Genomic DNA, 114795 nt, shown 5'->3' with positions numbered 1-114795 from the left:
GGCCCGCCGGTACCCGGCTCAGGCGCGGAGAGGACTTGGCTCAGGGAAGCTTTGCCAGAGCGGTGGCAGAGGAGGATTCAATGGCGGCCAGTAGGAGACGTGTTCGATCCCACGTGCGCCTGATCACGCTCATAGTCGATGAGTGTCTGGTTGGCCAGCATATAGTCCTTCTTGGCCAGGGCGGCCTGGAGCATGGTCGCGACTTCCTGGCTGCTCTTGCCGTGCAAGGAATCGTGATGGACGTTCTGCGCAAGGCTCGGTTGGTAGGCGCTCGCCACTGCCTGGGCGGCCTGTGGCGACATGCCAAGGCGTTGCCAGGCTTCGGCGAGTTTGCTGCGAAGCTTGGTCAGGTTGGCTAGCGAGTTGACATAGGTCTGCCGATCGCCTTGCCTGAAACTGTTGTCCACACCCTGCTGGTTGCGCATGTCGTTCTGCTGGAGGTTATACGCTGACTGGGATTGCGCCAGAGCGTTCTGCTCACAGAATGCAGTTCCTGCCAGCACGACAAGCACGCCGATAGTGGTTGGTCCCTTCATATTGGTACCTCTTCGGTTGGAGCTGTTGCTCAAGTATCGAAGGCGCAGAGCCGTCTCTCGCGGGTCGTCGTGCTCGCCGTCTCGTTCAGCCATTGCCCGCAGTCAAGCAGGTCTCGATCGGGAACCTTGCGCCAGGAAGCTGCAGCTGCAAGTGAGTTCGGTCGCGTGGGCGGGAGGTCCGGCACCGGGAAGCGGTCCTTTACACCCTGCCTGAGGGTCGCGAAGAAAGTCTCAGTGGCGGCTACCCGGTGACCTGTGCGTTCCTATGCGCACCTGATTCTGTTCGTAGTCAATGAGCGTCTGGTTGGCCATCATGTAGTCCCCCTTGGTCAGGGCAGATTGGAGCATGGTTGCGATTTCCTGGCTGCTCTTGCCGCTAAGGGAGTCGTGATGAATCCCCCTCGCAAGATTCGGTTTATAAGCGTTAGCCACCGCTTGCGCCGCTTGGGCTGACAAGCCGAGGCTTTGCCAGGCCTGCGCCAGATTGTCGCGAAGCTTGGTCAGATCGACCAGGGAATTGACGTAGTTATGACTATAACGTTGCTGAAAATCGCTGTTCACGTTCTGATCGATGCGCATCGTGCTTTGTTGAAGGTCGTAATTGGATTCGGTGTTCTGCGCATGGAGTGAGGTGCATGCCAGTACAGCAAACGCGCAGATCAAAATCAGTTTCATCATTTCGTCTTTCCTCCGTGATTGATGGGCATCGTGTAGCGAAAGTCCACACAGCCGGGGGTCTGCCGTGCCCGTCCCGGCTGATCCGGCTCCTGGCTGGCCAAGACGCTGCGGCCAAGCCGTGAAGACTGCGAAAACACTTTCCGCCGTCATCTGCGTCAGGTGGTTGTGGAAATGACATCAGTCACGGTTGGCTGGAGAATTTCCGACGTCGTGCGCAACTGCTGACGCTGATAGGCGACGTACATCTGATTGGCGAGCATAAAGTCCTTCTTGGCAGGCGCCGCCTGGAGCGGGGTGGCGACCTCCTGGCTGTTTTTGCCCCCTAGCGAGAGAGGTGCGGCGTTGTGCGCCGACTCCAGCCGATAGGCGTCGGCCACCGCATGGGCTGTCTGCGGCGACGGCCCAGAGGTTTGCCAGGCCCACGCGAACCTTGCCCGGTGCTCCCTCAGTTCCATCAGAGCGTTGCCGTCATTAAGCCGGTTGCCTGCCTGCGCGTCCCACGAACCTTTCGGGCACCAGCAGATCAGTGCTGGCCATCCGGCGACGGGTCTGTGCCGAGCCTTGATCGCTTTGTCTGGAAGTCGATCAGCGTCTGGTTCGCCAGCAGATAGTCCTTTTTTGCCAGCGACGAACGGATCAGTGCTGCGATCTGGTCATCGGACATGCCTTGCAGCGAGGCGCGTCGGGAGTTCAACGAAAAATTCGGGTTATAGGCAGCCGCGACCATCTTGGCCGCCGGGGACGACAGTCCAAGCGCTTGCCAGGCTTCTGCGAGCTTGACGCGCAGCTTGTTGAGATTGGCCAGGGAATTGATCGAGGTCTGGCGGTCGTTGTGCTGCAAATCGTTGTACCAGTTCGCCCGCATGCGAGACTCGCTCTGCTGAATGTCGTATGCCGAATGCGAGAGCCGGCTCAAGTCACTGGGGTCCTGTGCATGCGACTCTTGTGCGTGCAGCGCAGGCGCTGCGAGCGCGACCAAGGCAAAGGTGATCGTCAACCTCTTCATGGGGTGCTCCCTCCATAGAAAAATGAAGCGTGCCATCGAACCGGCATGGGCTGACTGCCCTGCTGGCAGCGGGTCTCGGCGTCCGGTCTGCGGGCTCCACCCGAAAACTAAACCCGGGAGTACCCGGATGCAAGCGGTTTGATCGGGCTGCCAGCAGCCGCCATCGCGGGAGGGCCATGCGACTTGGCTTCTGGCGATTCTCAATCGCTGCTCCCGTGTCATTCGGGAGCAGGAGCGCCAGGGCAAGAGGGGCGCGTCGCGAGCCGGCGGCCGGCAACAGCCGTGAGGCGGGTTTCCCTGGCGATACCGCGATGACTGTTGCGCTGCGACAGGTGATCAACCTCACGCAGGTTCGAAAGCGCGTCGATAGCGGCGCTTGCCATCAAGTGCCAACGACATCTTTTGAATATATGGGCGGCCAGGCGTCCATACGCCTCTGCGCCTGGCGTGGACGCCAGCCGATCATCGCTGCCGATGCGGGCGCACTGGCCAAGATCGCCTTCCAGGCACTTGCGGCAAGGGCGCGGGCAATGGCGCCAGCACCACCGCCCAAAAGAATGGGGGTTGTGGCTCGAAGCTCCAGCGATACGATCGATCATCACAGCTTTGGCCCTCGACTCCGGGTCAGCCTCGTGCCCTTTTGGCCGCGACCGGAATTGGGCTGTTCGGTCCGGCCTGGCGAATTTCGTCTCCATGGCAAGCCCATGAAGGCTGCTGGAAACCAGCAGAGTGAGCGGCCGCGAAGCTGATGGACGCAACATCGATTCTCGTCGTCAATCAGGCTTCGGCCCGATCGCGCAACAGTGCCGTCCGCAATGCTTCTTTATCTGCTGCGAGGGGCTGGGCTTCGGCATGGCGTTCCAGCATGGCGGCAAGGGCAGCAGGGATGGCAACCGGATGACCGATCAATGGCTCGACCACACTCTCGAATTTTGCGGCGTGTGCGGTGGACACGACCACCCATGCAGACGTATCCCCCGCCTCCCGCAAGCGATCGAGTTCATGCATGGCCGTGGCGGTGTGCGGGCAGAAAATTTCGTCGTGATCGCGAGCATGGGTGGTGATGGTTTGACGGATGGTGTCGTCGTCGACGCTGCGGGCCTGAAGCAGATGACGCAGTTCGGTCTCGTCGGGGAAGGTCCAGCGCAGACGCTCGAAATTGCTGGGCGCGCCGACGTCCATCGCGTTGGCGATGGTGGCGATGGCTTCGCGTGGCTGGTAATCGTGGCCGGAAAAGTAGTCGGGCAGGGTGGCGTTGGCGTTGCAGGCTAGGCGCACTTCGCCGATCGGCAAGCCCATTTCACGTGCCCACAAGCAGGCCATGGCGTTGCCGAGGTTGCCGGTGGGGACGATGAAATTCAGCGCTGTCCCGTGCTCGCGCCACCAGCCCAGCGTGGCGTGCGCGTAGTAGCTCATCTGCGGCAGCAATCGCCCGAGGCTGATGCTGTTGGCCGAGGACATGGGCACGGCAGCCTGCAATTCGACATCGTTGAGCGCGGCCTTGACCATGCGCTGGCAGTCATCGAAGCGACCGTCCACACGCAACGCGGTGACGTTGTCGCCGAAGCAGCCGAGTTGGTGGGCCTGGCGTGGCGATACCCGTCCGTCGGGGTAGAGGATCACCACTTTCAGGCCGGGTCGACCATGAAACGCGGCCGCCACGGCTGCGCCGGTATCACCGGAGGTCGCCACCAGAACGGTCAGCGGCTTCGTGCTGATGCGGGTCAGGCAGGCGGCGAGGAAGCGTGCGCCGAAATCCTTGAAGGCCGAGGTGGGCCCGTGGAACAGCTCCAGCATCAGCGCGTCTGGATGCGCTGGCAGCGCGCGCAGTGGCGCATCGAAGGTGAAAGCTTCGGCGCAGATCGCCGGCAGTTGGTCGGCCAATGCATCGCCGGCGAAGAACGGCGCCAGCAGGGTCGCGGCGGTAGCGGCCAGCGAGCCGCGTGGGTCGAAGGTGGCTGGATCGAGCGTGGGCAGCTTCCCGGGCACGTACAGGCCGCCGTCCGGGGCCAGCCCGGCGGCAATCGCCTGGCTGATCGGCACCGTGGTGCTGGCGCTGCGGGTGCTGTGGTAGCGGATCGGCGCGCTCATCGCTGGGTCTCGTCGAGGGAAGCGATCAAGGCGGCAGCCGGGCCGTTGATCGGTGAGACCCACGCCTCGCTGTCCAGCCCGACCTCGGCGAATGCGGCCTGCATCGCCACGCTGGCTGCTTCGGCTTCGGCGCGGTTGTCGTACCAGCCGAACACGCTGGGACCGGCGCCGGAGATGCTGGCGCCCATGGCGTGATGATCCAGCGCCGCCTGCTTCACCCGGGCAAAGTTCGGGATCAGTGGCGCGCGGCGCGGCTCCACCAGCACGTCCTGCAGTCCTTCGCGCACCAGCGAGGCGTCGCTGCGGTAGCAACCAGCGAGCACCAGCGCCAGGTTGCTGCTCTGCGCCACGAACTCGCCGAGTGCGTAGTGGCCGGCCAGTGCGGCGCGTGCCGTGCGTGTTTCCAGCACCACGTGCGGATGCACCAGCGCGCAATGCCACGCCGCCGGTACCTCGATGCGCAACAGGCGGTCGTGGGTGGCCAGCACCAGTCCGCCGAGCAGCATCGAACCGAGATTGTCGCCATGCCGGCTGCCGCTGGCCACCGCCTCGCCGTCCAGCGCGAATGCGTACAGCGCATCGCGCGACAGCGGGTGTTCCAGCAACGCGTTGGCGGCGACCAGCGCGGCCACGCAGGAAGCGGCCGAGCCGCCCATGCCCGAGCCCAGCGCAATGCCCTTGTGCAGCACCAGCTCGAAGCCGTATTCCAGGCCCAGCGCCTGGTGCAGCGAGAGCAGCGCGGTGCCGGCGGTGTTGGCGCGCGGGTCGGTCGGCAAGCCGGTGACGCAGCCGCGGATCGCCGCGATGCGCACCACCGGTTCGTTGATGCGGCGCACCTCGGCGCGGTCGCCGGCGCCGGCCACGCTGTGGCCGAGCAGGTCGAAGCCGACGCCGACGTTGCCCACGCTGGCGGGGGCGAAGGCGCAGGCGACCTGGGGGCGTTCGGGGTGGCGCGGTGCGGCCATGACGGGTTCCAGTAGTGGCGTGTTCATGCGCGCGCCTCCAGCGACTCGGCGATGCGCAGCAGATCGGTGAACACGCCGGCGGCGGTCACCTCGGGACCGGCGCCGGGACCTTGCACCGACAGCGGATTATCGCAGTAGCGACGGGTGGTGAACTGCACGATGTTGTCGGTCAGCCGGGTGTGGGCGAAGGCGTGGCTGGACGGCAGCACCTGCAAGCGCACGCTGGCGCGACCGTGCCGGTCCAGCTGGGCCACATGGCGCAGCACGCCGCCAGCGGCGTGGGCTTCGGCCAGCCTGGCCGCCATCGGCGCGTCCAGTTCGTCCAGCCGCTGCATGAATGCGTCGCGTGACAGCGCGGCGAGTGCAGGCGGCACCAGGCCTTCCAGATCGACCTCTTCCAGCGACAACGGCCAGCCCGCCTCGCGCGCCAGGATCACCAGCTTGCGCGCCACGTCGAGGCCGGACAGATCATCGCGCGGGTCCGGTTCGGTATAGCCCAGTGCGTGCGCCTCGCGCACCAGCGCGGAGAACGGCTGCCGGCCATCGTGACGGTTGCACAGCCAGGCCAGGGTGCCGGAGAACATGCCGTCGACGGCGAGCAACTCGTCGCCGGTGTCGAGCAGGTCACGCAAGGTCTGCACCACCGGCAGGCCGGCGCAGACGGTGGCCTCGTAGCGGAAGCGCGCGCCGCCGGCGCAGGCCGCGCGAATCGCCTGCCAGCGCGGCAGCGGTCCGCTGCCGGCCAGCTTGTTCGGGGTGACCACGTGCAGGCCGGCGGCCAGCCAGCGCGGATAATGCGCGGCCACCTCGTCGTTGGCGCTGCAGTCGATCAGCAGGGCGTGCCGGCCATCGTTGCCGCGCACGTGATCGGCGAACGCATCGAGATCATTCGGTCGCCAGATCTGCGCGCCGTCGTGGCGACCGTTGAGTTCGGCATCGTCGCAGTCCAGCCACATCCGCTTGCTGGCCACCACGCCGCAGAGTTTCAGTTCCAGTCCGCTGTCGCGGAGCAGTCGCGGTTGCGCGGCGCGCAGTTGTTCGAGCAGGGCACTGCCGACGCGGCCGGGGCCGATCACGCCGAGCGCCAGCACGCGCCTACGCGTGCCGCCGCTGCGCTGCATCGATAGCGGCGGCAACCTGAAATGCTGGACTTGCTCGGGTGCACAGGTGATCACGACAGCCTCTCCGTGGGAGGCCCGATCTCGCTGGCGTGTCGGCATCGGCCGGCCCGCCTCGTCGAGGGCGGGCCGTTGCGTGTGGAAAACTAACTACGCACGACACCCCGCCCGGAACCCGTCGTACCGGTACCGGTGGTAATCGTCGTGGTAATCGTGGCGATGACGCCCACGCGCAAGCGCATGCAGCCGGTGCGGACCGGTGCGAAAAGCATGCGTGCTGGCGTGGAAAGCGGCGACATGAAACCGACCTTACGGGGATTGCTGCGCTGCGGTCAACAGATTCATTTGCAACTTCTTCGCGTCGCCAACGCCGGCGTGGCGACCTGCGGCAGGTTGTCGCGAGCCCGAAGCGGCGCACTGCGCAGGCCTACAATCGGCGGATGAACCTGCTTCCTCCCCTGCGCACGATGTTCCGCGCAGCCGTCGTGCTGTTTGCGTTCGGCGTCTGCGCGGCGGCCTCTGCCGCATCGCCCGAAAACGGCGCGCCCGCGGTGCCCGACAGCATGGAACAGCGCGTCGCCGCCTGTACCAGTTGTCACGGCGCCCAGGGTGCCGGGGCGTCGGACGACGTGTTGATCCCGCGCCTGGCCGGCAAGCCGGCGGGATATCTGCTGCAGCAACTGGAGTATTTCCAGACCGGCCAGCGCCAGCACGCGCCGATGGAATACGTGGTGCGCCAGCTCAGCCCGGCCTACCTGCGCCAGATCGCGGAGTACTTCGCGCAGCAGGACGCGCCGTATCGCAAGCTGCCGGTGCCGACGGTTTCAGCGCAGACCATGCGTCGTGGCGAACAGCTGGTTCTGCGTGGCGACGCCACCCGCGGCGTGCCGTCATGCGTCAGTTGCCACGGCGCCAAACTCACCGGCGTGCGGCCGATGATGCCCGGGCTGATGGGTTTGTCGTATGGCTACCTCAGCGCCCAACTGGTGTCGTGGCGCACCCGCACCCGCGCCGCCGAGGGTCCGTATTGCATGGGCGTGGTGGCCAATCGCATGCGCGAATCGGATATCACCGCGGTGTCCGCATGGCTGGCCAGCCATGACTTGCCGGCCGACCTGCATCCGGTGCCCGCCAGCGCGCAAACCGAGCCGTTGCCCGGCTGGTGCGTGATGGGCCATAGCGGAGCGACGCCATGAGTTGGCTGCGTCGCGGATGGTGGCTGTGGCTCATCCTGCTGCTCGGGGCGGCGACCTGGTGGTGGTTGGCGCGTGATCACCTGGCGCCGTCGTCGCCCGCGCAACGTGCAACGGACGCGACGGCACTGCAGGCTCCCGGTCTGGTGGCGCGCGGTGAATACCTGGCCACGATCGGCGACTGTGCCGCCTGCCACACGGCGCGCGACGGCCAGCGTTACGCCGGCGGCCGCGCGCTGGCCACGCCGTTCGGCGACGTGCCGGCGCCGAACATCACCCCCGATCCGGAAACCGGCATCGGCGCGTGGAGCTTCGACGACTTCTGGCGCGCGCTGCATGACGGCAAGGAGCGCCACGGTGAGCTGTTGTACCCGGTGTTCTCGTACACCTCGTTCACCAAGGTCACCCGCGACGACGCGCTGGCGATCTTCGCCTACCTGAAGTCGTTGCCACCGGTGCATCGCCCTGACAGCGAACTCGGCCTCGACTTCCCGTACAACATGCGCAGCAGCCTGCTGGCGTGGCGCGCGCTGTACTTCAAGCCGGGTGTGTTCCAGCCCGACCCGGCGAAGTCGCCCGAATGGAATCGCGGCGCCTACCTGGTGCAGGGCCTGGGCCATTGCAACGAATGCCACACCACGCGTGATTCGCTGGGCGGCATCGAGCAGGGCCGCCACCTCACCGGCGGCCGGATTCCGGCGATGAACTGGTACGCCCCTGACCTCAGCACCCAGGCCGGTGGCGGCCTGGCCGGCTGGAGTGCGCAGGACATCGTCGACCTGCTGAAGACCGGCCAGTCGGCGAAGGGCGCGGCGTTCGGCCCGATGGCCGACGTGGTGCGCCTGAGCACCCAGCACATGACCGATGCCGACCTGCAGTCGATGGCGATCTATCTGCAATCGCTGCCGCCACGTGCACAAGCCGCGCCCGTGCCGTTCAAGCGGGCGGCCAGCCATGAGCAGGGCGGCAAGCTCTACGCCCAACGCTGCGCCGATTGCCATGGCGGTAACGGCCAGGGTGTGGCCGGCATCTATCCACCGCTGGACGGCAATACCTCGGTCACCGAACCGACCGGCATCAACGCGACGCGCAGCGTGCTGCTCGGTGGCTTCGCCCCGGCCACGGCCGGCAACCCGCAACCGTATTCGATGCCGCCGTTCGCCCAGCAACTGAGCGATGACGATGTCGCCGCGGTGGTCAGCTACATCCGCCAGTCATGGTCGAACCAGGCGGGGCCGGTGAAGCCCGCGGATGTGAGCACCTATCGGCACACGCCGATCGATTGAGTGGTTGGCGGCGCCAGGCTTTTCTCCCTCCCCTGCAAGCAGGGGAGGGTCGGGGTGGGGTTCGCTCCTGATCTTTTGTTTCTTCGATTCCTATCGCTGAAATCAGGAGCAAGAGCTTTCGTCTGCCTGCGGCAGCCGAGCCACCTTTCTCTGTTTGGCCAGAGAAACGTGGCCCAAAGAGAGGCCACCCCGCTTCCGCGCCTTGCGGACATCCTGTCCGCAAGGTTCGCGAGTCGGGGCCGGGCTTTTCGACAGCACATCCCTGTGCTGGCGAAAAGGCATCGGCATCCATGCCGATGCCCGCTGCGCGGCCTGTCGACCCCGCCTCGCCGCTGCAGAGGGGCCCCGGGCAAAGCAGCGGGCCATCCTGGCCCGCACTCGGTGCGCCACCGCGTTGCGGCGGCGAAAACCACGAGCCAATCCCATAATTCGACGTGCTGCCAAACTTTGCCAAGGGACAACGACCGGTAAAAAAAGGGCGCCTGAGAAGTCAATCTGGCCCGGTGCTAGTTCCCTCACCGAACGACTGCTTCGCCGAAAACGGACCTCACCTCTTAGATGACTTGGGATATTCGACAGGATTGGCATGACCTCGAGCGTAGGGAGTCACTCCGGCTTGCTGCTCTGCACCCCATGCCTTGCCAGAAATCGTCCCGGCGACGCTGGTAGCGCCGAAGACAGCCGCCGCTATAGAGAGAACGAAGCACCAAGCTTCTATCTGCGCTAAGCGCATCGGCATGCGGAATCGATGAAGGATAGGGTTCTTGCTCTCCCTTGCGCGGATAAGAGCCCTCTCGGCGACCAGCCGAACAATCGGCCCAAGTTGGGACTGAAATTTTTTCATGAGGGCCGCCAAGTCGAAATCGGCGTTGAGGTCTATGTTCCGCTGATTGGCGATATCTCGAATCTTCGTAGCGTCGGCATCGAATGCCTGCAGAGTGGCCTGAATTTCGCGATTCAGTTCCTCCTGCATTGCGATGAGGGCAGCGACATATATGGCGAGCAATTTGGTTAGTGCCCCCAGACCTACAGCTACGGCAAACGCAGTAATCGCCCGAGCATACGCAACCTCAACAGCAGTACGACCACAGCACCTACACCTGCCGTGAACCATGAAGCATAGTTACCTAGCTCTGCTGGAAACCGGGTAAGCAGCGCAACGAAAATCTTCGCGGCACCAGTGTTTTCGTGGTTCTCCTTGTTGAGCCTATTCCATTCGACGAGTGGGTCATTGGTTGAATCCCCTTCAGTCATTTCGCCCCCTGTGCTCTTACCGCGATTGCGCTGCTAACCATCAGCCCTTACGCAGCATATACGGACTGTCCGTGTCGGGTCGAAAGCAGCCCCCGGACCGGTCAAGTGCACACTGTTGTGGTTCTCCTGCAAGCTGATCCTGAGGCTGACTCAACGAGCGCAGCGTGAGACGTTTTTCGCGCGCGTGACTTGAGGGACGACAGCTGCCAATTGCGTCGGAGGCGCAAGCGGCGTGGCTTTGGCTTTTCTGAAAAGTGCGGGCCAGGATGGCCCGCTGCTCTACCCGGGGCCCCTCTGCAGCGGCGGGCGGGTGGAGGATCAGCCCGAAGGGTGCCTGACATGGATGTCAGGCAGTTTGGCGTCAGGGCAGGATGCCCTGTCGACAAACCCCGCAACCCGCGCGCGAACCTCGCAGGCAGGATGCCTGCGAGGCGCGGAAGCGGGGTGTCGTTTTCTCTTGGGTACTTCTCTTTTGGACAAGCCAGTACTGTCCGGTTAATCGGGGAATAGAATCAACTGGTTAGCGGCGTCGCTTCCGGAACTCGGTAGTTCTTGCTGCCGCAGGGTGCGTTCCAGTGAGGTTTGCTCGAATAGCGTCACGCTCAGGATCTGTAAAATTTCGTAGAGCGAAGCCTTCAAGTGAAGGCGCTTGCGCACGATGGCGATGAGCACATAGACGGCAACGGCGATCCAGACCTGGGTCTTCACGGCATTGAGTGAGGTGCCGAAAAATGCCTTGATATGTAGGTGCTGCTTGATCCATTTGAAGAAGATTTCGATCTGCCAGCGATGGCGATACAAGGCGCTGATCGTCGTTGCTGGTAGTGAGAAGTGATTGGTCAACAGGACGATGGATTGACCGCTGTCGGGATCACGTACACGTACGCGACGCAGGACACAGGGATACCTCGCACGGACCACATCGCGCACCAGCACCACGGTCTGATCGCAACCGATCAGACGTCGATCTGCCACCGGTTGAGAATAGCGTCGACGCACGCGCAGGTTCTTCTTCGTGCGCATGAGGAAGAACGCACCCTCGCAGTGGAAGCGGTACAAGCGCTCGAAGTCGAGGTAGGCACGATCCATCACATAGATCGCGCCTGGCTCGGGCATCAGCTCGTCGAGCATGTGCACATCGTGCTGGCGTGACTCGGAAAAGCTGATCACGGTGGGGATGGCACCGCGGATGTCGAGCAGCGTATGCAGCTTGAGACCGCCGCGACCAAGGTGCATGGCACGCGCCCACGGGAACACCGACAGGCAGAGTTCAATCGTGGTCGAGTCGAGTGCATAGGCAGTGTGGGCCAACTCGATATCGAGCGGATCGTTGACATAGAGTCGTCGGGCCGTCGTGATCAGGCCCTGTGCAAACTCGGCATAGATACGCCAGTCACGCTGTTCGTTGGCATCGGCCAAGGTGCTGCGCGCCACATGTCCGCGGATGCCAAGGTGATAAAGCTTGGCCTGGTGCGCGCGCAGACAGATCTCGATATCGCGCAGGCTCTCGCGTCCGCTGAGCTGAGCGAAAGCCATGCACAGAAACTGATCGAGGCAGGTAAAGCGTTTCACGTAGCGATCGCCGTCGTACTTCGCGACGAGGCGTCGGAACGTATGCATTGGCAGATGCCGCATGAGCTGTGTGAATACAAATTGGCCTTCGTGCATGGCGACGCCCTCCCGGTGAGGTCGTCCAGCTTGAGGCCAGCACGGTTGAAATCGCTAACACCCGAACAATGCCATTTTTGTCGCACGATCAAACGTTTACTGAGATCGCCGAGCACTTTCCCCGGACAGTACTGGGACAAGCAAAAGAGAAGTACCTCGCCCTCCGAAGGAGGACGAAAGCTCTTGCTCTTGATGCGTTCCAGAACTCAGCAGAAAGTCAGGGCGACAGGTAGTGCCCGCCCCACGAAACCGCGGCGCTCAATGCGCCAGATCAAGCGCGTAAATCGCGGTGCCATCCCCGTTGTCCTTCAGCTGCCGGATGTTGTCCAGCCCGGCCGCCTTCGCCACGTCGAGCTTGTTCGCCGCACCGGTGAACACGATGGGCCCGCGCACCTTCAGTGGCGCGAAGTTCCATGAGGTGGGTTCAAGGTCGGCGGCGCCGATCTGCTTCCTGTGTTCGATCCACTTCGCCAGGATCTCGCGGGTGCCGTCGGGTGCGGCGAGCACGATGTTGCTGCCGTCCAGGCCGGGGAAATGGCCGCCGCCGCTGGCGCGATAGTTGTTGGTGACGATGATGAACGGATCCGTCGGCGCAACCGGCTTGCCCTTGAAGGTCAGCGTGGTGATGCGCTGGCCGGCCGGTCTGGAGACGTCGATGACGTAGTGCACGCCGCCCTGGATCTGGTCGAAGTTGTAGCCGACATAGCGGCTGTTGATCAGCTGCTGTTCGCCGGCCTTGGCCGGGTCGATGCGGTTGAAGCGCTCGGCGGATTGCTCCAGCCAGGCCTTCAGGCCGGCGCCGTCGGTCTTCACCGCGGCCAGGGTGTTCGGATAGAAGTACAGGTCGGCGGCGCTGCGCAGGGTGAGCGGGCCGGCGGCGACGTCGGTGTAGTCGTCGGGACCGCCGAAACCGGTGCGGAAGGCGGCGGCGGCAGACAGCACCGGCACGTCGGCCAGCTCGGGATGCGAGCGCGGCAGTTCGCTGCGCACGTAGTCGGCCTGCGCGGCGTTGACCGGCGCCAGCGCGGTCATGTTGCCTTCGTCGGCGAAGTAGCTGCTCATGCGCAGCGTGCTGTTGCCGATCGGCGTGTTGACGTAGGCAATCGCCGCTTCATGGGCCTGCTGCACCAGTGGCGCGATTTCGGGGTCGGCCGGCACGCAGTCGTTCTTGTGTGCGCAGATCGGGCGTACTTCGCTGTGGCTTTCCTCGCGTGCGACCACCCAGCGGCCACCCTGGCGATCCAGCACCAGCCGGATCACACCCAGGTCCTTGCCGAAGAAGCCCCCCATCACCGCCGGCACGCCGCGGACCAGGCCGCGCTTCGCATCGACGTCCTTCATGCCGGCGTAGTGCGGGCCGGGGAATTCGGTGTGCGAGTGGCCGAGCAGCAAGGCATCGATGCCGGGCACGCCGGCCAGGTACCAGCCTGCGTTTTCCATCTGCGGGGTGTACGGCGCGGTGTTGAGGCCGCCGTGCAGGATCGCCACGATCAGGTCCGGATGCTGCGCCTGCAACGCCGGCAGGTATTTGCGCGCCGCCTCGACCACACCGCTGACGGTCACCTTGCCGGCAAGGTTCTGCTTGTCCCAGTCCATGATCGGCGGCGGCGTGAAGCCGATGATGCCGACCTTCAGCGGCACCTCGATCTTGCTGCCGTCGGGACTGTAGGCGGTGATGGTCTTCGTCACTACCGTCCACGGCTTGAAGACCGGCTTGCCGTCGCGGGCGCTGTCGACATTGGCCAATACCAGCGGAAAGTGCGGCCCGGCACAGTGGTTGCTGCGGCCACCGTCCACGTTCATCGGCGTGCCGGTGACCTGCGACAGGAAGCCCAGCCCGTAGTTGAATTCGTGGTTGCCGGCGGTGCCGCCGTCGTAGCCCATCGCGTCCATCGCCTTGTAGACGGCCAGCTCCTGGCCGCAACCGACAGGCTTCACCAGCGCCTGGTAGTCGGCCAGCACGCTGCCCTGGATGGTGTCGCCGCTGTCGAACAAAAAGGTGTTGGGGAACTCGGCGCGGGCGCGGCGGATCAGCGTGGCGGTGCGTTCGTAACCCAGCGACTGGTCCGGCTTCAGCTTGTAGTAGTCATAGCTGAGCACGTTCGAATGGATGTCGGTGGTTTCCAGGATCGCCACGTTGGCGCGCGAGCCGTCCGGGAGCTTGCCGGCATGCCCGGGGAGCCCGGCACAGCCGGCGAGCAGGGTGGCGGCGAGTGCGAGAAGGGGGACGGAGGTGGATGACAACAGGCGAGACGGCATGGTCGTTCCGGGGCAGCAGTGTGGGTCAGGCCGGAGAAGCTAGCAGATCGGCATGACCGGGTGCGTGCGCGGAGCATGAATGGCTTCCGTCTGCCGCGGGTCCGTCGGGCAAGCGGCAGGGCGCACAAGACCGTAAGATGACACTCCGGTGACACGGGTACTTACAGGGGGCTGGCCAGGCCATGCGTCGAATATCGTTGCGCCCATCGCGAGTCGGTGTGGTGGTGTTGTGCGCGCTGGCATTTTTCGCCGGCTGCGTCGCGTTGACGGCCTGGCAGGAGCCGATGCCGCTGCAGCGGGTTTTCATCATGGTGTTGATGCTGTGCACCTGCGGCGTGCTGGTGCTTGCGTTCGGACGACTGGCCAGCGGCGTGCTGGTGGGCGCTGGCCTGTTCCTGCTGCTGAAGGCCGTGGCGGTGCTGAAGGTTCGCTACCTCGATTCGCAGCTGATGCCGTCGGACTTCGTCTACTACGTGCGCAGCAGCCTGCTCGACACCTTGAGCCACTACCCGCACCTGTACGCCGTGGGCATCGCTCTGTTGCTGCTGTTGCCGCCGGTGCTGTACCTGGTATGGCGATGGGACTGGCACCTGCTGGCCGCGTTGCGTGCAACGCGGGCGATGTGGGTGCGCGCGGGCGGAATCGCCCTGTGCGGGCTCGGCTTCTGGCTGTGCATGCTGCCCACCGGTCCTTTCGCGCGGGCGCACTCGCGCAACGCGTGGGAGAAGATGTCCGACGACGCGCAGCTGACCAATTTCTTCGTGAACCTGCGCGACGCGGACGTGCAGCTGCCGGCGATGGCCAGCGACGAAGTCGCCGAGCGCGACTGGGGCGCCACCGCCGCGGGCACGCCGGGCAGCCGGCTGCCGCCGTATCCGGACATCGTGCAGGTGCTGGAGGAAAGCACCTTCGACCCGTCCAACTACACCCGCTGCAACGTGCCGCAGTGCCGGGTGGCGATGTTCCAGCCGGACGCGCGCACGCGCGGGCATGGCGTGTTGCGTGTGCATACCTTCGGTGGCGGCACCTGGGTCAGCGAGTTCGCTGCACTGACCGGCATGCCGCAGGACATCTTCGGTGCCGGCGGCATGTATGCGCCCTACGTGCTGGCGCCGAACGTGCGCGACGCGCTGGCGCTGCAGCTGCGGCGGCTGGGCTACCTCACCATCGGCGTCTATCCCACCGGCGCCAGCTTCATCAACGGAAGCAACGCCTACCGCGCCTATGGCTTCGATCATCTGTACGGCGCCGACGAACTGGGCCTGGACGAATGGGAGGAGAGTGACGCGCAGATGTTCGCCGCGGCCAAGCGCATCTACGACCAGATCAGGAAGCCCGGCCAACCGGTGTTCATCATGATCCTGACCTTGAACCAGCACGGTCCGCACGATCACCAGCCGATGGACAAGTTGGCTCCGCCCTACCGCAACCTGCTGCGCGGACTGGTGCCGGGCATGGCGTTGAACTTCGATACCTATCTGTCGCGGCTGCATGACTCGGACGTCGCCATGCGCGGCCTGGAGCACGCCTTTCTCGATCGCCCGCAGCCGACCGTGCTGGTGCATTTCGGCGATCACCAGCCGTCCTTCAACGGCGGGATCCGCAATTTCGATCGCCGCACGCCGGCGGCGATGAAGCCGTACCGCGACTACCTCACCTATTACATGGTGAAAAGCAATTTCGCCGGGCCGCCGTTGCCGGCGTACCCGGTGCTTGACATCGCCTTCCTGCCCAGCATGGTGCTGCAGGCGGCCGGCGTGCCCAGGGACGCTTATTTCACGGCGGCCACCGCATTGCGCACGCGGTGCAATGGCTTGTACGACGATTGTGCGATCCCGGGCTTGTTGCCTTCGTATCACGCCTGGACGATCAAGCGCCTGCACGTATACCAGTGACTCTGAGCGACAGTTTGCGTCGCGCGCTGGTCGCCTGGCCGTGACGGCAGGCCGCGCATGACGCAGCCGCGCCGCCTCGCGGCGGAAAGATGAATGGCAGGCCTCTTGCTTCATGTTGAGCATGACTGAGCGTCTGCCCGTAACCCCGCTTCGCAAGAACACCCCGGTTGATCCGGTGCTGGAACAGCAAATGGCCGAGTGCGGCTTGTCCGGCGAGGAACGTCATTTCCTGCGGCATCTGCATGTCGCCGAGAAGCAGTTGAACGATGCCTTCAGCCAGGCGCGACAGGGCGGCACGCTGGAGGCGCGGGTGAGCGAGGTGTATCGCGAGATGTTCGGCACGCCCGGCAAGCGCGCACGCGGGTCACGCTGAGCTTCGTCGCCGGATCGGTGCTGGCAGGCAGGTGCGGGCGTCAGGCTATGATCGGCGACAGTCGTCATCGGGAATCCGCATGTCCGTCCTCGCCCTCCATGCCACAGCGGAACCGTATCGGCGCGCGCTGGCCCTGGCCACGCTGGCGGCGGCGGGCGCCGCCATTGCCGGGGCGCTGCTGGCGGCGAGTCAGCCGGGCCTGGGCTGGCAGTGGCTGCACTGGCTCGGCAAGCCGCTGGCGACCGCGCTGATCTTCGTGCTGGCCTGGCGCGGATGGCCGGCGCAGTCGCCGCGCTATCGACGGTGGATTCTTGCCGGCATCGCCTGCTCGCTGGTCGGCGACGTGTTGCTGATGTTGCCGGGCGACTTGTTCGTGCCCGGGCTGCTGGCCTTCTTGTGCGGTCACCTGTGTTTCATCGCCGCATTGATCGACGACTGCCGCTTCGCCGCGCGTCCCTGGCTGCTGCTGGCCACGTTGGCCTTCGGCGTGGTGAATCTGCATTTGCTGTGGGGCTGGATCGCTGCACCTCTGCGCGTCCCGGTCATCGTCTACGTGGTGGTACTGACCAGCATGGGTGGCCAGGCGCTGGTGCGCGCCCGGGCATTGGCGCAACGCGGCGATGCGCAGGCGCCGGCCGCTCGTCTGGCGGCGCTCGGCGCGCTGATGTTCATGCTGAGCGACTGCCTGCTGGCGTGGAACCGGTTCCACGGGCCGATTCCGCTGGCCAGCCTGTGGGTGCTGTCGGCGTATTATCTGGCCTTGTGGTGGATCGCGCGCTCGGTGCGGCGCGTCGGCACGATGATCGGGGCGGATACGGCGACGTGAATACACAGGAACTCATCATCACCTGGGCCACGCCGGTGTTCTTCCTGTTGATCGGGATCGAGCTGCTGGTGGCAAGGTTGCGCGGGCGTACCGCCTACGCCAGCAACGATGCGGTCAGCAGCATCGGCCTGGGCGTGATTTCGCAAGTCGTCGGCGTGTTCAGCAAGCTGCTGACGATCGGCATCTATGCCTGGTGCGTGCAGCACCTGGCGCTGTTTGCGTTGCCCGAGACCAGCTTGTGGGTGTGGGCCGGAGCGCTGCTTTTCTACGACTTCTGCTACTACTGGCTGCACCGGATGGGCCACGAGGTGAACATCCTGTGGGCCGCCCACGTGGTGCATCACCAGAGCGAGCATTACAACCTGTCCACCGCGCTGCGCCAGACCGGCAGCGGCGCCCTGCTGGGCTGGCTGTTCTATCTGCCGATGGCGATCGTCGGCGTGCCGCTGAAGGTATTCGTGGTGGTGGCGCTGATCGACCTGCTGTATCAGTTCTGGGTGCACACCGAACAGATCGGCCGGCTCGGCTGGTTCGACCGGGTGTTCTGCTCGCCGTCCAACCATCGCGCCCATCACGCGGTCAACGATCGCTACCTCGACCGCAACTATGGCGGCGTGCTGATCGTGTGGGATCGTCTGTTCGGTACCTTCGTCGAGGAAGACGACAAGGACCCGCCCGTGTACGGCACCCGCTCGCCGCTGCGCAGCTGGAACCCGCTGTGGGCGAACGTCGAGGTGTACTGGAAGACCGCGCAGGACGCCTGGCACGCGAAGCGCTGGCGCGACAAGCTGCTGGTGTGGATCAAGCCGCCGGGCTGGCGTCCGGCCGACGTGGCGGCGCGTTTTCCGAAGCCGGATTTCGTGATGCCCACCGAGCGTTTCGACCCGCCACTGTCGCGGCCGTTGAAGTTCTACGTGCTGGCGCAGTTCGCGCTGCTGCTGGGCATGGCCACGCAGTTCCTCGGCATGGCCGGCGCCGCCGGTTTTTCCGCCCTGCTGCTGTACGCGCTGTACCTGGTGGCCAGCCTGTGCGTGGTCGGTGCGCTGATGGAAGGGCGTCGCTGGGCGTTCTGGGCGGAGGCCGCCCGCGTACTGGCGACCGCCGTTGCGCCACTGCTCAGCGGGCGCTGGTTCGGCATTGGCCATCTGGATGGCCATATCGCACTGGCCATCGCGGTGGTGTTCGGGCTCAGTGCGCTGGCGCTACCCTGGCTGGGCGGCCTGCGCCCGTCGTCTTCGCTGCATCACGACGTTGCGACGGGGTGACGTCTCTCAAGAGCACCCCTCGGCCCTCCGGGCAGCTCCCCTGCGGGCAGGGGAGCGACGGCGGGTCGGTCAGAACTTCACCCGCGCCTCCACGCCCCACATCCGCGGCGGCGTGACGTAGGCGTACGGCGTGCCCAGCACCGACTGCGAGATGGTGCCCAGTCCACTGACGTAGCGTTTGTCGAACAGGTTCTGCACGTACGCGCCGAGGCCCCAGCGGCCGTTCGCCGCGTTCCAGTCGAGGCGCAGGTCGGTGCGCTGCTGCGATTCGCCCAGGTCGAAGTTGGTCGGCAGCGCGCACTTGCCCTGGTAGACCGAGGCGTCGTTGCAGCGCATGCGGCCACGGTAGCCGTAGTTGGCGTGGAAGCTCAGGTCGCCGCGGGCGACGCCATGCCAGGTGTAGTCGCCGCTGAGGCTGTAGGAGAACTTCGGTTCGTCCACCGGCTGGCCGGAGACGTCGAGGTAGAGCGCGTTGCCCTGGCCATCGAGTCCGGCCGGCACGCGCGCGGTGGAGTATTTGGAATCGATGTAGCTGCCGTTGAAGCCCAGCTGCAGGTCGTCCAGCGGGACCCATTGCAGTTGCAGGTCGACGCCGGTGGCGTCCTGGCTGGTATTGCTGACCTGGTAGGTCGGCACGCCGAGGCCGTCGGTGGACGGCACCACCACCAGGGTCTGCTTGTCGGTGTAGCGGTAGTGGTAGACCGAGGCATTCAGCAGCAGGTGTTGCTCGGGGAAGGTGCTCTTGATGCCGATCTCGGCATTCCACACTTTCTCCGGCTGGAACTGCGAGCCGGGTTCGGTGCCGTTGTAGCCGCCGGCCTTGTAGCCGCGGGCGAGTGACGCATAGCCCATGGTGTTCGGCGTGAACTTGTAGTCGGCGACCAGGCGCGGGCTCAGGTCGTTCCAGCTGTTGTCCTTGCTGACCAGCTGGCCGACCGCGTTGGGGAAGATCTGGTTCTGGGTGAGGATGGCGCGCAGCGCATCGGCACTGAGCGCGCCGCCGGTGAGCAGCGGCGCCAGATCGAGGATGCCGGCGGCATCGAGCTGATTGACCGTCGCATCGAGCTGCGGCGCGTAACGCACCGGCGTGTACCAGTCGAAATACTTGCGATCATGGGTATAGCGCAGGCCGGTGGTGATGTTGAGCCGGTCGGTGACATGCCAGATCGCGTCGCCGTAGGCGGCATACGAATTGAAGCGGCCGTTGTTGCTGACCGTCTCGGTCCACGGATCGCCGAGCAGCCGGTAGGGCAGGTTGAAGGCCTGCAGCAGCGAGTCGAAGTAGTGGAACAGCGTGCCGTCCGGGGTGAAATTGGCGCCGAGGCCGCTGTTGATCGCCAGCGTGTCGTAGGTGTCGGTGTTCACCGTGGCCAGGCTGGTCTGCCTGGCATGCTCCATGTAGTAGCTGGCGCCGGCGACCCAGTCGACCCGCTCGTTGCTGCCGCTGAACTTGAACTCCTGGTACAGCGTGCGGCCCTCGCTGATCACGCCGGTGTCGAGGTGGGTGGTGATGTGGTTGGTGCCGTCGCCGTCCTCGACGTGCGAAATGTTGTAGGCGGCGTAGTTGGTGGTCGAGCTGAAGCTGCCCCAGTCGAAGCCGTGGTCGAAAGCCAGCGTCCAGCCGTTGTACTGGCGGCGTTCGCGGCCGCCGGCGCTGTCGTTGAAGAACGGCGCATGGCGCGGGTCGTACCAGGTCGACGGATCGGCCGGGAACGGCGCGCGCTGATACAGGTCGGTGGACGACAGCGGGATCAGGCCCACGTCCATGCGCGAGGGCTGCTGCAGGCGATCGTGGTCCCACGACAGGTGCACGGTGCTGTCGGGCGTGACCTGCCAGCGCGCCACCATGCGTGCGCCCCATTCGTCGTCCTTGCCGTAATGCCGGCCGGTCACGGCATCCTTCAGGTAGCCGTTGCTCTGGTTGTCGAGGAAGCTCATGCGCACGGCCAGGTCCTGGCTCACCGGCAGGTTGAGCAGGGCGTCGCCGTAGCGCCTGCCGTATTCGCCGTAGCGGATGCGCGCGTTGCCCTCGAGCTTGTCGGTGGGTTCGTGGGTGACGATCGAGATCGCGCCGGCGGCGGTATTGCGGCCGAACAGGGTGCCCTGCGGGCCCTTCAGCACCTCGACCCGGGCCACGTCGTTGAGCGCCATCAGCGCGCCGCCGGAACGGGTCTGGTAGACGCCGTTGACGTAGACGCCGACAGCGGAGTCGGTGCCGATGCCGAAGTCGTTGGTCTCGATGCCGCGCAGCCGGTAGGTCGGCTGGGTCGGGTCGCTGCCGTCGACCACCAGGCCGGGCACGAACAGGTTGGTCTGGCTCAGGTCGGTGGCGGCGATGATGTCGAGCTGCTTCGCGGTGACGATGTTCATCGCGATCGGCACGTCCTGCACTTCCTGCGTGCGGCTTTGCGCGGTCACCGTGATCTTGCCCAGTTCGGTGGCGGGCGGGGCGGCGTTCGCACCGTCGGCCTGCTGGGCCAGCGCGGTGCCCGCGGTCAGCAGGCTGCCGCTGATCAGCGCCCGCGCGATACCGAGGGCAAGTGGATGCCGGCGACGGAACATGGAGGACTCCCCTGGTGGCCCGCGGATGGCGGGTCTGCGCCGGCATGTTCCACTGCCTTGTCCGCTGCTGTACAGGTGCATTGCAACATGCACGGCGCCCGGGCCATCCGATGGCCCGACCGTACATTCGTTATGATCGGTCGATTCGTTTCGAGGGGGTGAGTCGATGGGTTTCTTCAGCAAGCTGGTGCGCCACAAGACGATCGAGCAGTTGCAGTCGGAGGCCGGCACGCGTGGCGACTTCCGCCGCGTGCTCGGTTTGTGGCAGCTCACCGCGATCGGCATCGGCGGCATCATCGGGGTCGGCATCTTCGTGCTGGCCGGGCAGCAGGCGGCCATGAACGCCGGCCCCGCGGTGGCGATCAGTTTCCTGATCGCCGGTGTCGGCAGCGCCTGCGCGGCGCTGTGTTACGCCGAATTCGCCGGACTGATCCCGGTCACCGGCAGCGCCTATACCTACGGCTACGCGGTGCTGGGCGAGTTCGCCGCCTGGATCATCGGCTGGGACCTGCTGCTGGAATACGCGCTGGTGGTCGCCGTGGTGGCGATCGGCTGGTCCGGCTACGTGCAGGTGTTGCTGACTTCCGCCGGCGTGCATCTGCCGGAGTGGGCGCAGAAGAGCATGAGCGCGCAGACCATGCACTACTACCTGCAGCAGGTCTTCGGCGTGCATGGCTCGACCGCGATCGCCGGGCCCAGTGACGGCCATCGCTTCAACGTGATCGCGGCGGCGGTATCGATCGGCGTGGCGATCCTGCTGACCGTGCGCACCGAATGGGGCGCGCGCTTCAATACCTTCGTGGTGGCGATCAAGGTGATCGGCGTGTTGCTGGTGGTCGGCGTGGGCGTGTTCTACATCAATACCGCGAACTGGCATCCCTTCGTGCCTGCACCAGTGGTCGATGCCGCGACGGGATTGAGCCACTTCGGCTGGTCGGGCGTGCTGACCGGCGCCAGCGTGGTGTTCTTCGCGGTGTTCGGCTACGACACGCTGACCACCGCGGCGGAGGAGTCGAAGCATCCGCAGCGCGACCTGCCGCGTGCGGTGCTGCTGTCGCTGGCGATCGCGATGGTGCTGTACATCGCCGTGTCGCTGGTACTGACCGGCATCGTGCCGTACAGCACCTTGAGTGGCGAAGCTTCGGTGTCCGATGCATTCGAGTCGATCGGCCTGCACTGGCTCAGCATCGTCATCGCGGTGGCCGCGGTGGTCGGTGTCACCAGCGTGCTGTTCGCCTTCATGCTGGGCGCGGCGCGGATCTGGTTTGCGCTGGCCCGCGATGGCCTGCTGCCGGCCTGGTTCGCCAAGGTCAGCCCGCGCTTCGGCACGCCGGCGCGGCCGACCCTGATCATCGGCGTGTTCACCGCACTGGTGGCCGGGCTGCTGCCGATCGGCGAGGTGGCCGAGCTGGTCAACATCGGCACGCTCAGCGCCTTCATCATCATCTGCGCCTCGATCATGCTGCTGCGCGTGCGGCGGCCGGAGTTGCCGCGCAACTTCCGCACGCCGGCGGTGTGGTTCACCGCGCCGCTGGGCATCGCGTTTTCGGCCGCGCTGATCTATGGCCTGCCGTGGATCACCTACGAGCGCTTCGTGTACTGGATGCTGGCCGGTTGCCTGATCTATTTCGGCTACGGCATTCGCCGCAGCAAGATGGCGTTGCAGGGTTGACCAGCGCTGCCTGATCGGGGCGAGCGGCAGAAACGCGTTCAGTCGACCGCGCTGGCCACGCGGTCGCGGCCGGCGCGCTTGGCCTGGCGCATCGCCCGGTCGGCGCGCACCAGCAGGGTTTCGATCGCCTCGTCATGGGGTCGGCATTCGACCACGCCGATGCTGACGCTCATGCGGCCGTCCGGACGCTGGATCGCGTGGATCGCCAGGCGCAATTGTTCGGCCCGCTGCGTCGCCTGCGCCAGGTCGAGGCCGGGCAGCAGCATCGCGAACTCCTCGCCGCCGATCCGGCCGATCAGGTCGCCCGGGCGCATTTGCCGGCGCATGGTGCCGGCCAGGGCGACCAGCGCGGCGTCGCCGGCGGCATGGCCGAAGTCGTCGTTCAGCGGCTTGAAGTGATCGGCGTCCAGGTACAGCACGGCCGCCGGAATCTGGCGATGCTGGATGTCGGCCAGCGCCAGCCGCGACAGTTGCAGGAAACGGTTGCGCAGCAGCAGGCCGGTCAGGCCATCGGTATTGGCCTGCTCGCGCAGACGGCGCTCCAGCCGGAATTGCTCGAACAGCGTGCGTGCCATGAAGGCACGCAACACCGCGGCCAGCACGATCGCCACCGCCATGTAGACCAGGTACTGCACCATCTGCACGCTGTCGCTGTTGCCGATCAACAGCATCGGCAACGGGCCGAGCGCGCACACGATCATGCCGGCCAGGAAATCCCAGCGGCCCAGCCAGATCACCGACGAGACCACCGGCAGCAGCAGGCCGGGCAGCACCATCGTCTGCCGATGCGGATTGCCGGCGCTGTTGAGGTTGATGCCGATCTCCAGCAGCACCACGAACAGCAGGGTCAGCACACTGAGCAGGCGTGGCTCGCGCACGCAGCGAGTCGACAGCGCCACCAGCGCAAGTGGCAGCAGCGGCGTCGCGCGCAGCCAACCCGGCAGCTGCGGTTCCTGCAGCAAGCTGGCGGCCACCACGGCGACCAGGTAGACCAGGGTCGCGACCAGCATCAGCGCGTGGATCATCGGCCCCATCCGCAGTGCCAGGTACTTTCGATAGTCGTGCTGCTGGACGGTGTCGTCGCTGTGCCGGGGCGGGTTGAACAGGGGTTGCATGTCGGTCCTGACCGGTGAAGCTGGGGATGTCAGTGCAGTCGTGAGCAAGATGGGTGCCAGAAACGGTTCGCCGCGCAAGGCGGGCTTGTTCTCTCCTGCCGCTCGTGACCTTCGGCAGGGGTGCAGCCGGGCGCGCCGGTCTAGCATCGGCCCACTGGAACTCCTGCCATGACAACTTCCCGTCGCAAGGATTCCCGGGCCCCGTCTGGCCTGATGCACGTCTTGGCCGGATTTCCCGGCCGCTGCGGCAGCGTTCGCCAGGCTCCCATTTCCCCACCCGGAGAACGCATTGAAAGTCACCCGTCTCGCTTCCGCCCTTGCCGCCGCTGCCTTCGGGCTGGCCAGTTTCGCCGCACTCGCTGATGTCCCGGCGCCGCAGGATGTGCCGTATCAGGGCACATTGAAGATCAGCGTGGACGCCACCGATGTGGCGCACCGCATCTTCCGGGTTCACGAAACCGTGCCGGTGGCGGCCGGTCCGCTCACCCTGCTGTATCCGCAGTGGCTGCCGGGCAATCACTCGCCGACCGGTCCGATCGACAAGATGGCCGGCCTGGTGGTGAAGGCGAACGGCCAGGTGCTGCCGTGGACGCGCGATCCGCTCAATGTCTACGCCTTCCACCTCGACGTGCCGCAGGGCGCGACCAGCGTGGAGGTGGCGTTCCAGTTCCTGTCGCCGCAGAACCCGCGCCAGGGTCGCGTGGTGATGACGCCGGAAATGCTCAACCTGCAGTGGAACGCGGTCACCATGTATCCGGCCGGCCACTACGCGCGCCAGATCCATACCGAGGCCAGCGTGAAACTGCCCGCCGGCTGGCAGGCCGGCACCGCGCTGGAAGTGGCCTCGAAAGACGGCGACACGCTCAATTTCAAGCCGATCAACTACAACGACCTGGTCGACTCGCCGATCTACGCCGGCAAGTATTTCAAGCGCGTGGACCTGGACCCGGGCGCCAAGGCCCCGGTGCACATGGACATCGTGGCCGATGATGCGAAGTACCTGGAGATCAAGCCCGAGCAGATCAAGCTGTTCCGGAACCTGGTGCAGCAGATGTACAAGATGTACGGCGCGCACCACTACGACCACTACGACTTCCTGGTCTCGCTCAGCGACAAGATGAGCGGCAACGGGCTGGAGCATCACCGCTCCAGCGAAGACGGCACCTCGGCCGACTTCTTCACCGAGTGGAAGAAGAATGCGCTGGCGCGCGACCTGTTCTCGCACGAGTTCAATCATTCGTGGGACGGCAAATACCGCCGTGGCGCCGATCTGACCACGCCCAACTTCAACGTGCCGATGAGCGACACGCTGTTGTGGGTGTACGAAGGCCAGACCCAGTTCTGGGGCCAGGTGATGGCCGCGCGCTCGGGCCTGTGGGACACCGAGCAGGCGCACGACATGTGGGCCTTCACCGCCGCCACCTACGACCGGGGCCGTCCCGGCCTGGCCAGCTTCCGCAACGTGCAGGACACCACCAACGATCCGGTGATCGCGCAGCGCGCACCGCTGCCGTATCGCAACTACCAGGCCAGCGAGGATTACTACTCGGCCGGCCAGATGATCTGGCTGGACGTCGACGGCAAGCTGCGCGAGCTGAGTGGCGGCAAGAAGAGCATCGACGATTTCGGCAAGGCGTTCTTCGGCATGGAGAACGGCAAGTGGGACGTCAACACCTACGTCTTCGAAGACGTGGTCAAGACGCTCAACGAGATCGCGCCGTACGACTGGGCAAAATATCTGCGCACGCGTCTGGACGGCCATGGCCCGCTGACCGGCGGCATTGCGTCACACGGCTGGAAGCTGGTCTACACCGACAAGCCGTCCGACGCGGTGAAGGCGATCGAGGCACGCCGGCATTCCGCCGACCTCACCTATTCGCTTGGCCTGTCGATCGGCAAGGATGGCGGCATCGGCGACGTGCTGTGGGATGGCCCCGCCTTCAAGGCCGGCATCTCGCCGGGCATGAGCGTGATCGCGGTGAACAGCCACGACTACTCTGCCGATGCACTGAAGGAAGCCGTCACCGCCTCGGCCAAGGACAAGAGCGTGCCGGTCGAACTGCTGGTGAAGAACTTCGACCAGTACCAGACCATCCGCATCGACTACCACGACGGCCTGAAGTACCCGCACCTGGTGCGCGACAGCAGCAAGCCGGACACCCTGAGCACTCTGCTCAAGGCGCGTTGACCCGGACGCTCCCTGCCGCCGGAAGCGGCGGCAGGGAGCGTTCCGCTGCGGAAGCGCGGGAGGGCTTTCCCGTGACGCATGTCCGCCCGCGGCAACTCGGCTATACTGCGCTCCCCGCGGTGCCGGCCCCCGGCCACAGCCCCGCGCGGCCACACATGCGCCCGTAGCTCAGCTGGATAGAGTACTGCCCTCCGAAGGCAGGGGTCACAGGTTCGAATCCTGTCGGGCGCACCATTTCTTCGTCACCTTTTCACTCCGCTGCCGTTCGTGGCGATAGCGTCATGGGCGCATTTTGACCGGCGTCTCCGTTGGCGATGACGCCGCTGCCTCCGATCATTGCAATCCGCGCTGGCGCTGGTGAAGATCAGGCGGATGGATCGCGGCCGATCCGATGAACTCCAGGAGGTCGAGGCAGTGACGGCAGGCAACGCAGGCGGCGACATTCGCGAGGTGGAAGGTGCGCAGCAAACCACCGGCCTGCTGATCTATCGCGCGAGCCGGCTGGAGAAGCTGCTCGATCCGCTGGTGCAGTTGCTGGCGGTCACCCAGCCGGACCACGTGCTGGCGCCGCAGACCATCATCGCCGCGCATCCGGGCATGAAGCAGTGGCTGAACGGGGCGCTGGCGCGCGAGTACGGCGCCGGCGGCATTGCCGCGAATCTCGACATCCTGCTGCCTAGTGCGTGGATCGACCGACTGGCGCAGGAGCAGCTGCAGCAGCGCGCGGTGTCGTTGCCCCGCTATCAGCGTCAGCATCTGCGCTGGAGCATTCATGAGGTGCTGGGCGGCGACGTCGCCGCGCTGGGCATCAGCGATGCGCGCATCGCCAGTTACCTGCGGCCCGAGGGCGCGCAGGCCGGCGGTGGCGCGGAGCAGGCGCGTCGCCGCTTCCAGCTGGCTGACCGGCTGGCCCGCATCTATTCGCAATACCTGGTGTATCGCCCGGACTGGCTGCGCGGCTGGGAGCAGGGCCGCTTCAGCCTGGTCACCGGACACGCGGCGGAGCCGCTGCTCGCGTCCACCGAACAGCGCCTGCTGGCACCGTTGTGGCGGCATCTGCATGAGCAGCTGGGGCCGCATCGTGGCGATGTGGTGGGCGATCTGATCGACCATCTCGAACAGGGCGGGCACGGCGGCGAAGCGCTGCACGTGTTCGGCGTCAGCCATCTGGCGCCGTCCGAGCTGGCGGTGTTGCGCGCGGCGGCGCGGCAGCGCCTGGTCGCCCTGTATGTGCCCGACCCGTGTCGCGAATACTGGGGTGGCCTGGGGCGCACGCTGCCGGCGTTGCGCCTGCAGACGGTGCAAGAGCAGGCGCGACTGGATGCGGCCCAGGGCAATGATTACTGGGCGGACCAGGCGCATCCGCTGCTGGCCAGTTGGGGGCGCATGGGTCAGCACTTCATCATGGAGCTGGCCGCCGGCGAAGGCGATGTGCTGTCCGACGTGCGGCATCGCGAGGACGAGCAGGTCGTCCACGGCATGGATCGCCTGCAACGCGTGCAGCAGAGCATTCGCGCGCTCGATCCTGCGCTGATGGACGTCGCGCTGGCCACGCCAGTCGATACGCACGCACGCGCCGATGCCTCGCTGCGCGTGCACAGCTGCCACACCCGCCTGCGCGAGCTGGAGGTGTTGCGTGACCAGCTGCTGGACGCACTGGCGACCGCCGATGCGGATGGCCAGCCGCTGCGGCCCGCCGACATCGTGGTGATGGCGCCGGACATCCAGAGCTACGTGCCGCTGATCTCCGCGGTATTCGGCGTGGCCGGTCAGGCCGGCGGCCTGCTGCCGTACCAGCTGGCCGATGTGGCCGTGTCGCGCAGTCACTCGTTGTTCGGCGCCTTCCGGCAACTGCTCGACGTGCCCGGCACGCGGGTCACCGCGCCGGAGGTGGTCGACCTGCTGGCGGTGCCGGAGATCGCGCGCCGCCTGGGACTGGATGCCGGCGGCGTGAGCGAACTGGGCGAATGGCTGAAATCCAGCCGGGTGGCGTGGGCGCTCGATCCGGCGTTCCGTACGCGCTTCGGCGTGCCGCCGATCGCCGAACACACCTTCGGCTGGGCGATGGACCGGATGCTGGCCGGCTACCTGATGGCCGACGCCGCGGACGCCGGGCGGCAGCCGTCGGTGCAGCTTGCCGATGGCACCGAGCTGGCCCCGCTCACCGGCATCCACGGACCGGCCGCCGGCCATCTGGGTGCGCTCGATCATCTGCTGCAGGAAATCCAGACGCTGTGCGACCTGGCCGGCGAGTCGCGGCTGGCCAGCGACTGGGCGGTGGAACTGGAACGGCGCTTCGAGGCGCTGTTCCGCGTCGATCCGCTGGATCGCGCGGCGCGCGATGCGAAGGCGCTGGTGCTCGGTTTCATCCGCAGCCTGGCCAGCGAGCCGGCGGGCGCCGGCGCCGATCCGCTGCTGCACTTCAGCGTGGTGCGTGACCTGCTGGTCGATCGCCTGGCCGCCGTGCCCGAGCAGCAGCGCTTCCTGATGGGTGGCGTGACCTTCTGCGGCATGGTTCCGCAGCGCGCGATTCCGTTCCAGGTGGTGGCCGTGCTGGGACTCAACGATGGCGACTTCCCGCGCTCGGCCAGCGACGCCGGGCTGGACCTGATGGCGCGCTATCGGCGCATGGGCGATCGCGACGTGCGCAGCGACGACCGCTACCTGTTCCTGGAAACCCTGATGTCGGCGCGCCGGCGGCTGCACCTGAGCTACATCGGCGAAGGAGTGCAGGACGGCAAGCCGCGCAATCCGGCGCCACCGCTGGCCGAACTGCTCGCGGTGCTGGATGCCGCGGCGGGATTGCGGCCCGATGACGAGCAGCGCGAACGACCGTGGCTGCTGCGTCATCCGCTGCAGCCCTTCGACGCCCGCTATTTCGATGCCGCCGACGCGCGGCTGTTCTCCTACAACGCGCTGTTTGCCGGCATGCACGGGCGTGGTGAACAGGCCGATGTCGCGCCGTTCCTCGATCACGGCAACGCGCCTGCGCCCGAGCTCGGCCCGACGATTGCCTTGCGCGAACTGCACGCCTATTACCGCGATCCGGCGAAGCAATTGCTCGCCCATCGCATGCAGGTCAGCCTGGATGCACTGGAGGATGATCGGTTGCCGCAGGACGAGCCGATCGAAGCAAGCTTCGCCGCGCTCGACACGGTGGCGAAAACACTGTTCTTCAACGACGCGCTGCCGGGCTGGCCGCATGTCGCATGGCCACCGGCGCAGGCACCGGACTGGCTGCGCCTCGGTGGTGCGATGCCGCCGGGCCGTGCCGGTACGCAGGCGTGGCAGCAGGAAAGTTCGCTGATCGGTCTGCTGCTGCAGGAGGCTGGCCGGTTGCCCGGATTCGCGCACGGGGCGCCGGCGGCCGGCAGTCGCGAACTGGATCTTCCACTGGGCAGGCATCGGGTGATCGGGCAGGTCGCGCAGGTTTATGCCGCCGCCGTCGACGATGGCGAGCAGTGGCACTTGCTGCGGGTGTTTTCCGGCAGCGGCGGCAAGCTCCCGAAGGAAGCGGAACTGAGCTTCAAGGAACGCGTGCCGATGTTTCTCGACTGGGCGCTGCTGCGCCTGCACAGCGCACGCGCGGGCGGCAGCCTGCCGGCGGTGCGGTTGCGCGCCCTGGTGGGCGGCGACGCGCGCCCCTGGCAGGACGGCATCAATCGCCGCGACGAAGACTTCATGCGCGCCGATCCGGCGCAACGCGCGGGGCTGCTCGCCGAACTCGAACAGCGCCTGCAGCAGCTGCTCGACTGGTGGGTCGAGGCGCAAGCGGCACCGCGCTGGTATTTCCCGAAATCGGCCTGGGCCGCGATCAGCGCGCGCAGGCCGAACGCCGGCGCCGGCCATGCCGCCGATGCGGACGAGCGGCCTGCGCCGCCCAGCGTCGGCTCCAGCTGGATCGCCACTCATGGCGGCGTCGGCGAACGCGACTACGCGCCCGGCTACAGTCATCTGCTGGCCGGCGAGGTGGACTTCGCCCCCGGCAGCGCGGAGCTGGCATCGATGACGCAGTTTGCGCTGGCGCTGCATCGCTGCATCAGCTTCGACGACGCGATGGAGCTGCCGGCATGAGCGCCGCCCAGACCCCGCCGATCGACTGGCGCGCGCTCGACCTCGACGACGGCGGCCGCAGCCTGATCGAGGCCAGCGCCGGCACCGGCAAGACCTGGACCATCGCGGCGCTGTACCTGCGCCTGCTGCTGGAGCGGGCGTTGTCGCCGCGCCAGATCGTGGTCACCACGTTCACCGATGCCGCCGCGCAGGAACTGCGCGAGCGTCTGCGCGGCAAGTTGCAATGGGCGGTATTGCGCGCCAGCGATGACCACGCCGCGGTCACCGGCGGCAGCGACGAAGAATGGTTGCTCGCGCGCTGGCAGGCGGAGCCGGCGGCGCGCAGCCACGACTTGCAGCAACTGCGGCTGGCGCTGGCCGAGATGGACGTGGCACCGATCAGCACCCTGCACGGCCTGTGCCGGCGCATCCTCGCCGATCATCCGTTTGCCTGCGGCGTGGCCTTCGTGATGGGCGACATGGTGGCCAGCGATGCCGTGCTGGAGGAAGTGGCCGGCGATTTGTGGCGGCGCCTGCAGCAGGGCGATGCCGACGATGCGCTGGTGGTGCTGGCCGGGCAGGCCGGCGACGAGCTGACGCTGTCAAAGCTGAAGTCGCGCCTGAAGATCGTGCTGGCGCCCGGAGTGGCGGTGCCGGTGCGGCCCGCGGCCGAGATCGACGCCGTGCTGGATGCGGCATGGGCGCCGCGCCTGCGCGAGATCGTCGCCAGCGACACCCATTTCCGGAAGGGCTCGTTGCTGCCGACGTATTGGAGCGAACTGGCAGACTTCATTGATGATCGTTCGCGGGTGCCGAGCCCGAAGGCCTGCGCTGGCCTGAAGGGGGCTTCGGCACTGACCGGTGTATTGAAAGGCAGCAAGGACCACAAGGACCTGATCGCCGCCGCGGCTTTCGCGGAGCGTTGCGCAGAGGTCATCGGGAACTTCCGCTTGCAGTTCTGGCACGACATGGCCGAACTGGCCCGGGCCGAAATGCACGCGCGTCTCGCCGCGCGCCATCAGGTGACATTCGACAGCCTGATCCAGTCGGTCAGCGGCGCACTCGTCCGCGAATCAGCCGCGGGGCACGACCGGCCGCTGGCCGATGCCCTGTTCAAGGCGTGGCCGGTGGCGCTGGTCGACGAGTTCCAGGATACCGATGGCCAGCAGTACGGCATCCTCGATGCGATCTATCGCCAGCGCGATGGCGCTCAGCGGGGTCGGCTGGTGATGATTGGCGATCCCAAGCAGGCGATCTACCGCTTCCGCGGGGGCGATATCCACGCTTACCAGCGCGCGGCCAGAGGCGTGCCGGCGAGCGGCCGTCTGACGCTCGGCACCAATCATCGCTCCAGTGCCGCACTGGTGGCCGCATTCAACCAATTTTACGCGGCGGGGGGGCGAGGGCTGGATGCCGCTGGTGACGGCGGCATCGTCTACGAGGACGTGCTTGCCACCGACCGCCGCGCGGGCAAACCGTATACCGTCGATGGCGAGATCTGCAGCGCGCCGCTGACCATCCACTACCGGCGGGAGCCGCCGCTGGAGCAGCCGCAGCGCCGCGCGGACGCCTTGCAGGTTTGCGCCAACCAGATCGCCGAACTGCTGCAGTCGCGCGCGCATCGTCTTGGCGCCGAACTTGTGCAGCCCTCGGACCTGGCGGTGCTGCTGCCGACCGGCAACGACATCATCACCCTGCGCGATGCGCTGCGCGAACGCGGCGTGCCTTGCGTCACCTCCACGCGCAGCAGCGTGTTCGACACCACGACCGCCCGCGAGCTGCAGGTCGTGCTGTATGCGATCGCCCATCACACCGACCTCGGCGCGTTGCGTGCGGCCGCCGCCACCCGCCTGTGGGGCGCGACCTTCAGCGATCTGCAGCGCTGGGGCGACGATGTGGCGCAGTGGCAGCCGGTGGCAGACAGCTTCCGCGGCTGGAGCCAGCAATGGGCCGAGCGCGGCATCCTGCATGTGGTCGGCCAGCTGATCGAGCATCTGGCCGCGCGCTACCTGCAGACCATGGCGGGTGAGCGCGTGCTTGCCGATCTGCGCCACCTGGGCGAATTGCTGCAGGCGCAGAGCGAGGTGCTGACTGGCCGCGAAGAGCTGCTGGCCTGGTTCCAGCAGTGCCGCGAGGATGGCGCAGCCAGTGGCGACGATGCCGCCGATGCGGCACAACTGCGCATCGAGTCGGACAGCGCCCGCGTGCGGCTGATGACCCTGCACGCCAGCAAGGGGCTGGAGTTCCCGATCGTGTTCCTGCCGCTGATGTGGAATCACGGCGAGCGCGCCGGCGAAAGCATCTACGTAGTCGATGATCCGGCCAGCGGCTTGCGCCGCGCCGAGTTCTCCGCCGAGGCGAAGGCGCGCGAAGCGCAGGATCTGCAGGACGAGCGCTTTCGCGTGCTGTACGTGGCGCTGACCCGCGCCATCCATGCCTGCCACCTGTTCGCCTTGCCGCCGGAGCGGCCGGCCAGCGCCAGCGCGAAGGGTTCCGCCAGCGGAACCCGGCGCAGTGCGCTGGACGTGATGCTCGAACGCATCGAGCCGCCACTGGACTCGCCCGAGCTTGTGCAGCGGACGCCGAACATCCGCTGGCTCGATGGCTGGCATCCGACCGCGCGGCAAAATTTCAGCGCCGATCCGATAGGTGACACGGCACGACGAGCACGTGAGTTGCCACCGCCGCGATTCGGGCCGCTGGAAGCCAAGCACAGCTTCACCACGCTGACCCACGGCGATCATCGCGAGGCGATCAATCCCGGCGCCTCCGCGGGCGATGAGGACGAGGTAGCCGGCGCCGAGCTTGCCGTCACGGCCGGGTTCGCTGCGGCCGACGCGGTGCCACCGGTGAGCGCGCCTTTGCCCGAGCCCGAAGCGCCGCAGCCGCATGCCGCGCTGACGGCGCTGGCCCGCGTGCGCGGCACCGATTTCGGCAACGCGGTGCATGCGGTGTTCGAGCATCGCGCCATCGGTGTGCCGATGGCCGAGCAGCGCGACCTGATCGAAGACTGCCTGCGCGACGCCGGCGTGCGCCGCCAGGACATCAAGCAATCCGACCTGATCGACCTGCTGGTGACGCGGATCCAGGGCGCGCTGGATGCGCCGCTGGGTATCGCAGCCGGCCCCTCATTGTGCCTGGCCGATCTGGCCGCGGCGGACCTGCGCGCGGAAATGGGTTTCTTCTTCTCGCTGGAACGCGTCTCGATGGCGCGCCTGCGCGCGGTCTGCGCCGCGCACGGCGAGCCCGACCTGGTACCGCCAAGCCAGCGTCTGCTGAGTGGCCTGATGAACGGCAAGATCGACCTGATCTTCCACCACGACGGCCGCTATCACGTGCTCGATTACAAGGGCAATTACCTCGGCGATACGCTGGCGGACTACCGGGGCGCGGCCCTGCTGGCGCAGATGGATGGCAACCATTACCGCTTTCAGGCCTTGCTCTACACGGTGGCGGTGGACCGGTACCTGCGCCAGCGCCTGGGCGCGAACTATCGGCGGCAGCGGCAACTGGGCGAGTGTGTCTACCTGTTCATCCGCGCGGCCGGTCTGGCCGATGACGCCGGTATCTGGCGCCACCGCTTCGCCGACGATCTGCTGGATGCCGTCGACGAGGTGTTCGCCGACGACCTGAACACAGCGGAGGTCGCGTGAGCACACCGGTCCGCAGTTACCATTTCCGCCGCCTTGCCGGCGAAACCACGCCGCCGGAAGCCTGGCGCATGCTCGACGCCACGGTGGCGCGCTGGGTGCTCGCGCATGGCGGCTCGCCGCTGCTGGCGCGGCTGGCCGGCTGGGCCAGTCACGCGGAGGGACGCGGTGACAGCGCACTGCTGCTGACCGACGATGCGGCCGCCCGGCTTGGCATGCCGGCCTGCACGGCGACCGAGCTGGCAGCGTTGCCGGCCGAGTCGATGGTCGCGCTGGCCGGTGCCGGCGACCCCGGCGGCACGCCGTTCGTGCTGGATCCGCCGCACTTCTACCTGCGCCGCAACTACCTGCACGAGACCGCCGTCGCGCGGCAGGTGCGCGTGCGCCGCGCGATGGCCTCGCCGGCAACGGTTGCCGCGGCGGATCTCGATGCGCTGTTTCAGGGCGACGTGGGTGCCACCGTGACGCCGCAGCGCCAGGCGGTGACCCAGGCACTCGGCAAGCGCCTGTTCGTGCTTACCGGCGGCCCCGGCACCGGCAAGACCACCACCGTATTGCGCATGCTGATGCTGCTGATCAGGGGGCGCGCCGCCCAGGGTCGGGTCGCACCGACGATTCGCATCAGCGCACCCACTGGCAAGGCGGCGCAGCGCCTGTCCGAGTCGTTGCGCGATGGCGCGCAGCGCATGCGCGGCGGGCAACCGCCGCTCGATCCGGCATGGCAGCCACCGCTGGAGTGCGCACTGGCGGCCGAGGCCAGCACCCTGCATCGGCTGCTCGGCAGTCGGGGTCGGCACGGCGGTTTCGCGTATCACGCGGATAACCCGATTCCGGCCGACATCGTGATCGTCGACGAAGCCTCGATGGTCGACCTGGCGATGCTGCGCAATCTGCTCGATGCGCTGCACGAGGACACCGTGCTGATCCTCGTCGGCGACGCCGATCAGCTCACTTCGGTGGGTACCGGCTCGGTGCTGCTCGACCTGGTCGGCGCGATGGAGGCCGAAGGCGCGTCCGATCTGGTGCGCCTGCGCCACAGCTTCCGTGCCGATCAATCGCTGGTGCCGATCAACGACGCGATCCGCCGCGGCGATGCGCTGGCGTTCGACGCCGCGTGGCGCGCCGCTGGCGCCAGGGCGATTCACCGTCAGGTGGCCACGGCGCAGGAACTGCGCGATGCCTTGTACAAGTGGAGCGCTGCGCTCGATGCCAGCTTGCGCGAAGCGGGGGCGCTCGACGTGGTGTCGAACGTCGATCAGTCGCAGGTGCTCAAGGCACTCGACGCACTGCATCGCCGCCAATTGCTGTGTGCCTTGCGCGAAGGGGAATTCGGCGCGGAAGTGGCCAATGCGACCATCGAGCGACGGCTCAAGTCAGGCCTGGACGTGGCCACCGATGTGGAGTGGTACCCCGGTCGCGCGGTGATGATCAGCCGTAACGACTACACCGTGGGCCTGTTCAATGGCGACGTGGGTCTGTGCCTGCGCGATGAAAGCGGCAACCTTGCGGTCTGGTTCGAGGTGACCGTGCAGGGAACGGCAGCGACCAGCGGCGAATCGCTGAGCGCGGAGGCGACGCCGCATGCCGGTCGTCGCGCCATCGGCTTTGCGCCCGGTGCGCTGCCTGACCATCAGGGTGCCTTCGCGGTGACGATCCACAAGAGCCAGGGCTCGGAGTACGACCACGTCGCGGTGCTGCTGCCGCCGGATCTGCAGAACCAGATTCTCTCCCGTCAGCTGCTGTATACCGGGCTGTCGCGGGCGAAAAAGATGGTCGAGTGGTGGGGCACCGAGGCGGCATTTGAAATCGCCCTGGCAACGCCGGTGCGCCGGGCCAGCGGGTTGGCCGCGCGCATCGCCTGATGCGTCGGGCCAACGCCGACCGGTTCGGCGTCAGAACACGCCGAGCAACCACAGCACCAGCACGATGACCACGATCAGGCCCAGCCCGCCCACCGGGCGGTAGCCCCACGAACGGCTGTAGCCCCAGGTCGGCAGCGCGCCGATCAGCAACAGCACGAGAACGATGACAACCAGCAGTGAAAGCGACATGAGAGATCCTTGGGTACGCGCGACCCGGGTGGTGGCGACGGCTGCCGCGATGAGGCGGCGCAGGGTCACGATCTCAGCAAGCCGGTGGATGAACCGTCAAGCGGCAGGCCCGTCTTGCTCACGAAGCGGTCACGCAGCGCTGACGCCGGCTGCATCGTGCACGGTCCATGCTCGGCTTCTTTGCCGCGGAGCCTCAGCCCATGTCTTCCTCCAAACTCAACGGACGGCTTGTCGCCATCCTCGCCACCAACGGCTTCGAGCAGTCCGAATTGACCGAGCCGAGACGGCTGCTGGAAGAGGCCGGGGCACGCACGGAAGTGATCGCGCCCGGTGGTGTCAAGGCGATCACCGGCTGGCACAGGCAGAACTGGGGTCAGCCGGTGGCGGTGGATCGCGATCTGCAGTCCGCGCGTGCCGAGGATTACGATGCCCTGCTGCTGCCCGGCGGGGTGATGAACCCGGACCAGCTGCGCATCGACGCGGCCGCGGTGGCACTGGTCAAGGCCTTCGATGAAGCCGGCAAGCCGGTGGCGGCGATCTGCCATGGACCGTGGACCTTGATCAACGCGGAGCTCGTGCGTGATCGCGACGTCACCTCGTGGCCGTCCCTGCGCAGGGACCTGGAAAATGCCGGCGCGCGCTGGCACGACCGCGAGGTGGTGCGCGACGGCCAGTTGATCACCAGCCGCAAACCGGACGACATCCCCGCCTTCACCGCCGCGCTGATCGACGCGCTGGGCGCCACGATCTAGGCGGATTGGCACTGCCGCAACGCAGCAAGCCAGTTGCGGCCCCGCCGTAGTAGCTTGCTGCGCAAGGAGGCAGACGGGGGCGCCTCCGGGGCGGACGCGGTGGCAGCTGGGGCTGGGCCCGGAGAGATCAGCGGGACATGTGCCTGTCATGCGCGGACGACACTATTGAACCGCTGCCTTCGCCGGTGGCTCGTGCCTTGTCCAGGGGAAATCATGTCGAATCCGAACCCGCGTGCGGACACGCTGGCGCCACGTCGCAACTGGCTGTCCTGGTCGATCCAGTGCCTGTTGCTGGGGCTGGTCCCGCTGAGCTTGCAGGCGCAGCAGACGTCCGCTGCCCCGGCGGCAGCGGGCAGCGCGCCCTCGGTGGCCAACGCGATCAACCTCAACCGGATCACCGTCACCGCGCAGAAGCGCGAACAGCAGGTGGTGGACGTGCCGATCTCGATCTCGGCCTACTCGAACGATTTCATGCAGCGCTTCGGCATCAGTGACGTGGAGACGCTCAGCCGCTACGTGCCGGGTGTGCAGGTGCAGGTGCAAAGCCCGAACAACCCCGGCATCGCGGTGCGCGGCATCACCACCGATGATGGCGCGGCGACGGCGGCGACACGGGTGTCGATCTTCCAGGATGGCGTGGACATCAGTCGGTCGCGCGGCTCGATGGTGGCGCTGTACGACATGGACCGGGTCGAGGTGCTGCGTGGCCCGCAGGGCACGCTGTTCGGCCGCGGCGCGGAGAGCGGGGCGATTTCGCTGATCCAGAACAAGGCGCAGGCCGGCACCGCCGGCGGTTTCCAGAGCGAATTCGGCAACTTCTCCAGCCGCAAGCTCACCGGCTATTTCAATGCGCCGATTGCCGACGACGTCTATGCCCGCGTGGCGGTCCACAACGCCTACCACGATGGCTACATCGAGAATCTCAGCGGCGGCCGGCTCAACGGCGAAGACACCAAGGCGATCCGTGCCAGCCTGCATGTCAACCTGGGCAGCGGCAGCGGCATCGACCTGATCGCCAACTACCAGCGCGACTCCCCGCCGGGCACCGATTTCCGCAGCGCCACCGTGCCGAATCGCTATGGCTCGACCGACGTCTACGGTGCGGCCGATCTCGACCATGGCGACGCGCTGGGCCTGCGGCGCAAGGTCTACGGGTTGACCGCCATCGGCGATTTCGCGCTGAGCGACAGCTGGCGCCTGTCCAGCACCACCGGCCTGCGCAAGTTCAATTCGCTGGAGAAGTTCGACGCCGACGGTTCGCAGGTCAACATGCTGAACTTCGCCGAGCATTCGAAAAGCCACCAGCTGAGCCAGGAACTGCGCCTGAACTACGACGCCGGCGGCAGCTTCACCGGCTTCCTTGGCGCCAACTACTTCTACGAGAACGGCAGCGAGGCGGTGCCCTTCAGCACCGACGAGCGCAGCCTGTTCTCGCAGTTGCTGGCGCTGGCGCCGACCCTGGACGGCCTGTCCGCTTCGACCCGGCAACTGATCGCGCTGCTCGGCCCGCCGCCGCCGCTGCTGGACGCCAACTACCGGCCCAACCAGCCGTACAGCGCGATTCCGCTGCTCGGCGTGCCGCTGAACACGAACGAGCAGGAAGGCTATGCGAATTACGGCCGCACCCGTTCGTACGAGGCGTTCGCCGACGGCACCTGGCGGCTGAACGAGCGCTTCGACCTCACCGGCGGCTTGCGCGTCACGCGCGAGCAACAGGCCGGTGGCTACCAGGTCACCAATGCGTCGCCGGCGTCGGGCATCGGCAGCACGCTGGCATTGTTCGGCGCCGGCTTCAACGGCATCACCGGACCGAACAACCTGTTCGTGCCGACCCATGGCCGGCTGCACAACGAGCACGACAGCACCTCGGTGGTCGGCCGGATGGTCGGCAGCTTCCACATCAACGAGGACACCAACAGCTACCTCAGCGTGTCGCGCGGGCGGCGGCCGAACGTGCTGGCCTTCAACGTCAACCAGGCAGGCACCGGCTACGACAAGGTGGTGCTGCCGGCCGAGACGATCCTCAGCTATGAGCTCGGGCTGAAGGGCGAGGCCAATGGCGGCCGCTTTGCCTACGATCTGTCCGCGTTCTACTACGACTACAACAACTTCCAGAGCCAGGCATTCCAGGGCGGACGGCTGTTGCAGCTGAATGCCGGGCGCGCCAGCGTGCCCGGTTTCGAGGCGTCGCTGCAGCAGGCCTTCGGCGAGCACTTCAGCGGCTTCCTCAACTACAGCTATCTGCACGCGCGCTTCGCCAACAAGGACAACCAGGGTCGCCAGCAAGGCTATGCCGGCAATCACCTGCGGCTGGCGCCGGACCACACGCTGGCGATCGGCCTGCAGTGGAACCAGCCGCTGGCGGAAGGGCGCGAGCTGTACGTGCGGCCGAGTTACACCTGGCGCTCGAAGATCTATTTCGAGGACAACAACAATCCCGCCTACGTGCAGCCGGCCTATGGCCTGCTGAACCTGCGCGCCGGCGTCACCTTCGACAAGGGCCGCTGGGATCTCTCCGTGTGGGGCGCCAACCTGCTCGGCAAGAAGTACCTGATCGATGCCGGCAACGTGGGCGAGAATTTCAACCTGGCCACGTACATTCCCGGCGCGCCGCGCACGTTCGGCATCGGCATCAGCGGCAAGTTCTGAGCCGATGCGCAGACGACACATCGTGCTGACGGTGGTGCTTGCGCCGGGCGCCGCGGCGAAGCATCGGCGCACGCCTGACTTCCTGCGCGATGTGGCGGGATTGCCCTGTGTGCCTTGACCATCCCCGGCGCCGACCGGGTCTGCTGCTTGTCCTGATCCTCGGAATCGCCATGTCCCTCAGCGCCACCGCCGTCGAGAAGCCGATCGCCGCCAGGGTGCTGGTGATCGGGCACCGTGGCGCCAGCGCGCTGCGCCCCGAGCATGCGTTGGCCGCCTATGCGAAGGCGATTGCCGACGGCGCCGATTTCATCGAGCCGGATCTGGTGATGAGCAGCGACGGCGTGCTGCTGTCGCGGCACGAGAACGAGATCAGCAGCACCACCGACGTGGCCGACCACGCCGAATTCGCTGCGCGGCGCACCAGCAAGGTGATCGACGGGAAGCCGGAGACCGGCTGGTTCACCGAGGACTTCACGCTTGCCGAACTGACCACGCTGCGCGCGCGCGAACGCCTGCCGAAGCTGCGCGGCACGCAGTACGACGGCCAGTTTCCACTGGCCACGCTGGAGCAGATCATTGAGTTGGTCGCTGCCGAGTCGAAGGCGCGCGGGCGCCCGATCGGGATCATTCCCGAGATCAAGCACGGTACCTACTTCCGCCGCATCGGCCTGCCGATGGAAGACGCGCTGCTGGCTACGCTGGCCGCGCACGAATACACGCGCACCGCGCCTATCGAGATCCAGTCGTTCGAGATCGGCAACCTGAAATACCTGCGTGGCCGGCTTGCCGATGGCGCACATCGCAACATCCGCCTGCTGCAACTGCTGGGTGAGCCGGATGAACAGCCGTACGACGTGGCTGCCGCGGGCGGCACGACGACCTATGCAACGATGATGACGCCGGCGGGCCTGCACGAGATTGCCAGCTATGCCGATGCGATCGGGCCGAGCATCCGCTCGATCATTCCGCTGAAGTTCGACCACCTGCTCGGCACGCCGACCCCGCTGGTGCATGACGCCCACCAGGCAGGCCTGGAAGTGCATCCGTACACGTTCCGTCCGGAAAACTATTTTCTGCCGCTGAACCACTGGCACGGCATCGACCCGCGCGCGGTCAACGAAGCCGGCTCGATCGCCGAGATCCGCACCTACCTGGCTACCGGCATCGATGCGTTCTTCACCGATGATCCGGCGGTTGGGCGCAGGGCGCTGGATGAGAGGAGTGAGTGAAGAGGAGTGAGGAGTGAGAAAAAGAGCCATGAGCACCGGCTTTTCCTTTCTACTCCTCTCCACCTCGTTCCCGCTTTCAGCTCTTGGTGATCTGGAAGGCCTGCCTGGCCACCGGCTTGCCGTCCAGCGAGATCTCTACCTGATACTTGCCGGCGGGCCACAGGTCGGGGTTCTGCACCTTGAAGGTGGTGATCGCCGGTCCATCGGTGGCAATCGACTGGCTGATGCTGCTGACCAGCTGGCCGGCGCCTTCCAGATAGCTCCACTTCGCGTTGAGCGTGGCGCCGCCGGTGCTGCCTTCGGTGGCGACGCTGGCGTAGATGGCCTTGTCGTTGCTGGCAAAGCTGTCGCTGACGCGGGTGACCTGATGCTCGGCATTCACTGCACTGCCCAGGCTGACCTTCGCCACCGTGAACGGTACCGCTGGTGGCTGCGCGGAGGCGGCACTGGCCACACTGGTGCTGCCGGCATTCGCCGGGGCCGGCACCGTGGTGCTGGAAGCGGGGACGGGCGTTTGTGCGATGGGTGCAGTGGACGCCGGCGCGGGGGCCGGCGGCGGCGCGGGTTCGTGCTTGCCGCAGGCGCTCAGCAGCAAGGCGGCAGTGAAGGCGGCGACGCAAAGCGCGCTGGAACGCATGGGCAAGGTCAGGCAGGTTTTCATGGTCACTCCGGTATCGATCACGCCTTGGTCGCCCATTGGCGGGGCGGCCAGTGCATCGAGGCTAGCGCTGTTGGTCTGAAGCGCCGGTTACCGAAGCCATCGCCTGTTGCTGAACTTTCACGCAGTGCAGACGTGGCGCGCGTGCGCGGCTACTGCCGCACCGTGCGCGGATTGCCGGGTGTGCCCGGCGTGCTGCTGCGGAACGGGTTGATGTCGAGCCCGCCGCGACGGGTGTAGCGCGCATACACGCTGAGCTGCTGCGGCGCGCAGCGCTGCATCAGGTCGACGAAGATCCGTTCCACGCATTGTTCGTGGAATTCGTTGTGGGTACGGAACGAAACCAGGTAGCGCAGCAGGCCGGCGTGGTCGATCGGCGCGCCGTGGTAGGCGATCTGCACGCTGCCCCAGTCGGGTTGTCCGGTAACCGGGCAGTTCGAACGCAGCAGGTGCGAGACCACCGTTTCCGCCACCGGGGTGGCGGCGCGGTCGGCCTGCAGGAAATCCGCGTCGGGCGGTCCGTAGTGATTGATCTCGATGTCCTGCTGGTCGAGCAGAACGCCGTCCAGATCAGTGACTGGAAGACTCGCGCCATGGGCTGGATGAAGCTGCACGTTGACCACCGCGCCGGCGGCGGCGGACAGATCGTGCAGCAAGGTATCGGTCAGGCTGGCGGCGTCGGCGATGCGTTCCTGCGCGAAACCATTCAGGTATAGCTTGAACGATTTGGATTCGATGATGTGCGGCGAGGCGGCCGGCACGTGGAACTCGGCCAGCGCCACCTGCGGCTTGCCGCGCCGGTCGAGCCATGACAGTTCATACGCGTTCCAGATGTCCACGCCATGGAACGGCAATACCTCACCGACGCCGATCTCGGCGCGCTTGTCGGCGCGCGGGATCGGGAACAGCAGGCGCGGATCGTAGCGGTCGGCGTAGGCGGTGTCCTTGCCGAGGGGAGAGTGTTCGGGGGTGCTCATGCCGTGCAGTTTAGCCGCCTTGCTTCCCGCCCTGCGAGGCACGGGCGGGAAGGATCGAGAGCGGACCCCGCCCCAGCCCTCCCCCGCAGCGCAGGGGAGGGAGCACGGCGTTACACGTTGACCATCTGCATGCCCGAGCTGACGTAGCGGTCGCCGGCGGCGGCGTCCGGCGGGAACGCCGCGTCGATGGCCTTCAGCTCGGCCGCGCTGAACTGCACGTCGAGCGCGCCGAGGTTTTCGTCCAGCCGCGAGCGTTTGCGGGTGCCGGGGATCGCCAGCACGTCGTCGCCCTGCGCCAGCACCCAGGCCAGCGCCAGCTGCGCGGGCGAGCAGCCCTTGTCGGCGGCCAGCGCTTTCACCTGTTCGACCAGCTGCAGGTTGCGGGCGAAGTTGTCGCCGATGAAACGCGGGTTGGTGCGGCGGTAATCGTCGGCGTCGAAGTCATCCGGCGAGCGGATCGCGCCGGTGAGGAAGCCGCGGCCCAGCGGCGAATAGGCGACCAGGCTGACGCCGAGCTTGCGGCAGGCGGCGAGCATGCCGTTCGTCTGCGGGTCGCGCGTCCACAGCGAGAACTCGCTTTGCAACGCGGCGATCGGGTGCACCTTGCACGCGCGTTCCAGCGTGGCGCCGGAGGCCTCGCTCAGGCCGAGATAGCGCACCTTGCCGGCGGCCACCAGTTCGGCCATCGCACCGACGGTCTCCTCGATCGGCACGGCCGGGTCGACGCGATGCTGGTAGTACAGGTCGATCGTGTCGATGCCGAGCCGCTGCAGGCTGGCGTCGCAGGCCGCGTGCACGTATTCGGGGCGGCCGTTGACGCCGCGCGCCTGCGGGTCGTCCGGGTCGCGCACGATGCCGAACTTGGTGGCGATGAAGGCCTCCTTGCGGCGGCCTTTGATCGCCTTGCCCACCAGCACCTCGTTGGTATGCGGGCCGTACATGTCGGCGGTGTCGAGCAGGTTGAGTCCGCGGTCCAGCGCGTGATGGATGGTGGCGAGCGATTCGGCGTCGTCGTGCTGGCCGTAGAACGCGCTCATGCCCATGCAGCCGAGGCCGAGGGCGGAGACGGCCGGACCGTTGTTGCCGAGAGTGCGGGTCTGCATGGTTGTCGCTCCGGTGGGTGAAGGTGAGTGCATGGTGCGCCGAGACGTTGATCGGATAAATGCTCAATAATGATCATCACCATTTCATGAACGACAACAGTGCCATGGACCGTCTCGAAGCCATGCGGCTGTACACGCGGATCGTCGAACTTGGCAGCTTCACCGCCGCGGCCGATGACCTGAACCTGCCGCGCGCCACCGTCACCCACGCGATCAAGCGGCTGGAAGCCCGACTCGGCGCGCAGCTGTTGCAGCGGACCACCCGCCGTGTGCGCAGCACCCGCGATGGCGAAACCTATTACGGGCATTGCGTGCGATTGCTGGCCGACATGGACGAGGTCGAGACCGATTTCCGCGAGGCGCTGGTGCAACCGAAGGGCCGCCTGCGCGTCGACCTGCCGGCGACGCTGGCGCGGCTGCTGGTGATTCCCGCGTTGCGGGATTTCTTCGCGCGCTATCCGCAGATCCAGCTGGACATCGGCACCGGCGACCGTTTCGTCGACCTGGTGCGCGAAGGCGTGGATTGCGTGCTGCGCATCGGCGAACTGGGCGATTCGACCATGGTCGGTCGCCGCGTGGGCGTGCTGGAGCAAGTCACCGTGGCCAGCGCCGCCTACGTGCGCCGGCATGGCCTGCCCGATTCGCTGGCCGCGCTGCAGGACGGCCATCTGGCGGTGAACTGGGTGTCGCCCACCACCCACCGGGCCGAGCCGCTGGAGTTCATGGTCGGCCGCAAGCGGCGCGAAGTCGTGCTGCCGGGCTGCGTCAGCGTCAGCGGCGTGGATGCCTACCTCGGCTGCTGCGAAGCCGGCCTGGGCATTGCGCAGATGCCGCGTTACCGCATCGTCGATGCGCTGAAGAGCGGCGGGCTGCGCGAGCTGCTGCCGGCACACCCGCCGCCGTCGTTGCCGATGACCATCCTGTATCCGCAGCAGCGGCAGATGCCGGCCCGGTTACGCGTGTTCGTCGACTGGCTGGTGGAGCTGACGACGGCGTAGGAGCGCACAGGTGGTGTGGCCTCACGACGCGCGTGGCGGGCCGGGGCGTGGTGCGCTGGTGCCCAGCGTGTCGCTGGTCAGTGGGGCGCCGGCGGTGAGCAGCGCCCCGCGTTGCTCGGCCAGAGGCAGGCGCAGCATGCAGTCCTCGAACCTGGCCAGCTTCTGCAATGCCGGCAGTTCCTGCACCTGGGCCACCAGGGCGGCCGTCAACGGCCAGCGTGCGGCGTCGATGGCGTAGCGCACGAACGAGGCGGTGCGGAAATAGCTGGCAATGCTGATGTCGGCAATCGACAGCGCGCCGAACACGAAACCATCCTCCGGCAGCTGCTGCTCCAGGTAATCGAGCGCGGCGGGGATCGCCTCGTCACGCGCGTGCTGCACCACGGTCTCGTTGGGCGCCTCGCCGAAAATATGGCGCTTGATCGCCAGCTGATGGAACAACCGCCAGATCAGGCCGTCGGCCAGTCGCGTATCGGCGTACTCCTCCAGCCAGCGGGCCCGGGCGCGGTCGGCGATGTCGCGTGGGTAGAGCGAGGGTGTGGGGTGCTGATCTTCCAGGTACTGGCAGATCACGCTGGAATCGTTGAGCACCAGGTCGCCGTCGACCAGCACCGGTATCCGCCGCAGCGGGCTGAGCCGGCTGAATTCGTCGTTGCCGACGAACGGCGCGATCGGATCGATCTCGTATTCCAGCCCCTTCAGTTCAAGGCAGACCAGCACCTTGCGCACGTAGGGCGAAATGTAATTGCCGATGACCCTGAGGCGCTGCGACACGAGGCGTCCCCTCCGAATACGGATACAGCAGCGTGCGACCGTCGGGTCGCTGCCGTCAAGCCGCGCCGTCGGCGGCTTTGCGCTCCACGGCTTCCGGCAGCGCCGCCACCGCGGTGGGCGAGCCATTGGAATCCAGTGCGATCATCACGAAGCGGCCGGTGGTGCAAACCCGGCGATCGCCGCTGAGCAGGTCCTCGGCGGTCATCTCCACCTCCACCTGCATCGAGCTGTGGCCGACCCGGACCACGCTGGCGACCAGCTCCACCAGTTGCCCGGTGCGCACCGGCACGCGAAAGTTGACCTCCTCCGAGCGCGCGGTGACTACCGTGCGCCGCGCGTAACGCGAGGCGACGATGAAGGCGGCCTTGTCCATCCATGCCAGCGCCTGGCCGCCGAACAGGGTGCCGAGGTGGTTGGTGTGATCCGGGAAGACCATCTCCAGCAGGCGTGCTTCGATCGGGGCAGCAGTCATCAGGGTCATTTCCGGGAACAGGGGCTTGCCGCAGCGGGTCCGCGCGGCGGCACATTCTGCGGCATGGACAGCCGAAGCGGGACCAATGGCAGGGGTGCCATAGGTCATGCGCGCGTTAGCATCGGACATTCGGGTACATCTGGGCCAGGGTTGGCAATCGCAGTAGTCCGCTTTCGCAAGGGGAACGCAACATGAGTTTGATGATCGGCAGTTCGCGCGTGCTGGGCGCGCTGGTATTGGGTACGTTGTCCGCCGGTGTCGCAGCGCAGGGGCGAACTCTCAGCACGAACGACTATGCGCAGGCAGAGCGCTTCATGAGCTACAACACGGTACCGCTGGTCGACCACGCGGTACAGAAGGTCGACTGGCTGGACGCCGGCCATTTCTGGTACGTCGACCACGACGCCAGTGGCGATCATTTCGTCGCGATGGACGTGGCCAGCGGCAAGACCTCCCCATTGTTCGACCAGGCCAAGCTTGCGGCCGCGCTGGGCAAGGCAGGCGGCAAGCCGGTCGATGCGAATAAATTGCCGGTCACCGGTTACGCCACGAGGGCGGATGGCCGCATCGACATCGCCCTGCGCGGCAAGCGCTATGCATGCGATCTGGCCGCCGCCGAGGCCAGTTGCGTGGATCGCAGCACGCTGGTGAAAACCGGCAAGGAGCCCGGCGCGTTGTCGCCGGACAAGAAGAGCGAGGCCTTTATCCGCGACTGGAACCTGTGGGTGCGCGATGTAGCCACCGGCAAGGAAACCCGGCTCACCACCGACGGCGTGGAGAACTTCGGCTACGCCACCGACAACGCCGGCTGGAAGCACACCGACAGCGCCATCGTGGAGTGGTCGCCCGATTCGAAGCAGATCGCCACGTTCCAGCAGGACCAGCGCAAGACCGGCGACATGTACATGATCAGCACCAACGTCGGCCATCCGAAGCTGGAGGCGTGGAAATATCCGCTGGTCGGCGACAAGGACGTGACCATGATCGAGCGAGTCATCATCGACGTGCCCACGCACGAGGTGGTGCGGCTGAAGATGCCGGCGGACCAGCATCGCTCCAGCCTGTGCGACGACGTCAGCTGCGGCCCCGATGGCGGCTGGGACGACGTGAAGTGGGCATCGGACGGCAAGACGCTGGCCTTCGTCTCCACCTCGCGCGACCACAAGCACGAATGGTTCCGCATCGCCGACACGAAGACCGGCAAGGTGCGCACGGTGTTCGAGGAAGTGGTGCCGACCTATTACGAGAGCGGCAACGACGCGGTGAACTGGCGCTACCTGCCGGAAACCAACGAGGCGATCTGGTTCAGCGAGCGCAACAACTGGGGCAACCTGTACCTGTACGACCTGGGCAGCGGCAAGCTCAAGCATGCGATCACCAAGGGCGACGGCAACGTCACCCAGGTGCTCAAGGTGGACCCGAAGACGCGCACCGTGTGGTTCCGCGGGGTCGGCCGTACGAAGGGCGTGAACCCGTACTACCAGCAGTTCTTCAAGGTCAGCCTGGATGGCGGCAAGCCGGTGCTGCTGACCCCGGAAGCGGCCGATCACACCGTCACGCTGGCGCCGGACGGCAAGTCCTTCGTCGATGCGTATTCCACCCCGACCACGCCGCCGGTGACCGTGCTGCGCAGTTCGGATGACGGCCGCAAGCTGGCTGACGTGGCCATTGCCGACGTCACGCGCCTGAAAGCTTCCGGCTGGGTGCCGCCGATCCCGTTCACGGTGAAGGCACGCGACGGCAAGACCGACTTGTACGGCATGATGTTCAAGCCGTCCAACTTCGATGCGGCGAAGAAGTACCCGATCATCGACTACATCTATCCGGGTCCGCAGACCGGCTCCGTCGGCAGCCGCAGCTTCATGTCGTCGCGTGTCGACCACCAGTCGCTGGCCGAGTTGGGCTTCATCGTGGTGGCGATCGACGGCATGGGCACGCCGTGGCGTTCCAAGGCGTTCCACGACGCCTACTTCGAGCACGTCGAGGACAACACCCTGCCTGACCAGGTGCTTGGCCTGAAGGAACTCGGCAAGAAGTACCCGTGGATCGACCTCGACCGCGTCGGCATCTGGGGCCATTCCGGCGGCGGCAACGCCACCGCCGGCGCGATGTTCCACTATCCCGACTTCTTCAAGGTCGGCTGGGCCGAGAGCGGCAATCACGACAACCGCAACTACGAGGACGACTGGGCCGAGAAGTGGCAGGGCCTGCTGGTCACCGACAAGGACGGCAAGACCAACTACGACGCCCAGGCCAACCAGAGTTTCGCGAAGAACCTCAAGGGTCACCTGATGCTGGTGCACGGCACCATGGACGACAACGTGCCGACGTCCAATACCTTGCTGGTGGTCGACGCGCTGATCAAGGCGAACCGCAACTTCGATTTGCTGATGATCCCCAATGCCCACCACGGCTATGCGGCGGCCACGCCGTATGCCACCCGCCGCCGCTGGGATTATTTCGTGCAGTACCTGGCCGGCAACACGCCGCCGGTGGAGTACCAGCTGAAGGCCTGGCCCTGGCGCTGAACCGAGGCCCGGCGCCGTGAACGCACGGCGTCGGGCAGGTGAGACGGATTCGTCGCGTCAGCGCAGGCTGGTTTTCTGCGCCAGGCCCTTGGCCAGCGCTTCGTCCAGCAACTGGCTCATCGACTGTTCGGCGGCTTGCTGAGCCTGTTGTTGCTGGCGGTCGATGACCTGCTGTTGTTTTTCGAAGCCGGCCTGTTGCGCGTCCAGCGCCTGCTGCTGGCCGGCCAGGCGTGCTTCGAGTTCCGCGTGGCGCTGGTCGAGCCGCGCCTGGGCGGCATCCATCTCGGCTTGCCGTGCATCGAGTTCGCGCTGCCGCGCCTGTGGATCCGATCCGTTCGCTGCACCCGAGGCGATGCGTGCCGCCATCTTCGCCTGCTGCTGCGCCAGCCTGGCCTGTTCTCGCGCAAAGGCGGCATCCTGCGCCGCAAGGCCGGCCTGCCGGCCGGCGATCGCACCCTGCTGGCCGGCAAGCTCACCTTGTTGCCGTGCCAGCGCGGTTACCGGTGCGTAGATGCGGCTGGCGCGTTCGAGCAGGGCCTTGTCGCGGATCAGATAGGCATCGTTGCCGCGGCGAAACCACAGCATCGACTTGTTCGCCGCGTGCAGTTTCTTCACCGTATCGAGATCCGCGTTCGAGCCGTTGATGGTGATCATCGAGTCGCCATCGAACAGGGCGAAACCATTTTCCGCGTGATTGGTGGTGTCGATGTTTACGTGTCGTGCGGAGAAGCCGTTGTCGCGGGGCGGCGGTGGCGGTAGTGGCGGCGGCGGTGGGACCATCGCCGGCGGTACGGGCGGGGTCGGTGGCGGCGGTGGGGCCATCACCGGGGGTGCGGGCGGGACCGGTGCAGTCATCGGTGCGAGCGGTGCCAACGGTGCCATCGCCGACGTGCTGGCCACTGGCGCCTTGGCGCTGTCGTGCCGGTTGCTGGCAGCGGTGACGCGGTAGGGCAGCACGCCGATCAAGGCGATCGCGGCGACGAGCAGCCAGCCGCGCGTGCGCGAAGGTGGCTGGTTAACGGTTTGCTGCAGCATGGTCAGTCGCCTCTTCAGGTTGAGGAAGGATGGGGATGCGCCGGCGAGACCGGCATGGACGGGTGGCGCCACGCCGAGGCGCAGCAGCAAGCGGCCGTAGTCCTGGGGGGTGGCCTGGTCCTGCTGCACGACCTCTGCGTCGCAGGCCGACTCGCGGTTCAGCGCGTACTCGCGCATCGCCCAGCGCACCAGCGGGTGGAAGCAGAACAGCCACTGTGCCAGCGCCGGAATCCAGCCCAGCCAGAGGTCGCCGCGGCGCAGGTGGACGAGTTCGTGGACCAGCGCCATTGACGACTCGTCGGCATTCAGTGCGTTGCGTGCCGGCAGCAGCACGGTGGGTTGCCACAGGCCGATGACCTGAGGCGAGAGGATGGCGTCGGACACGCGTAGCTGCGGGCAGCGGCGCAGGCCGAGTTGACGCGCCTTGCGCAGGCACAGCGCCTGCATCGTCTGGTCGCCGACCGGTCGGGATGCGCGCAGGACCTGGCGTGCGCCACGCCATTCGCGCCAGGTCCGCGCTGCCAGCCACAGCAGTGCGGCCAGCCACAGCAGGACCACGGCGGCGCGCCAGGAAAGCGTGGGCATCGCGGCAACGGCAACCGGCGATGCGTGCAACACGGCATCACGGCCGGTCACGGCCGTGGCCGTGTAGGAGACTGGCTGGGCAAGCTGCATCGAGGCTTCCAGCGCCGGCGCCGGCAACCACGGCAGTTCCAGCGGTGCATGCCACAGCAGGCCCAGCAGCAGCTGGGCACCGACCAGCCACCACAAGGTGCAGCGCATGGCGGGCGACAACTGCGGCAGCAGACGGCCAAGCAGATGGATCAGGCCGATCAGGCCGATGGCCTGGATGGACGTCCACAGCATGCGGGTAAGCAGGGTATCGGCCAGAGCGTTCAGCGCCTCCATCTCACGACTCCTTGCGGCGTGACTGCAACCGGGAAACGAGCGCTTCCAGCTCGGTCAGTTCGTCGTCACTGACTTCGGCACGCTCGGACATCCACGCCACGAACGGCGACACCGAGCCGCTAAGCGTCTTCTCGACGAAGCTGCCGACTGCACTGCGCATTGCCTCAGCCGGGCCGGTGGCGGTGCTGTAGCGATAGACGCCGCTGGCCTGCCGGCGCTTGAGGTAGCCCTTGCCGCGCAGGCGCTCCATCATTGTCAGCACGGTCGAGCGGGCCAGACCGCGCGCTTCGCCGAAGCTGGCGGCCACCTCGCCGACCGAAACGGGCTCGTGCTCCGCAAGGTAGTGCAGCAAGGCGAGTTCCTGGTCGCCGATGGTGGGCTTGCTCATGACGCGGCCTTGGGTGACTACATATGTAGTCAGGCTACGTCGTGACTACATGTGTAGTCAATAGGTCGTCGGTCATGCCGGTTTCCCGCCCCGATGCCACGCAGAAAAACGGGCGCCACCAGGGCGCCCGTTCGCTTGTTGCGGTGAAACGGTGGATCAGAACGTGTAACGCAGCGTCAGCATGGCCGACCAGCGCGAAACCACGCGGCTGGGGTCATAGAAGCCGCCGTCGTACACCTGCAGCTGCTGCGGCTGGTAGTTGCCGCTCTTGTCGGTGGGCAGCGAGTAGACGTACTGGCCCTGCGCGTTCACTCCACCGTAGTTGACGAGAGTGCGGGTCGGGTAGAGACCGGTGTTGCGCTGCTGGCCCCAGTTCTTGTTCATCAGGTTGAGGAAGTTGTAGACGTCCAGCCGGATCTCGCCCTTGTTGTCCTTGAACAGGCCCGGGATCTCCTGCGAGAAGCTCATGTCCAGCGTGGTCACCCACGATGTGCGCGCACCGTTGCGGGAGGCGATCTGGCCGCGGTGGTCCTTGAGGTACTTGTCGCTGGCAAGGAAATCCTGGAACTGCTGGATCTGCTGCGCGGTGGCGTTGCCGTAGCTGACCTTCGGATCGTTCGCGGTCGGAATGTACGCCGGATCCCAGCCGCCGATGCTGTCGCCGTTGGCGTCGTTGCCGAACACCCAGGTGTACGGGTTGCCGGTGCGGCCGTTGTAGAACATCGACACCTGGGACAGGTAGTCACCGAAGAACTTGTGCTGCCAGTTCAGCGCCAGCTTGATGCTCCTGGCGGTGTTGTAGTTCGAGGTGGCCGAGACATCGCTGTTCGGGTTCAGCCGGGCGACGCGCGAGTAGCCGTTGTAGGCGATGGTGTCGGTGCCCGGATCGACGTCGGTGGCATGGTTCAGTGTGATGCTCGCGGTGCCGGAGAAGCCGTCGGTGAACGGTTTGGTGACCGCCAGCGTGAAGCTGTCGGACTTGCCCTTGTGGGTGTTGGTCAGCAACGTGGAGGCGGAACTGAAGGCCTTGTTGCGGTTGGCCTGGGCGTCCTTCGAATTGGGCGCTTCGCCCGGGGTTTTCCAGAACTGATCGCGGCCGTCCGGCAGCACGCCGGTCGGTGCGCCGAAGTTCACCGCCTGATACAGGATGCCGTCGCGCACCTGGATGTGCTGGTACTCGGCCGACGCCACCAGGCCCCACCACGGCAGCTCGCGGTCGAGCGCCAGGCTCATCTTCCACACTGTCGGCAGCTTGAAGTTCTTGTCGATGGTGTCGATCGAGCCGGCACCACCGCCGGCCGGGATCGGCTGGTTCATCGGATCCGGGCTGAACGGCGCGGTGGCCGGGTCGAACGAGGTGTACGAGAGCAGGGTGACGCCGTTGTTCTGGAACGGGTTGGTCATCCACACCGTCGGCGGGGAGGTCTGGAACAGGCCGACGCCGCCATGCAACTGGGTCTTGTAGTCGGAATCGAACGAGTAGTTGAAGCTCACGCGCGGCTCCACCACGCGGTTGCTCGAACCGACGGTGTAGTCGTTGCGGTAGCCGAACGCCTGCGCGAAGCCGGCGTTGTAGGCCGGCTTGCCGCTGGAGTGCGGAATGTCCACGCGCACGCCGTACTGCAGCGAGAGCTGGTTGTTGACCTGCCAGGTGTCCTCGAGGAACGGGCTGTACTGGCTGTAGGTCCACTTGCCGGCGATGTCGTTGAGCTGGTAGCCCGGCGCCGGGTGGTACAGCTCGTACTTGTTGTAGTTGCCGGCGGCGAAGTTGGTCAGGCCCCAGAACGTGTACACGCCGAACTCGGCCTGTCCGAACAGGTTGTTGATCTTGTTGCGCTGGTAGTCGATACCGCCCTTGATGGTGTGGTCACCCAGATAGTAGGTGCCGGCCAGGAAGACGCTGAGCTTCTTGGTATCAATGTGGTTGTAGTGGCGATAGCGCTCCTCGCCCAGGTTCACCGACGGACCCTTGCCGTCCGGCGACAGGTTCACGTTGACGGCCGGCTGCTGGAACGGCGCGGTGGTGTCCTGTATGTATTCCTGGTAACCCACCTTGGCTTCGGTGGAGAAGTTCTCGGTCCAGTCGTCGAACAGGTGGCCGACGTAGTTCTTGGTGGAGATCGCCTTGGTGTAGGTGTAGCTCGACAGTCCCACGCTGCTCGCCCCGTTGCCGCCCACCGCCGGCAGCAGCTCCTTGGTGTTCTGGTAGGTGAAGCTGGCGCGGTGGTTGTCGGTGATGTTCCAGTCGATCTTGCCGAGGTAGCGCTTGTCGTCGTAGGTGAGGCCGGTGGCGCCGCCGAAGTTGCCGGGCATCAGGCCCAGCGCGGTGGCGGTGTCGATCACCTTCTGCAGGTCGCCCGGCGACACCTTGCCGCTGGTCGAGGCGCCGTTGCCCAGCGACTGGTCCAGCCCGTTGGCGGAGTCGGCGCCGATGCCGGTGGTCTTCTCATGCTCGGCGGCGACGAAGAAGAACAGCTTGTCCTTGATGATCGGGCCGCCCACGGTCACGCCGTAGGTGGAGTCCTTGTCGTAGCCGTTGTACTTGTAGCCCTTGTTGTCCGACGGCAGCCAGCCGGCGTCGCCGACCAGGTGGTTGGCATTGCGGTACGAGTAGTACGCCGAGCCGTGGAACTGGTTGGTGCCGGACTTGGTCACCGCGTTGACGTCGGCGCCGACGGTGTCGGAGGTGACGTCATAGGTGGCGGTGGAGATGTTGTACTCGGCGATGGTCTCCGGCGAGATCGCCGCCTTCTGGTACGGCAGGCCGTTGGCGTTGAGGCCGAACGGGTCGCCCTGGGTCACGCCGTCCACGGCGATGTTGTTGTAGCGGTTGTTCATGCCGTTGGCGGAGATCGAACCCACGCCCTGGTCGAGCACGGTGATGCGCGGGTCGAGGCGGGCGACGTCGTCCACCGAGCGGTTGCCCTGCGGCGTGGCCTTGAGCTGCTCCTGCGAGATGTTGGTCGACAGGCCCTTGTTCTCCGAGGAGAAGGTCTGCGCCAGGGTCGAGGCGCTCACCGTCACCGCCGAGAGGTTGCTCGCCCGCGCGGCGCTGGCACCCATGCTCAGGTTGATCGAGGAGGGCTGGCCCAACTGCAGGAACACGTTGTCCTGCTCGGCGGCGGCCGCGCCGTCCTTGCTCGCGGTGATCTCGAACGGGCCGCCCACGCGCAGGCCCTGTGCAGCGTAGCGGCCGTCGGCATCGGTGGTCACCGTCTTGGTGGTGCCCGACGGCTGGTGGACGATGGTGACCGTGGCATTGGCGACCGGCTGGCCGGCGGCGTCCAGTACCCGGCCGGCGACGCCGGAGGTGGTGACGTTCTGCGCCGACACGGTGCCGGCGGCGAGCAGGGCAGCGATGGCGACGGGGAGCAGCCGCGTGCGAAGGGTGGATTTCATCAACGGACCTCGGTTAGTGGGGAAGATCACCTGGGACGCACCGGCCACCCGTCCGTGGGCTGATCCGGAACGCATAAACGCCGAGTCCCGGTGGAACTCGGCGTTTGCCTTGCACATCATTTTAACGGTCTTTGATGACAGCCGGACACCACTTTTCGCGACGCAAGAACCTGCGGCTCATTCAGAACGCCATGTCGAACGCCACCTCACCCTGCACGCCGACCTGGTAGGCCGACACGCGCCGCTCGAAAAAGTTGGCGACTTCCTGCACGTCCTGCAGGTCCATGAAGTCGAACGGGTTCTTCGCGCCGTACTTCTTCGGCAGGTCGAGCTGGGCGAGACGCTGGTCGGCACAGTATTCGAGGTACTGGCGCATGTCCTTCACCGACATGCCGGCGACGCCACCGGACAGCACGTCTTCGGCGAACTGGGTCTCGCAGGCGATCGCCTCTTCCATCATCTCCTCGACCTGGGCGCGCATGGCGTCGTCGAACAGTTCCGGTTCCTGTTCGCGCACGGTACGCACCACCTCGAACGCGAACGCCATGTGCCCGCTCTCGTCGCGAAATACCCAGTTGGTGCCCGCGGCGAGGCCGTGCAGCAAGCCGCGCGAACGCAGGTAGTAGACGTAGGCGAACGCGGCGTAGAAGAACAGCCCCTCGATGCAGGCGGCAAAGCAGATCAGGTTGAGCAGGAACTGGCGGCGATGCTCGCGCGTTTCCAGCCGGCGAAGATCCTGGATCGAGTCGATCCACTTGAAGCAGAACGCACCTTTCTGGCGGATCGACGGGATCGTCTCGATGGCGGCGAACGCACCGTTGCGCTCGGCCGGATCAGGGATGTAGGTGTCCAGCAACGTGAGGTAGAACTGCACGTGCAGCGCCTCCTCGTACAGCTGGCGCGACAGGTACATGCGCGCTTCGGGGGCGTTGATATGCTGGTAAAGATTCAACACCAGGTTGTTCGACACGATGGTGTCGCCGGTGGCGAAGAACGCCACCAGCCGCTGGATCAGGTGGCGGTCGGCGGCGGACATCTTGCTGTCGAGGTCGCGCGTGTCCATCGAGAAATCCACTTCCTCGACGGTCCAGGTGTTCTTGATCGCGTTGCGATACATCTCGTAGAAGCCGGGGTAGCGCATCGGACGCAGGGTGAGTTCGAAACCGGGATCCAAGAGGCGAGGAGTGAGGGAAGAGGAGTGAGAAGTGAGAGATGATGTTTCGGACATGGAGGTGTTCCTATGCATTACCGAGAGACAGTGGTCTGGAAGAGAGCCATGCAAGCCGCGCGGGATGACTATCGGCTTGTGCAGTTCCTTCCGCGCGAGGAGATGTATGGCATGCGGGCGCAGATGACTCGGGCGGTGGTATCGGTACCCAGCAACATTGCTGAAGGTTGGACTCGGGAGTCGAAGGCGGAGAAACGCCAGTTCCTCGCTATTGCGCAGGGCTCGCTTGCGGAATTGGAAACTCAGCTGACGCTGTGCGAAGAGATTGGCTGGCTATCGATCGGGCAAACAAAAGTCTTGCGGGAATGCATCGATGAAACCAGCCGCATGCTCACGACCTTCCGCCAACGACTGCGCTCGCAAATCCGGCCCTGAGCGAGGAGCGCGAAACAGGTGTCTGCCTTTTTCTCGCTCCTCACTCCTCTTCCCTCACTCCTCGCTCGTTACTGGCAGGCCTCGCAATACTCCGGGTTCTCCAGCGAACAAAACACGGCGGCCGTGGCCTGGACCTGGTCGGGCGCCGCCGTTACCGTGGTCTTGGCGATCTTCGTGGCCGGCCGCGAGCGCAGGTAATACGTGGTCTTGATGCCGGCCTTCCATGCGTACATGTACATCGAGCTGAGCTGGCCGATGTTCGGATTTTCCATGAACAGGTTCAGCGACTGGCTCTGGTCGATCCAGGCGCCGCGGGCGGCGGCCAGTTCGATCAGCGATTTCTGCGGCAGTTCCCACACGGTGCGATAGATGGCACGCAGGCGTTCGGGAATCGCGGTGATTGCCTGGATCGAACCGTCGGCCAGCTTGATCGCGTCGCGCACTTCGGATGTCCATAACCCAAGCGCCTTCAGCTCGTCAGCCAGATAGCGGTTCACCTGCAGGAAATCGCCGGACAGCGTCTCGCGTTTGAACAGGTTGCTGACCTGCGGCTCGATGCATTCGTAGCAGCCGGCGATCGAGGCGATGGTGGCGGTGGGCGCGATCGCAATGAGCAGCGAGTTGCGCAAGCCATGCAGCTTGATCTTTTCGCGCAGCGCGTCCCAGCGCGCATGGTCATGCGGCGTGGCCTTCGGCCAATGGTCGAACTGCAGATCGCCCTGCGCCGCGCGGCTTTCGGGAAAGCCGGGATGCGCGCCTTCGCCCTCGGCCAGTTCGCACGATTGCGTAAGCGCGTTGAAGTAGATTTCCTCGGCGATGCGGGTGGACAGCGCCAGCGCCTCGGCCGAATCGAACGGCAGGCGCAGCTTGAAGAACACGTCCTGCAGGCCCATCACGCCCAGGCCTACCGGGCGCCACTTCATGTTGGCCGTGCGCGCGCTGTCGATCGGATAGAAGTTGAGATCGATCACGCGGTTGAGCTGGCGCACCGCGGTGCGCACGGTTGCGGCGAGCTGGTCGAAGTCGAAGGCGTGGCTTCCATCGGCGTTGCCGACAACGTGGCGAGCCAAATTCACCGAACCGAGATTGCATACGGCCGTTTCATCGGCCGAGCTCACCTCGAGAATTTCGGTGCACAGGTTGGACAGGTGGATCACGTTGTCATGTTTGGACGTCTGATTGCTGGTGGCGTTGCAGCGGTCCTTGAACGTCATCCAGCCGTTGCCGGTCTGCGCGAGCGTGCGCATCATGCGTGCGTACAGTTCGCGTGCCTTGATGGTTTTCACGGCGAGGCCGTCGACCTCGGCCTTGCGATAGGCAGCGTCGAATACTTCCCCCCAGCTGTCCACGAAGTGCGGCACCACCTTCGGATCGAACAGCGACCACTCACCGTCGCTTTCGACCCGGCGCATGAATTCGTCGGGAATCCAGTTGGCGATGTTGAGGTTGTGCGCACGACGCGCATCGTCGCCGGTGTTGTCGCGCAGTTCGAGGAAGTCCTCGATGTCGGCGTGCCACGATTCCAGGTACACGCAGGCCGCGCCCTTGCGCTTGCCGCCCTGGTTCACCGCGGCGACCGAGGCGTCCAGCGTCTTAAGCCATGGCAGCAGGCCGTTGGAGTGGCCGTTGGTGCCGCGGATCAGCGAGCCCCGCGAACGCACCCGCGAATACGCCAGGCCGATGCCGCCTGCGAACTTGCTGAGCTTGGCCACGTCGGCGTACTTGTCGTAGATCGACTCCAGCGAATCCACCGGCGAGTCGAGCAGATAGCACGAGCTCAATTGCTCGTGCGCGGTGCCGGCGTTGAACAGGGTGGGCGAGCTGGCGATGTATTCCAGCGACGACAGCAGGCGGTAAAGCTCCAGCGTCTCGCCGATCTCGTTGCCGCCCAGCGCGCAGGCGATGCGCATGAAGAAGTGTTGCGGCGTCTCGATCACCAGCCGCTGCTGCGGATGGCGCAGCAGGTAGCGGTCGTACACGGTGCGCAGGCCGAAGTATTCGAAGCGGCGGGTAGCCAGCGGATCGATCGCGTCGTTGAGTTTGCGCGCGTTGGCGGCCACGAAATCGCGCAGGCGGTTGTTGAGGATGCCCAGTTCGGCGCCACGCACGATCGACTGCGAGAAACTCTGGATTTCCTGGCCGCTGACTTCCTTGTCGATGTAGGCACCGAGCAGGCGCGCGGCGAGCTGGCCGTATTCGGGCTCCTCCGCGGTCAACGCCGCGGCGGTGCGGATCGACAACTGGTCCAGTTCCTGGGTGGTGGCGCCGTCGTACAGGCCGCCGATGGTCTTCAGCGCCACCCGCAGCGGATCGACGCCGTGCAGGCCGGCGCTGCTGCGGGTCACCGCACGCACGATCTTGTTGACGTCGACGGCCTCCCGGCCGCCGTTGCGCTTGGTCACGTGCATCTGCGCCGGGTTGTGCGGCGCGGTGAGGGTGAAGGCGGGATCGGCCGAGGGCATCTCGCCGGTGGCTGGCGATTCGACGCGCGCGGCAATGCGCTCGCGCTCAACGGTATCGAGGGGTTGCATGGCAGGTGGCTCCGGAACAGGAACATCAAACGCCTGCTTCCCACGAGCAGGGCCTGATAGCGCGGATTCCGGGAGCGACGCGCAAGCCGGACACCATGCGGCGACCTGCTTCACGACGCACTTCCCCGCGGAAGCCGTCACTACGCACCGGGACACGTTCGTCCCGATGTGTCGGCAGGTCTTCGGACTTGCGGACATGGATCTTGCGATCCGCCTACTTGCCCTCGCTTCCCGGCTGCTGTGAACCAGTGCGTGTGAGGACGTTCGTTTCCGCTCTACCGCTGCGGGGCAGTTCCGGAGTCACACCGGATTCCCTTTTAAGTCCGACCGATGTCGCATCTGGTCGGGCACCGACGCACACAACATATCGGGTGAGTCGAGCAGGGTCAACCCAACAACTTGTGCATAAGTCGGGATTTTCTCTCACGCTCGCCAAGCCGGGCCAGGCTTGCGACGGAATTACAACGCGTCGTGATCCAGCTCGCCGGTGCGGATGCGGATGACCTGTTCCAGCGTGCTGACGAATATCTTGCCGTCACCAATCTTGCCGGTGCGGGCGGAGTTCTGGATCGCTTCCAGTACACGGTCGAGCTGTTCGTCGGCCACGGCCACCTCAAGCTTGATCTTGGGCAGGAAGTCCACCACGTATTCGGCACCCCGATACAGTTCGGTGTGGCCCTTCTGGCGGCCGAAGCCCTTCACCTCGGTCACCGTGATGCCCTGCAAACCCACTTCCGCCAGTGCCTCGCGGACGTCGTCCAGCTTGAACGGCTTGATGATCGCCACGACCAGCTTCATGGGTTGGTTCCTGTGCCAGGGGCGTTGCATACGCCGGGAGACCATTTTGCCTGCCCACCGGGCCGTTGTCGCGTGGCGGTGAGGGGTGTAGGACAATCCTTACAACTATTGATGGAGCGTACCGATGGCGACGCCGATTTGCATTCACCTAATATTCAATCCGACGAGTTCGAGGCGCTATCCATGATGGATAGGCAGGATATCGACCAGATTGCCCTGCGACTTGTGTCGTTGGTACCGCCAGGGTTGGCACAGGCGCATCAGGATTTGCGAACCAACTTCCAGGATGTTCTGGCGCAAGGATTGCGCCGCCTCGACCTGGTCACTCGCGAAGAATTCGAAGTCCAGTCCCAGGTGCTGGCGCGTACCCGCGCCAAGGTCGACGAATTGGAGCGACGCGTGGCCGAAATGGAGGCCACCGTAGCTGCCCGCGCGGGTTCGTAATACCGCCTCCCGGGAGCCGCCTCCGATCCGTCACCCTCACCCCGAGAACGATCGGAGGCGGTTATTTATTCAGCGCTGCTGCTGGAGCCGTTCCATGCCCATGCCTGTCAGCGCCACATCCGACCTGTTCCGCCGACCCACGGTCGCATGAGTCTTGCCGTTACCCTGAGCCGTGCGCAGGAAGGGATTGCCGCACCGCAAGTCATGGTTGAGGTGCACCTCTCCGGTGGCCTGCCCAGCACCAACATCGTGGGTCTGCCCGAGGCCGCCGTGCGCGAGGCGCGTGATCGCGTTCGCGTGGCAATCCAGAATACCGCCTTCGAGTATCCCGGTCGCCGCGTCACGGTAAACCTGGCCCCGGCCGAGTTGCCGAAGGACGGTGGCCGTTTCGACCTGCCGATCGCGTTGGGCATTCTTGCCGCCAGCGGGCAGGTGCCGCGCGACAAGCTGGATGACTGCGAATTCCTCGGCGAACTGGCCCTGAGCGGAGATCTGCGTGGCGTTTCCGGCGTGTTGCCGGCGCTTTTGCGCGCGCGCGCGCGCGGGCGGCGGGTGGTGGTTCCACGCGAGAACGCCGCAGAGGCGGCGTTGGTGGCTGACGTCGATGTGCGCGTGGCCGATACGCTGGCCGAGGTCTGTGGCTGGTTGCGCGGCGCGCATGACCTGTCGATGCCGGTGGGCATCCCCAGCGATGGGGGTGCCGAAGATGGTCCCGACCTTGCCGACGTACGCGGACAGCTGCAGGCGCGCCGCGCGCTGGAGATCACGGCGGTGGGTGGTCACCACCTGTTGTTGATCGGGCCGCCTGGCACCGGCAAGACCATGCTGGCCGAACGCCTGCCCGGCATCCTGCCGCCGCTGACCGAATCCGAAGCGCTGGAAACCTGTGCGGTGTTGTCGGTGGCCGGACAAGCCACGGATTTCGCGCGCTGGCGCCGCCGACCGTTTCGCGCGCCCCATCACACGGCTTCGGCGGTTGCGCTGGTCGGCGGCGGCTCGTATCCGCGACCGGGCGAAGTTTCGCTGGCGCACAACGGCGTGCTCTTCCTCGACGAGTTTCCCGAATTCAGTCGCCACGTGCTGGAAGTGCTGCGCGAACCGATGGAATCGGGTCACATCATGATTTCGCGCGCGGCGCGGCAATCGACGTTTCCGGCGCAGTTCCAGTTGGTGGCGGCGATGAATCCGTGCCCCTGCGGCTATGCCGGCAGTCCGCGCTGCCAGTGCACGCCGGATCAGATCCAGCGCTACCGCGCGCGCATTTCCGGCCCGTTGCTGGATCGCATCGACCTGTGCGTCGAAGTGCCGCCGGTGCCGTTGGCCGATCTGGGTGCGCCGCGCGGCGACCGCGACGAGGACTCCGCCACCGTGCGTGCGCGGGTACTCAATGCGCGGCGGCAGTCGCTGATGCGCGCCGGTCGGCCGAACGCGGAAATCAGCACGCGCGAGCTGGAGCGTGACTGTGCGCTGGGCGCGCCCGAGCGGCGCTGGTTCGAAGCAGCGCTGGAGCGGCTGGGTCTGTCCGCGCGCGCCTATCACCGGGTGCTGCGGGTGGCCCGCACGATTGCCGACCTCGATGGCGGCGCGGCCCTGCTGGAACGTGAGCACCTGGCCGAAGCACTGCAATACCGCCGCTTCTGAGCCATCCGCTGATCCACGCTGCTGGACGGGCCAAGCCGCGCATGCTTCGATAGCGCGCGGATATTCCCGAGGATTGCGATGACTATCGAGCTCAGCCTGATGCTCGCCAGCATGCTGGTGATCGGCTTTCTGGCACAGTGGCTGGCGTGGCGGGTGAAACTGCCGGCGATCGTGTTCCTGTTGCTGGCCGGCATTGTTCTGGGGCCGGTGAGTGGCGTGCTTGATCCGGACAAGCTGCTGGGCGACCTGCTGTTTCCCGCAGTGTCGCTGGCGGTGGCGCTGATCCTGTTCGAAGGCAGCCTGACCCTGCGCTTCCACGAGCTGCCGGGCATCGGCAAGGCGGTGCGCGGCCTGATCAGCTATGGCGCGGTGGCCACGGTCTTGCTGCTGGCCGGGGCGGCGCATCTGGTGGCCGGCCTGGCCTGGCCCATTGCGCTGCTGTTCGGTGCGCTGGCCTGCGTCACCGGACCGACGGTGATAGCGCCGATGCTGCGCACGCTGCGTCCGAACGCGCGCATTGCCAATACGCTGCGCTGGGAAGGCATCGTGATCGATCCGCTGGGTGCACTGTTCGCCGTGCTGATCTATGAGGCCATCGTGTCGCGTCAGGAGGGCCACACGATCGGGATCTTCATTGCCACGATTGGCTGTGGCGTGGGCATCGGCGCGTTGTCGGCCTGGATGATGGCGTACTTCCTGCGCCGCCAGATGATTCCCGAGTACCTGCAGAATTACGCGGTGCTGGCGTCGGTGCTGCTGGCCTTCAGTGTTTCCAACACGCTGACCCACGAATCCGGTTTGCTGGCGGTGACCATCATGGGCATCGCGCTGGGCAACATCCGTGGCGTGCACATCGACGACATTCTCGATTTCAAGGAAAGCCTGACCACGCTGCTGGTGTCGATGCTGTTCATCCTGCTGGCCGCGCGCCTGCGCTGGCCCCTGCCGGACGGCATGCTGGGCGCGGGCATTGCATTGTTTCTGATCGCCCAATTGCTGGTGCGGCCGGTAACCGTGGCGTTCGCCACGTTCGGCAGCGGATTGAACTGGCGCGAGCGCGCGCTGATCGGCTGGGTGGCGCCGCGCGGCATCGTGGCGGCCTCGGTTTCGGCGCTGTTCGCGTTGCGTCTGAGTGCGCTGGGGGTGCCCGGAGCCGATGCGCTGGTGCCGCTGGTATTCACGCTGATCATTGGCACCGTGGTTTTTCAGAGCGCCACCGCGCGGCCGTTGGCGCTATGGCTGAAGGTGGCCGAGCCGGAACCGCGTGGCGTGTTGATCTTCGGCTCCGATGCCGTGGCGCGGGCGATCGGCAAGGCGCTGGATGAAGCGGACTTCCACGTGGTGCTTGCCGACGATGACTGGGACGGCATCCGGTTGGCGCGGATGGAAGGGCGGAAGACCTTCTTCGGCAACCCGTCTTCGCCGCATGCCGAGCGGCACCTGGACCTCACCGGCATCGGCCGTCTGCTGGCGGTGTCGACCCATCGTGAGCGCAACTCGCTTGCCTGCGTGCACTACCGGCAGGAATTCGGGCGCGAGAAGGTGTATCGCCTGCGCAACCTCACGCCGCAGGAAAATACCGATCGCGCGGCGCTCGCCGGCAACCTGCTGGCGCCCCCGCTGTTCGACGAGACCATGACCCACGGACGCTTCGCCGAGATGCTGGAACACGGCTGGCGCATCAAGCAGACCAAGCTCAGCGCGACCTTTGATTGGCCGCACTTCATCGAGCAGTACGGCTCGAATACGGTGCTGATGTTCGGCGTCGAGGAGAAGGGGACGCTGCGGGTGGCTTCGGCCAAGCGCGAACTGGAGCCCAAGGCAGGCTGGACGGTGATTGCGCTGGTGCCGCCGGCGAGCAGCACGCCCGAGTGAGACGGCCCGCTTGATTGCCGCTGGTCCTGTCTGCTCTTCCGGTTATATTTCGGGTATCAGTCCGGACATCTTGCCGAGTACCGGCGGAAGGCGGCGGTAGCCGATCATCCATCCAACTCCTGCGTCGAATAGCGGATATCTTCTCCATGAGCGGTACGACCCTGTCCCCCGTCGCTACTTCCGAAGCCGGCGGCAGCATCGTCTGCGTGGGCCTGGGCATGACGTTGGGATCGCATCTCTCACCGTTGGCGCGCAGTCACATCGAGCAGTCCGAGGTTGTCTTCGCGGCGCTTTCCGATGCGATCGTGGAACTGTGGCTGGAGCAGATGCATCCAGACGTGCGCAGCCTGCAACCCTATTACGGGAAAGGCGACAAATCGCGGGCCGTCACGTATCGCGAATGGGTCGAGGTGATGATGATCGAGGTGCGCGCGGGCAAGAAGGTCTGTGCGGTGTTCTACGGCCACCCCGGCATCTTCGCCTGGTCGCCGCACGAAGTGATCAAGCTGGCCCGAGAGGAAGGTTTCCGGGCACACATGGAGCCGGGAATTTCCGCCGAGGACTGCCTGTATGCCGATCTGGGCATCGATCCGGGTCGCCGCGGCTGCCAGCACTATGAGGCCAGCCAGTTGCTGTTCTGTCAGACGCGCATCAACCCCTGTGCCTACCTGGTGCTCTGGCAAGTCGGCCTGGTCGGCGACCGCTCCATGAAGCGTTTTTCCACCGGTCCGGAATATCGCCAGGTGCTGGTGGACGTACTGACCGGTGACTACCCGCCGGACCACGAGTTGATCATTTATCGCGCGGCGACCTTGCCGATCGAGCAGCCACGCATTCGCCATGTGCTTTTGCGTGACCTTCCGGCGATCGACGTGAGCGCCGAGGAAACCGTGGTGTTGCCGCCAGCCTCGCCCTTGCGCCCCAACCGTGAGATCCGCGAGCGATTGGCGCTGCTGGATCAAGCCGTGGAGTCGCCATCGTGACGGATGGCAGGCCAGCTGGGCCTTGGCAATCGGTGCTAGGCTGCGCGATGACGCGGGGGCGTCGTGTCCGCGTGGGATTGTTGGTTGGGTGCCTGCCGTCATCGACATGATTTGCCAGAAGGCATTGACCTTCACCGGCGCAGCGCTTTTCATCCACGCGGAACAAACAGGAGGCATCATGTCCAATACGATCGAACTACTGGAAGCCATCGGGCGGGATGCATCCTTGCGTCATGCGCCCCGGGAAAGCCTTGCGAAGGCATTGGGCAGCATGGATGCCAGCAGCAGTCTCACGATGGCCGCTGCATCCGGCGACAGGAGCCATCTTGCCGGAGAGCTTGGCGACAAGATCAATCTGGCCGTGCAGGTCAATCACAACCCGGGCCAGGGCGGTTGTGATCCGTGTGAGGACGACAGGGAAGATGCGCCGCGTCGAGAAGATGACGGGGCGGATGATCATGATGGTTTGGAGCGTCAACTTTAGTCGGGAGCCACTCGATGGCATGCGGCAGGCTGGTTTGCATCACGGCGGTCGCCCTCATGGTGGCGGCGTTGTCCTGCGTGGGCTCGAGGGCAGCCGGTGCGGTGGCTGGCGAGCCTTCCGCTGGCGTGTTGTTGAGCCAGGCGGAAAGGGCATGGCCGAACGATGCGATCCGGTTTCATGCTCTCGTGGCGGAATTGCATGGGCAGGAGAAGCAGCTGACGGCCTTGCAACGATGGCACCTTCGATTTCTGGATACGCGGCAGCTCACGTTTGACGGCGACTTCCGCAAAGCCGACCCGATCCTTCTCGACATCCTCGAACACTCCGGCGATCAGGCCCTTTCGGTGCGCGCAAAGGCGGCACTGATTCGGGCGAAATTCCTCAGTCGTGATTATGTGGAGGCCTATGCGCTGGCCAATGCCCTGATGGTCGAACTGCCCCAAGTCACCGATCCAACAGCGCGCATGGAGGGCATGAACCAGATCATCATGATGTTGAATCGGACGGCCGTGGGGCAATACGACCTTGCGCTGCAGTACGCCCGGCAGATGAAATCGTCGCTGCCATCGGACAAGGCGCAGTGCTATGCCGGTGCCCTGGAGACGCAGTCCTTGCTGTATGCCGGCAAGCTCACCTCGGAAGATCCCCGGTTTCAACGTGCCATCGACGCCTGCCTCGCTGCGGGGGTGCCCGAGGAAGCCACACCGCTGCGTCTGGACCTGGCCAGCAGCCTGATTGCCGAAGGTCACGCCCATCGCGCGATCGCCTTGCTGCGTCGCTTGGCGCCCGATGTTCGCAATAGCGGCTATACGCCGTATCTGGCCTCATTGCCGGTTACCCTGGCCCAGGCATACCTTGGCCTCGGTGACGCCGCCAGGGCACGCAAGTTCGCACTCGACAGTGTTGCCATCACCGGTCCGGAAAGCGCGCTGTGGACACTCGGGGCGGCCTATGACGTCTTGTACCAGGCGGAAAAGTTGGACGGTGACACCGCCGCTGCATTGACTTACTACGAGAAGTACGTGGCGCAGGACAAGGCCGCGATGGACGACGCCAAGGCCAGCGCGCTGGCCTACCAGATAGTCAGGCAGCAGGTGCAGGCGAAGAAGTTGAAGCTGGATGCATTGAGCAAACGGAACAGCATCCTGCAGTTGCGCCAGGCCTTGGCGAGCCAGGCTCAAAGGACCAGTCGGCTTTACATCGCGCTGTTGCTGGTCGTGCTTGCTTTCATCGTCCTCGGCATGTTCTGGCTCCGGCGCTCCCAGTTGCGCTTCCGCCGCATGGCACGTCATGACGGCTTGACCGGGACATTCAATCGGGAACATTTCTTCGAGGAAGCAGCCGGCATGCTGCGACGACTGCAGCGGACGAAAGCCGGTGTCTGTCTTGTATTGATGGATCTGGATCACTTCAAGCAGGTCAACGACACCCATGGACATGCGGCCGGTGACGAGGTCTTGCAGCATGCCGTGGCTGCCTGCCAGCGGGAGTTGCGTGCCTCGGACGTATTCGGCCGTCTGGGTGGCGAGGAGTTCGGCATCCTGATGCCGGCCTGTTCACGCGAGCAGGGAATCGAAATTGCCACGCGCATCCGCCGCACGCTGGCGGCGACACCGATGGTGCTGGATTCGCAAACCACCATCCATGTATCGGCCAGCTTCGGCCTTGCCTGCAGCCCATGTTCCGAACGTACCCTGCATCAATTGCTGCGGGAAGCGGATCTGGCGCTCTATCGCGCGAAGGATTCCGGCCGAAATCGGCTGGATGCCGGTGCCGATGCGCAGGTCGTCAGTCCGGCGGACACACAGGTTGCCGTCAACGCCTGACGCCACGGATCGGACGTGCACGCAGACCGGGTTCTCGGGTGTCGCCTGCACCGGGCGTACGTGCTGATCCTCGTTCTGAAGTGCAGCACGCACGCCTTACGTGAGCGGCCAGTGGCGGTGGTGCCGGCTTACGCGGCTGACGCCTGCTTGAACTGCGATTCCTCGGTCGAGCCGGTCAATGCCGTGGTGGACGACTGGCCCTGCTGGATCGCCTGGGTCACCGCATCGAAGTAACCGGTACCCACTTCGCGCTGGTGCTTCACCGCGGTGAAGCCACGGTCGGCGGCGGCGAATTCCTTTTCCTGCAGTTCGACAAAGGCCGTCATCTGGCGGCGGGCGTAGCCATGCGCCAGATCGAACATGCCGTAGTTGAGGCTGTGGAAGCCGGCCAGGGTGATGAACTGGAACTTGTAGCCCATCGCGCCCAGTTCCTTCTGGAAATTGGCGATGGTGGCGTCGTCGAGGTTCTTCTTCCAGTTGAAGCTGGGCGAGCAGTTGTAGGCCAGCATCTTGCCGGGGAACTTCGCGTGGATCGCCGCGGCGAAGCGGCGTGCGTCATCGAGGTTGGGCTTGCTGGTCTCGCACCAGATCAGGTCGGCGTACGGTGCATAGGCGAGGCCGCGGCTGATCGCCTGGTCCAGGCCGGGCTTGACCCGATAGAAGCCTTCGACGGTGCGCTCGCCGGTGATGAAGGCCTTGTCGTTGTCGTCGATGTCCGAGGTCAGCAGGTCGGCGGCATCGGCGTCGGTGCGGGCCACCAGCAGGGTCGGCACGCCGGCGACGTCGGCGGCCAGGCGCGCGGCGTTCAACTTGTCGACCGCCTCGCGCGTCGGCACCAGCACCTTGCCGCCCATGTGGCCGCACTTCTTCACCGAAGCCAGCTGGTCTTCGAAGTGCACGCCGGCGGCACCGGCCTCGATCATCGCCTTCATCAGCTCGAAGGCATTCAGCACGCCGCCGAAGCCGGCTTCGGCATCGGCCACGATCGGCACCAGCCAGTCGCAGTCATCCTTGCCTTCGGCGTGATGCAGCTGGTCGGCACGCAGCAGGGTGTTGTTGATCCGCTTGACCACCAGCGGCACCGAATTGGCCGGGTACAGCGACTGGTCCGGATACATCTCGCCGGCCACGTTGGCGTCGGCGGCGACCTGCCAGCCGCTCAGGTAGATCGCCTGCAGGCCTGCCTTGACCTGCTGCATCGCCTGGTTGCCGGTGAGTGCGCCCAGCGCGTTGACGAAGTCTTCCTTGTGCAGCGATTTCCACAAGCGCTCGGCGCCGCGACGGGCCAGCGAATGCTCCACATGCACGGTGCCGCGCAGACGCACCACGTCCTCGGCGGAATAGTTGCGCTGCACCCCGGTCCAGCGCGGGTTGTTGTTCCAGTCCAGGGTGATCTGTTCGGCGGTAGGCAGGGCGGTGGTCTTCATGGCATGGCTCCGTGGGACATTCGTGGCGGGCGGATCAGGAGTGATCAGGCGAGCTGGTCGTAGGCGGGCAGGGTGAGGAAATCGCCGAGTACCGCGGCGTGGGTCATCGTCGAAAGCAGGGCGGCGGCCGCGTCGGCGCGGGCAGCGCCGGGATGCTGGCTGTCACGCAGGCGATGGGTGTGGCTGGCCAGGGCCTGGTCGAACAGTGCGAAGTCGATCGGCGCATGGTCGGAAAATTCCAGGGCACCCCCGGCTGGCGCCCCGCCGGCCGGAACATCGGCGTGATGCAGCCACTGCCACAACTGGGCGCGGGCGATCTCGGCGGTGGCGGCGTCTTCCATCAGGTGATGGATCGGCACGCAGCCCAGGCCATCGAGCCAGGCGGCGGTGTAGCGCAGGCAGACCTCGACGTTGTTGTCGAAACCGGCGCGGGTGATGGTTCCGTTCGGTGCGGCGAGCAACTGCTCGCGGCTGACCTGCACGTCTTTGCGCAGCACGCCAAGCTGGTTTGCCGCCGGCATGTGTTCGTCGAAGATCTGCTGCGCCACCGGCACCAGCGCCGGGTGCGCGACCCAGGTGCCGTCGTGGCCGGCCTGCACTTCGCGCAGCTTGTCGGCGCGCACCTTGGCCAGTGCTGCTTCGTTGGCCGCCTCGTCGCCCTTGATCGGGATCTGCGCGGCCATGCCGCCCATCGCGAACGCGCCGCGGCGGTGGCAGGTCTGGATCAGCAGCTCGGAATAGGCCTTCAGGAACGGCGCGGTCATCTGCACCTGGCCGCGTTCGGGCAGCAGGCGATCGCGATGGCCGCGCAGGGTTTTCAGATAGGAAAAGATGTAGTCCCAGCGACCGCAATTGAGGCCGACCGCCCGGCGGCGCAGCGCATGCAGGATCTCGTGCATCTGGAATGCCGCCGGCAGCGTCTCGATCAGCACGGTGGCCTTCATCGTGCCGACCGGCAGTTGCAACTCGTCCTCTGCCGCGGCCATCACCGCGTCCCACAGCGCGGCTTCCTCCATCGCTTCGAGCTTGGGCAGGTAGAAGTACGGGCCGCGGTCGCGGCTGTGCAGGGTGCGGGCGTTGTGCAGCACGAACAGGCCGAAGTCGACCAGCGCGCCGGCCATCGGCTCGCCGTCCACGCTGAAGAACTTGTCGTGCAGGTGCCAGCCACGCGGGCGCACCACCAGCACGGCCGGGTTGTCGTTGACGCGATAGCTTTTGCCCTCGGGCGAGCGGAACTCGATGCTGCCGTTCACCGCGTCGCGCAGGTTGACCTGGCCGTCGAGCTGGTTGGCGAAGGTCGGCGCCGACGAATCCTCGAAGTCGGCCATGAACACCCTGGCGCCGGAATTCAGCGCGTTGATGATCATCTTGCGTTCGACCGGGCCGGTGATCTCGACCCGGCGATCCCGCAACGCGGCCGGAATCGCGGCCACGCTCCAGTCCGATTCGCGGATCGCCAGCGTGTCGGCGCGGAAGTCCGGCAGGCCGCCGGCGTCGTAACCCGCCTGGCGCTCGCGCCGGGCCTGCAGCAGGCGCTGCCGGGTGGCGTCGAACCGACGATGCAGCCGGGCCAGGAAGCCCCGTGCCGCGGGGGTCAGGATGCCTTCGTAACCGGCGTGGTCGGCGTGGATCTCGACGGTGCCGATATCGAGTTGTTCCTGCGGTACTGCCATGGGCTCGCTCCGTGTCGTGGATGACTCGAAGCTAGGGCAGAGATCATGTATTTGACAAAGTGAATGTTTCAATCATTACTATGAGCAATGGCAATATGTGCTTCAACTAATTGAAAACAATCCATGAAAAAGCCCGCCGATACGCTGAACAAGGCAAAAAAAACACGCCGCGGCGCAGCAAAAAAGCGCGGCGACGGTGATCCATCCGCTGAAAGTGGCGGTCGTTTCTACTACAAGGGCAACCGTCACAAGCAACTGCGTGCCTTCGTCAGCGTGGTGAAGCTGGGCACGCTGACCCGCGCCGCCGAGGCGCTGTACGTATCGCAGCCCACGATCAGCCTGCAATTGCAGGCACTGGAACGGGAGCTCGGGGTAAGCCTGGTCGAGCGCCGCCGTCGGCGCATCAATCTCACCGATGCGGGCGAGGCGCTGTACGAGCTGGCGCGGCCGCTGGTCGAGGGCTGGGACACGCTGGATCGCGACTTCCAGGCCAAGGTGAAGGGCTTGCAGGCCGGGAGGCTGACCATCGCCGCGGGTACCTCGACCATTCAATACCTGCTGCCCGAACTGGTACGGCGCTATCGCGAGCGCTTTCCGGCGGTGCAACTGCAACTGGCCAACGTCACCGGCAAGGACGGCATGGCAATGCTGCGCGCCGACGATGCCGACTTCGCGGTCGGCTCGATGCTCGACGTGCCCAACGACATCGCCTGGGCGCCGGTGCACCACTACGACCCGATGCTGATCATGCCGCCGAATCATCCGCTGGCCGCGAAGGACAAGATCACGCTGGAGGATATTTCGCCGTACGGCCTGATTCTTCCGCCGCAACGCCTGTCCACCTACCGCCTGGTCGACCTGGTATTCCAACAGCGTCAGGTGCCATATCACGTGGCCATCGAGGTGGGCGGCTGGGACGTGATCAAGGAATATGTCGCGATGGGCATGGGCATCTCGATCGTCACCGGCATCTGCATCACCGAAGCCGATCACGGTCGTCTGGCCGTGCGCAACATGAAGCAGTACTTCCCCCAACGCAGCTATGGCGTGGTGATGCGCAAGGGCAAGTTCCTCAGCGCCGAGGCACGTGCGTTCATCGACCTGATTCGACCGGGTCTGCTGACCCATCGCGAACACGACGATCCCGGGCACTCGCAGCGCTGAGGCCACCCCGACTGCCTGGATGACCTGCGGCTTCGGCGTCGGGTTTTTCCTCTCTTCGGAATCGCGTCACACGTCGCGGTGCTTGCCCCGGAACGGCGCGTAGAACGCGCGCAGGCGCAGCAGGTCCGCTTCCATGTCGTCGCTGGTATGGAACAGCGGACCCACGCCGATGGTCTTGTCCGGATAGTTGAACCAGGCGGTGACGATCGGCACGCCGGCGTCATGGGCGATGCGCCAGAAACCGCTCTTCCAGCGAGTCACCGGTTTGCGCGTGCCTTCCGGCGCAATACCAAGCCACAGTGCATCGTGTTGCTGCAGCTGCTCGATCATCTGCTCGACCACGCCCTTGGCGGCACCGCGGTCGATCGGCATGCCGCCGAGTCGATGCAGCACCTTGCCAAGCGGGCCGCGGAACAGTTCCTGCTTGCCCATGAAGTGGATGTCGGCGCCGATGCCGACCTTCAGCAGCAAGCCCCATACGCCGTCCCACCACGATGAGTGCGGCGCGGCGATCAGCACCGCCCGGCGCACGTCGGGAAACTCGCCGACCAGGCTCCAGCCGCACAGCCTCAGCACGCCGCGACACAGTCGGCGGCGCCAGTTGTCGGCCAGATGCGGCATGTTCAGCGGCAACTGCTCGGGGCGGGGAAGTTGTCCCTTCATTCGAGATCCGGCTTGCGCGAACGATTCTGCTTGGTCTGGCCGCGTTGCTGCTTGCCGACCAGTCGGCGTTCCTTCGAGGCGCGAGTGGGTTTGGTGGCGACGCGCTTCTTCGGTGGCACCAGCACGCTGCAGATGATCTCGACGAGCCGCTCGCGCACGTCCTCGCAATTGCGCACCTGGTCGCGAAAGCGGCGCCCCTGGATCACCAGCACGCCTTCGGCGGTGAGCCGCCGGTCGCGGCGTGACAGCAGGCGCTCGCGGATTTCCTCCGGTAGCGACGGCGAGTTGACCACGTCGAAGCGCAGCTCCACTGCGCTTTCGGTGCGGTTCACGTGCTGTCCGCCCGGGCCGTCCGCGCGCAGGAAGCGCTCGACCAGTTCGGATTCGGGCAGGGATATGGCTCGGCTGACGATCAACATGCGGGGAGTGTAGTGGAGCGGGAAGTGAGTGATGGAGCGAGGAGTGAGAAACGAGAGAAAGTCAAAAGCGGGCGCGGGGTTCTTGCACTCACTCCTCAGTCGGCAGGCTCCAGCCGAAACGATCAAGCAACGCGACGTACGCCTGATCCAGTGGCGCCTCGATCCGCATCGGTGTGCCACTCAGCGGGTGGGCGAGATCGATCCGCCAGGCATGAAGCAGCATCCGGTGGCAGCCGAAGTGCTGCTTGTACAGCCGGTTGTGGTCGCCGCGACCGTGCTGGCAGTCGCCGATCACCGGGTGGTGGATATGCGCCAGATGCTTGCGGATCTGGCGAAAGCGGCCGCTTTCCGGCTCGGTCAGAAGCAGCGCATAGCGTTGCTGCGGATAGCGGCCGAGCTCGATCGGCACCTCGATCGTGGCCAGCCGTCGGTAGTGCGTGCGCGCCTCGCGACGCGGGCCGCTTTCACGCGAGCCGGGCAGCGGGTAATCGACCACGCCCTCCGTCGGGTCAGGCCAGCCGCGCACCACGACGAGGTACTGCTTGTGCACCGTGCGGCCCATGAACTGCTCGCCCAGCGCAGCGGCGACTTCCTTGCTGCGCGCGACCAGCAGCACGCCGCTGGTGGCACGATCGAGCCGGTGCGCCAGATACACGTTGTCGCCGATCTGCTCGCGCAGCAGGTCGATCAGGAATTCCTCGGCGTTGCCGACCATCTTCGAACGATGCACGGCGAGGTTCGCGGGCTTGTTCACCGCAATCAGTGCGTCGTCCTGGTAGAGAATCTCGATCATGGTCCGGTTCCGTGTAGGAGCGCACCGAAGTGCGCCATGCTTCTCGGTGAACGTGACGAAAGAGCTCGCGCACAGGGTGCGCTCCTACGATCAGCGGGAGCGAGGCCAGCCGATGGTGAATGCGAGCAACCCGACCATGCCGGCGCACAGTGGTGGCCAGACGCCGTGTTGCGGTGCCAACGTCCACAGCAGCGCAGCACCGATCAACAGCGAAGCGCCGAGCAGGCAGCAGGCGAGCAGCTTGTGCTGGCGTTGCGCGTTGTCGTGCATCAGCTTGAGCGCCGCCGGATCGCTCAGCGCGCGTCGTTCGCCGCGACCGACCTGGCGCAACGCGTCGCGCACCAGTCCGGGAAATTCCGGTGCCTCATGCAGCCATTCCGGCAGCCGCTTGCGCACCTCGCGCAGCGTGCGCAGCGGACTGTAGCGCTCGCGCAGGATGCGTTTGAGCACCGGATGCGCCACCGCCCAGATGTCGATCTGCGGATCGAGCATGCGGCCGACTCCCTCGATGTTGAGCAGGGTCTTCTGCAGCAGGATCAGTTGCGGCTGCAGGGTCAGCTCGAAGCGACGCGCGGTCTGGAACAGCTTGACCACCAGCTCGGCCAGCGAGATCTGCGCCAGCGGCCTGGTGAAGTACGGCTCGCACACCGTGCGCACCGCCGCTTCCAGTTCATCCAGCCGCACGTCGGCCGGCATCCAGCCGGCGTCTACGTGCAGCTTGGCGATGCGCGCGTAGTCACGTTCGAACAGGGCGATGAAGTTCTGCGCCAGCCAGTACTGGTCGGCTTCGGGCAGCGAACCCATGATGCCGAAATCCAGCGCGATGAAGCGCGGCTCGGCGGTGCGCGCGGGGTCGACCCAGATGTTGCCGGGGTGCGCGTCGGCGTGGAAGAAGTTGTCGCGGAATACCTGCTCGTAGAACACCCGCACGCCCTTGACCGCGAGTGCCTTGCGGTCCAGCCCGGCGGCGTCGATCGCGGCGATGTCGTCGCTGCTGATGCCGTGCACGCGCTCCAGCGTCAGCACGCGGGTGGCGGTGAGGTCCCAGTGCACGGTCGGGACATACAAATCCATGCCGCTGGCGAAGTTGCGCTTGAGCAGGCTGGCGCTGGCGCCCTCGCGCTGCAGGTCCAGTTCGTTCTCCAGCATCTTCTCGACTTCGGCGACCACGTCGAGCGGGCGAATCTTGTCCGCGTTAGGGTGCCAGCGCTGGGCCAGTTCGCCCAGCGAGCGCAGCAGCTTCACGTCACGGACGATCCGTGCGTCGATGCCGGGGCGCAGCACCTTGACCACCACCTCGCGGCCGTCATGCAGGGTGGCCGCATGCACCTGGGCGATCGAGGCGGAAGCCAGCGGGCTTTCGTCGAATTGGGCGTATAGAAGGCCAATCGGAAGCTTCAGCTCCTGCTCGACGATCACCCGCGCTTCCGCGCCGGGGAACGGCGCGACCTGGTCCTGCAACAGCGCCAGCTCGTCGGCGATGTCGGCCGGCACCAGGTCGCGCCGGGTCGACAGCACCTGGCCAGCCTTGACGAAGATCGGCCCCAGCTCGGTCAATGCATGACGCAGGCGTGCGCCCCGCGGCAATCCGCCGATATCGACGCGCGGCTTCGCCACCAGCGGCCGCAGCCACTTCAGCGGGCGGTACAGATGCGCCGCGTCGACCAGCTCGTCGAGCCGGTATGCCAGCAAGACCGAGGCGACCCGCAGCAGGCGGGGGACCACCTTCAACGGCGTCACGCGGGGTTGCCTTGCAGGCGCTGCAACAGTCGTTGCACGCGCGACTCCAGTCGGTCGCTGCGCTCGCGCAGCTCGTCGACGCCGTCGAGGAAGCCTTCGACCTCGCCCGGCGCCATCGCCACGCGCACTTCATCGCGCAACCAGTCCGCGCTGTCCTCGGTGAGATGGCTGGTCGTCTCGCGGGCGTGGGCCAGGCCGGTGCGCACGGCCTTCGCCAGCGGCACGCCGAGCACATCGCCGAACGTGCGTGCGAACGCTTCCTCGAAATCGGGGGCGAATTTGCCGGCCAGCTTCTCCAGCCGGCGGGCCAGTTCGGCGTCACCGGCAATGTCCACCTTGCCCGGTGCGATGCCGTCATCGTCGCGGCGGAACATCATTGCCAGCAGGCTGCCCGGCGTGGCGGCGACCTTGAGCTGACTGTCGTCGTGAGGGGGGCCCACTTTCAGGCGGGTGCCCTCGACCGTGACGGCGAGGGCGATCTCCGGACCGCGGAGGTGCAATTGCACGCTGCGCCCGTTCAACGCGGCCAGCTTCTGCTGCGTATCGGGGTCCAGCGACAAGGTGTGGTTCAGCGCGGTTTCCAGCGCACGGCCGGCAAGCTTGCGCAGCGGCTGCGGCAACCAGGAGTTGGGGGAGGCGGCGTTCATCCGCCGATTGTAGCCCGCCGGCCAGGCTCAGACGTCCGCGGCACCGGGAAAGCCGAGCTGCCGCCATGCCTCGTAAACCGCCACGGCGACGGTGTTCGACAGGTTCAGGCTGCGACTGTCCGGGCACATCGGCAGGCGCAGGCGTTGCAGCGGCGGAATCGTCTCCAGCAGGTCCGCCGGCAGGCCGGCGGTTTCACAGCCGAACAGCAAGGCGTCACCATCGGCGAAGCGGGCGTCGACATGGGCCACGCGGCCGCGCGTGGTGAAGGCGAGCACGCGCGGCGTGCCGATGGCATCCAGACAGCTGGCCAGGTTGTCGTGCACCGCGACCCTGGCGTACTCGTGGTAGTCCAGGCCAGCCCGGCGCAAGCGCGCATCGTCGAGCTCGAAGCCCAGCGGACGAATCAGATGCAGCGCGGCGCCGGTGTTCGCGCACAGGCGAATCACGTTGCCGGTGTTCGGCGGTATCTCGGGATTGAACAGGATGACATGGAGCATCGGCCCATTATCACCCGCCAGCGCAGCGGTCAGTGCGTCGCAGGCTCAACCATTCAGCGCCGACACCTTGCCGAGCTGCGGGCACATCACGCCATCCGGTGGCAGTGCGCAGCTGGTCGGCGCCGCCAGCAGGATCGCGCCGATATGGTTGCCGCTCGCCAGTTGCACGGAAGCCGGGGTGGTCGTCAGCATCGCCCCGAAGATCAGTCCGCATACCGCCAGGCAGGCGATGAACAGGCCGCGCAACATCAAGGTTTCGAATTTCATGAGCTTGTCTCCGACGTGGGGGGAAGAGTCCTGCACTGAGCCAAGAGCAATCCGCGTGCCAACGGTTGCATGCGCTCCAAGCCATTGATTTCACGGTGGCGTCACGCGGAGAGGGAAGAGGGAGTCTTGTCCGCGGACACCGCCGTCGACCGCGACCGGACAGTCGGACACGCCAGCGGACGCCTGGTGCCGACCGTGCCGCAAGTCATTTGCTAGGCCTGTCCCGCGCCGCTAGCCTGTGGCGACTTATCCGTGAAACAGGAGGTTCACCGTGACAAAGAAACCACTCGCCTTGCTGATTGCCGGCGCGCTCACCCTGGCTGGCGGCGTGCCGCTGGCATGGGCGGCTCCGGACTCTGCCCCGGCGGCCATTTCCGCCGCTTCTGCTTCCCGGCAGATTCCCGAGCTTGCGTACAGCCGCTTCACGCTGCCGAACGGCCTGACCGTGGTGGTGCATGAAGACCACAAGGCGCCCGTGGTGGCCGTCAGCGTGTGGTATCACGTCGGCTCGTCCTACGAGCCCAAGGGCAAGACGGGTTTCGCGCATCTGTTCGAGCACCTGATGTTCCAGGGTTCGGAGAACCACAAGGACGAATTCTTCAAGCCGTTCGAGCTGGCCGGCGCCACCGACCAGAACGGCACCACCTGGCTCGACCGCACCAACTACTTCGAGACTGTACCGACCAGCGCGCTGGACATGGCGTTGTGGATGGAATCGGACCGCATGGGCCACCTGCTCGGCGCGATCGGCAAGCCGCAGCTGGACGAGCAGCGCGGCGTGGTGCAGAACGAAAAGCGCCAGGGCGAGAATCAGCCCTACGGCCGTGCCGGCGAACTGATCCAGGCCGAGGCGTTTCCGGCCAATCATCCCTATCACCACGACACCATCGGCTCGATGGATGATCTGAACGCGGCCTCGCTCGGCGACGTCAAGCAGTGGTTCCGCGACTACTACGGCGCGGCGAACACGGTGGTGGTGTTGTCCGGCGACATCACGCCGGCAGTAGCCCGGGAAAAGATGCAGAAGTACTTCGGCGACATCGCCGCCGGCCCGCAGGTGCCGCGTCCGCAGCCGTGGATCGCCGCGCGCGACAGCTCCACCCGCGGCACGATGACCGACAACGTGGCGCAAACGCGCATCTACCGCGAGTGGAACGTGCCGGGCCGGGGCAGCAACGATGAAACCCTGCTGGAACTGGCTGCCGCCGTGCTCGGTGGCAGCAAGACCTCGCGGCTGTACCAGCGGCTGGTCTATCAGGACAAGCTGGCCGACGACGTTTCGGTCGATGTCGACCAGCACGTGCTGGCCAGCATGTTCGAAATGCAGGTCGACGTGAAGAAGGGCGTCGATCCGAACAAGGTCGAGGCCGCCATCGCCGACGAATGGCAGAAATTCCTCAAGCAAGGCCCCACCGCCGACGAGTTGGCGCGGGTGAAGACCGAGGCGCGGGCCTCCTTCGTGCGCGGCCTGGAAAAGGTCAACACGCAGGCCTCGATTCTGGCCCAGGGCCAGCTGTATCACGGCGATCCGGGGCAGTACCTGAAGGACTTCAACGCGTTCATGGCGGCGACCCCGGCCAGCGTCACCACGGTGGCCGAGAAGTGGATCAGCAAGGGCGATTACACCTTGACCGTCGTACCGGGCAAGGTCGATGCCACCGACATGGCCAAGATGGCCGGTCGTGCCGCGGCCACGGGCGTGCCGGCGCCGGTGCTTTCGGCCACGGGTGACTACAAGACGGTGGCCAGCGACGTCGATCGCAGCAAGGGCGTGCCCGCGGTCAGCAGCTTCCCCGATCTCAGCTTCCCGAAGCTGCAGCGCGGCAAGCTCGACAACGGCATCGAGGTGGTTCTGGCCGAACGCCACACGGTGCCGGCGGTGCAGTTGCAGTTGCTGTTCGATGCGGGTTTCGCCGCCGACCAGGGTCGCAAGCTGGGCACCTCCAGCTTCACCATGAACATGCTCGACGAAGGTACCAGGAGCCTGGATTCGGTGGAGATCGCCAAGCGCAAGCAGCGCCTGGGCGCGATCATTGCCAGCGGCTGCGGGCTGGATTACTGCAACGCTTCGCTCAATGCACTCGATGACCAGCTCAAGCCCTCGCTCGACCTGTTCGCCGACATCGTGCGCAACCCGGCGTTCCGCGATGGCGACACCAGCCGCCTGCGCGGGCAGTGGCTGGCGCGTATCGCACAGGAAAAGAGCCAGCCCACCGGCATTGCCCTGCGCACCCTGCCGCCACTGCTGTACGGCAAGGGGCATGCCTACGCCATCCCGTTCACCGGTTCGGGCACCGAGGCCTCGATCAAGTCGCTGACCGCCGCCGACATGCGCAGCTTCATGGACGATTACATCCGTCCGGACAACATGCAGATCCTGGTTGCCGGCGACACCACGCTGGACAAGATCATCCCGCAGTTGAACGCGGCGTTCGGCGACTGGAAGGCACCGACCGGCAAGGTGCCGGCGAAGAACATCGGCAAGGTCGCGCCACCGCCGCAGGTGCGCGTGTTCCTGGTCGATCGCCCGGGAGCGCAGCAGAGCCTGATCCTCGCCGGCAGCCTGGCCCCTTCCACCGAAGCGGCCAACAATCTGGAAATCCAGACCATGAACGGTGCCTTCGGCGGCACCTTCACCTCGCGCCTCAACATGAACCTGCGCGAGGACAAGCACTGGGCCTACGGCGCCTTCAGCTTTCTGCAGAACGCGGTGGGGCAGCGCCCGTTCATGCTGTACGCCCCGGTGCAGACCGACAAGACCGCGCCATCGATTGCCGAAATGCTCAAGGAAGCCAACGGCGTGATCGGCGACAAGCCGCTGACCGATGCCGAGATCAGCAAGGTCAAGGTCGGCGATGTGCGCAGCCTGCCGGGCGAGTACCAGACCACCTCGGCGGTAATGGGCGCGATGCAGGGTATCGCCCTGTACCACCGTCCGGACGACTACGTGCAGACCCTGAAGTCGCGCATCGAAAGCCAGAGCGATGTCTCGGTCGAGGCGGCGGCGAAGCAGATCATCCATCCGGACCAGCTGACCTGGGTGATCGTTGGCGATCTGGCGAAAATCGAGGCGCCGATCCGTGCCTTGAAGCTTGGCCAGGTGCAGGTGCTCGATGCCGATGGCAAGCCGGTGGCCGACAAGCCGGCCAAATGAACATGGGTGCAGCATCGGGATGAACCGATGCCACACCTTGTGTTGCAGCCGCGGGACGCGACCGCGTCACCGCGTTAGGATGGAGGCCGGGCCGCAAGGTCCGGCCTCTTCCATATCCACTGTCACTGTTGCGGAGCCCTTCATGCGCAAGACCCTGCTGTTGCTCGCCCCCGTGTTGCTGCTGAGTGCCTGCAACTGGGGCATCACCATGGATCCGGCGGCGAAGAACGTGCGCACCGCCTGGAGCGGTGATGTATCTGCCTGTCGTGACCTGGGCAAGGTCACCGTTTCGGTGATGGACCATGTCGGTCCGGTCGACCGCAACGACATCAGGGTGCGCGACGAACTGGAAGTGCTGGCCCGCAACGAAGCGGCCAAGATGCACGCCGACACCATCAAGCCACTGGCCGAACCTGCCGATGGTTCGCAGCCGTGGGGGGCGTATCAGTGTGGTGCGCGCGTGCCGGCGGCTACCCCGGCGCCGACCAATCCTTCTCCGGGCTCGGCTTCCGGCAATGCGCAGACCTTTCCGATCCAGCACTGAGCCCCTTGGCGTGCGCTGGTCAGGGCCGGGTCGTCGCGGGAATCCACAACTCGATCACGTTGGGTTCGCCGCGGATGGATAGCGGGAACGGCACGGCCTGGGCGGCCCTGGTCGAGGTGAATGGCCGGGTTGCATCAAGCCACGTGCTGATGGCCGAAGCGCAGGCGGTGCCGGCGCCGCTGTAGAGCACGGTGGGCGCATGCCACTGGAACGGCAGCGTGCGGCCATGGCTGGCCGCACTGGCCGTGACGTTCTCGATGCCGGGAGTGGCCACGCCGAGATCGCGCAACTGCGGCAACAGGGCTTCGGCGCTGGCGCGTTCGGCTTCGTCGTAGATCTGCGTGTAGACGATGAAGCGGCGCGAAACCCCCTGGGTACAGGCGCGGCGCGCCGCGTCGGCTAGCGCGGCGGGATCGGCGTGCGGCGGGGCAGGCGCCGCCGCCGTGGCGGATTCCGCGCCAGGGCTTTCCGCATGCGGCCGGTCCGGACTGCCGCTCGAAGTTTCCGGTGCTTCGATCGGTGGTGCCGCCATCGGCGCGGATGGCGGCGGCGCCGCCATTTGCGGCACGTCACCGGACATGCTTTCGATGGGCGCCGCCGCCGTGGCGATCGCTGCGGACTTCGTCGGCGCGGCCGTCGTGCTCACGGCCGTTACAGGCACCGTGTTGGTGGCGATGGCTGCATCGGGGTCGAGCGCCACCCTCGGCGGCCAGTCGCGGTAGCCGACCATGGCACGGTCCCATGAGGTCAGCGACGGCCCGTCGCCCAGCATGGTCAGATCGTTGTTGCAGGCGGTGGCGAGCTTGCCGGGCGCCAGGTCGGCGCATTTCGCCTGCAATGCATCGGCCAGACTGTCCACCATCAGGCGAATCGAATCGGGGTACGGCGGTGCTCCCGCCTGCGAACGGAACAACTGCACCGACGCATCCATGGCCGCGTCGAAGCTGGCATCGCTGCCGATCGACCTGCCCAGGTCGCGGGCCGCATCGGTGACCAGCTTCTGCTGCGCGATACCCTGCTGCAGATGGGCGTCCCATGCCTGCCAGCCGGCCAGCGCCAGGCCGACGATCGCACTCAAGCCGAGCGATGCGCCGACGGTGGCGGTAACCCGCTGGCGCAGCGACATCGCGCTCTTCTGCACCTCCGGCGCCAGCGGCCCGATGCTGGCGGCGTCGCCTTGCAGGGCAAGCGCAGGAAGCGCCTCGAGCGCCGCGCGATCGAGCGGCCGGCCCAGCAATTCACCGAGCTGGCAGTAGCTTTCCCATTGCGCCTCGTCGAAGAACTGATCCCCGGTGCCTTGCTGCGGGAAACTCACGTCGCGATTGGCATAGCCGACCAGGTCCAGCGGCGAATCCGTCGGCTGGCGCGGCTTCACCACCAGCAAGGCGCCGGTGTTGCCGCTGCGATAGCGGATGCGGGCAAGCAGCAGGCTTTGCGCGCCAGGCCCCGGCATCACGTTGTCCGGGGTGCCGAGCCTGGCCAGCAGTGCCGGATCGATGCGATCCGCAGGCAATGTGGCGGGGTCGATGAATTCGATGCTGGCGGCATAGTCGATGCGTGCCTTGCGGGCCAGGTTTTCGGCGTCCGCGAACAGATAGTTCGGGTCGGCGCCGCAATCGGCCAGCACGATCAACTTCAGCTCGCGCTTGAGCAGGGCGTAAACGCCGGTGTTGTCGAAATGCCCGCCGTCGGACACGTACCACACCGGACCCTGCAGGCCGGGAAAGCGCGCCAGCATTTCCTGCAGTGCCGCGCGCGACTTGCCCAGCCACGACCATGAGAGCGCAGGCTTGCCGAGTCGGTTGCGCCACCAGTAGCCAAGACGGAAGCCACTGAGAAAGGTGAGCACCGCCACCCCGGGCCGGGTCATCGAGCCCATGCCGGAGCCGGCGGCGGCACCGGAAATGGCGATCCACTCGGCCAGCGTGGTGCCCTGCAACGGCGCGCCTGCCTCGGCGGGGAGTGCCTGCGCCGGCTGGGTGCCGGTCTCCACGCCGAACGGGCCGACGGTCAGGCAGATGCCCTTGCGGTCGGCGTTGAAGGCCTCGGTGCGATCGTCGATGGTCTGGTTGATGCAGCAGTTGATCAGATGAATCGGGCCGCCGTGCCGGTGCGGCGCGTAATCCGTAAACGCCACATCGTCGTGATCGAGCAGCTCGGTGACCTTGATCACCGCCTGTGCGGTGGCGGAGTCCTTCGACTGCAGTGGCGACGTCGGGAAGCGCGTGGCGCCCGCGGCGCCGGCGGGCTGGTTGCCCACCGCGACATAGGTGCGCGCGATGCGCGAGCGGTAGAACGCGTGCAGCGACGAGCGGTTGATCGCCTGCAGGTTGCGTCCGGTCACCGCCACATACGCAAGGCAGGGCACCACCACCGCCAGCCAGCGCCACCAAGCCGTCGAGGCCGATGTGGCGGCACCCATGAAAAACAGCAGATATTGCAGTGCGCTCAACCAGAACAGCACCAGCACGCCGAGCAGCAGCAAGCCACACAGGTTGGCGATCAGGGCGAGTGGCAGGCGCGCCAGACTGGGCTTGTCGTTGCGCGGCTGCAGTGCCGGCAAGGCGAAGCGCGCCACCGCCACCAGCAGCGCAACCAGGCCCGCGCCGCTCCACGCCGGCTGGTGCCATGCGCCGGACTGCAGCATCCATGCCAGGAACCAGCCGAGCAGATCGGCGGTGCCGAGCAGCAGCAGAAGCAGCACACCCTTCAGCACCGAGGTGAGGCTGATGGTGTATTGCACCCGAGCCTCGGCGGGGTGATTGCCGCGAATCCGCGTCCACAACCATGCCAGCGGAATGGCCAGCAGCACCAGGCCGGTGAGCAGCAACAGGCCCGGGCCGTGTCGCGCATCGAGCGGGCAGGCCTGCCACAACAGATAGCCGCCGAGCGCGGTGGTGACAGCGACGATGGTCAGGTCGCCGGCCATCGAGCCGTCTTCCGGGTCGCGCGACCACCAGTAGGCGAACGCACAGGCCGCTGCCAGCCAGCCGAGCGGGGCCAGCCCCAGCCACCACAGATTCACCGTCAGCCACGGCAGGTGCTGCGCGTAGAGCGGATAGCAGATCAGGTGCGGCAGCACCACGGCAGATGCCGCCAGCGCGAGCAACACCGCGATCTCGAACTGGGTGGCCACGAAGCCGCGCAACTGTCCCGCGGCGGCTTGCAGCAGATCGCCGGCGCCGGCGGGTGTCAGATAGCGACCATTGCTGCGCAACCACCACAGCAGCAGCGAACGATCATTGGCCAGGCCTTGCTCGACCTGCTGCGGCGTCGTGGCCGGATTGAACAGACGTCCAAACGCGGCGCCGACATAGCCGCCGCCGGACACGGTCGACAGGTAATCGAAGCGGTGCAGCACGCCGTTGCGCGCCAGCGCGCGCAACAGGCCCAGGCAGAACGTGGCGCTGCGCACGCCGCCGCCGGACAGCGCCAGGCCGATGGCAGGGGCCTGGCGCTCCACGCCGGCGCGCTCGCGCCGCGTGTCGAGCAGCAGCTGCTCCGGCGAGGCCGGCGTGTCGAGCGGCGTCGGTGCTTCCCTGATCTGAATCATGGCGCTCTCCCCGGGCGTTGCTGTCCTTGCATGCAGCGGGTGAGGTTATGCGCCAGCGATCGGCCGCCGGCAAGTGCCGACAAGGGCTCGCTGGAACTGGCGAGTTGGCGTGTTCATTGCAGACACCGCCACGCCTCTTGTCAAGCCGCCGGCATCCGGCATATCATTCACATCTTGATAGTACATAAATGTATTACATACGTGGCATCAATAACTATGATCAGCAACAGTTTTGCCCCCACCGAGCAGCGGCTGGCCGTCACCTGTCGCCGTCATCCGGCCTTCCCCCGCGAGCCGGCGGTGCTGGTGCGGCTGGTCAAGCACATCTACCGGCGTGTGCATGACGACGCCAACGCATCGCTCAAGCCATGGGGCATCAATCATCCGGAATACAATCTGCTGATGATGCTGTACGGCACCGAGGGCTATACGCTCAATCCCTCGCAGCTGGCCGAGGCGGCGGGCGAGAAGGCCGCCAACATCACGCGACTGACCAACGGTCTTTGCGACCGCGGACTGATCCGGCGGACAGCCAGCAAGGAGGATCGTCGCAAGATTGCGCTTGGCTTGACCAAGGCCGGTATCGCGATGATCGAGAGCTTCCTGCCCGATGTCTGCAGCCTGCTGGAACGCCAGGCCACCGCGTTGCAGCCGCGCGAGATGGCGCAGCTGGAAAAGCTGCTGAAGAAATTTCTGGATCATCTCGGTCCGGCCTGAATCGTGTCCGTCGCTTCCCCCATCGCCTCCGCCCCGTTGCCGCCGCGCTGGTCGTGGCTGGCCGACTTTCTCGCCGGCGAGCGGCGCGCCTGGATCTTCGTGGGCAAGTCGCTGCTGGCCATCTATATCGCCGCGTGGCTGGCGATGTGGCTGCAACTGGAACAGCCGGCGACCGCCATGATCACGGTCGCGATCGTGATGAACCCGCACAGCGGCATGGTGCTGGCGAAGAGCTTCTACCGTGCGATCGGCACGCTGGCGGGCAGTGTGTGCGGACTGCTGCTGCTGGCGCTGTTCCCGCAGCAACGCGAGCTGTTCCTGCTGAGCCTGTCGCTGTGGGTCGCGTTGTGCGCGGGTGGCGCCATGCTGCACCGCAACTTCATGTCGTATGGTTTCGTGCTGGCCGGCTATACGGCCGCGATCGTCACGCTGCCGGCGATCACCAACCCGCTCCATGTGTTCGACACCGCGGTGATGCGTGTCAGCGAGGTGTTGCTCGGTATCCTGGTGGCTGCGGTGGTCAGCGACCTGGTATGGCCGCAACGGCTGCGCCCGCTGTTGCGGCAGAATGCACGCCGGCAGTTCGCGCAGTTCATCGACTTCGTGCGCGACAGCACCGGCGGCAGCATCCCGCGGGCCCGGATGGAGCAGGCGCATCTCGCGTTCGTGCGCGCCGCGGTGCAACTGGAGGACATGCGCGCCTCGGTGGTATTCGAGGATCCGGAAGTGCACGCACGCAGCGCCCGCATGCGCCTGCTCAACCAGCGCTACATGTCGGCTGCCACCAGCTTCCAGTCGCTGCATCATCTGATCAACCGGCTGCAGCGCAGCGGCGGTCAACGCGCTGCCGATGCCCTGATCATGCTGTATCGGCCGATTGGCACGGCGCTGTCGCCCGCGCTGGCGCTGCGGCATCAGACGAGCGTTCTTGCCGAGCGCCTGACCGCATGCATGACGCAGTTGCCGGTGCAGGCTGCGGCCTTGCGCGAGCCGCTGGGCACGCCGCTGGCCGAACTGGAATTCGATACCGGCGCGGCCTTGCTGCAGCGTTTCGCGGTCGAGTTGCGCGACTTCGCGGCGCTGGAAGGTTCGCTGGGCGGCACGCAGACGCGCGGCAGCGTGGAGCGCGTGCATTTTCGTCGCGGCAACGACCTTCCCGGCGCGGCGATCGCGGTGCTGCGCACCTTCCTCACCATGGCGACGCTCAGCGCGTTCTGGCTGGCCAGCGGCTGGGCGTTTGGCGCCAGCGCGATGTTGCTGGCGACGATCTTCAGCGGCCTGCTGGCCGCCTCGCCGAATCCGGTCGGCGCCGCCACGCAGACCCTGTACGGCTATGCCGCCGGCATGCTGGGCGCGTTCCTGGTGGTGTTCTGGCTGATGCCCGGCAGCGATGGCTTCCCCAGCCTGGTTGCGGTCAGCGCGGCGTTCCTGCTGATCGGGCCCTACCTCAGCACGCGTGACACGCTGCCTGGTGTGGGCGCGGGTTACACGCTCGGCTTCGTCTACATCCTCGCGCTGAAGAATCCGATGGTGTACGACCCCACGCATTTCCTGAATGATGCGATCGCGCAAGTCGCCGGCATCGCACTGTCGGGCATCGCGTTCGTGTTCGTGCCGGCGGTGACCGGCACCGGCTGGCAACGCGGGCGGCAGTTGCGCCGCTTGCGCGAACTGGTGGCATTGGCGGCGAGTGCGCCGCTGGAAGGGCTGGCCTGGCGCTTCGAAAGCGTCAGCCGCGACCTGTTCCAGCAGATGGTGACGCATACGCGGCCGGGCAGTGACGAATCGCGCAGCCTGCTGGCATGGGGGCTGGCGGTGCAGGAGAGCGGCCGCGCGGTGCTGGAGTTGCGCCAGGATCTGGCCGATGGCCGGCGTGTGGCGGGGGCGGTTTGCGACGTCGTGAACGTCGCCTTGCAGACGGTGGCCCGGTTGTATCGCCAGCCGGCGGCGGCGCGCTGGCGCGAAGCCGACGCGGCAGTGGGCGCGGCGATCACGTCGGCTGCGGCCATGCCGACGGTGCGCCAACATCTGTTTCAGCTGCGCAGTGCGCTGCACGATGATGAATCGCCGATGGCTCTGCATATGCCATCGCCCTCCCACCCGTCTTTGCCGGGGTCTGGCCATGCCGCATGAAGTCGCTTTCCGTGGCGTGCTGCTGCCCGGGCTGTTGCCGGTGTTCCTCGGCTGCCTGTTGCTGATGGTGCTGATCGACATGGTGGTCGGTCGCTTCGGCCTGTATCGCCATGTCTGGCATCCGTCGCTGTTCCGGTTTGCCTTGTTCGTCTGTCTGTTCGGCGCCGCCGGACTCCTGCTGCTTCGCTGAAGTCATCCCATGAAAGTCCAGTCATTGTTGCGCTTCCTGATCACCGCCGCGGTGGTCGTCATTGCCGTGCTGCTTGGCCATGCGTTGTGGAAGCAGTACCTGTATTCGCCGTGGACGCGCGACGGCCGCGTGCGTGCCGAGGTGGTACGGGTGGCGCCGGACGTGTCCGGTCTGGTCACCCGCGTCGCCGTGCTCGACAACCAGTTCGTGCACAAGGGCGACGTGCTGTTCGGCATCGATCCGGCGCGCTTCCGCTACGCGGTGGATCAGGCGCAGGCCAACCTGGATGCCGCCGAAGCCAGCGCCCGCGCGGCCGGTGCCAACATCAACGCCGCGCTGGCGACGGCGGCGGCGCGCAAGGCCGATTACGACATGCGCGCGAAAGAGGCTTCGCGACGCCAGCGTCTCGGTGACGTGATCGCGGAGGAGGTGCGCAGCGACGCGCAGTCCGCCGCCCATTCCGCCCAGGCCACCTGGCAGCAGGCGCAGGCCGGCGGCCATCAGGCATCGGCCGCGCGCGAGCAGGCACAGGCGGCCGTCGAGCAGGCGCGGGTCGCGCTGGATCAGGCGCGGCTCAATCTCGAGCGCACCGACGTGCGCGCGCCGGTGGCCGGTTATGTCACCAATCTCGACATCCGCGCGGGCGACTACGCCGCCACCGGCATCCCGCGCCTCGCCCTGATCGACAGCCACAGCTATTACATCTACGGCTATTTCGAGGAAACCAAGCTGCCGCAGCTGCGTGTGGGCGATCCGGTCGACATCCGCCTGATGGCCGGCGGCGTGCACCTGAAAGGCTCGATCAGCGGCGTCGCCCACGGCATCACCGACAGCGACAATCCCACCGGCAGCGACCTGCTGGCCGACGTCAACCCCACCTTCAACTGGGTACGGCTGGCCCAGCGCGTGCCGGTGCGCATCGCGATCGACACCAGCCAGCTGCCGGCCGACACCCTGCTCGCCGCCGGCATGACCGCCACCATCGAAGTGCGGCCGCGTGCCCCGGCCCGTAGCGAACCGGTGCATGCCGGCACCGGCGGCTGATGTCGTGGCTGGGCGCTGCCAGGCGCATCATTCGCCCCGGTTTGCGATGATGGGCGTTGTTACCCATGGTTGTGCCGATGAACAAGCTGATTTCCGCCCCGGGTCGCCTCGCGCGCCGCATGCTGCCTTTTCCGCGCCGGCGCAAGCCGGGCGCAGTGCTGGACGCCTTGCCGTTCTTTGCCGTGCCGGCCGCCGCGATCACCGTGCTGCCCGATCCGGCGGCCTTCCGCCAGACGCTGTTGCGCCTGATCGCCAGCGCCACCCGGCGTATCGTGATCGTCACGCTGTACCTGCAGGACGACGATGGCGGCCGCGAGGTGCTCGATGCGCTGTATGCGGCGAAGGCGCGGCAGCCGGCGTTGCAGATTTCGGTTTTCGTTGACTGGCATCGCGCGCAGCGCGGCCTCATCGGCAAGCAGAAGAGCGAAGGCAATGCCGGCATGTACCGCGAGTACGCCCGGCGGTTCGGGCCCGGCGTGGACATCTACGGGGTACCGGTGCAGAGCCGCGAACTGTTCGGTGTGCTGCACCTGAAGGGTTTCGTGATCGACGACGCCGTGCTCTACAGCGGCGCCAGCCTCAACGATGTTTACCTGGCCCGGCATGGACGCTATCGGCTCGATCGGTATCACCTGCTGCGGCACGCCGGGCTGGCCGACGCGATGGCCGGGTTCGTGCAGCAGCATTTCGTCGGCAGCGAGGCGGTGCGGCGATTGAACGTGGCTGATGTGCCCGGCACCCGCACCTTGCAGCCGGCGATCCGCGAATTCCGCCAGGCGCTGCAGCGCGCCCGCTACGAGGTGCCGCACGCCACGCTGGCGGCGGGCCAGGTGATGGTGACCCCGCTGCCCGGCTTCGGTCGCAACGACAACGCGCTCAACGAGGCGCTGCTCGACCTGTTGCGCAGCACGCGCGAGCGACTGATCGTGCTGACCCCGTATTTCAACCTGCCGCGCCCGGTGCGGTTGGTGCTGGGCCAGCTGCTGCGTCGCGGTTGCCGCATCGACATCATGGTCGGCGACAAGACCGCCAACGATTTCTACATCCCGCCTGGCGAGCCGTTCAAGACCATCGGCCTGCTGCCCTATCTGTACGAGAACAACCTGCGCCGCTTCGCGCGTGCGCACCGCCGGCAGATCGACAGCGGCCAGCTCAACCTGCACCTGTGGCGCGACGGCGACAACAGCTATCACCTGAAGGGCCTGTTGATCGACGACGACGTGGCCGTGCTGACCGGCAACAACCTCAATCCGCGTGCGTGGTCGCTGGACCTGGAAAACGGCTTGATCCTGCGTGACCCCTCACGCCTGCTGCAGGCGAGGCACTCCGCGGAATGGGCGGCGTTGCGCCAGCACGCCACGCGACTGGCGGACTATCACGCACTGGAAAGCCCGCGACGGTATCCGGCCGAGGTACGCAAGCTGCTGAAGCGGCTCAAGCGTACCCAGCTCGACCGGTTGCTCAACCGGCTGCTGTAGAGGCATACCGAAGTGCGTGAATCCTGTTCGTCACCAAGCGCATCGCGCGCAAGGTGCGCTGTTACCGGTTTGCCGCCAGGCGGCTCAGGCGCATGTCCAGCCAGTTCGCCACGTTCGGCCACTCTTCGGCGAGGATGCTGAAGCACACGGTGTTGCGCAGGCTGCCATCGACGCGCCGCTTGTGCGCGCGCAGCACGCCTTCGCGCTGGGCGCCCAGGCGTTCGATCGCGCGCTGCGAATCCTCGTTCATTTCGTCGGTGTGGAAGGCCACCGCCACGCAACCCAGCGTCTCGAACGCGTGCTCCAGCAACAGCCGCTTGCAGGCGGTGTTGAGATGGCTTTTCTGCCAGCGCTTGGCGTACCAGGTGTAGCCGACGGCGAGGCGGGGAAGGGCAGCGTCGATTTCGTAATAGCGCGTGCTGCCGACGATCTCGCCGGTGCCCGCTTCACGCACGGCGAACGGCAACATGTGGCCCTCGGCCTGGGCTTGCAGAGCCTTTGCCACATATTCCCGTGCCTGCCCCGGCGGCGGCACGCTGGTGACCCGGAGGTTCCACAACTCGCCGTCGGCGGCGGCGGCTTCCAGTGCCGGCACGTGTTCCAGGCTCAACGGTTCCAGCACGACGTGGTCGTCCTGCAGTCGGATCGGGGTGAACGCAGTCATGGGCATCCGGGGTGTTCAGGCGTCGAGGTCGGGGATCAGCTTGCTCTCGAGCCGCGCGATGTGATCCTTCAACAGCAGCTTGCGTTTCTTCAGCCGGGTCAGCTGCAGCTCGTCGCGACCGATCGCGAAGGCAAACCGATCGATCGCCGCGTCGAGGTCGCGGTGTTCCATCCGCAACTCGGCGAGCAGATGGACGATTTCAGCGTGATCCTGGACCTGCATGACGGTGATGAGGCTGGGCGGCGGTCCTCCAAGTGTAACGCCGATTGGCCCCGCTGATTCCGGCGGGTTTGGCGGCGCTGCGCGCGCATGCGGCTGGCGGCGGCCGGGGCCGCTACAATGAAGGGCTCCTGTCCCTGCCTCGGCCGTCATGTCCGTCCCGTTGCCGATCTCCCGCCCTCACGTTACCGACACCGGCAAGCTGGCCCGACGCCTGCGTCGCCAGGTGGGGCAGGCCGTGGGCGATTTCGGCATGATCGAGGACAGCGACAAGGTGATGGTGTGCCTTTCCGGCGGCAAGGATTCGTACACCTTGCTCGACCTGCTGCTGCAGTTGCAGGCGAAGGCGCCGGTGCGCTTCGAACTGATCGCGGTGAATCTGGACCAGAAACAGCCGGGGTTTCCCGAACACGTGCTGCCCGACTACCTGCGTGCGCGCGGCGTACCGTTCCACATCATCGAGCAGGACACCTACAGCACGGTGACCCGGGTGATTCCCGCGGGCAAGACCATGTGCAGCCTGTGCTCGCGCCTGCGTCGCGGGGCGCTGTATTCGTGGGCTGCCGCGAATGGCATCACCAAGGTCGCGCTCGGTCATCATCGCGACGACATCCTCGCCACCTTCTTTCTCAACCTGTTCTACCAGGCGCAGTTGAAGGCCATGCCGCCGAAGCTGCGCTCGGACGACGGTCGCCACGTGGTGATCCGCCCGCTGGCGTATTGCCGCGAGCAAGATATCGCCGAGTACGCCACGCAGCAGCAGTTCCCGATCATTCCGTGCAACCTGTGCGGCTCGCAGGACAACCTGCAGCGCCAGGCGATACGGCGGATGCTGGCGGACTGGGAGTTGCACCAACCCGGACGCAGCGAGAACATCTTTCGTGCGCTGAGCCACGTGTCACCCTCGCAACTGGCCGACCGTCAACTGTTCGACTTTCACTTCGGTGCGTCTGCCGCGGCTTCCGACTGGCCGGTCGAGGCAGCGGACGAGAACCACGCTGCGCAGGCTTGAACCTCTTTCATCCACTTCACTGTCGAGTAACCGCCGTGTCCTTCTTTGCCTCCGTTGAAATGGCCCCGGGCGACCCGATCCTGGGACTCACCGAGACCTACCTGGCCGATCCGCGTCCGGGCAAGATCAATCTTGGCGTGGGCATCTACGTCGACGAGCAGGGCCGCATTCCGCTGCTGCCGAGCGTGCACGAAGTGGAGAACGCCCTGGCCGCCGCCGCGAAACCGCGCGGCTATCTGCCGATCGACGGCCTGGCCGCGTACAACCAGCTGACCCAGCAGTTGGTGTTCGGCGCCCAGTCGCCGGTGCTGGCGGCGGGCCGCGTGGCCACCGCGCAGACCATCGGCGGCAGCGCCGCGCTGCGCGTGGCCGCCGATCTGCTCAAGCAGGTCAGCGGTGCCGGCGCGAAGATCGCGATCAGCAACCCGAGCTGGGGCAACCACCACGTGGTGTTCCGCACGGCCGGCTTCGAGCTGATGGAATACCGCTATTACGACGCCGCCACGCATGGCCTGGATTTCACCGGCATGCTGGAGGATCTGGGCCGGCTGGAACCGGGCACGGTGGTGCTGCTGCACGCCTGCTGCCACAACCCCACTGGCGTGGATCTGGACGCGGCGCAGTGGCACCAGCTGATCGAGCTGCTGAAGGAGCGCAGGCTGCTGCCGTTCGTCGACATGGCCTACCAGGGCTTCGACCAGGGCACCGAAGCCGACGCCACGGCCGTGCGCCTGCTCGGCGAATCGGGCATCGACGCCTTCGTGGTCGCCAACTCCTACTCGAAGTCGTTCTCGCTGTACGGCGAGCGGGTCGGCGCGTTGTCGATGGTCGGTGTCGATCGCGACGAGGCCGCGCGGCTGCAGTCGAAGATCAAGCAGGTCATCCGCACGATCTATTCCAGCCCGTCCACCCACGGCGCCGCGCTGGTCGCCGGCGTGCTCGGCAGCAGCGAATTGCGCACGCGCTGGGAGGCGGAACTGGGCGGCATGCGCGGGCGCATCCACGCGATGCGTGCGGGTTTCGTCGAGAAACTGGCTGCACTCGACGCGGCGGATTTCGGCTTCATCAACAAGCAAGCGGGCATGTTCTCCTACTCCGGCCTGAGCAAGGCGCAGGTGCACCGGCTGCGGGATGAATACGCGATCTACGCGCTCGACAGCGGACGCATCTGCGTGGCCGCGCTGAACCACGCCAACCTCGATACCGTGGCTGCAGCGGTTGCCGCTGTCTGCCGCTGACACCCTCATGATCGTCATCCTGGCGAAAGCCGGGATCCAGCGTCTTTCATATCAAGGCAATGGATTCCGGCTTTCGCCGGAAAGACGGCGAACCCGCTGCCTCCCGGCGGCACTGATCCGGATTCCTGAATGTTTTTTCGCAACCTCACGCTGTTCCGCTTTTCCCCCGCCGTCGCCACCGATCTCGACCGCCTCGATGAGGCGCTGGCCGAGCACCGCCTGCGCCCGTGCGGCCCGCTGGAAATGTTCACCAGGGGTTTCGTGCCGCCGGTCGGGCGCGGCGAGAACGAGCCGCTCACGCATGCGGTGAAGCAGTGCACCCTGCTCACCGTGGGCGGCGAGGACAAGCTGCTGCCGGCAGCAGTGATCAACGACGAGCTGCAGCGCAAAGTGCAGAAGATCGCCGAAGAGGAAGACCGCAAGGTCGGCGGGCGCGAGCGCAAGCGGATCAAGGAAGACCTGCTGACCGAGCTGCTGCCGCGCGCCTTCGTGCGCAACTCGCGGATGTCCGCCTATGTCGACAAGAAGAATGGCTGGCTGGTGCTCGATACCTCCAGTCGCAAGTCGGCCGAGAACGCGCTGAGCCAGGTGCGCGAGGCGTTGGGCAGCTTCCCGGCGGTGCCGCTGGCGCCGGAGGAAGGCCCGCGGGTGCTGATGACCGACTGGCTGGCCACCGGCAACCTGCCGGCCGGGCTGGCGCTGGGCGACGAATGCGAACTGCGCGACCCGGCCACCGCCACCGGCGCGATCGCCCGCTGCCGCCGGCAGGACCTGGACGCCGAGGAGGTCAAGGAACACCTGCGCAACGGCAAGCAGGTGTTCATGCTCGGTCTCACCTTCGATGAGCGCATCAGCTTCGTGCTGGGCGAAGACCTGATCGTGCGCAAGCTGAAGTTCCTCGACGTGGTGATGGACGAGCTGGGCGACAGCCAGCAGGACGCCCAGGCCGAGCTGGACGCCAGTTTCGCCCTGCTGACGCTGGAACTGGAGCGCTTGCTGGGCAAGCTGGAAGAGTGGTTCGGCCTGCCGCGTCCGGCCGACAGCTGAACGAAATATCCATACCCGTTTCACCTGCGCCCGGGCCATACTGGGAACCCCGCCGCCTTCCGGCAGCGGGGTTCCCCGTTCGATCAGCATGAGCCCAGGCGAGAGCAGGCAGGATCATGGCGCAGCATCTGGAAGGCGACTGGCTGGAACTGGCCACGGCGGGCGGCAGCCTGATCCGCGTGCTGAAGTCCGCCCATCCGCGTGCGCGCCGGCTGCGGCTGACCATCACCCCGCAGGGTGCGCGGGTGACCTATCCGGTCGGCACCCATCCGGCCCAGGTCAGCGCGTTCCTGCGCACCCACGCCGAGTGGCTGGAGCAGAAGCTCGACGAACTCCATCTGATCGTGAAACCGCTGCCGCCGTTGCGCGTGGGCTATCCGTGCAGCTTCCCGCTGCGCGGCGAGACGGCGGCGCTGGACTGGGCCGAAGGTCCGTACCCGAAGATCGAGGCGCAAGCCGACGGGCTGACCCTGGTCATCCCCCGGCCGCATACGCGCGCCCTGCCGATCGCCCGCGGCCTGCTGGCCTCGCACCTGGAATCGCTGATCCGTCGCGACGTCTCCCGCTGGCTGGCCGGCTACGTGCCACTGCTGGGCCTGGCGCCCACCTCACTGCGCATCCGCCCGATGAAAAGCCTGTGGGGCAGCCTGGATACGCGTGACCGCATCAACCTCGACCTCGCGTTGGCGCTGGCCCCGCCGTCGGCGCTGCGCTACGTGCTGGTGCACGAGCTGTGTCATCTGAAAGTGCGCAACCACTCACCGCGGTTCTGGACCCAGGTGGAAAACCTGCTGCCCGGCTGGCGCGAACAGCGCGACTGGCTGCGCCAGCACGGCGCGATCCTGAAGGCCGAACTCGACCGGCTGATCGACGACGTCGCGGACTAGGCGACCACCCGCGGAAGCCGGCTCAGTCGAGCTTGCGTGCCTGCCGCACGTATTTCGTGCCCAGCAGCACATCCCACAGCGACGAAGTCACCCCGAAGTTGCTCTCCGGATGATAGTGGTGCACGTGATGTGCGCCGGCCCAGCGCCGCAGCAGTGGTTGCTTGAAGCGCACATGGTGGATCACGAAGTGGCTCAGTCCGTACAGGATGTAGCCCAGCGTGATCGCGCTGGCCAGCAGCAGGGCGAAGCCGGTCGGCATGATCAGCACGAACAGCCCGGCCAGCATCAGCAGCACGACCGGTGGCAGGAAGAACGGCAGCGAGTCGTAGCCCAGTGGCCGGGCGTGATGCAGGTCGTGGCCCTGGGTGAACAGCGGGATGCGGGTGTGGAACATCCAGCGATGGAAGAAATACTCGATGAAGCTGAAGGCGAACAGGCCAAGCCCCAGTGCCAGCATGGCCGTCAGCGCGCCACCGGTATGTCTTTGCCAGCCGACCAGCAGCAGCACCAGCCACAACATGCCGTCCACCGCGACTTCGGCCCAGTAGTTGGTCCGCGTCGAGGACATCCTCACGATGGCGTCCACGCCAGCGCGCCAAAGGCTTTGATTGGTCAGTCGCTGCATTGTTCCATTGCCACGCGGTGGTACGCCGGAAGGAGGCGTCATCGGTCATTGTCCCATGTTGTCACGCCTAATTCACGACCACGGGTCCTACTGCCGGGCTTTTATTCAGTATCGGCGGCGACAGGCGGGGATTCCATTCAGTGGGACAGCGCGAAACCGGTCAGGATTTGCGCCGTCTGCTCGGGCTTTTCCAGCATCGGCATGTGATTGCAGCCATTGATGGTGCTGGTGCTGATCGCGCTGGAGGCACTCAGGCCGTTGCGCAGGCTGTCCAGCGCGGAGATGTCGACGATGCGGTCATCGTGGCACCACAGGCCCAGCACCGGCATGGTCAGCTGGCCCAGGCGGTTCTGCACGGCAAGATATTGCGACGGCTCGCGCAGTGCGTTGAAACCGGTTTCGATGAACGCGTGGTCGCGCTGGTTGCGCTTCACCAGGGCGTCGACGAAGCGGCCGGGCAGGTCCAGCGGCTGCTCGAAGGCCAGCGAGGTGGCGCGTTCGAAGCCGGCCCGATCGTCATAGATGAACGGGTTCTTGCCCGCCAGTGCCGCGCGGTCGAACGCATTGGGCGTGGCCTTGAGGCCGAACGAGTCGACCAGCGCCAGTCCGGCCACCTGCTCTGGATGTTCGCTTGCGTAGACCGCGGCAATCGCGCCGCCCATCGAGTGGCCGACCAGCACGAAGCGTTGCAGCCCCAAGGTCTTGACGAAGCTGTCCAGCCGCGCCGCCTGGGCGTCGACGTTGTAGCTGGCGCCGCTGTTGCGCGAGGAGTCGCCCCAGCCGGGCAGGTCGGGGATGATCAGGTGGAAATGCGGGGTGAGCAGCTTGGCGGTCTTCAGCCATACGCTGCGGTCCGCGTCAAAGCCATGCAGCAGCACGATGGTCGGACCCTCGCCGCCCTCGTCGTAGACCCAGCGCGTATCGCCGGCCTGCACCGCATGCTGCTCCAGGTGGGCGGCCATCGCCTCGCGCTTGATGTTCGCCTGCAGCAACCACTGCGGTGCGAACAGGTAACTGCCGCCCAGCACGATCACCAGTAATGCGACCAGCCACGCCAGGAATTTCAGCCGGCGCAACAGCATGCGTTTCCACAGTGGCGAGGTGGGGTTTGTCGATGGCTGCATGGTGGTTTTTCGTCAGTTGGCGAGTGCGAATGCTCCCTCCCCTGCATCGCAGGGGAGGGGCCTTGATTACTTCTTCTTCGCCTTGGCGATGATGCCTTCGACCACCTGCTGGGTCAGCGGGTGGTAGCCGTCCTTCGCCTTCGCATAGACCTGCTCGGCAAAGGCCAGGCCTTCCGGCGTTTTCACCAGCGCCTTGTACAGCGGCGTGGTCAGATACAGCCGGCCGATGCGAGTCATGTGTTCTTCCGCGGCCGGCCACACCGCCTTGTCGCCGGCGGCGATCGCGTGGCTGTACCAGCGCATGCCGATCTCCGCGTTCGGCGTGCCGGTGAGATGCCAGGCGGCATCGAGCTGCTGCATCCGCGCCAGCGGTGGTGCGTCGGGCAGGCGGTCGAGGAAGTACATCCATTCCTGCGTGTTCCAGTCCTTCGCGTCGAGTTTGTCCGCGTCGAGTTTGCCGGCGAGGAAATCGGTGCGTTCCTGGTCGATCGCGTTGAAGCGCGGCGAGTCGGGCAGCGGCGCATCCTTTGGAATGCCTTCACCGTAGACCCATGCCTTCACTTCGTCCCAGCGCATCTTGCCGGGATATTTCTCGATCAGGTTCGGCTTCATGTAGTCGAGCATCTGCTCGGTGGTGATGCTGTGCCAGGCGAAGTGGGCGAAGTAGCCCTTGAGGTAGTCGTCGAAATTCGCGCGGCCGAAACGCTGTTCCAGCGTGCGCAGGAACCACGAGCCCTTGTCGTAGGCCACGTCGGACAGCGAGTCGTCGGCGCCCACGCCGCGCGGATCGGGCGCCAGCTTCTGCGAGTTGGCCGGCATCGCGCCGATGCTCTTCTGCAGCGCACGGGCCGACAGCAGCGCCTCCTCGTCGGCCAGCGGCTTGCCGTACACCGCTTCGGTGATGCGGCCCTGCACGTAGGTGGTGAAGCCTTCATTGAGCCAGATGTCGCGCCACGCGGCGCTGGTCACCAGGTTGCCCGACCACGAATGCGCCAGCTCATGCGAGACCAGCGAGACCAGGCTCTTGTCGCCGACCAGCACGGTGGGCGTGGCGAAGGTCATGTTCGGGTTTTCCATGCCGCCATACGGGAACGATGGCGGCAGCACCAGGATGTCGTAGCGGCCCCAGGCGTACGGGCCGTACAGCTGCTCGGTGGTGGCGATCAGCTTCTCGGTGTCCTCGAACTCGTGCGCGGCCTTGGCGACCACCGACGGCTCGGCGTAGACGGCCGAACGCGGTCCGGTTTCCTTCACCGCGATGTCGCCGGCGGCAATCGCCAGCAGGTAGGACGGGATCGGATGCGGCTGGTCGAAGCTGAAGTCGCCATCCAGCGGATGCTGCGCGTCGTTGATCGCGCTCATCACCACGCGCACGTCCTTCGGCGCGCTGACGCGCGCGTCGTAGGTGAAGCGGATCGCCGGCGAATCCTGCAGCGGCACCCACGAACGGGCGTGGATCGATTCGGACTGCGAGAACATGAAGGGCAGCTTCTTGTCGGCGGTCTGCGCCGGGGTCAGCCACTGCAGACCCGAAGCAGCCGGCGCGGTGGTGTAGACGATGCGCACCTGCGTCGGGTGCTTCGGCGTGGCGATGGTCAGCTTGCTGCCCAGCTGCTTGTCGCGCGGTGCCAGCGCATATTTCAGCGGCGTGGTCTTGCCGTCGGCACCCAGCGCCTCGACCTTGGCGATCTTCAGGTCGCGCGTGTCCAGCACCAGCGCCTGCGCCTGCGGATTCTTCCAGTCCAGCTTCAGCGTGGCCTGGCCATCCAGCTGCTTGTGCGGGAAGTCGATCGTGAGGGCGAGATCCAGATGGGTCACGCGCACCTGGTCGGGCTGGGCGTAGGAATTCGGGTCGCCGGCGTGGGCGGCCAGCGGCAATATCAGCGTACTGAAGGCAAGGGCGGGGAGCAGGCGCATGGGGAACTCTCGGGCCGGAAAACCCCGAGTATGCCATTGCCCCCGTTGCGGCTGCCCGTGGCGGAAGCCGGGTTTACGGCAGTTCCCTGCTCGAGTGCGGATCGGTCGCGTAGGGATGCATGGTGGCGAGAAAGCCCGCTTGCGCTTCGACTCGCGCGATCCACGCCCGGAAATTCGGCCGGGCCTCCAGCGAAAGTCCGGCTTCCTCGGCGCGACTGGCGTAGGCGAACAAGGCCATGTCGGCGATGGTGTAGCGGTCGCCGGCGATGAATGCCCGTGTCGACAGTTCGCTTTCCAGGATGCCCAGTGATCGCGTCGCCGACTGGCGCTTGGCTTCGATCACTTCCGGCGAGCGCCGTGCCAGCTTGCCGGTCATCGTCCAGTGGCGCAGCGAGCCGATCACCGCTTCCACCCGCTCCTGTTCGAAATGCAGCCACTGCTGCACCTTGGCGCGGTCGAACGGATCGCTGGGCAGATACCGCGTGCCGTCGGCGAGATAGGCGAGGATCGCGTTCGATTCGGCCAGTACGCGACGGTCCTCCAACTGGATTGCCGGCACGGTGCCGGTGGGGTTGATGCGCCGGAACGCCGCGGTCTGGCCTTCGCCCTCGAAGATGCTGATCGGTACCGTGCGATACGGCCGGCCCAGATGATTCAGCAGCAGGCGCACCTTCCACGCGTTCTGCGAAGGCGGGTAGTCGAACAGCGTCAGCATGGCCGGCATTCCTGTAGAAGTTGAAGTGCAGTGTCGAAGGCGCACCCGTTGCAAGCCATCCGATTCTTGCGCTGGTTTGTCCTCGCCGCTGATGGCCGCTGATGGCCGCTGGTGGTTTCCAGCAGGGGAGGCATGGGCTGCACGCTCCACCCAGCCATCACGCGCATCTCGCCATGCTGGGCCGTCCATGTCACGAACCGAACCTGATGCGCACATTGCCCGCACCCATGCGTCGACTGCTGTGGCTGTCGGGCGTGCTGTATGTGCTGTACCTGATCGCCGGCAACGTCTTTCTCAACAGTCCGCTTGCTCCGGCCGAGGTCAACCGCAAGCCACAGGTCTTCCACGCGCAGTGGGCATGGGCATGGACGCTGTGGCCGGGGCAGATTCACGCGCATGATCTGCGCCTGCACGGGCAGGCGCGCCAATTGCTGTGGAGCGCGCAGGGCGATGCAGCGAGCGGCCGCATCATGCTGTGGCCGCTGCTGCGGCACCAACTGCGTTTCGGCGTGGTGCGCACCACGGCGGTGAGCCTGGAAATCCAGCCGACCCGTGTCGATCTCAAGCCGCCACCATGGCGCAGCGATGCCTGGCGCATCACGGTCGATCGGGTCAGCACGACATCGCTGCGGCAAGTGCGCATGGGCGATCTGGTGGCCGACGGGGGTGGCGAGGCCGAGCTCGGCTTCACCCACCAGTTGCGCGGCGGTTCGACGACCATTTTCCCCTCACGCGTGCTGATGCCGAAAGCGCGTGTGCACTATCGGCACCTGGAACTGCTGCACGACGCCAGGCTTGATGTCCAGTTTGCGTTCGATCCCTTTACCCACGAGCAGCCGCCGGGTTGGCAGAAGATCGCGCGGGCGCACATCCATGTCATCGCGGAGGGCGCAACGCCGACCATCGCGCTGGGGGCCGACCAGGCCGGCGCGACGGCGGTCCGACTGTCGTCGCTGACCGGCCATCTCAGTACCGACTTCCTGCTCGATCACGGCACGCTGGCGCCGGGTGGACGCCTGCAATGGAACGCACCGGTGGCGATCACCGATGCCGATGGCACCCAGCAACAACGTCGCGGTCAGCTCGATCTTGCCGTGCTGGCCGATGCGCTGATGATCGATGCGCGCATTCCGCCACCCCCGGGTAGCGGCAGCGCCACGGCACTGAACCAGCTGAAAGCGCATCTGCAGTTCGCCAGCCGGCAACTGTTGCCGCGGCCGTCGACTGCCGAGGCGTTGCGGATGCTTTCTGGCACCGCCGAGGCGCGCTGGCATTTCGCCTCGCTGCGCTGGCTGGCGCCGCTGACGCAGTCCAGACCCTGGCTGCACTTGAATGGCGCGGGCGACATCGTCGGCGCCGTGCAGATCGAGGCGGGTCGGCTGCTGCCCGGCAGCCACGTCGACGTGCCGCAGGCATCGCTGGTGGCGGACCTGCTCGACAACGTGTTCACCGGCAGCACGCGTGCGCAAGCGCGCGTGCTGGCCGGCAAGGACGCTGCGCACACCGTGGTGGAGATGATGGCGGATCGCTTCACGCTGGCGCCGCGCAACTCGCCCGGACAGGCCTATCTGCATGGGCATGCTTTGCAGGTGGCGCTGCAGTCATCCGCCGACCTTGCGAGCATCGGCCGCGACTTCATGGCCCGCCTGCATTTCGCCGACGCCGAGGTTCCCGACCTGCGTGCCTACAACCATTACCTGCCGGGCAAGAGCCTGTATTTCGTGCAGGGCAGCGGAAAAATGAGCGCGGAATTCACCCTCGATGGCAAGGGTGACGTGAGTGACGGCCGCATGCAGATGAGCAGCGCCTCGGCGCGACTGGCGCTGGGTGTGTCGCGTCTTGCCGGCAGGCTCAGCATGGATACGAGGCTGGATCACGCCACCCGCGATGGCCACAGTTTCAATCTCAACGCCTTCACGCTGGCGCTCGATGGCGTGCGCGTCGAAGGCTCCAGCGCGCCGCCGTGGTGGGTCAAGGCCACCTTGAAAAATGGCCATCTGGACTGGGATCGCCCCATGCGCGTGCGTGGCAGCGCCACGCTGGTGATGAAGGACGTCAGCCTGCTGCTGTCGCTGTTCGCCGATCGCAGCGCATTTCCCAAATGGATCGCCAACGTGATCAACGACGGCCAGGCCACCGCGCACGTGGAACTTGAAGCGCAGCGCGGTGACTTCATCCTCGATCATCTGGTGGCCAGCAACCGGCGCGTCGACCTGTTCGCGCATCTGCGCGTGAGCGACGGCAAACCCAGTGGCGATCTCTACGCACGCTGGGGCGTGCTGGGCCTGGGCGTGGAACTGGTCGACGGCAAGCGCCACTTCCATCTGCTGCATGCCCAGCGCTGGTATCAGGCGCAGCCGGATCTGCTTCCGGCCGAGGCGACCTCGGCTCGCTGAGCGTGCACGATCTTGTCTATGCGTAGCGATCGGCCAGCCGGTCCGTCGCCTGCACCAGCTGGTCGACGATGGCCGGGTCGGCGGCGCTGTGGCCGGCCAGCACCACGTGCAGCTTCGCTTCGGGCCAGGCCTGGCTGAGATCGTACGCGCTGGCCATCGGGCAGATGATGTCGTAGCGGCCGTGCACGATGGTGGCGGGAATGTGGCGGATGCGCTCGATGTCGCGCAGCAACTGGTTTGGTTCAAGGAAGATGGCATGGCGGAAGTAGTGCGCTTCCATCACGGCCAGGCTGACCGCCTTGTGCGGGTCCTCGAAATCGCCGCCACCGTCGGGATCGTGCAGCAGGGTGGTGCTGCCACCTTCCCATGCGCTCCATGCCTGCGCCGCCGCCAGCCGGGTCGCCTCGTCATTGCTGGTCAGGCGGCGCCAGTAGGCGTCCAGCATCGAGTCGCGCTCGACCTCGGGGATGAAGTCGCGGAAGCGTGCCCAGCGTTCGGGGAAGATCCGCGAGGCACCGCCGTCGACTTCGTTGAACCAGCGCAGCTCGGGCTCGCGGCCGAGGAAGATGCCGCGCAGCACCAGGCCGAGCACGCGTTGCGGATGCGTCTGCGCGTAAGCCAGCGCCAGCGTGGAGCCCCACGAACCGCCGAACACCACCCAGCGCTCGATGCCCAGCTGCGCGCGGATCGTCTCGATGTCGGCGACCAGGTGCCAGGTGGTGTTGTCGGTGAGTTCGGCGAACGGAGTGGACTGGCCGGCGCCGCGCTGGTCGAACAGCACGATGCGGTAGCGCGCCGGATCGAAGAAACGGCGGTGATAGGCGGACAGCCCGGCGCCGGGTCCGCCGTGCAGGAACACCACCGGCAGGCCGTCAGGGTTGCCACATTCCTCGACGTGCAGGGTGTGGATCGGGTCGACGGCGAGGCGATGGGTCTGGTAGGGCTGGATGTCGGGGTAGAAGTCGCGCATGGTGATCCTCGTGATTTTTAGCTCCTCCCCCTGCTTGCAGGGGGAGGTTGGGAGGGGGTGAGGCTTTTGACTTTCAAATATTCGGATCAAGAGCGACCCCAACCCAGCTCTCCCCTGCGAGCAGGGGAGAGAGTGATTAAGCGTCGAACTGCAGGGCGTTGGTGAGGTCGCCGGGTGGCGGGCCGCCGGCGGCGATCATCGAGGCGTCGCGAAGTTTCAGGCCGGGCAATTGCTTCAGGCCGAAGCGGCGGGTGATGAAGCGCAGGATCGAGCCGGTGTCGTAGACGGTGTGGTCGACGAAACCCTTCTTCGCGTGTGGCGACACGATGATCGCCGGAATGCGCGAGCCCGGTCCCCAGCGATCGCCCTTCGGTGGCGCCACGTGATCCCACCAGCCGCCGTTCTCGTCGACGGTGATCACCACCAGCATGTTCGGCCATAGCGGGCTGGCCTGCAGCGCTTCGACCACTTGCGCCAGGTGCTCGTCGCCGGCGTCGACACTGGCGTAGCCAGCATGCATGTTGAGGTCGCCCTGCGGCTTGTAGAACGTCACCGGCGGCAGCGTGCCGGCCTTGACCGCGGCGAGGAAGTGGTTGCTGTCGGCGCTGCTGCCGATACCGGCGTCGCGCAGATGCTGCGCACGGGCGGGTGTGCCCGGCGCGAAACTGCGGAAATAGTTGAACGGCTGATGATGGATCTGGAAGTTCGGTATTTCCGGGAAGGCCTGGTGATCGCCATCGCCATGGCCGTCCAGCGCCAGTTGCCAGCCGCCGGCATACCAGGCCCAGTCGACGCCGGCCTCGGACAGCAGGTCGCCAATGCTGGCATGCCCTTGCGGCGGCAAGGTGTTGTGGCTGTCCAGGTCGGCAAGGCGCGGATCGTGCTTGTCGTGAGTGAACGCCGGTGCATAGGCTGGCCCCATCGTGTTGACTGCCCAGAAGTCCGGCGTGAGCGCATCGCGCGAGGCGAATTCCGGCCGGCCCTGCATTGCGCTTGGTGGCGAATCCTCGGCCATCACGCGCTGCAGGCCAGCCGGATCATCGCCCGCGACGGTGGCGATCTGGATCTTCGCCGGGTGCTGGTCGGCCTGTGGAAAGTACGGCGGCTGCGCGGCGACCAGGTAGTGATGGTTGAGGAAGGAGCCGCCGAACGCGCCCATGAAGAAGTTGTCGCACAGGGTGTACTGGCTGGCCAGCTGCCACAGGCGCAGGTTGGCCGCACTGTCCGCGTAGTGGCCCATGGTCATCGCGCCGGTATTGCCCCAGGCGACGAAGCCATCGTTCTTGCCACCGTTGATCTGCAGCTGGTTTTCGTAGAAGCGATGGATCAGGTCGCGGGTTATCACGCCGTGCGGCAGGGCATCGCCGTCCGGCGTGCGCAAGGCGAACGGGCGGTTGGGCAGGCCGGTGATCGCCTCTTCGCCGATCTGGTAGTGGCGCCCGTTGACGGTCTGTGCCCGGGGCGCCAGACCGCCCCAAACCGGCGGCAGGGTGGTGAACTCGCTGCCGTCGCGATCACGCTGGCGGTAGGCGGGCGAGTCGAGCGCCTGCAGCGGCTGCGCCAGCCCGGGAAAGCCGGCGAACAGATTGTTGAAGCTGCGGTTCTCGGCGTAGAGCACCACCACATGCTGGATGTGCTGCCGCAGCAGCGCGTCGAGTGCGGCATCGGATGCGGCCGTGGTGGCGCCTGCCGGGCGGTCGCCGGGCATCCGGCAACTGCCCAGGCCAAGTGCGGCGCCGGCCACGGCGAGGCCGCCCAGCAGGCGACGGCGCTGGGGATCGGCTGGCGCGTCGGTGGTGGCGGAGGGTGGCTGGCTGGTGGGCTTGTCGGTCATGGGATGGGTCGTCGGGGAAAGGGTTCAGTCGCGTGACATGGCGAGCGCGGCGTTCCACATCGCGCGGGTCAACGGGCGGTTCTCGTGGGGCGTCTGCAGCACGATCAGGGTGGTCGTGCTGTTGCTGGCACCGGTCTTGAGCAGGCGGTCGAGCACCGCTTCGAGGTGGCCGATCGACATCGCCACCACGTGCAGCAGGGCGGAATCCTCGCCGGCCAGGCGGCGGCATTCGAGCACCTCGGGGATGTCTTCCACCAGCGAGCCGATGCGCGCGCAGGTGATGCCGTCGCAGCGCAGCCGGATCATCGCGCTGATGCCGTAGCCGAGCCGCTTCGGGTTGACGCTGGCGCGGTAGCCGGTGATCACGCCGGCTTCCTCCAGCTGCTTTACCCGCTCGGCCACGGCCGGTGCGGACAGCCGCACCTTGCGGCCGAGTTCGGCGTAACCCAGGCGCGCGTCCTGCTGCAGGGCCTCCAGCAACTGCCAGTCCTTGCCGTCCAGTTCGAGCTTTGACTCCATGACTTTCGATTCCAAGGCAGGACCAGCCATCGATGGATTCGATCGCTGGCGAAACGGCGTGAAACGCTTCGGTGCATTATTCCTCGGCGCGACCGGCAAGACTAGGATGCGCACTTCCCCGTTTCAGGAATGCGTCCCATGGGTACCGTTGATCGTCTCGATGGCCGTGCGCTGCTGGCCATCGCGATTGCCCTGCTCACCTGGTCGTCGGCGTATGCCGCGATCGCCTATGCGTTGCCGTCGTTCACGCCCGGCGAGGTGGCGTTTGCGCGCTTGCTGATCGGCTCGCTGTGCTTTGCCGTGTTGCTGCGGGTGAGGCGGGCGCCGCTGCCGGCGCCGCGCGACTGGCCGCAGCTGGCCCTGCTCGGCGTACTCGGCCTCACCGTGTATCACCTGTGCCTGAATTATGCCGAGACGCGGATCGCCAGCGGCACCGCCTCGATCCTGATCTCGCTGGTGCCGGCCGCCACCGCGGCGGTCTCGGCGTTCTGGATCGGCGAGCGACTGACCCTGCGCACCTGGATCGGCCTGGCCCTGGCCCTGTTCGGCACGGTGCTGGTGGTGCTGGCGAGCGGACAGCGGGTGGAGGTGGATCCGCATGCCTTGCTGGTGCTGGTTTGCGTAGCCGTCTCGGCGATCTTCTTCGTCGGCCAGAAAGCACTGTTCGCGCGCAGCAGCATGGTCGGCGTCACCGCGTTTGCAATGTTCGCCGGCACGCTGGGCGCGCTGCCCTTCGGCTGGCATTTGCCGCAGGCGCTGGCGGCAGCGTCGTGGCCGCATATCGGCGCGCTGCTGTGGCTGGGCATTGCGCCGACCTTCATCGGCTATCTGGCCTGGAACATGGCGGTGCACCGTGCCTCGGCATCGCAGGTCAGCAGCTTCATCTACCTGTCGCCGCCGATCGCCCTGCTGATCGGCTGGCTGTGGTTGCACGAGGTGCCGAACGCGCTGATCCTGGCGGGTGGCGCGGTCACCATCGGTGGCGTGGTGCTGGCCAACGCGCGGCGACGGCCGGTGCCGGTCGTGCCGATCATCGAGACCTGCAAACAGCACTGACTGACCCGGGAGGTTGCGCCGCATGTATCAGCTGCACATCGCCAACAAGAACTATTCGTCGTGGTCGCTGCGGCCATGGCTGTTGCTCAGCGATCTGGGCATTCCGTTCGACGAACACCTGGTGACGTTCGCCCAGGGCAACGGCGCCAGCTGGCAGGCGTTTCGCGCATTCTCGCCGAACGGCAAGGTGCCGTGCCTGCACGATGGCGACCGCGTGGTGTGGGATTCGCTGGCCATCGCCGAGTACCTGGCCGAACGGCATGCGGACGTCTGGCCGTCTGCTCCGGATGCGCGCGCCTGGGCGCGCTGCGCCGCCGCGGAAATGCATTCGGGCTTTGCGGCGCTGCGCAATCAGTGCGGCATGAATTGCGGGCTGCGCATCCGTCTTGCCGAGCCGTTGCCGGCGGCGCTGCAGGCCGACATCGCCCGCATCGACGAATTGTGGAGCGAGGGGCTGGCCCGCTTCGGCGGGCCGTTCCTGGCCGGTGCGCGGTTCGGTGCCGTCGATGCCTTCTTCGCGCCGGTAGCCTTCCGCGTCCAGACGTACGGGTTGCGCCTGGGTGCAGCGGCAACCGATTACGTGCAACGGTTGCTGGCTTTGCACGGCATGCAGCGCTGGTATGCCGCCGCGTTGCAGGAGCGCTGGCGTGACGAAGAGCACGAGCGTGAAGCGCGCCAGTCGGGCAGTGTCCAGCAGGACTTGCGTGCCCCGGCCGACTGAGGCTTCCGCGCAGCTCGCCATGCCATGGCGGCCACGCCGGGTGGGCCATGCCGGTCAGTTCAAAGGCGTTACGCGAACGATTTCCGGATCATCGGCATGCTCCAGCAGCAGGCATTTCACGCGCTGCTGCCAGGCTTGCCCGAACGCGGCGCGCTGTTCCGGCGTGGCTAGCGGATCGAGCGCCGCGCCCAGCAGAGGGCGCAGATTGGCCGGCGCGGGGATCTTGCTCATGTCCAGTTCCACCGACACGCCTTTGCCGTTATCGCGTCGATGAACCTGCAAGCCGGCACCGCCCGCCGGCGTGGAAAATCGCAACAGCGATTGCCGCGCGAACTGACCGGCAATGCCGTGGAAGCCGTTGCCGGCGGCAGCGCCGGTGATCAGGGTGAACACCTGGGAGATCACGCCGTTGACGCCCTCGTCCTCCGCACCGGCCATCGCCACGGTGACGCCGCCGCGCTCGGCGGGGCCATCGGGGTAGAGCCAGCGCAGCGCGGCACGCGCCATCAGCCAGGCGCCGGCCACGGTGGGGCAGGAGTGGCCGGCCAGCCGCACGGCATCGATGTAGTGGTAGTCGATCAGGCCGTCGTCGGCGGCGCCAAGCAGCGCCGCCAGCGGATCGCGCAGGGTGATCGCCGGCACCTGATCGAAGAAGCTCGGGTAGCGCATCACTCGACCGGCAAGCCGCGGATGCCGAAGTCGATCACCACCGCCTCGGCATCGCGCTGGCGATAGGTCACGCTGAGATTGTCGCCGAGGCGCTCGCGCAACTGGGCGATCAGCGGGATCGGGTCGTGGTCGTTGACGAAGCGCATGGTCTCGCCCGAGCGCAGCGCGCCGATCGCGCCGAAGATCGCCGAGTGGCGGAAGCGGCGGGCCACCCCGCGTGCGTCGAAAAGGTGGGTGTTCTGTTCGGCAATGACATCGAGGGGCATGGGGTTGGGCCCACGGGGAAAGGGAGCCCAACATACGCCGCGCGTCGCGGCGAGCCGCTGATCTGGATCAGTCCGGATCGATCTTCGCGCTGCTAGAACTTGTACGCGCGGTGGATCGCCACGATGCCGTTGGTGAGGTTGCGCACCTCGACCCGGCCGAAGCCGGCGCGTTCCATCATGCCTTTCAGGGTCTGCTGGTCCGGGTGCTTGCGGATCGACTCGGCCAGGTACTGGTAACTGTCGGCGTCGCCGGCGAACAGCTGGCCGAGCTTGGGCAGGATCCTGAACGAGTGGAAGTCGTAGAGCTTGCTGAACAGTTCGCTCTGCACCCTGGAGAATTCCAGCACCAAGGCGCGACCACCGGGCTTCAGCACGCGGCAGATGTCAGCCAGTGCCTTGTCCTTGTCGGTGACGTTGCGCAGGCCGAAGGCCATCGTCACCGCGTCGAAGCTGTGGTCCGGAAACGGCAGCGCCTCGGCATTGAGCTGGGCCCAGCGCAGGCCGGAAACCAGGCCGCGGTCGGTCATGCGGTCGCGGCCGACGCCGAGCATCGCCGCGTTGATGTCGCCGACCACGATGTCGCCCTGTTCGCCGACGACGGGCTTCAGCAGCGCCGCGATGTCGCCGGTGCCGCCGGCCAGGTCGAGCACGCGGTCACCGCGGCGTACCCCGCTGATCGCCACGAAGTGGCGCTTCCACAAGCGGTGCACGCCGAACGACATCAGGTCGTTCATCAGGTCGTAGCTGCGCGCGACCGAGGTGAACACCTGGCCGACCAGCTTCTGCTTGTCGCCCACCGGCACGTCACGGAAACCGAAGTGGGTGGTCGATTCGGGCGGGGTCTTGGGCTGTTCGTTCATGGCGGGCAATGCTACAGGAACGCCGTTGTCAGGCGTCGGGCGGCGCGTCGCGGCGGTCGTCGCCGCTGCGTCGCTCGTGCTGGTGGTGCTCGGCATCGACGTGGCGCCGGTGCAGGTCGCTTGCCGAGGCGTCGTCCGGCAGCGCAGCGACCTGCGGCGCAGCCACTTCACCGGCATCGGCGTGATCGTCGCTGGCCGCTTCCTTGTCGCCGCCGGGGGTGATCTTCAGGATCGAGTGGCGCACCTCGCGCGAAAGGATCACCCGCGCATCGCGCACCATGCCTTCCAGTGCGCTGTCGTAGTCGAGCTTGCCGTCGGCATCGGTCCACACGATGCGACGCTCGCGCAGCTTCTGGATGAAGCCGCGGAACAACGCCTTGTCGAAGAACTCCGGCGCGCTCAGCTCATTGAGCAGGGACAGCCGCTGCGCGGTCAGCGTGCAGGCGTTTTCCAGTTCCCCGCCGCTCATCGTGTGCGGACCGTTCTTGGCCAGCGCGGCGATGGTGATGTAGTAACGCTCGAACGCCTGGATCAGGCTGCGTGCGATGACCTTGAGCTGGAACGCGCCATCGTCCTGGCCCGGGCTGCGCTCGAGGCTGCGGCCATCGTTGGTGCATTCGAGCAGGCCGCGGCGCACGAAGAAGTCGATGGTGGCCTCCAGCTGTTCCACGAAGCCGTCGGTATCCCACGGCAGGAACAGTTCGCCCTGGATGAACGGATAGATGATCCGGCCCAGCCGCAGCACCGAGGCGCGCGCCATGCGTCGGTTATTGAGGAAACAGCAGGCCACCCAGGCGGCGGTGGCGTTCAGATGCAGCACGTTGTTGCGGAAGTAGCTGAGCAGCACCGCCTGCTCGGCACCCACCGTGAGCACGTCGCCGAGCGGATGCTGCACGCGCTGGATCCAGGCCATCTGCTCGCCATAGGCGATGATCGCGGCGGGGTTCATCGGGGTCATCGTGACCCGATCCGAATAGGGCAATTCCTCCAGCATCGACTTGCTCAGTTCCAGCTGGGTCAGCAGGTCGCTTTCGGCCATCGCGTGTTTCGGCGTGGCCAGCAGCGCCAGCGCCAGCAGGTTGATCGGATTGACGTCGGCGGCGCGGTTGATGTTGATCTGGATCTGTTCGGCAAGGTGATCGGTGACACCATTGAGCCACTCCGGCTTGGCGTCGGGATCTGCGCCGGCGGTGCGCCAGTCGCTGCTGGCCGCGTCCAGCAGCGGGGTCAGCTCGATCGGTTCGCCGAAATTCAGCGCCACATGGCCATACCGCTGGCGCAGCACCTTGAGACCGCGCAGCAGGCCGATCAGCGACTCCTTCTCCTTGGCCTTGCCGCTCAGTTCGCCGGCGTAGGAGGCGCCTTCCATCAATTTCTCATAGCCGATGTAGACCGGCTGGAACAGCACCGGCCGGCGCGGTGCTCGCAGGAACGCGCGCACGGTCATCACCAGCATGCCGGCGCGCGGCGCCAGCAGGCGCCCGGTGCGCGAGCGGCCGCCTTCGATGAAGTACTCCATCGGCACGCCGCGATCGATCAGCTGTGCGACGTACTCGTTGAACACCACCGAATACAGTGCGTTGCCGCGGAAGCTGCGGCGCAGGAAGAACGCGCCACCGCGACGCAGGATCGGCCCGATCACCGGCAGGTTGAGGTTCACGCCCGCGGCGATGTGCGGCACCACCACGCCGGACACGTGCAGCTGGTAGCTCATCAGCAGGTAGTCGGTGTGGCTGCGGTGGCAGGGCACGTAGATCACTTCGTGACCGGGCGCCGCGGCGCGGGCCTTGTCGAAGTGGTGCATGGCGATGCCGTCGTACAGCTTGTTCCAGAAATTGCTGAGCAGGAACGAGGCCGAGCGCACCACCGGATGCGAATAGTCGGCGGCGATTTCCAGCAGCAGCTTGTGCGCCTTGCGCCAGGCCTTGGCGTGGCTGATCTTTTCCCTGGCGGCGGTGGAGGCAATCGCCGCGCGCACCGGTTCGGCGTTCAGCACGGCGTCGACCACGGTGCGCTTGTGTGAAAGATCCGGTCCGATCACCGCGGCGCGGATGCGATGGAAGTGGGTGCGCAGCACGCGGGCGACCTTGCGCGCGAAACGCTCCGGCGCAATCGTGCCGGACTCGTCCAGCATCTGCCGCAGCGACACCGGCGCGGAGAAGTGCACCACCGTGTCGCGTCCGTTCAGCAGCAGCGCCAGCAGGCGTCCGAAGCGGCCGACCATCACCCAGTTTTCCGAGAACAGCACGCGGAACCAGCCGCTGTCCCGACTGGGCGCGCGGCCGACGTAAATGGACACCGGCACGATCTGCACATCGAGTTCGGGCCGGCCCTCCAGCGAATGCACCAGCTGGCGCAGCGGCTCGCTGGCGGCGCGCTTGCGGTTGCGTCCGAAGATCCAGCCATCGCGGCGGGTCAGGGCGAACACCGAACGCCGCCGACGGGTGCCGGACAGGGCTTGCATCGGGCTGGGCAGGCCCGCCTCACGGCAGGCGCGCTGCAGGATCAGCGCGTCGGAGAAACCGTCGCGTTCGATCACGTAGCAGACCGGCGCACCCGCTTGCAGCAAGCTGGCCGGTTCGGCCGGATCGCGGCGGATTCGCACCCACGGCTGCAGCAACTGGCCGGCCAGGTTGAACCACCAGGGTGCGCTTGGGCGGGCCGGAGCGTCCGCGGTACTGATCATTTGCATCCGCCTATTCTAACGGTGGTCCGGATCAGTCTTTCGTTACGCGGTTGCCCGCCGCGACAGCCGCATCGGCGATGGCCGCCTGCTGCCGCAGTTGCTGGTGCGAACGGCGCGCATTCTGCAGCAGTTCATCGATGTACCAGCGGCCATGTTCTTCCACCAGTTTCGATTCGCTGGACAGTGGTTTGCCGAGCAAGGTGTAGTCGATCTTCACCACGGCGTGACCGTTGCTGCTGGACAGCCGGGTGAAGCGGACCGAATCCAGCGTCTGTTCGATCGGCAGTCCGTAGATGGCCAGCAGTTGCCTGAAACCGGCCCAGGCGGTGGCGTACCTGGCCATGGTGGCGTCGAAATCGAGGCTGTGCAGCTGGTCGGGGTCCTTCAGGTCGAGCTTGCGGGCGGTGGCCACGGCCACGCCGATCGCCTGTTTCGCGCGGGCCTGGTCGAACCACGGCGCCTGCTGCGCCCATGGCAGCAGGGTATCGAGCACGCTGCCGGCCTGGGCCTCGCGTGCCTCGTCGAGGGTCGGGTTCCGCGCGATCGAGCGCTTCAGGAACGCCTCGCCCACGCTGAGCAGCACGGGTACCTGGTCCTGGTACTGCTGTTTCAGTGCGGCCAGTTTCGGCTGCAGTTCGGCATCCAGCGCGTCTTCCGCGCCGGGCGCGGTCAGTTTCTGCATGGTCTCGATGAAGCGTGCGCGTTGCTCGGCGCTGGCCGGCTCGGCCTGCCGCTGCTGCAGCGCCCAATCCGCACGCAGGTTGGCGTAGTCGGCCGGCGGCAGCGCGTGCTTCCACAGGCCGTGGATGTCGCCGCGCTTGAGCAGGTCGACCGACGACTGCAGTGCCGCTTCCGGCGTGCTGCCGCCCGCCTGCGCGGGATCATCCTTGCCGTGGCAGCCGGCCAGCAGCAAGGTGGCGATCAGGGGCAGCAGGGCGTGACGCAAGGAAGGCAGGCGCATCGCATCGATACTCGCGGGAGGGCAGCGGACGCAGGCGTGGCGCCTGGCGGGTAAACAGGCAGGGTAAGGGCCGTGGCGCGGCCGAAACAAGGGCGCGCCCGGTTTTTTGCGAACCCATCAAAAGAAAACCCCGCGGGCTGAGGCCTCGCGGGGAAATCCGGCAGAGCCGGAAGGGAAATGGCCTTGCCTGCAAAGCTCTTGGTCAGCAGGTGTTGGCAGACGAGATCTTAACGACTCACGAAAGCTGAGGCAACACTTTTCTTTTGTGTTGTAAAATACTGATTTACATGAATTATTTAATTTGTGTGCAGGGCCTCGATCTTCTTCTGGCGGCGCAGCTCGGGCGCTGCCGACCAATCGTTGTCGAACAGCGCCGGCTCCCACGAGCCGTAGGTGGGATTGGGCAGCACGAACCAGCGGGTACCGATCCACGGCAGATAGTCGGCGACGGCGCGGCGCCGGCCGTCGAGCGTATTCAGCGACACGTCGACGAAATCGCCGATCTGGTCGCCGAACTGCATCAGCACCCGATAGTGCTGCGCGACCAGCTGGCGTCGGCAACCCTTTTCCGTGCCGGCCTGTTCGCAGCCATCGACCACGATACCGAGGCCCAGGAATGACTGCGGCCCGGCCACCGGCAGGCCCGCCTTGCGCAGGTTGGCCAGGGTGGCCTGATCCAGATCCTTGGCGCGATTGGAGATGTAGATCACCGCGATGCCGTGGCTGGCGGCAAACCGGGTGAACTCGACCGCGCCGGGCAGGGCGCGGGCGATTCCCTCGCGGCACCAGGCCGCCCATTCGGCTTCGTTGTATTCGCGGTTGCCCTGCACCATGCGCGCGGCGAACGGCGAGTTGTCCAGCACGGTTTCGTCGATGTCCAGGATCACCGCCGGCTTGAGGCCATGCAACGGCGTGGTGCGGTCGTTCCTGCCCAGCGCGTCCCAGCGGCTGTCATGCAGCGCGGCCAGCAGGCGCGACTGCGCGTCGCGATAGGTCTGCACAAAGATGAGATCGTGCTCGATCGCGTCTTGGCTCCATGCCACCGCATTGAGGTTGTCATTGGCGCCCGCCTGCGCCGCGGCGACCGGTGTTGCCGGTGCGGCGGGGCTGGCCACCGCAACGGGCCGTGGTGTGGTGGCGCAACCCGCCAGCAGGGTGAAGGCGAGCAGGGTCGAGGACAGACGCAGTGACATGGAGAATCCTTCGGCAAGACAAACAGAACGGGACGATCAGCAGAATGAACGGAGTCTACGACAGTCGCATGGCAGGGCTGGCAGCGATGGCGGCCTGCTGACAGACTGGCGATCTCCCCAGTCACGGTTCCGCCCCGCATGGATTCTTCCCTGCCCGCCTTGCGCGCGCCTTCGCCGGCCATCCGTTACGCGAGTTACCTGCTGGCTGCCGCCGCCTTGCTGATGGTGATCGAGATTCACCTGTTGCCCGCCCTGCTGGCCGGGCTGCTGGTGTTCGAGCTGGTGCAGACCATGGTGCCGCTGCTGGGGCAGCGCATCTCCGGCGACCGGGCGCGCATGGTGGTGGTGGCGGTGATCGGTGCGGTGGTGGTGGGCCTGCTGATCCTGCTGATCCTGGGCGCGATCAGCCTGTTCCACAACGAAGTCGGCAATCCGCAGCTGCTGTGGCAGCAGCAGTTGATGCCGCTGGTGGAGAAGGCACGCCAGCAGCTGCCGCCGATGCTGGTGAACAACCTGCCGGACAGCGTCGATGATTTGCGGGTCGGCGCGATCGAGCTGGCGCGCAAGCATGCCGGCACGTTGCAACTGGCCGGCAAGGGCGCGGTGCGCGTGTTCGTGCATATCATCATCGGCCTGGTGCTGGGCGCGATCGTGGCCCTCAGCCGCACCCGGCCAGCGCATCAGATGGGCCCGCTGTCCGCTGCGTTGAGCCTGCGCTGCCAGCGGCTGGCCGAGGCGTTCCACAACATCGTGTTCGCGCAGATCAAGATCTCGCTGATCAACACCGTGTTCACCGCGATCTTCCTGCTCGGCGTGCTGCCGCTGATGGGGATCCACGTGCCGCTGGCCAAGACCCTGGTAGTGGTGACCTTCGCGGTGGGCCTGCTGCCGGTGCTGGGCAACCTGATCTCGAACACCGCGATCGCCGTGGCGGGACTCTCGGTATCCCTGGGCGTGGGCATCGCGGCACTGGTGTTCCTGATCCTGATCCACAAGCTGGAGTACTTCCTCAATGCGCGCATCGTGGGCACGCAGATCCGCGCCCGCGCCTGGGAGCTGCTGGTGGCGATGCTGTTGATGGAAGCCGCCTTCGGCCTGCCCGGCGTGATCGCCGCACCGATCTACTACGCGTACCTGAAGAGCGAACTGGAAGCCGAGTCGTTGCTGTAGCACTGCCGCGGCAGTCGTCATCCGCACAAGGCTTGCTTCGGCCCGGACGCTATGTTGCACTCGGCGGCCGTCGCCGTGACGATGCCAGGGGGCCACCATCCGGTCATGCGTCTGCGCCATATCGAGCTGTTCCATGCCGTGCTCACCACCGGCAGCCTCACCGGTGCGGCTGACCTGCTGAATATTTCGCAGCCGGCGGCCAGCAAGGCCCTGCAACACGCCGAGCAGCAGCTCGGCTTCGCCCTGTTCAGTCGCGTGCGCGGACGCCTGCAGCCGACCGAGCAGGCGCTGCTGCTGCGCCACCGGGTCGACAGGATCATCCAGGAGCTGCACGACCTGCAGCGGCTCACCGCGAACATCGGCCGTCCGCAAAGTTATCCGTTGCGGGTGACCTGCACGCCGACCCTGGCGCAGGCACTGGTACCGGATGCGACCACCCTGCTGCGCAGGAGTTTTCCCGACACCACCGCGGAACTGTTCACCCAGCACTCGGCGGAAATGTGCGAATCGCTGATGCTGCACGAAGCCGACATCGGCCTGACCTTGCAGGATGCCGGCCATCAGGGCCTGCATCGGCAGCCGCTGTGCCATGGGCACGTGATGGTGATCGCGCCGCCGGGCTGGTGGCCGGTCGAGGAATTGACGCAGCCTCTGCCGGTCTCCGCGCTGGCCGACCAGCCGATGATCGGCATCGCGATGCAGGATGCGCTGGGGCGCATGTTGCAGAGCCACCTGATCCAGATCGAGCCGGCACCGCGAACCTCGGTCTGGGTTCAGACCTATCAGCTGGCTTACGCGCTGGTCGCGCAAGGCGAAGGGCTGGCCCTGGTCGATCCGTTCACCGCATCGCGCGGCGGCGCCGCCGTGGTGCAGACGCGCCCGTTGAAGCTGCAACTGGAGGTGGTGCTGTACGCGCTCTACCGCGTGGACAGTCCGCTGAATCCGGTGCAGAAGCAGTTCCTCGAACTGGTCAGCCAGCTGGCGCGGAACATGCTGGCGTCGCCGGCCTGACGAACACCGGCCCGCCCCCAAACCGGCCCGCACCGCGCTGGTGCACCCACAACCCTCGGTTATGCCAACTGCCGGTCTTTTCATTGGTGGCTTGCGCTGGCCTGTGACTATCCTCGGTCACGTGCTGCGAGAGGTGGGCGAATGTCCGAAGCCGAGACACCGCAACAAGACGCAGGCGTGGCGCGGGGGCGTCAGTCACATGGTCAGGTCGCGCGGTCACTTTGCGTGATGGCGGGGACGATATCCGGCAAGGTCATCGGCGCGCTGGACGTCGGCGCGCAGGCTTCGCGATCGCGACACGCTTCAGGACCATTCACAGGGGACTAGTCGCTGCCTGGCAGCCACACGGCCATTCCGGCCGGTGGCGCGCCCATGGTGGCAAATCACGTTGGGGAGATCACATGAACAAGCGCTCCGGTCGGCTTACGCCGACTTTGCTGGCCACGGCGGTCATGTTTGCACTCAGTCACGCGGCGGCGGCGCAGAATGCCAGCCCGCCCGAATCCACCGCAGCGACTTCGACAGCGGAGCAGACCCCGGCCAAGGCGAAGAACCTGGGCCCGGTGGTGGTGACCGGCACGCGTGCCGGCAACCGCACCGAAAGCTCGTCGCTGACGCCGATCGATGTGATTTCCGCCGACGTGCTGAAGCAGACCGGCACGATCGACCTGACCCAGGCGCTGGAACGCGCCATACCCTCGATGAACTTCCCGTTCGCGCCGGCCTCGGACACCTTCGCCTTTCAGCGGCCGTTCGAAATGCGCGGACTGTCGCCCGATCAGGTGCTGGTGCTGGTGGACGGCAAGCGCTGGCATCCGGGCGCGCTGGTGTTGAGCCTGGGCCAGATCGGCCAGGGCTCGCAGGGCATCGACCTCAACACGATTCCGTTGTCGGCGATCGATCACATCGAGGTGCTGCGCGATGGTGCCTCGGCGCAGTACGGTTCGGACGCGCTTTCCGGCGTGGTCAACATCATCCTGAAGAAAGGCGCGGCCGGTGGCGATGTGCAGGTCAGCGGCGGCCAGTTCTCGGCCGGCGATGGCCGGCAATGGCAGGGCGCGGCGAACTTCGGCATTCCGCTCGGTGGCGACAAGGGCTGGCTGCGCATCACCGCCGAAGACAGCAACCAGAGCCCGAGCAACCGCGCCGGGATCGACCGTCGTCCCGGCCT

General features: G+C 66.3%; 91 protein-coding genes, 1 tRNA gene and 1 riboswitch (1 of these 93 only partly in view). Of the genes, 43 read left to right on the top strand and 49 right to left on the bottom strand.

Translation table 11 applies throughout. From position 1 onward, the window contains the following. Nucleotides 1–77: 77 nt before the first annotated feature. The 4 genes from ACQGNJ_RS17260 to ACQGNJ_RS17245 all read right to left on the bottom strand — a co-directional run bounded on the left by ACQGNJ_RS17260 (nucleotide 78) and on the right by ACQGNJ_RS17245 (nucleotide 2220). Nucleotides 78–536 (bottom strand): hypothetical protein, encoded by a 459-nt coding sequence (locus ACQGNJ_RS17260; protein ID WP_426690475.1) that lies wholly within the window; start codon nucleotides 534–536, stop codon nucleotides 78–80. A 231-nt stretch (nucleotides 537–767) separates the two neighbouring features. Beyond that, nucleotides 768–1214, bottom strand: coding sequence for a hypothetical protein (locus tag ACQGNJ_RS17255; RefSeq protein ID WP_426690474.1), 447 nt, complete (start codon nucleotides 1212–1214; stop codon nucleotides 768–770). Nucleotides 1215–1369: 155 nt separating this feature from the next. Further along, nucleotides 1370–1669 (bottom strand): hypothetical protein, encoded by a 300-nt coding sequence (locus tag ACQGNJ_RS17250; protein ID WP_426690473.1) that lies wholly within the window; start codon nucleotides 1667–1669, stop codon nucleotides 1370–1372. Between the two features lie 68 nt (nucleotides 1670–1737). Beyond that, nucleotides 1738–2220 (bottom strand): hypothetical protein, encoded by a 483-nt coding sequence (locus ACQGNJ_RS17245; RefSeq protein ID WP_426690472.1) that lies wholly within the window; start codon nucleotides 2218–2220, stop codon nucleotides 1738–1740. A gap of 311 nt (nucleotides 2221–2531) precedes the next feature. On the opposite strand from ACQGNJ_RS17245, the gene ACQGNJ_RS17240 reads away from it, so the two are divergent. Continuing rightward, nucleotides 2532–2969 carry a hypothetical protein gene (locus ACQGNJ_RS17240; RefSeq protein WP_426690471.1) on the top strand — a complete coding sequence of 146 codons (438 nt, stop codon included), beginning with the start codon at nucleotides 2532–2534 and terminating at the stop codon, nucleotides 2967–2969. Between the two features lie 28 nt (nucleotides 2970–2997). Here the strand turns inward: ACQGNJ_RS17240 and thrC are convergent, their stop codons facing one another. Genes thrC through ACQGNJ_RS17225 form a run of 3 tightly spaced genes read right to left on the bottom strand, consistent with a single transcriptional unit; the run spans nucleotide 2998 to nucleotide 6451 of the window. After that, on the bottom strand, nucleotides 2998–4311 hold the full coding sequence (gene thrC / locus ACQGNJ_RS17235; RefSeq protein WP_426690470.1) for a threonine synthase: 1314 nt from the start codon (nucleotides 4309–4311) through the stop codon (nucleotides 2998–3000). Beyond that, the gene (locus ACQGNJ_RS17230; protein ID WP_426690680.1) at nucleotides 4308–5276 is read right to left on the bottom strand and encodes a homoserine kinase; all 969 of its coding nucleotides are present in this window, start codon (nucleotides 5274–5276) and stop codon (nucleotides 4308–4310) included. The genes thrC and ACQGNJ_RS17230 overlap by 4 nt, the downstream gene beginning before the upstream one ends. A gap of 23 nt (nucleotides 5277–5299) precedes the next feature. Continuing rightward, the gene (locus ACQGNJ_RS17225) at nucleotides 5300–6451 is read right to left on the bottom strand and encodes a homoserine dehydrogenase family protein (RefSeq protein WP_426690469.1); all 1152 of its coding nucleotides are present in this window, start codon (nucleotides 6449–6451) and stop codon (nucleotides 5300–5302) included. Between the two features lie 383 nt (nucleotides 6452–6834). On the opposite strand from ACQGNJ_RS17225, the gene ACQGNJ_RS17220 reads away from it, so the two are divergent. Both ACQGNJ_RS17220 and ACQGNJ_RS17215 read left to right on the top strand, forming a co-directional pair. Beyond that, nucleotides 6835–7590 (top strand): c-type cytochrome, encoded by a 756-nt coding sequence (locus ACQGNJ_RS17220; RefSeq protein ID WP_426690468.1) that lies wholly within the window; start codon nucleotides 6835–6837, stop codon nucleotides 7588–7590. After that, complete coding sequence (locus ACQGNJ_RS17215) at nucleotides 7587–8873, top strand: c-type cytochrome (RefSeq protein WP_426690467.1); 1287 nt, start codon at nucleotides 7587–7589, stop codon at nucleotides 8871–8873. Before ACQGNJ_RS17220 ends, ACQGNJ_RS17215 begins: the two co-directional genes overlap by 4 nt. 547 nt (nucleotides 8874–9420) lie before the next feature. Here ACQGNJ_RS17215 and ACQGNJ_RS17210 read toward each other — a convergent pair. From ACQGNJ_RS17210 to ACQGNJ_RS17200, 3 genes are all read right to left on the bottom strand, one after another. Then, complete coding sequence (locus tag ACQGNJ_RS17210) at nucleotides 9421–9846, bottom strand: hypothetical protein (protein WP_426690466.1); 426 nt, start codon at nucleotides 9844–9846, stop codon at nucleotides 9421–9423. A 776-nt stretch (nucleotides 9847–10622) separates the two neighbouring features. Further along, nucleotides 10623–11795: an IS4 family transposase gene (locus tag ACQGNJ_RS17205; protein ID WP_426687204.1), complete on the bottom strand. Its 1173-nt coding sequence runs from the start codon at nucleotides 11793–11795 to the stop codon at nucleotides 10623–10625. A 258-nt stretch (nucleotides 11796–12053) separates the two neighbouring features. Further along, nucleotides 12054–14054 carry a bifunctional 2',3'-cyclic-nucleotide 2'-phosphodiesterase/3'-nucleotidase gene (locus tag ACQGNJ_RS17200; protein WP_426690465.1) on the bottom strand — a complete coding sequence of 667 codons (2001 nt, stop codon included), beginning with the start codon at nucleotides 14052–14054 and terminating at the stop codon, nucleotides 12054–12056. Between the two features lie 182 nt (nucleotides 14055–14236). Here ACQGNJ_RS17200 and ACQGNJ_RS17195 point away from each other — a divergent pair, with 182 nt between their 5' ends. From ACQGNJ_RS17195 to ACQGNJ_RS17180, 4 genes are all read left to right on the top strand, one after another. Continuing rightward, complete coding sequence (locus ACQGNJ_RS17195; RefSeq protein ID WP_426690464.1) at nucleotides 14237–15949, top strand: sulfatase-like hydrolase/transferase; 1713 nt, start codon at nucleotides 14237–14239, stop codon at nucleotides 15947–15949. 121 nt (nucleotides 15950–16070) lie between these two features. Next, on the top strand, nucleotides 16071–16322 hold the full coding sequence (locus ACQGNJ_RS17190; RefSeq protein ID WP_426690463.1) for a hypothetical protein: 252 nt from the start codon (nucleotides 16071–16073) through the stop codon (nucleotides 16320–16322). Between the two features lie 79 nt (nucleotides 16323–16401). Further along, entirely contained in the window at nucleotides 16402–17148 is a 747-nt protein-coding gene (locus ACQGNJ_RS17185) for a lysoplasmalogenase (protein ID WP_426690462.1), read from the top strand. Beyond that, a complete protein-coding gene (locus tag ACQGNJ_RS17180; protein WP_426690461.1) occupies nucleotides 17145–18413 on the top strand; it encodes a sterol desaturase family protein in 1269 nt (422 codons plus the stop codon). Before ACQGNJ_RS17185 ends, ACQGNJ_RS17180 begins: the two co-directional genes overlap by 4 nt. Nucleotides 18414–18482: 69 nt before the next feature. On the opposite strand, the gene ACQGNJ_RS17175 is transcribed toward ACQGNJ_RS17180, so the two are convergent. Further along, nucleotides 18483–20975 carry a TonB-dependent receptor gene (locus ACQGNJ_RS17175; RefSeq protein WP_426690460.1) on the bottom strand — a complete coding sequence of 831 codons (2493 nt, stop codon included), beginning with the start codon at nucleotides 20973–20975 and terminating at the stop codon, nucleotides 18483–18485. Nucleotides 20976–21141: 166 nt separating this feature from the next. Here ACQGNJ_RS17175 and ACQGNJ_RS17170 point away from each other — a divergent pair, with 166 nt between their 5' ends. After that, nucleotides 21142–22647: an amino acid permease gene (locus tag ACQGNJ_RS17170; protein WP_426690459.1), complete on the top strand. Its 1506-nt coding sequence runs from the start codon at nucleotides 21142–21144 to the stop codon at nucleotides 22645–22647. Nucleotides 22648–22685: 38 nt separating this feature from the next. Here the strand turns inward: ACQGNJ_RS17170 and ACQGNJ_RS17165 are convergent, their stop codons facing one another. Continuing rightward, nucleotides 22686–23762, bottom strand: coding sequence for a GGDEF domain-containing protein (locus ACQGNJ_RS17165; RefSeq protein ID WP_426690458.1), 1077 nt, complete (start codon nucleotides 23760–23762; stop codon nucleotides 22686–22688). A gap of 289 nt (nucleotides 23763–24051) precedes the next feature. On the opposite strand from ACQGNJ_RS17165, the gene ACQGNJ_RS17160 reads away from it, so the two are divergent. The 5 genes from ACQGNJ_RS17160 to recD all read left to right on the top strand — a co-directional run bounded on the left by ACQGNJ_RS17160 (nucleotide 24052) and on the right by recD (nucleotide 35515). Then, complete coding sequence (locus ACQGNJ_RS17160) at nucleotides 24052–25950, top strand: M61 family metallopeptidase (RefSeq protein ID WP_426690457.1); 1899 nt, start codon at nucleotides 24052–24054, stop codon at nucleotides 25948–25950. A 157-nt stretch (nucleotides 25951–26107) separates the two neighbouring features. Further along, nucleotides 26108–26184: transfer RNA gene (locus tag ACQGNJ_RS17155), tRNA-Arg, on the top strand. A gap of 138 nt (nucleotides 26185–26322) precedes the next feature. Continuing rightward, nucleotides 26323–30024, top strand: coding sequence for an exodeoxyribonuclease V subunit gamma (gene recC, locus ACQGNJ_RS17150; protein WP_426690456.1), 3702 nt, complete (start codon nucleotides 26323–26325; stop codon nucleotides 30022–30024). Next, nucleotides 30021–33656, top strand: a complete 3636-nt coding sequence (locus tag ACQGNJ_RS17145; protein WP_426690455.1) for a UvrD-helicase domain-containing protein — start codon at nucleotides 30021–30023, stop codon at nucleotides 33654–33656. Before recC ends, ACQGNJ_RS17145 begins: the two co-directional genes overlap by 4 nt. Next, nucleotides 33653–35515, top strand: a complete 1863-nt coding sequence (recD, locus tag ACQGNJ_RS17140) for an exodeoxyribonuclease V subunit alpha (RefSeq protein WP_426690454.1) — start codon at nucleotides 33653–33655, stop codon at nucleotides 35513–35515. Before ACQGNJ_RS17145 ends, recD begins: the two co-directional genes overlap by 4 nt. A 30-nt stretch (nucleotides 35516–35545) precedes the next feature. Here the strand turns inward: recD and ACQGNJ_RS17135 are convergent, their stop codons facing one another. Then, a complete protein-coding gene (locus tag ACQGNJ_RS17135) occupies nucleotides 35546–35704 on the bottom strand; it encodes a DUF3309 family protein (RefSeq protein WP_426690453.1) in 159 nt (52 codons plus the stop codon). Nucleotides 35705–35904: 200 nt separating this feature from the next. Here ACQGNJ_RS17135 and ACQGNJ_RS17130 point away from each other — a divergent pair, with 200 nt between their 5' ends. From ACQGNJ_RS17130 to ACQGNJ_RS17120, 3 genes are all read left to right on the top strand, one after another. Continuing rightward, entirely contained in the window at nucleotides 35905–36456 is a 552-nt protein-coding gene (locus ACQGNJ_RS17130; protein WP_426690452.1) for a type 1 glutamine amidotransferase domain-containing protein, read from the top strand. Between the two features lie 213 nt (nucleotides 36457–36669). After that, complete coding sequence (locus tag ACQGNJ_RS17125; RefSeq protein WP_426690451.1) at nucleotides 36670–39105, top strand: TonB-dependent receptor; 2436 nt, start codon at nucleotides 36670–36672, stop codon at nucleotides 39103–39105. A 170-nt stretch (nucleotides 39106–39275) separates the two neighbouring features. Further along, nucleotides 39276–40334, top strand: coding sequence for a glycerophosphodiester phosphodiesterase (locus ACQGNJ_RS17120; RefSeq protein WP_426690450.1), 1059 nt, complete (start codon nucleotides 39276–39278; stop codon nucleotides 40332–40334). Nucleotides 40335–40410: 76 nt separating this feature from the next. On the opposite strand, the gene ACQGNJ_RS17115 is transcribed toward ACQGNJ_RS17120, so the two are convergent. The 3 genes from ACQGNJ_RS17115 to ACQGNJ_RS17105 form a co-directional block, all read right to left on the bottom strand. After that, the gene (locus ACQGNJ_RS17115; RefSeq protein WP_426690449.1) at nucleotides 40411–40995 is read right to left on the bottom strand and encodes a hypothetical protein; all 585 of its coding nucleotides are present in this window, start codon (nucleotides 40993–40995) and stop codon (nucleotides 40411–40413) included. Between the two features lie 149 nt (nucleotides 40996–41144). After that, a complete protein-coding gene (queF, locus tag ACQGNJ_RS17110; RefSeq protein WP_426690448.1) occupies nucleotides 41145–41969 on the bottom strand; it encodes an NADPH-dependent 7-cyano-7-deazaguanine reductase QueF in 825 nt (274 codons plus the stop codon). 110 nt (nucleotides 41970–42079) lie between these two features. After that, nucleotides 42080–43072: an aldo/keto reductase gene (locus ACQGNJ_RS17105; RefSeq protein ID WP_426690447.1), complete on the bottom strand. Its 993-nt coding sequence runs from the start codon at nucleotides 43070–43072 to the stop codon at nucleotides 42080–42082. 104 nt (nucleotides 43073–43176) lie between these two features. On the opposite strand from ACQGNJ_RS17105, the gene ACQGNJ_RS17100 reads away from it, so the two are divergent. After that, nucleotides 43177–44070: a LysR family transcriptional regulator gene (locus tag ACQGNJ_RS17100; protein WP_426690679.1), complete on the top strand. Its 894-nt coding sequence runs from the start codon at nucleotides 43177–43179 to the stop codon at nucleotides 44068–44070. 21 nt (nucleotides 44071–44091) lie between these two features. Here the strand turns inward: ACQGNJ_RS17100 and ACQGNJ_RS17095 are convergent, their stop codons facing one another. Continuing rightward, nucleotides 44092–44844, bottom strand: a complete 753-nt coding sequence (locus tag ACQGNJ_RS17095; RefSeq protein ID WP_426690446.1) for a glutathione S-transferase family protein — start codon at nucleotides 44842–44844, stop codon at nucleotides 44092–44094. Nucleotides 44845–44899: 55 nt separating this feature from the next. After that, on the bottom strand, nucleotides 44900–45316 hold the full coding sequence (locus ACQGNJ_RS17090) for an acyl-CoA thioesterase (protein WP_426690445.1): 417 nt from the start codon (nucleotides 45314–45316) through the stop codon (nucleotides 44900–44902). 191 nt (nucleotides 45317–45507) lie between these two features. Between ACQGNJ_RS17090 and ACQGNJ_RS17085 the strand changes: the two genes are divergently transcribed. Next, on the top strand, nucleotides 45508–47844 hold the full coding sequence (locus ACQGNJ_RS17085) for a S9 family peptidase (protein ID WP_426690444.1): 2337 nt from the start codon (nucleotides 45508–45510) through the stop codon (nucleotides 47842–47844). Between the two features lie 57 nt (nucleotides 47845–47901). Here the strand turns inward: ACQGNJ_RS17085 and ACQGNJ_RS17080 are convergent, their stop codons facing one another. From ACQGNJ_RS17080 to ACQGNJ_RS17065, 4 genes are all read right to left on the bottom strand, one after another. Continuing rightward, on the bottom strand, nucleotides 47902–49788 hold the full coding sequence (locus ACQGNJ_RS17080) for a M56 family metallopeptidase (RefSeq protein WP_426690443.1): 1887 nt from the start codon (nucleotides 49786–49788) through the stop codon (nucleotides 47902–47904). Between the two features lies 1 nt (nucleotide 49789). After that, nucleotides 49790–50176, bottom strand: a complete 387-nt coding sequence (locus tag ACQGNJ_RS17075) for a BlaI/MecI/CopY family transcriptional regulator (RefSeq protein WP_426690442.1) — start codon at nucleotides 50174–50176, stop codon at nucleotides 49790–49792. A gap of 156 nt (nucleotides 50177–50332) precedes the next feature. After that, complete coding sequence (locus ACQGNJ_RS17070) at nucleotides 50333–53575, bottom strand: TonB-dependent receptor (RefSeq protein WP_426690441.1); 3243 nt, start codon at nucleotides 53573–53575, stop codon at nucleotides 50333–50335. A 181-nt stretch (nucleotides 53576–53756) separates the two neighbouring features. After that, entirely contained in the window at nucleotides 53757–54803 is a 1047-nt protein-coding gene (locus tag ACQGNJ_RS17065; protein ID WP_426690440.1) for a ribonucleotide-diphosphate reductase subunit beta, read from the bottom strand. Between the two features lie 12 nt (nucleotides 54804–54815). Between ACQGNJ_RS17065 and ACQGNJ_RS17060 the strand changes: the two genes are divergently transcribed. After that, nucleotides 54816–55178 carry a four helix bundle protein gene (locus ACQGNJ_RS17060; RefSeq protein WP_426690439.1) on the top strand — a complete coding sequence of 121 codons (363 nt, stop codon included), beginning with the start codon at nucleotides 54816–54818 and terminating at the stop codon, nucleotides 55176–55178. A gap of 68 nt (nucleotides 55179–55246) precedes the next feature. Here ACQGNJ_RS17060 and ACQGNJ_RS17055 read toward each other — a convergent pair whose 3' ends face one another. Together ACQGNJ_RS17055 and glnK are read right to left on the bottom strand one after the other, a co-directional pair. Then, nucleotides 55247–57709: a ribonucleoside-diphosphate reductase subunit alpha gene (locus tag ACQGNJ_RS17055; protein ID WP_426690438.1), complete on the bottom strand. Its 2463-nt coding sequence runs from the start codon at nucleotides 57707–57709 to the stop codon at nucleotides 55247–55249. A gap of 156 nt (nucleotides 57710–57865) precedes the next feature. Then, nucleotides 57866–58079: riboswitch (cobalamin riboswitch) on the bottom strand. An 89-nt stretch (nucleotides 58080–58168) separates the two neighbouring features. Continuing rightward, nucleotides 58169–58507 carry a P-II family nitrogen regulator gene (gene glnK / locus ACQGNJ_RS17050; protein ID WP_426690437.1) on the bottom strand — a complete coding sequence of 113 codons (339 nt, stop codon included), beginning with the start codon at nucleotides 58505–58507 and terminating at the stop codon, nucleotides 58169–58171. A 183-nt stretch (nucleotides 58508–58690) separates the two neighbouring features. On the opposite strand from glnK, the gene ACQGNJ_RS17045 reads away from it, so the two are divergent. The 6 genes from ACQGNJ_RS17045 to ACQGNJ_RS17020 all read left to right on the top strand — a co-directional run bounded on the left by ACQGNJ_RS17045 (nucleotide 58691) and on the right by ACQGNJ_RS17020 (nucleotide 65760). Next, the gene (locus tag ACQGNJ_RS17045) at nucleotides 58691–58951 is read left to right on the top strand and encodes an accessory factor UbiK family protein (RefSeq protein ID WP_426690678.1); all 261 of its coding nucleotides are present in this window, start codon (nucleotides 58691–58693) and stop codon (nucleotides 58949–58951) included. A 147-nt stretch (nucleotides 58952–59098) separates the two neighbouring features. After that, complete coding sequence (locus ACQGNJ_RS17040) at nucleotides 59099–60592, top strand: YifB family Mg chelatase-like AAA ATPase (RefSeq protein ID WP_426690436.1); 1494 nt, start codon at nucleotides 59099–59101, stop codon at nucleotides 60590–60592. A 78-nt stretch (nucleotides 60593–60670) separates the two neighbouring features. Beyond that, nucleotides 60671–62467, top strand: coding sequence for a cation:proton antiporter (locus ACQGNJ_RS17035; protein WP_426690435.1), 1797 nt, complete (start codon nucleotides 60671–60673; stop codon nucleotides 62465–62467). A 146-nt stretch (nucleotides 62468–62613) separates the two neighbouring features. Further along, nucleotides 62614–63450, top strand: coding sequence for an SAM-dependent methyltransferase (locus ACQGNJ_RS17030; protein ID WP_426690434.1), 837 nt, complete (start codon nucleotides 62614–62616; stop codon nucleotides 63448–63450). A gap of 88 nt (nucleotides 63451–63538) precedes the next feature. Then, a complete protein-coding gene (locus ACQGNJ_RS17025) occupies nucleotides 63539–63934 on the top strand; it encodes a hypothetical protein (protein ID WP_426690433.1) in 396 nt (131 codons plus the stop codon). A gap of 224 nt (nucleotides 63935–64158) precedes the next feature. Then, a complete protein-coding gene (locus tag ACQGNJ_RS17020) occupies nucleotides 64159–65760 on the top strand; it encodes a tetratricopeptide repeat-containing diguanylate cyclase (RefSeq protein WP_426690432.1) in 1602 nt (533 codons plus the stop codon). Nucleotides 65761–65888: 128 nt separating this feature from the next. On the opposite strand, the gene aceA is transcribed toward ACQGNJ_RS17020, so the two are convergent. Together aceA and aceB are read right to left on the bottom strand one after the other, a co-directional pair. After that, nucleotides 65889–67187, bottom strand: coding sequence for an isocitrate lyase (gene aceA / locus ACQGNJ_RS17015; protein WP_426690431.1), 1299 nt, complete (start codon nucleotides 67185–67187; stop codon nucleotides 65889–65891). A gap of 44 nt (nucleotides 67188–67231) precedes the next feature. Next, nucleotides 67232–68860, bottom strand: coding sequence for a malate synthase A (gene aceB, locus ACQGNJ_RS17010; protein WP_426690430.1), 1629 nt, complete (start codon nucleotides 68858–68860; stop codon nucleotides 67232–67234). A gap of 123 nt (nucleotides 68861–68983) precedes the next feature. Between aceB and ACQGNJ_RS17005 the strand changes: the two genes are divergently transcribed. Further along, nucleotides 68984–70024, top strand: coding sequence for a LysR family transcriptional regulator (locus ACQGNJ_RS17005; RefSeq protein ID WP_426690429.1), 1041 nt, complete (start codon nucleotides 68984–68986; stop codon nucleotides 70022–70024). Nucleotides 70025–70090: 66 nt separating this feature from the next. Here the strand turns inward: ACQGNJ_RS17005 and ACQGNJ_RS17000 are convergent, their stop codons facing one another. The 7 genes from ACQGNJ_RS17000 to ACQGNJ_RS16970 form a co-directional block, all read right to left on the bottom strand. Beyond that, nucleotides 70091–70687 (bottom strand): lysophospholipid acyltransferase family protein, encoded by a 597-nt coding sequence (locus ACQGNJ_RS17000; RefSeq protein ID WP_426690428.1) that lies wholly within the window; start codon nucleotides 70685–70687, stop codon nucleotides 70091–70093. Next, nucleotides 70684–71106: an alternative ribosome rescue aminoacyl-tRNA hydrolase ArfB gene (gene arfB, locus ACQGNJ_RS16995; protein WP_426690427.1), complete on the bottom strand. Its 423-nt coding sequence runs from the start codon at nucleotides 71104–71106 to the stop codon at nucleotides 70684–70686. The genes ACQGNJ_RS17000 and arfB overlap by 4 nt, the downstream gene beginning before the upstream one ends. Before the next feature lie 88 nt (nucleotides 71107–71194). After that, nucleotides 71195–71899 carry a pseudouridine synthase gene (locus ACQGNJ_RS16990; protein WP_426690426.1) on the bottom strand — a complete coding sequence of 235 codons (705 nt, stop codon included), beginning with the start codon at nucleotides 71897–71899 and terminating at the stop codon, nucleotides 71195–71197. A gap of 90 nt (nucleotides 71900–71989) precedes the next feature. Further along, nucleotides 71990–73639: a ubiquinone biosynthesis regulatory protein kinase UbiB gene (gene ubiB / locus ACQGNJ_RS16985; RefSeq protein ID WP_426690425.1), complete on the bottom strand. Its 1650-nt coding sequence runs from the start codon at nucleotides 73637–73639 to the stop codon at nucleotides 71990–71992. Beyond that, complete coding sequence (locus ACQGNJ_RS16980; protein ID WP_426690424.1) at nucleotides 73636–74286, bottom strand: ubiquinone biosynthesis accessory factor UbiJ; 651 nt, start codon at nucleotides 74284–74286, stop codon at nucleotides 73636–73638. Before ACQGNJ_RS16980 ends, ubiB begins: the two co-directional genes overlap by 4 nt. Nucleotides 74287–74313: 27 nt before the next feature. Beyond that, on the bottom strand, nucleotides 74314–74784 hold the full coding sequence (locus ACQGNJ_RS16975; protein WP_426690423.1) for a tRNA (cytidine(34)-2'-O)-methyltransferase: 471 nt from the start codon (nucleotides 74782–74784) through the stop codon (nucleotides 74314–74316). Between the two features lie 45 nt (nucleotides 74785–74829). Next, nucleotides 74830–75051, bottom strand: a complete 222-nt coding sequence (locus ACQGNJ_RS16970; protein WP_426690422.1) for a hypothetical protein — start codon at nucleotides 75049–75051, stop codon at nucleotides 74830–74832. Nucleotides 75052–75322: 271 nt separating this feature from the next. On the opposite strand from ACQGNJ_RS16970, the gene ACQGNJ_RS16965 reads away from it, so the two are divergent. Beyond that, the gene (locus ACQGNJ_RS16965) at nucleotides 75323–78205 is read left to right on the top strand and encodes a M16 family metallopeptidase (RefSeq protein WP_426690421.1); all 2883 of its coding nucleotides are present in this window, start codon (nucleotides 75323–75325) and stop codon (nucleotides 78203–78205) included. Nucleotides 78206–78347: 142 nt separating this feature from the next. Next, nucleotides 78348–78749, top strand: coding sequence for a DUF4156 domain-containing protein (locus ACQGNJ_RS16960; RefSeq protein WP_426690420.1), 402 nt, complete (start codon nucleotides 78348–78350; stop codon nucleotides 78747–78749). 19 nt (nucleotides 78750–78768) lie between these two features. Here ACQGNJ_RS16960 and ACQGNJ_RS16955 read toward each other — a convergent pair whose 3' ends face one another. After that, complete coding sequence (locus ACQGNJ_RS16955; protein ID WP_426690419.1) at nucleotides 78769–82302, bottom strand: patatin-like phospholipase family protein; 3534 nt, start codon at nucleotides 82300–82302, stop codon at nucleotides 78769–78771. Nucleotides 82303–82518: 216 nt separating this feature from the next. Here ACQGNJ_RS16955 and ACQGNJ_RS16950 point away from each other — a divergent pair, with 216 nt between their 5' ends. The 5 genes from ACQGNJ_RS16950 (at nucleotide 82519) to pssA (ending at nucleotide 87864) form a co-directional block, all read left to right on the top strand. Beyond that, the gene (locus tag ACQGNJ_RS16950) at nucleotides 82519–83019 is read left to right on the top strand and encodes a MarR family transcriptional regulator (protein ID WP_426690418.1); all 501 of its coding nucleotides are present in this window, start codon (nucleotides 82519–82521) and stop codon (nucleotides 83017–83019) included. Between the two features lie 3 nt (nucleotides 83020–83022). Next, nucleotides 83023–85152, top strand: a complete 2130-nt coding sequence (locus ACQGNJ_RS16945) for an FUSC family protein (protein ID WP_426690417.1) — start codon at nucleotides 83023–83025, stop codon at nucleotides 85150–85152. Then, nucleotides 85142–85342, top strand: a complete 201-nt coding sequence (locus ACQGNJ_RS16940; protein WP_426690416.1) for a DUF1656 domain-containing protein — start codon at nucleotides 85142–85144, stop codon at nucleotides 85340–85342. The genes ACQGNJ_RS16945 and ACQGNJ_RS16940 overlap by 11 nt, the downstream gene beginning before the upstream one ends. Before the next feature lie 9 nt (nucleotides 85343–85351). Continuing rightward, nucleotides 85352–86386, top strand: a complete 1035-nt coding sequence (locus tag ACQGNJ_RS16935) for an HlyD family secretion protein (RefSeq protein ID WP_426690415.1) — start codon at nucleotides 85352–85354, stop codon at nucleotides 86384–86386. Between the two features lie 77 nt (nucleotides 86387–86463). Further along, nucleotides 86464–87864, top strand: coding sequence for a CDP-diacylglycerol--serine O-phosphatidyltransferase (gene pssA, locus ACQGNJ_RS16930; protein ID WP_426690414.1), 1401 nt, complete (start codon nucleotides 86464–86466; stop codon nucleotides 87862–87864). A gap of 61 nt (nucleotides 87865–87925) precedes the next feature. Here the strand turns inward: pssA and ACQGNJ_RS16925 are convergent, their stop codons facing one another. Then, entirely contained in the window at nucleotides 87926–88528 is a 603-nt protein-coding gene (locus ACQGNJ_RS16925) for a GNAT family N-acetyltransferase (RefSeq protein WP_426690413.1), read from the bottom strand. A 15-nt stretch (nucleotides 88529–88543) separates the two neighbouring features. Further along, entirely contained in the window at nucleotides 88544–88750 is a 207-nt protein-coding gene (locus tag ACQGNJ_RS16920) for a YdcH family protein (RefSeq protein WP_426690677.1), read from the bottom strand. A 148-nt stretch (nucleotides 88751–88898) separates the two neighbouring features. On the opposite strand from ACQGNJ_RS16920, the gene ttcA reads away from it, so the two are divergent. From ttcA to ACQGNJ_RS16900, 4 genes are all read left to right on the top strand, one after another. Continuing rightward, nucleotides 88899–89759, top strand: a complete 861-nt coding sequence (ttcA, locus tag ACQGNJ_RS16915) for a tRNA 2-thiocytidine(32) synthetase TtcA (protein ID WP_426690412.1) — start codon at nucleotides 88899–88901, stop codon at nucleotides 89757–89759. 35 nt (nucleotides 89760–89794) lie between these two features. Continuing rightward, nucleotides 89795–90997 (top strand): amino acid aminotransferase, encoded by a 1203-nt coding sequence (locus ACQGNJ_RS16910; RefSeq protein WP_426690411.1) that lies wholly within the window; start codon nucleotides 89795–89797, stop codon nucleotides 90995–90997. Nucleotides 90998–91126: 129 nt separating this feature from the next. After that, nucleotides 91127–92044: a recombination-associated protein RdgC gene (locus ACQGNJ_RS16905; protein WP_426690410.1), complete on the top strand. Its 918-nt coding sequence runs from the start codon at nucleotides 91127–91129 to the stop codon at nucleotides 92042–92044. Nucleotides 92045–92160: 116 nt separating this feature from the next. After that, complete coding sequence (locus ACQGNJ_RS16900) at nucleotides 92161–92931, top strand: M48 family metallopeptidase (RefSeq protein WP_426690409.1); 771 nt, start codon at nucleotides 92161–92163, stop codon at nucleotides 92929–92931. Between the two features lie 22 nt (nucleotides 92932–92953). On the opposite strand, the gene ACQGNJ_RS16895 is transcribed toward ACQGNJ_RS16900, so the two are convergent. The 4 genes from ACQGNJ_RS16895 to ACQGNJ_RS16880 form a co-directional block, all read right to left on the bottom strand. After that, on the bottom strand, nucleotides 92954–93499 hold the full coding sequence (locus ACQGNJ_RS16895) for a sterol desaturase family protein (protein WP_426690676.1): 546 nt from the start codon (nucleotides 93497–93499) through the stop codon (nucleotides 92954–92956). Nucleotides 93500–93693: 194 nt separating this feature from the next. Further along, the gene (locus ACQGNJ_RS16890; protein WP_426690675.1) at nucleotides 93694–94638 is read right to left on the bottom strand and encodes an alpha/beta fold hydrolase; all 945 of its coding nucleotides are present in this window, start codon (nucleotides 94636–94638) and stop codon (nucleotides 93694–93696) included. 108 nt (nucleotides 94639–94746) lie between these two features. Further along, entirely contained in the window at nucleotides 94747–96597 is a 1851-nt protein-coding gene (locus ACQGNJ_RS16885) for a M1 family metallopeptidase (RefSeq protein ID WP_426690408.1), read from the bottom strand. A gap of 73 nt (nucleotides 96598–96670) precedes the next feature. Further along, on the bottom strand, nucleotides 96671–97312 hold the full coding sequence (locus ACQGNJ_RS16880) for a glutathione S-transferase family protein (RefSeq protein ID WP_426690407.1): 642 nt from the start codon (nucleotides 97310–97312) through the stop codon (nucleotides 96671–96673). A 206-nt stretch (nucleotides 97313–97518) separates the two neighbouring features. Between ACQGNJ_RS16880 and ACQGNJ_RS16875 the strand changes: the two genes are divergently transcribed. Next, entirely contained in the window at nucleotides 97519–99708 is a 2190-nt protein-coding gene (locus ACQGNJ_RS16875) for a hypothetical protein (RefSeq protein WP_426690406.1), read from the top strand. A 16-nt stretch (nucleotides 99709–99724) separates the two neighbouring features. On the opposite strand, the gene pip is transcribed toward ACQGNJ_RS16875, so the two are convergent. The 3 genes from pip to ACQGNJ_RS16860 all read right to left on the bottom strand — a co-directional run bounded on the left by pip (nucleotide 99725) and on the right by ACQGNJ_RS16860 (nucleotide 103031). Continuing rightward, a complete protein-coding gene (gene pip, locus ACQGNJ_RS16870; protein ID WP_426690405.1) occupies nucleotides 99725–100678 on the bottom strand; it encodes a prolyl aminopeptidase in 954 nt (317 codons plus the stop codon). Between the two features lie 136 nt (nucleotides 100679–100814). Further along, a complete protein-coding gene (gene acpA / locus ACQGNJ_RS16865; protein WP_426690404.1) occupies nucleotides 100815–102512 on the bottom strand; it encodes an acid phosphatase in 1698 nt (565 codons plus the stop codon). Between the two features lie 24 nt (nucleotides 102513–102536). After that, nucleotides 102537–103031 (bottom strand): Lrp/AsnC family transcriptional regulator, encoded by a 495-nt coding sequence (locus ACQGNJ_RS16860; protein WP_426690403.1) that lies wholly within the window; start codon nucleotides 103029–103031, stop codon nucleotides 102537–102539. Between the two features lie 138 nt (nucleotides 103032–103169). Here ACQGNJ_RS16860 and ACQGNJ_RS16855 point away from each other — a divergent pair, with 138 nt between their 5' ends. Both ACQGNJ_RS16855 and ACQGNJ_RS16850 read left to right on the top strand, forming a co-directional pair. Then, a complete protein-coding gene (locus ACQGNJ_RS16855; RefSeq protein WP_426690402.1) occupies nucleotides 103170–104087 on the top strand; it encodes a DMT family transporter in 918 nt (305 codons plus the stop codon). A 22-nt stretch (nucleotides 104088–104109) separates the two neighbouring features. Continuing rightward, nucleotides 104110–104808, top strand: a complete 699-nt coding sequence (locus tag ACQGNJ_RS16850; protein ID WP_426690401.1) for a glutathione S-transferase family protein — start codon at nucleotides 104110–104112, stop codon at nucleotides 104806–104808. A gap of 54 nt (nucleotides 104809–104862) precedes the next feature. On the opposite strand, the gene ACQGNJ_RS16845 is transcribed toward ACQGNJ_RS16850, so the two are convergent. The 6 genes from ACQGNJ_RS16845 to ACQGNJ_RS16820 all read right to left on the bottom strand — a co-directional run bounded on the left by ACQGNJ_RS16845 (nucleotide 104863) and on the right by ACQGNJ_RS16820 (nucleotide 111443). Then, a complete protein-coding gene (locus ACQGNJ_RS16845) occupies nucleotides 104863–105477 on the bottom strand; it encodes an FmdE family protein (RefSeq protein WP_426690400.1) in 615 nt (204 codons plus the stop codon). Continuing rightward, entirely contained in the window at nucleotides 105477–105743 is a 267-nt protein-coding gene (locus tag ACQGNJ_RS16840) for a DUF2249 domain-containing protein (protein ID WP_426690399.1), read from the bottom strand. The genes ACQGNJ_RS16845 and ACQGNJ_RS16840 overlap by 1 nt, the downstream gene beginning before the upstream one ends. 92 nt (nucleotides 105744–105835) lie before the next feature. Continuing rightward, nucleotides 105836–106603 (bottom strand): bifunctional demethylmenaquinone methyltransferase/2-methoxy-6-polyprenyl-1,4-benzoquinol methylase UbiE, encoded by a 768-nt coding sequence (gene ubiE / locus ACQGNJ_RS16835; protein WP_426690398.1) that lies wholly within the window; start codon nucleotides 106601–106603, stop codon nucleotides 105836–105838. A gap of 28 nt (nucleotides 106604–106631) precedes the next feature. Continuing rightward, on the bottom strand, nucleotides 106632–109289 hold the full coding sequence (gene plsB / locus ACQGNJ_RS16830) for a glycerol-3-phosphate 1-O-acyltransferase PlsB (protein ID WP_426690397.1): 2658 nt from the start codon (nucleotides 109287–109289) through the stop codon (nucleotides 106632–106634). A gap of 31 nt (nucleotides 109290–109320) precedes the next feature. Beyond that, nucleotides 109321–110250, bottom strand: coding sequence for a hypothetical protein (locus tag ACQGNJ_RS16825; protein ID WP_426690396.1), 930 nt, complete (start codon nucleotides 110248–110250; stop codon nucleotides 109321–109323). Between the two features lie 296 nt (nucleotides 110251–110546). Continuing rightward, complete coding sequence (locus tag ACQGNJ_RS16820; protein WP_426690395.1) at nucleotides 110547–111443, bottom strand: 5'-nucleotidase, lipoprotein e(P4) family; 897 nt, start codon at nucleotides 111441–111443, stop codon at nucleotides 110547–110549. Nucleotides 111444–111581: 138 nt separating this feature from the next. On the opposite strand from ACQGNJ_RS16820, the gene ACQGNJ_RS16815 reads away from it, so the two are divergent. From ACQGNJ_RS16815 to ACQGNJ_RS16805, 3 genes are all read left to right on the top strand, one after another. Beyond that, on the top strand, nucleotides 111582–112613 hold the full coding sequence (locus ACQGNJ_RS16815; RefSeq protein WP_426690394.1) for an AI-2E family transporter: 1032 nt from the start codon (nucleotides 111582–111584) through the stop codon (nucleotides 112611–112613). Nucleotides 112614–112718: 105 nt separating this feature from the next. Further along, the gene (locus tag ACQGNJ_RS16810; RefSeq protein WP_426690393.1) at nucleotides 112719–113624 is read left to right on the top strand and encodes a LysR family transcriptional regulator; all 906 of its coding nucleotides are present in this window, start codon (nucleotides 112719–112721) and stop codon (nucleotides 113622–113624) included. 401 nt (nucleotides 113625–114025) lie between these two features. Then, a protein-coding gene (locus ACQGNJ_RS16805; protein WP_426690392.1) for a TonB-dependent receptor plug domain-containing protein crosses the window boundary here: on the top strand, nucleotides 114026–114795 show its 5' portion. It continues 1717 nt past the right edge of the window; the window shows 770 of its 2487 coding nt (coding positions 1–770); it begins with the start codon at nucleotides 114026–114028; its stop codon lies beyond the right edge, outside the window.

It is taken from the genome of Rhodanobacter ginsengiterrae (assembly GCF_050026815.1).
GTDB lineage: Bacteria > Pseudomonadota > Gammaproteobacteria > Xanthomonadales > Rhodanobacteraceae > Rhodanobacter > Rhodanobacter ginsengiterrae.
Note: the sequence above shows the minus strand (reverse complement) of the source record. Positions and strands in the feature narration are given on the sequence as shown.

Coding starts and splice junctions, on each gene's coding strand:
- ACQGNJ_RS17035 (WP_426690435.1), top strand. CDS start 60,671: ATGACTATCGAGCTCAGCCTGATGCTCGCCAGCATGCTGGTGATCGGC.
- acpA (WP_426690404.1), bottom strand. CDS start 102,512: ATGACCGACAAGCCCACCAGCCAGCCACCCTCCGCCACCACCGACGCG.
- ACQGNJ_RS17220 (WP_426690468.1), top strand. CDS start 6,835: ATGAACCTGCTTCCTCCCCTGCGCACGATGTTCCGCGCAGCCGTCGTG.
- ACQGNJ_RS17135 (WP_426690453.1), bottom strand. CDS start 35,704: ATGTCGCTTTCACTGCTGGTTGTCATCGTTCTCGTGCTGTTGCTGATC.
- ACQGNJ_RS17195 (WP_426690464.1), top strand. CDS start 14,237: ATGCGTCGAATATCGTTGCGCCCATCGCGAGTCGGTGTGGTGGTGTTG.
- ACQGNJ_RS17245 (WP_426690472.1), bottom strand. CDS start 2,220: ATGAAGAGGTTGACGATCACCTTTGCCTTGGTCGCGCTCGCAGCGCCT.
- ACQGNJ_RS16810 (WP_426690393.1), top strand. CDS start 112,719: ATGCGTCTGCGCCATATCGAGCTGTTCCATGCCGTGCTCACCACCGGC.
- ACQGNJ_RS16980 (WP_426690424.1), bottom strand. CDS start 74,286: ATGAACGCCGCCTCCCCCAACTCCTGGTTGCCGCAGCCGCTGCGCAAG.
- aceA (WP_426690431.1), bottom strand. CDS start 67,187: ATGAAGACCACCGCCCTGCCTACCGCCGAACAGATCACCCTGGACTGG.
- ACQGNJ_RS17055 (WP_426690438.1), bottom strand. CDS start 57,709: ATGCAACCCCTCGATACCGTTGAGCGCGAGCGCATTGCCGCGCGCGTC.
- ACQGNJ_RS16920 (WP_426690677.1), bottom strand. CDS start 88,750: ATGCAGGTCCAGGATCACGCTGAAATCGTCCATCTGCTCGCCGAGTTG.
- ACQGNJ_RS16815 (WP_426690394.1), top strand. CDS start 111,582: ATGGATTCTTCCCTGCCCGCCTTGCGCGCGCCTTCGCCGGCCATCCGT.
- ACQGNJ_RS17190 (WP_426690463.1), top strand. CDS start 16,071: ATGACTGAGCGTCTGCCCGTAACCCCGCTTCGCAAGAACACCCCGGTT.
- arfB (WP_426690427.1), bottom strand. CDS start 71,106: ATGTTGATCGTCAGCCGAGCCATATCCCTGCCCGAATCCGAACTGGTC.
- ACQGNJ_RS17170 (WP_426690459.1), top strand. CDS start 21,142: ATGGGTTTCTTCAGCAAGCTGGTGCGCCACAAGACGATCGAGCAGTTG.
- ACQGNJ_RS17090 (WP_426690445.1), bottom strand. CDS start 45,316: ATGACTGCTGCCCCGATCGAAGCACGCCTGCTGGAGATGGTCTTCCCG.
- pip (WP_426690405.1), bottom strand. CDS start 100,678: ATGCGCGACTTCTACCCCGACATCCAGCCCTACCAGACCCATCGCCTC.
- ACQGNJ_RS17045 (WP_426690678.1), top strand. CDS start 58,691: ATGATGGATAGGCAGGATATCGACCAGATTGCCCTGCGACTTGTGTCG.
- ACQGNJ_RS17210 (WP_426690466.1), bottom strand. CDS start 9,846: ATGCAGGAGGAACTGAATCGCGAAATTCAGGCCACTCTGCAGGCATTC.
- ACQGNJ_RS16875 (WP_426690406.1), top strand. CDS start 97,519: ATGCGCACATTGCCCGCACCCATGCGTCGACTGCTGTGGCTGTCGGGC.
- ACQGNJ_RS16825 (WP_426690396.1), bottom strand. CDS start 110,250: ATGCGCCTGCCTTCCTTGCGTCACGCCCTGCTGCCCCTGATCGCCACC.
- ACQGNJ_RS17260 (WP_426690475.1), bottom strand. CDS start 536: ATGAAGGGACCAACCACTATCGGCGTGCTTGTCGTGCTGGCAGGAACT.
- ACQGNJ_RS16880 (WP_426690407.1), bottom strand. CDS start 97,312: ATGCTGACGCTGTTCGACTACCCGCCTTCGCAGAACGCGTGGAAGGTG.
- ACQGNJ_RS17125 (WP_426690451.1), top strand. CDS start 36,670: ATGTCGAATCCGAACCCGCGTGCGGACACGCTGGCGCCACGTCGCAAC.
- ACQGNJ_RS16900 (WP_426690409.1), top strand. CDS start 92,161: ATGGCGCAGCATCTGGAAGGCGACTGGCTGGAACTGGCCACGGCGGGC.
- ACQGNJ_RS17185 (WP_426690462.1), top strand. CDS start 16,402: ATGTCCGTCCTCGCCCTCCATGCCACAGCGGAACCGTATCGGCGCGCG.
- ACQGNJ_RS17085 (WP_426690444.1), top strand. CDS start 45,508: ATGAGTTTGATGATCGGCAGTTCGCGCGTGCTGGGCGCGCTGGTATTG.
- ACQGNJ_RS16925 (WP_426690413.1), bottom strand. CDS start 88,528: ATGACTGCGTTCACCCCGATCCGACTGCAGGACGACCACGTCGTGCTG.
- recC (WP_426690456.1), top strand. CDS start 26,323: ATGGATCGCGGCCGATCCGATGAACTCCAGGAGGTCGAGGCAGTGACG.
- ACQGNJ_RS17030 (WP_426690434.1), top strand. CDS start 62,614: ATGAGCGGTACGACCCTGTCCCCCGTCGCTACTTCCGAAGCCGGCGGC.
- ACQGNJ_RS16885 (WP_426690408.1), bottom strand. CDS start 96,597: ATGCGCCTGCTCCCCGCCCTTGCCTTCAGTACGCTGATATTGCCGCTG.
- ACQGNJ_RS16895 (WP_426690676.1), bottom strand. CDS start 93,499: ATGTCCTCGACGCGGACCAACTACTGGGCCGAAGTCGCGGTGGACGGC.
- ACQGNJ_RS17080 (WP_426690443.1), bottom strand. CDS start 49,788: ATGGAGGCGCTGAACGCTCTGGCCGATACCCTGCTTACCCGCATGCTG.
- ACQGNJ_RS16955 (WP_426690419.1), bottom strand. CDS start 82,302: ATGATTCAGATCAGGGAAGCACCGACGCCGCTCGACACGCCGGCCTCG.
- ACQGNJ_RS16960 (WP_426690420.1), top strand. CDS start 78,348: ATGCGCAAGACCCTGCTGTTGCTCGCCCCCGTGTTGCTGCTGAGTGCC.
- ACQGNJ_RS16860 (WP_426690403.1), bottom strand. CDS start 103,031: ATGGAGTCAAAGCTCGAACTGGACGGCAAGGACTGGCAGTTGCTGGAG.
- ACQGNJ_RS17005 (WP_426690429.1), top strand. CDS start 68,984: ATGAAAAAGCCCGCCGATACGCTGAACAAGGCAAAAAAAACACGCCGC.
- ACQGNJ_RS17115 (WP_426690449.1), bottom strand. CDS start 40,995: ATGAAAACCTGCCTGACCTTGCCCATGCGTTCCAGCGCGCTTTGCGTC.
- ACQGNJ_RS16845 (WP_426690400.1), bottom strand. CDS start 105,477: ATGCGCTACCCGAGCTTCTTCGATCAGGTGCCGGCGATCACCCTGCGC.
- ACQGNJ_RS16950 (WP_426690418.1), top strand. CDS start 82,519: ATGATCAGCAACAGTTTTGCCCCCACCGAGCAGCGGCTGGCCGTCACC.
- thrC (WP_426690470.1), bottom strand. CDS start 4,311: ATGAGCGCGCCGATCCGCTACCACAGCACCCGCAGCGCCAGCACCACG.
- ACQGNJ_RS17105 (WP_426690447.1), bottom strand. CDS start 43,072: ATGCAGACCCGCACTCTCGGCAACAACGGTCCGGCCGTCTCCGCCCTC.
- ACQGNJ_RS17175 (WP_426690460.1), bottom strand. CDS start 20,975: ATGTTCCGTCGCCGGCATCCACTTGCCCTCGGTATCGCGCGGGCGCTG.
- aceB (WP_426690430.1), bottom strand. CDS start 68,860: ATGGCAGTACCGCAGGAACAACTCGATATCGGCACCGTCGAGATCCAC.
- ACQGNJ_RS16940 (WP_426690416.1), top strand. CDS start 85,142: ATGCCGCATGAAGTCGCTTTCCGTGGCGTGCTGCTGCCCGGGCTGTTG.
- ACQGNJ_RS17065 (WP_426690440.1), bottom strand. CDS start 54,803: ATGTCCGAAACATCATCTCTCACTTCTCACTCCTCTTCCCTCACTCCT.
- ACQGNJ_RS16970 (WP_426690422.1), bottom strand. CDS start 75,051: ATGAAATTCGAAACCTTGATGTTGCGCGGCCTGTTCATCGCCTGCCTG.
- ACQGNJ_RS17000 (WP_426690428.1), bottom strand. CDS start 70,687: ATGAAGGGACAACTTCCCCGCCCCGAGCAGTTGCCGCTGAACATGCCG.
- ACQGNJ_RS17255 (WP_426690474.1), bottom strand. CDS start 1,214: ATGATGAAACTGATTTTGATCTGCGCGTTTGCTGTACTGGCATGCACC.
- ACQGNJ_RS16855 (WP_426690402.1), top strand. CDS start 103,170: ATGGGTACCGTTGATCGTCTCGATGGCCGTGCGCTGCTGGCCATCGCG.
- ACQGNJ_RS17200 (WP_426690465.1), bottom strand. CDS start 14,054: ATGCCGTCTCGCCTGTTGTCATCCACCTCCGTCCCCCTTCTCGCACTC.
- ACQGNJ_RS17145 (WP_426690455.1), top strand. CDS start 30,021: ATGAGCGCCGCCCAGACCCCGCCGATCGACTGGCGCGCGCTCGACCTC.
- ACQGNJ_RS17205 (WP_426687204.1), bottom strand. CDS start 11,795: ATGCACGAAGGCCAATTTGTATTCACACAGCTCATGCGGCATCTGCCA.
- ACQGNJ_RS16990 (WP_426690426.1), bottom strand. CDS start 71,899: ATGATCGAGATTCTCTACCAGGACGACGCACTGATTGCGGTGAACAAG.
- ttcA (WP_426690412.1), top strand. CDS start 88,899: ATGTCCGTCCCGTTGCCGATCTCCCGCCCTCACGTTACCGACACCGGC.
- queF (WP_426690448.1), bottom strand. CDS start 41,969: ATGAGCACCCCCGAACACTCTCCCCTCGGCAAGGACACCGCCTACGCC.
- ACQGNJ_RS17130 (WP_426690452.1), top strand. CDS start 35,905: ATGTCTTCCTCCAAACTCAACGGACGGCTTGTCGCCATCCTCGCCACC.
- ACQGNJ_RS17230 (WP_426690680.1), bottom strand. CDS start 5,276: ATGGCCGCACCGCGCCACCCCGAACGCCCCCAGGTCGCCTGCGCCTTC.
- ACQGNJ_RS17060 (WP_426690439.1), top strand. CDS start 54,816: ATGCATTACCGAGAGACAGTGGTCTGGAAGAGAGCCATGCAAGCCGCG.
- plsB (WP_426690397.1), bottom strand. CDS start 109,289: ATGATCAGTACCGCGGACGCTCCGGCCCGCCCAAGCGCACCCTGGTGG.
- ACQGNJ_RS17215 (WP_426690467.1), top strand. CDS start 7,587: ATGAGTTGGCTGCGTCGCGGATGGTGGCTGTGGCTCATCCTGCTGCTC.
- ACQGNJ_RS17250 (WP_426690473.1), bottom strand. CDS start 1,669: ATGGAACTGAGGGAGCACCGGGCAAGGTTCGCGTGGGCCTGGCAAACC.
- ACQGNJ_RS16935 (WP_426690415.1), top strand. CDS start 85,352: ATGAAAGTCCAGTCATTGTTGCGCTTCCTGATCACCGCCGCGGTGGTC.
- ACQGNJ_RS16975 (WP_426690423.1), bottom strand. CDS start 74,784: ATGCTCCATGTCATCCTGTTCAATCCCGAGATACCGCCGAACACCGGC.
- ACQGNJ_RS17075 (WP_426690442.1), bottom strand. CDS start 50,176: ATGAGCAAGCCCACCATCGGCGACCAGGAACTCGCCTTGCTGCACTAC.
- ACQGNJ_RS16905 (WP_426690410.1), top strand. CDS start 91,127: ATGTTTTTTCGCAACCTCACGCTGTTCCGCTTTTCCCCCGCCGTCGCC.
- ACQGNJ_RS17100 (WP_426690679.1), top strand. CDS start 43,177: ATGGACCGTCTCGAAGCCATGCGGCTGTACACGCGGATCGTCGAACTT.
- ACQGNJ_RS17120 (WP_426690450.1), top strand. CDS start 39,276: ATGTCCCTCAGCGCCACCGCCGTCGAGAAGCCGATCGCCGCCAGGGTG.
- ACQGNJ_RS17040 (WP_426690436.1), top strand. CDS start 59,099: ATGAGTCTTGCCGTTACCCTGAGCCGTGCGCAGGAAGGGATTGCCGCA.
- ACQGNJ_RS16890 (WP_426690675.1), bottom strand. CDS start 94,638: ATGCTGTTGCGCCGGCTGAAATTCCTGGCGTGGCTGGTCGCATTACTG.
- pssA (WP_426690414.1), top strand. CDS start 86,464: ATGAACAAGCTGATTTCCGCCCCGGGTCGCCTCGCGCGCCGCATGCTG.
- ACQGNJ_RS16850 (WP_426690401.1), top strand. CDS start 104,110: ATGTATCAGCTGCACATCGCCAACAAGAACTATTCGTCGTGGTCGCTG.
- ubiE (WP_426690398.1), bottom strand. CDS start 106,603: ATGAACGAACAGCCCAAGACCCCGCCCGAATCGACCACCCACTTCGGT.
- ACQGNJ_RS17165 (WP_426690458.1), bottom strand. CDS start 23,762: ATGCAACCCCTGTTCAACCCGCCCCGGCACAGCGACGACACCGTCCAG.
- ACQGNJ_RS17070 (WP_426690441.1), bottom strand. CDS start 53,575: ATGAAATCCACCCTTCGCACGCGGCTGCTCCCCGTCGCCATCGCTGCC.
- ACQGNJ_RS16840 (WP_426690399.1), bottom strand. CDS start 105,743: ATGCCCCTCGATGTCATTGCCGAACAGAACACCCACCTTTTCGACGCA.
- ACQGNJ_RS17240 (WP_426690471.1), top strand. CDS start 2,532: ATGACTGTTGCGCTGCGACAGGTGATCAACCTCACGCAGGTTCGAAAG.
- ACQGNJ_RS16820 (WP_426690395.1), bottom strand. CDS start 111,443: ATGTCACTGCGTCTGTCCTCGACCCTGCTCGCCTTCACCCTGCTGGCG.
- glnK (WP_426690437.1), bottom strand. CDS start 58,507: ATGAAGCTGGTCGTGGCGATCATCAAGCCGTTCAAGCTGGACGACGTC.